Below are 112645 nucleotides of genomic sequence, written 5' to 3'. Positions count from 1 at the left end.
GCTTGGCCCGGTCGAAATGCCACAGCTCGCACGGCACCGTGCGCGTGTAGAAGAAGTTCGAGCGAATAGCGACCATCACGTCCACGTCGCCCGTCTCCACCAGCTTGCGCCGCACCTCCTTCTCGCCATGCCCCGCACTGCTGGCCTGCGACGACATCACGAACCCGGCCCGCCCCTTCGCCGACAGGTAGCTGTGGAAATACGAGATCCACAGGTAATTGCCGTTCGAGACCTGCTTGTCCTTGTTCACCCCCGGCAGCCCGAAGGTCAGCCGCCGATCGGTCTTGATCCGCTCCGCATCGACCATGTCCACGTTGAACGGCGGATTGGCCATCAGGAAATCGCAGTTCCCCCACAGCGGCTTGCCATCCTGCAGCCGATGCACGTCGTCATAGAAGGTGTTGGCCTCCGCGATGTGCCCTTCCAGCCCATGCACCGCCAGGTTCATCTTGGCCAGCCGGATCGTGGTGGCCGTCTTCTCCTGCCCGTAGAAGGTGACCCGCTTCATCGTGTCCAGCCCCTCGTGCTCGATGAAGTGGCTCGACTGCACGAACATCCCGCCCGACCCGCAGGCCAGATCGGCCACCACCCCATGGTCCGGCTCGATGATGTTGACGATCGTCTGCACCAGCGACGGCGGGGTGAAGAACTCCCCGTTGTCCTGCGCGCCCTGCATCGCGAACTTCATCAGGAAGTATTCGTAGATCCGGCCGAACACATCCCCCGTCGCCTGGCGCAGCGCCTCGGAATCGAAGGCCCGCAGCAGGTCTTCCAGCAGCTTGTTCTCGAACCGCTCGTAGTCTTTGGGCAACTGCCCGGCCAGAGGCTCGAAGCTAGCCTCCACGGCGTTCATGGCCTCGACCAGCGCCCGCCCCAGCGAGGCACTCGATGGCAGGTTCAGCAGGTGCTCGTACCGCGCCGTGTCGGGCAGCATCAGCGCACGGCGCTTGATGAAATCCGCGGCGATCAGAGCCCGCTGCGGCATCTTTCCCGCCGCCTGATCGGCCGTGATGGCGTGCAAGGCCGCGGCGTGGCGGTTGCTGGCGTGGCGCAGGAAGATCACCCCCAGCACCGGCATGCAATATTCGCTGCTGGTCAGCTTGGAGTTGGCGCGGAGCTGGTCAGCGGCCTCCCACAGCGTGGATTCGATCTGGGCGATGTGGTCAAAAGCATGGGCGGTCATCGATCGATTTTATCGACGCGGCCACAATCGCCCGCCATGTCTCGCTCCGAACGCCTGCGCACGCTCTACCGCGACATCGCCACGCTGCAGGCACAAGCTGCACCTGACCTACCGCGACGCCAGCGGCCAGGACACGGCGCGCACGGTCTGGCCGTTCGCTCGAGACCTCGCCCGGCTTTGCCCTGTTCGCACTGTCGTCCGGCGTGATGCTGGGCCTGTGGGCGGCGCATGCGGTCGAACCCGCGGCCACCCCGCCTGCGTGTGCTTGCCCCGAGCGACACCGGCGCCGCCTGAAGTGCTACGCTGACCCGGCTTCGCGCACCCCCGCGCGACCGAGGAGACACGATGCGCGCAACCCGCCTCCCCACGGCCCGCACTCTGCTGCTGACCACCACGCTGACGGCGGCGCTGCTGTCCCCGGCCATCGCCAGCGCCTGGGAGCTGCAGGGCACCAAGGCACTGGTCGCCCTCACCCGCGACCAGCAGCGCCTGCCGCTCGGCACCGTGGACTTCACGCCCCGCCCGGACGGCACGGTCGCCTTCGCCGTCCACATGGACCACACGAAGTTCACCGACCACTTCCTGTCGATGAAGGAGTTCAAGTGCGTCGAAGGCGGCGGCGAGGTGAACTGCCATGTGCCCTACCCGTATCCGAACCCGGGCACGGTGACACCGACCAACCTGGCGTGGCTGGAACACCACCTGCTGTTCCTGTTCAAGCTGCCCAAGGAATTCGGCGCCAAGCTGTGGAACGGGCTCTACTACAAGCTGGAGCGCACGGACACCGGGCTGGTCGGGCGGCCGCAGTCGATCGACCTGAACCGCATCAGCGCGCCCCCGGCGCAGACCGACAAGCCGCCATACCACCCGGCGCTGCGGGACGATGTGGCGGCGGGGGTGCGGTGGATCGACCGGATCGTGATCGAGTGATCGGTTCTGCGGTTCTGATCAGACACGCCGCAATGGCGCAGACACCGCCTCGATCCGCCCGGACTGGGAGTGAGCCGGCAGAGAACCGCTCAGATCGGTTGGCGAGCATCAGGTGGATTGTCACGAATTCGCCTCGCTTCTCTGCGGATCCACCCGAACGAATCAGCTCGGTGGACAGGCTCCCGTCGTCCTGAATTAGGATCTTCTCGATCTGAAAATACCAGCATCTGCCGGGCAGTATCGAGAGGCACAAGGGATGGCGACTGTTTTGATGACTGAACCTGCAACGACACCAGCGCACGCGCGTGCGAGCGATCCAGTGCTGCGTGCCCATGCCTCATTGACAGCGCTGAGCACCTGGATGGAGGCCCGCGTCAAACACGTCGCCTTGACTCAGGCTCCGTCCGAGTGGCAACGCTGGCAGGCAGAGTTGCAGTCGATCCGGGCCATCCTGCACCGCCCGCAGTCCGTACGGATCGCTATGGTCGGCACCACTGGCGCCGGCAAATCGACCTTCCTCAATGCGTTGCTCGGCCAGCAAGTGCTGCCGGTCGGTGTCATGGCACCGGTGACCGCCTTTGTCACGCTCGTTCGACACCACGCCGACCCCGCCTATCGGATTGAGGTCGATTTCGCCTCTCGCGCCGAGTGGGCAGCCGACATCGACCGCTTCCTTCAGGCCATCGCACCAGGGGAGGACGAAGGCGACGGAGAAGGCGTGATGAAGCGGATGCTCAATGCCATGCGCAAACGCATCGAAGCCGTCTTGGGCAACAAGCTGCCAGACGAAATGCCCATGCCTGATCTGCACCGTCTGACACTGCCGCCCAGCGTCGAACAGGTACTGTCTGGGTCTGGCAAGGACAGTCGTACCTTCGACGATGCCAAGGCGATGCAGGCCCACCTGAAGACCTTCATCCACGGTGACAGTGCGCTGTGGCCGCTGGTCAAGCAGGTCACGATCACCGGCCCCTATGACTGCCTGCGCGGGGGCATCGAACTGGTGGACCTGCCCGGCACGAACGATCCGAACGAGGCCCGCGTCGAAGTCACCCGCGAGTTCCTGCGCAGCGCGCCATTCGTGTGGCTGATGTTCCCAATGGTGCGTGGGCTGACGCAGGACATCCAGACCTTGCTGCACAAGGAGAAGCTGCTGCGCTCGCTGGTACTCAGTGGCAGCTATCGGGCGCTGTCGCTCATCGGCACCAAGGCAGACGACATCGACACGGCGGCGGCCGAGCAATTCGGCTTGCCCGAGGACTGCGAGCTGTCGGAGCTGATCCAGACCTACCAGCAGCACGCGATCGGCAACGCGCGCAAGCAACTGGAAGACATGGTGGGCGACCTCGTGGGCATCGGCGAATACGCGGACACGGCCCGGCAGATGAACGACCTAGCACGCCAGGCGCCCATCTTCACTGTCAGCTCGGCGGCCTACAACCGGATCAACAAGATCGGCCCCGGCCGCCGGGACTACGGCCTGGACCACAGCGACGAAACCGGCATTCCCGACGTGCTCAACCACCTGCGCACCCTGGCGGACGAGGCAGGACAGGGGCTGACCGGGCGGACGGCACTGAAGCGGGTCGAGCACCTGCGGGATGAAATGGCGCTCTTTTTTCGTTCGCGCGCGGCGCAAGGGTCTCCTGCGGTGACCCGTGCCCGCGCGGCCCTGCAGGAGGAAGTGACCCGTCTGGTCGAGCGCAGCCAAGAAGCCCTCGGCATCGCCCAGATGCAGCTCGACGAGAAGCGCACTGCCTTCATTGGTCGCATGGATCCACTGTTCCGCGACAGCGTGCGGGGCGTGCGCCGCACCTGCCAGGGTTGGCAGCAGATCCACTGGGCGACCCTGCGCGCCATCGTGGCGCGGGATGGCCTGTACAAGAGTCCGTCGAACGGGCGGGTCTACGACCTGAACGGGGACGTGACTGACCCGCTGATCGACCACCTGCCGGTGGCCTGGGAACACTACTTCACCACGGAACTCGGCGCCATCCGCGACGAGCTGGCGCTGCTGCTGACCCACGCGGCGGCGGAGTTCTGCTTCAGGGCGGGCAAGCTGGCGCAAGCCTCGGGTGGCAAGTCGCCCGCTTTGGTCCAGCAGCAGTTGGCAGCATTCCGCAAGCGTGTGAAGTTCGAGAAGCAGGAAAGCGCCCGGCGCGTGACGGGTGAGGTCAACGACCGGCGCCGGACGCTGGCCTATGGCATGTCCAACGCGGCCAAGGAGCACATGCTGCCAGCGTATGAGAGGGCCTCGCGGGAGTCCGGCCGCGGCGTCAAGGGCCGGATGCTTGAGCACCTCGCGACCACAGCGCAGCAGACCGCCCCGATCATCTTCGAGACGATCCAGCAGGATCTGACCGAAGCCCTGACTGGCCTGGAAGCCTTGATCAACCGACTGTTCGACGAGCTGGCTGCGGCCACGCAGGGTCAGGCAGAGCTGGTGGCCCAGAACGTCACGCTGGATCTGGACGAAGCGGCGATTGCGCCGGAGATCAGGCAGATTCTGGATTCGGTGCCAGACTTGACGTGATCGGCACAGAATTTTCGCTTTCCGGTCCACGGGACGGAGGCGAATCGCCCAATTGCAGGGCCTGTGCGGCGCAATAAATTTTTACCTGATAGGTAAAGACTCATAAAATCGACCTTCTTGAGGGAGCGTTCTTGAACATCACATTCAAGGACAAGAAGCTGCGCGAGATCTGCGAAAAGCAGGGCGTAGCGGACAAGAAATTGGGCGCGGCATGCGCAAGGAAGCTCAGAACTCGGCTGAGCGACCTGGACGCCGCCACCTGCGTCACGGACCTGCAAGCCGGTAGACCGCATCCACTGACCGGGGACCGTGAAGGCCAGTTCGCGCTGGACCTGACTGGGGGTTGGCGGCTGGTCTTTGGACCTGCGAACGATCCCGTCCCCCGCAAGGCGGACAACGCTATCGACTGGTCCCTCGTGACCATCGTCTTGATTGAATACATCGGTGACTACCATGACTGAACTGGCTGCAACCGACACCGACACTGGCGCACCGTTCACGCCCGACTGGGTGTCTCCGCCGGGTGACACCATCCTTGACCTGATCGAGGAGCGCGACTGGACACAACAGCAACTGGCCGCCCGGCTAGGCTACACGGCCAAGCATGTGAGCCACCTCATCAATGGCAAGGTGCCGCTGACAGAGGAGGCGGCGATTCGGCTTCAGCATGTGCTGGAGGTACCTGTGGGCTTCTGGCTCCAGCGCGAAGCGCGCTACCGCGAGCGGGCGGCACTACTGGAAGCGACCAACCAACACGCCACGATGGTCGGGTGGCTCGACAATTTCCCCCTGCGAGAAATGATGCGCCTGAATGTTCTGCCCAAGCGGCGCATTGATGCGAAATCAAAACCCTCGCTCGTGGCCGAAGTGTTGACCTTCTTCGGCGTAGCTTCTGCGCAGCAATGGCAGTCCAACTATGGCTGCATGGAGCTGTCTTTCCGGCGAAGCCGGCCAGATCAATCGGACATTGGCGCCATTTCGGCGTGGTTGCGCATGGGTGAGCGTACGGCCGAAAAGCTGGACGGCCCGCGCTACGACGAAGGCAGATTCAGATCCGCGCTGCAAGCCATCCGACCGTTGACAACACAGGCACCGCAGGAGTTCGAGCCACAACTGCGACAGCTGCTGCATGCGGCGGGGGTCGTGCTCGTGCTAATCCCAGCTTTGCCCCGTGCCCATGTGGCGGGTGTGGCGCGTTGGCTCAACCCGCATCGGCCGCTGATCCAGTTGTCGCTGTACGGCAAGACCAACGACAAATTCTGGTTCACTTTTTTCCACGAAGCCGCGCATGTGCTGCTTCACAGCCAGGAAAAGAAAGCTGTTTTTCTAGACGATCCCGGAACTGCGGGCAGCAACTCCGTGGAGGAACAACAGGCCAACGCCTGGGCACGGGATTTCCTGATCCCGCCAGAGCATGCCGAAGCCCTGCATTCACTGCCGAAGTCCAAGGCCGCCGTGACAGGTTTTGCGAACCGGATCGGCATTCATCCAGGCATCGTGGTGGGCCGGCTTCAGTTTGACGGACACCTCGACATGACTTGGATGAATGATCTGAAGGTCAGTTTTGCTTTTACACCCCCAGCAGAGCCGCGAAGCTGAATGCTCAAAGGCCCTATCTCGCCCCTGACCCCCGCACCACCGCCAGAAACGCCCCCAGCACCGGCGACACATCCCCGCGCCGGTGGATGCAGCTCAGCTCGATGTCCCGCAGAAACGCGCAGTCCAGCGGCCGATAGACCACCCCCGGCAGCCGCAGGCTCTCGCTGCTCGCCGTCGTGACACAGGCGCCGAAGCCACCCGCCACCAGCGCGATGGCGGTCAGCACGTCCTCGACCTCCTGCTCGATCTGCAGCGGCGTGCCTTCCTGTGCGAAGGCCTGCATCACCTGCTGCGCCAACCCGGGCAGCGGCAGGTTCGGGTAGAGGATCATCGGCTCGCCCTGCAGGTCCGGCAGGCGCACCGCCGCCTGCGCGCACAGCGGGTGTCCCTCGGGCAAGGCCACCCGCATCTGCTCGCGCAGCACCGTCTCGATCACCAGATCCGGCTCCGGCGGCACCAGCCGGTTGAAGCCGACGCTGATGCGGCGCTCGCGCAGCGCGTCGAGCTGCTCGGCCTTGGTCATCGTGTGCAGCACGATCTTCACGTCCGGCCGCTCGGCGTGGAAACGCGCCAGCAGCCGCGGGATCACGTCCAGCACGCCCGAGCCGAACAACCCCACATCCAGCCGCCCGGTCTCACCCCGCCCGGCCGCCCGCGTGCGCTCGCGGGCCCGCTGCGCCAGCGCCAGCAGGTTCGGCACCTCGTCCAGCAGCGTCTGCCCCGCCTCGGTCAGCTCCATGCCCTTGGGCGTGCGGGTGAACAGCGGCGCGCCCAGTTCTGCCTCCAGCGCGTGGATCTGGCGGGTCAGTGGGGGTTGCGCCATGTGCAGGCGCTCGGCGGCGCGGCCGAGGTGGCGCTCCTCGGCGACGGCGAGGAAGTAGCGCATCTGTCTGAGGTCCATCGGTGGCTCCGCGAGGATGCAAATACTGACAATAAATTCACATTAGTACGTGAAGCTATGTGAAGAATACGCATTCTTTTTCACAACCTGAGACCTGAGGAACGCGCCCATGAAGTTTGCCAGCCACTTCCGCGTTGCAGCCATCGCTGCGGCCGTTGCCACCCTGAGCGCCTGCGGCTCGACCGACGAGGCCCCGAGCGCCCCCACCTACGCCGCGCTGGAACTCAACATCGCCCACATCAACGACCAGCACTCGCAGCTGGAGGCCATCCCGGGTGTGGAGCTGACGCTGGACGGCGTGGCCACGCAGGTCGATCTGGGCGGATTCGCGCGTCAGACCACGCTGTTCAAGCAGGCTACCGCCGAGAAGAAGAACCTGCTCAAGCTGCACGCGGGTGACGCGGTGACCGGCACGCTGTATTACACCTTCTTCAAGGGCGAGGCCGACGCCCGGATGATGAACACGGTCTGCTTCGACGCCTTCGGCTACGGCAACCACGAGTTCGACGACGGCGACGGCGTGCTGAAGAACTTCCTCGACCAGCTCTACACGGCCGACTGCCAGACGGCCATCGTCTCCGCCAACGTCGTGCCGGAAGCCGGCTCCCCGCTGGCGCCGTCCGGCACGCCAGTCCACAAGCCCTACCTCATCAAGACCTATGACGGCGTGAAGGTCGGCATCATCGGCATCGACGTCGCCGGCAAGACCAAGGCCTCCTCGCGTCCGCTGGCCGGCACCCAGTTCCTCGACGAGACGACCACGGCACAGAAGTACATAGACGAACTCAAGGGCCAGGGCATCAAGCACATCGTGCTGCTGACCCACCAGGGCTACGACAACGACAAGAAACTGGCGGCGGCGCTGACCGATGTGGACGTCATCATCGGCGGTGACTCGCACACGCTGCTGGGCGACTTCACCAGCTTCGGCCTGAGCAGCTCGGGCGCCTACCCGACGGTGCTGAAGAACAAGGACGGCGGCACGGTCTGCATCGGGCAGTCGTGGGAATACAGCAAGGTGTTCAGCCTGATGAACGTCAAGTTCGACACCCAGGGCGCGGTCGCGAGCTGCGCGGGCAACGCCTCGGTGGTGATCGGCGACAGCTTCAAGCGCAAGAACACCGCCGGCACCTTCGTCGCGGTCGATGACGCGACCAAGGTCGCGCTGACCGCCAAGCTGGCCACCGATCCGCGCATCAAGGTGACGCCCCCCGACACCGTCGCTGCGGGCGTGCTGGCCGGCTACACCGTGCAGGTCGAGGCCCAGAAGGCCAAGGTCATCGGCACCGCGACCGAATCGCTCTGCCTGGTGCGCATGCCCGGCGAGACCACCAACCGCTCCGGCGGCATCGCCGGCTGCGAGACCGCCAACACGCTGGCCCGCGGCAGCGACGCCGCACAGGTGGTGGCCGAAGCCTTCCTGGCCGCCAGCAAGCGCGCCCACTTCGCGCTGCAGAATGCTGGCGGCGTGCGCACCCCCATCAGCGCCGGCACGCTGACGATGAACACCGCGTTCACCGTGCTGCCCTTCTCCAACGTGCTGGTCGAGCTGGACCTGACCGGCGCCGAGATGGTGCAGTCGCTCGAAGACGCGGTCGCCAACTACCGCGACAACGCCTCGTCCGACGGCTCGCACCCCTACGCGGCCGGCCTGCGCTGGGACCTGGACCTGAGCAAGGCGCGCGGCAGCCGCTTCAGCAACGTGCAGGTGAAGGACCGCACCACCGGCGTCTGGTCGCCCATCGACCTGGCCAAGACCTACACCGTGGTGACCCATGACTTCGCTGCCACGGGCAAGGACGGCTACACCACCTTCGGCAAGGTCTATGCGGAAGGCCGCTACGTCAACACCTACCTGCTCTACACGCAGACCTTCGCCGACTGGCTGGTCGCGCGCGGCGGCACGGTGTCGCGTCCGCTGGCAGCGGACTACTCGCACCAGAAGGTGATCAGCGCAGCAGGCGTGGCGCTGCCCTGATGGCGCCATTCTCAATACTACCAAGGTATTGAGCTGTCCATATTCAGTATTGGACAGTATTGAAGGGGGTGCCTATCGTGGCGGTCATGGTCACCGACCCCGAGAAGGCACTCCCCATGAATCCCGAACTCGGCCACCGCGTCCGCACCGGCCCCTTCACCACCAACGTCCACGACCTCGGCAGCGCCGCCGAGGGCCAGCCACCCGTGCTGCTGATCCACGGCTCCGGGCCGGGCGTGTCGGCGTGGGCGAACTGGCGGCTGGTGATGCCGGTGCTTGCACAGCAGCGCCGCGTGATCGCCCCTGACATGGTCGGCTTCGGCTACACCGACCGCCCGGACGGCACCGCCTACCTGATGGACACCTGGGTGCAGCAGGCGCTCGACCTGCTCGACGCACTGGAGGTGCCACAGGTCGATCTGATCGGCAACTCCTTCGGCGGCGCGCTGTCGCTGGCGCTGGCCATCCGGGCGCCTGAGCGGGTGCGGCGGCTGGTGCTGATGGGCTCAGTCGGCGTGCCGTTCGAGATCACGCCGGGGCTGGACGCGGTGTGGGGCTACGAGCCGTCGTTCGAGACGATGCGCGGGCTGCTGGACATCTTCGCCTACAGCCGCGCGCTGGTCACGGACGAGCTGGCCGAGCTGCGCTACCAGGCCAGCATCCGGCCCGGCTTCCAGGAATCGTTCTCGGCGATGTTCCCGGCGCCGCGCCAGCGCTGGGTCGACGCGATGGCCAGCCCGGAAGCCGCCATCCGCGCGCTGCCCCACGAGACGCTGGTGGTGCACGGCCGCGAGGACCAGGTGATCCCGCTGTCGAACTCGCTGACGCTGGCGGACTGGATCCCGAACAGCCAGCTCCACGTCTTCGGCCACTGCGGCCACTGGACGCAGATCGAGCACAGCGCCCGCTTCGCGCAACTGGTCTCGCACTTCCTCGCCGAAGCCGACGCCCGCGCCACGGCCCGCTGAACCCACCGCTTCTGCCCCTCGTGGGTGCCCGCCTGCGCGGGCATGACGAGCGGATGTCAACCCGACCGAGTACCTGACGCCATGATGGACACCCAGACGATCGAACGCTACGGCGACGAGCTGTACGCCTCGCTGCTCAGCCGCATCCCCGTCGAGCCGCTGACCAACCGCGAGCCCGGCATCACGATCGACGACGCCTACCAGATCCAGCTCCGCATGATCCAGCGCCGCCTGGACGCTGGCGAGATCGTCGTCGGCAAGAAGATCGGCGTGACGAGCAAGGTGGTGATGGACATGCTCGGCGTGAACCAGCCCGACTTCGGCCACCTGCTCTCGGGCATGGTGTTCAACGAAGGCGAGCCGGTGGACACGTCCAAGATGATCGCGCCCAAGGCCGAGGCCGAGGTGGCGTTCATCCTGGCGCGCGACCTGACCGGGCCGGGCGTGACGGCGGCGGACGTGCTGCGCGCCACCGACTGCGTGATGCCGTGTTTCGAGATCGTCGATTCGCGCATCCGCGACTGGAAGATCAAGATCCAGGACACCGTGGCGGACAACGCCTCGTGCGGCGTGCTGACGCTCGGCGGCACGCGGCGCAGCCCGCGCGACCTCGACCTGGCGCTGGCCGGCATGGTGCTGGAGAAGAACGGCGAAATCATCAGCACCTCCTGCGGCGCCTCGGTGCAGGGCTCGCCAGTGAACGCGGTGGCGTGGCTCGCCAACACGCTGGGCCGGCTGGGCATCTCGCTCAAGGCCGGGGACGTGATCCTGTCGGGGTCGCAGTCGCCGCTGGTGCCGGTCAAGGCCGGCGACAGCCTGCACGCCAGCGTCGGCGGCCTGGGCAGCACCTCGGTGCGCTTCATCTGAACCCGAGCGGAATCCCCACCATGCAACTCGACCGCCAGACCATCGAACTGCTCGCCCTCCACGTCGAGGCCGCCGAGCTGAACGCCCGCGACATCACCAAGATCACAGACGACTACCCCCAGATGGACTGGGAAGACGCCTACGCCATCCAGGACGAGATCCGCCGCCGCAAGGAAGCGCGTGGCAACCGAACAGTCGGCCTGAAGGCCGGGCTGACCTCGTTCGCCAAGATGAAGCAGATGGGCGTGGAATCGCCCTGCTTCGGCTTCGTCAGCGACTACATGGCGCGCCCGGACGGCGGCGAGATCAAGATGTCCGAGCTGATCCACCCGAAGGTGGAAGCCGAGATCTGCATCGTCACCAAGGCACCGCTCAAGGGCCCTGGCTGCCATGTCGGCACGGTGATGGCGGCCATCGACTTCGTGCTGCCAGCGGTGGAGATCATCGACAGCCGCTACCGCGACTTCAAGTTCGACCTCAAGAGCGTCATCGCCGACAACACCTCGGCCTCGCGCTTCGTGATCGGCGGGCGCTCGCGCAATGTCGAGGAACTGGACCTGCGCACGCTCGGCGTGGTGCTGGAGAAGAACGGCCAGATCGTCTCGATGGCGGCCGGCGCGGCGGTGCTCGGCCACCCGGCGGCGGCCGTCGCGATGATGGCCAACCACCTCGGCGCCCGCGGCCAGGAGATCCCCGCCGGCACCTTCATCATGACTGGCGGCGTCACGGAAGCCATCGCGGTCAAGGCCGGCGACAGCGTGAACGTGCGCTTCCAGGATCTGGGCAGCGTGTCGATGCGCTTTGTCGAATAACCCCGAAAGCTCCCCATGACACAGAACCGCAAGATCAAGTGCGCCCTGATCGGTCCCGGCAACATCGGCACCGACCTGCTCGCCAAGCTGCAGCGCAGCCCCGTGCTCGAACCTGTGTGGATGGTCGGCATCGACCCCGAATCCGACGGCCTCAAGCGCGCACGCGAGATGGGCATCAAGACCACCTCGGACGGCGTGGACGGCCTGATTCCCCACATGCGGGCCGACGGCGTGCAGATCGTCTTCGACGCCACCAGCGCCTATGTCCACGCCGAGAACTCGCGCAAGGTCAACGCCGAAGGCGCGCTGATGATCGACCTGACGCCGGCGGCGATCGGGCCGTACTGCGTGCCGCCGGTCAACCTGAAGGCCCACGTCGGCTCCGGCGAGATGAACGTCAACATGGTCACCTGCGGCGGGCAGGCGACGATCCCGATGGTCGCTGCGGTCAGCCGCGTGCAGCCGGTCGCCTACGGCGAGATCGTCGCCACCGTGTCCAGCCGCTCGGTCGGCCCCGGCACGCGCAAGAACATCGACGAGTTCACCCGCACGACCGCAGGCGCGGTGGAGAAGGTCGGCGGCGCGAAGAAGGGCAAGGCGATCATCGTCATCAACCCGGCCGAGCCGCCGCTGATCATGCGCGACACGGTGCATTGCCTGGTCGATCCGGCCGCCGGCGAGCCGGACCAGGCCGCCATCACCGCCTCCGTCCACGCCATGCTGGCCGAGGTACAGAAGTACGTGCCCGGCTACCGGCTGGTCAACGGCCCGGTGTTCGACGGCCAGCGTGTCTCGGTCTACCTGGAGGTCGAAGGCCTGGGCGACTACCTGCCCAAGTACGCCGGCAACCTCGACATCATGACCGCCGCCGCCGCCCGCACCGCCGAAATGTTCGCCGAGGAGATCCTCAAGGGCGAACTGGTGCTGAAGCCCGTGGTCGCTGCCGCCGCGACCGCCGCCTGAACGCTGAGGGAGAACACACCATGACCGCCCCCACCCTGTCGAGCCTGCAAGGCAAGAAGATCACCGTCCACGACATGACCCTGCGTGACGGCATGCACCCCAAGCGCCACCTGATGACGCTGGACCAGATGAAGTCGATCGCCTGCGGGCTGGACGCCGCCGGCGTGCCGCTGATCGAGGTCACCCACGGCGATGGCCTGGGTGGCTCGTCCGTCAACTACGGCTTCCCGGCCCACACCGACGAGGAATACCTCGGCGCCGTGATCCCGCTGATGAAGCAGGCCAAGGTGTCGGCGCTGCTGCTGCCCGGCATCGGCACCGTCGAGCACCTGCAGATGGCGCATGACCTGGGCGTCAGCACGATCCGCGTGGCGACCCACTGCACCGAGGCCGATGTCTCCGAGCAGCACATCACCTACGCCCGCAAGCTCGGCATGGACACGGTCGGCTTCCTGATGATGGCGCACATGAACTCGCCCGAAGGGCTGGTCAAGCAGGCCAAGCTGATGGAGAGCTACGGCGCCAACTGCCTCTACATCACCGACTCGGCCGGCTACATGCTGCCGGAGGACGTGAAGGCGCGGCTCGGCGCGGTGCGCGCCGCGCTCAAGCCCGAGACCGAACTCGGCTTCCACGGCCACCACAACATGGCCATGGGCATCGCCAACTCGATCGCCGCGATCGAGTCCGGCGCGACCCGCATCGACGCCGCCGCCGCCGGCCTAGGCGCAGGCGCGGGCAACACGCCGATGGAGGTGCTGGTGGCCGTGTGTGACCGCATGGGGATCGAGACGGGTGTCGACGTCTGGAAGATCCAGGACGTGGCCGAAGACCTCGTCGTGCCGATCATGGACTTCCCGATCCGCATCGACCGCGACGCGCTGACGCTGGGCTATGCCGGCGTCTACGGCAGCTTCTTGCTCTTCGCCAAGCGCGCGGAGAAGAAGTACGGCATCCCGGCGCGCGAGCTGCTGGTCGAGCTGGGCCGGCGCGGCATGGTCGGCGGGCAGGAAGACATGATCGAGGACACCGCCCTCACCATGGCCCGCCAGCGCGCCACCACCACCGCCTGATCCCGGGAACCACCCAAGGAGCCCCCCATGCCATTCGCCCAGATCTACCTTCTCGAAGGCCGCACCGAGGAGCAAAAGCGCGCCGTCATCGAGAAAGTCACCGCCGCGCTGGTCGAGGCCCTCGACGCGCCCAAGCAGAACATCCGCGTCTGGATCCACGACATGCCCAAGGAGAACTGGGGCATCGCGGGGGTCAGCGCGAAGGATCTGGGGCGCTGAACGTCGCAGATCCCCAGTTCACTGAGGACTGTGGGTCTTCAACCAGTCGCGCAAGGCGCCATCCAGCCGCGCCTGCCACCCAGCACCGGTCGCCCGGAAGGCCTGCAGGATGTCCGGCGAAAGCCGGATGTTGATCGACTCCTTGGCAGGTCGCTTGCCTGGACCACGCTGGCCGGGTCGGCGTCGCTCCTGCAGGACGGCTTGTACGGCGGCAGTGCCACACCGCCTGCCGGCACGACAGTGGCACTGCGCCAGAACGACACCACTTGCTCCGGGTCGTTCGGGTCATAGGCGTCGGTCCCCTGGTCCTGCTCGACCTGTTCCGGCGCCCGGGACAGCATGGCTTGCAGTTCCTCAGGGCTGTATTTCCGAGATGAAGTAGCGTGCTTCATGTTTCGTGGCCTGTCTCAGGGAGATGACGCGCAGGTCATCGCCTTGCTCGGTGAAAGTCATGTGGACGATCTGGTTTTATCGTATTCACAAAAAACTGCTTTGCCGATCACGCTGGTCCATCCACACGACCAGCGCGACCCCCGCCGCCAGCAACCCCGCGATCCCGCCAAACGCCACCGCGTCCGACCACGTCGCCGCCACGAACCCGAGACACAGCGGCGTCGGCAGCCGCAGCGCCCCGGCGACCAGCGACGCCACGCCCAGCGCGTCGGCCGCGCGCTGCGGCGCCTGCCGGGCCACCAGCGCGAAGCAGCACGGCACGACACACGCCGTGCCCACCCCCACCAGCGCGAAGCCGAGCACGCTGCCGGTGAACCCGTCCGCCAGCGCCACGGCGGCAAAGCCGAGTGCGGCCAGCGCCAGCGACACGGTGATGACGCGGTGGTCCTCGACATGCCGCCGCAGCGTGTCGCCCAGGCTGCGCACCACCGCCTGGCAGCCGGCGAACAGGGCCGCGCCCGCCCCGGCCAGCGCCGGGTTCGGCGCTCCCTGCTGCGCGAGGAACTGCGCCGACCACATCTGCGCGGTGATCTCGGCGGCGATGCACACGCCCAGCACCACCCCGAGCAGCAGCACCGGCAGGCCCAGGTGCGTCCGCGGCGGCGCCACCGCGACACCGCCCGCCGATGGCGATGAAGACCCCTGCACCACCACCACCCGCGGCGGGATCAGCGTCAGCGCCCACACCACCGGCGCGATCGACAGCACCGCCAGCCCCGCGCACGCCAGCGCCCCGAACTGGCTCGCCACCACGCTGCCACTGATGGCGCCGAGAGCAAACGCCCCGGACGCCGCCGCGTGCATGCGGATCAGCACCGGCCGGCCCGCCTCGCGCTCCAGCGCCGTGCCGTCGGTGTTCATCGCCAGATCGACCGTGCCGGCGGTCACACCGAGCGCGATCAGGCTCACCGTCAGCGCCAGCGGCGAGCCGGCAGCGAACAGCGCCACGAAGGTCAGCGCGTGCAGCACCAGCATGCCCCGCATCAGCCGCCGCACCTCGACACAGCGCAACACCCGACCGCCCACGGTCATCGCGCCGACATAGGCCGCGCTGTGCAGCGTCAGCGCCAGCCCGAGGCCGGCGGTGTCGAGGCCGGTCTGGCGCATCAGCGTCGGGATCGCGCCCGCGAATAGCCCGAGACCGAACGCGAAGGCGAAGAACACGCCGGTGAGGACGGCCCGGGGCCGCTGCGAAGGGGTCATGGACAGTCCGGGAAGGTCGGGAGTTCAGGACTCATCGTGAGCGCGCCAGGTCGAAATCCGCCGTGTTGCGCTCGTCCACGTACACGCTGGTCGGCTGCACCTGGCTGCGCGCGTGGCACACGACGACCACGTTGCTCAGCGGCTGACGGCGGTGCAGCACCTCCACCGCGCAGCGCCCGTACACGCTCTCGATCGTCGCCAGCAGGTTGCGCGCATAGGGCGTGGCGAGCTGGCCGTCGAGGATCAGGTTGGCGATCAGCACGCCATCGGCGGTCAGCACGCGGCGTGTGCTCTGCCAGAACTCGTGCGTGACGAGGTGGCCGGGGATCGAGGTGTGGGCGCTGTACACGTCGACCACGGCGGCGTCGAAGCGCCGGTCGGTGGAGGCCACGAAATGCCGCGCGTCGTCGACGATGAACTCGCCGCGCGCCGCTTCGCCGAGGAAGTGCTGCTCCGCGATGGCGCGGATGGCGGGGTCGATGTCGACGTAGGTGTAGCGGTTCTCGGTCTCGCGGTGCGACAGCGTGAAGCCGCCCGCGCCCAGCACCAGGATCGGTCGGTCGCGCAAGCCAAAGTCCTCCAGCAGCACGCGGCGGATGTGGCTGACGTAGCGGGCGTAGTGTGGCGGCGTGCCCTCGTCGATCAGGGAGGCGATGGAGTTGTTGCTCTTGAACGCGCGCGGGTTGATGGCGCCGTCGAGCTGCACCGGCACGACGCTGTAGCTCGCGTAGGCCGTGTCGATCCCCGGCCGCTGCCACCCGTGGCCCGCGCCGACCAGCGCCAGCACCGCCGACGCCATCAGCGCCGTGCGCACCCCGCGCGCGCTCACCAGCACGAAGCCGAGCACCAGCAGCACCGCACACACCGACACCGCCGCCGACACGCCCAGCCACTGCATCACCCCCAGCGACAGCGTCACCGAGCCGAGGAAGGAGCCGAGCGTAGAGTAGTACAGCGCATAGCCGCTCGACTCGCCGGCCCGGGCGTGCTGCATCAGGTTGGTGAGGATCGGCACCGTCTGGCCGAGCAGCCACGCCAGCGGACACAGCACGGCCGCCATGAAGACGAGGTAGGCCAGCCACGGCGCCGCCTGCATCCCTGCGAACAGCCCGTCCACGCTCACCCCCGCCAGCCCCACCGCGCACAGCCCCGCCGACCACAGGAAGTTGCGCGACACCGTGGCGAGGTAGTCGCGCTCGACCCGCGCCCCGGTGTGGTACCCGAAGGCCAGCGCGAGCAGGAACAGCCCGATCGTCGGCGCGGTGACGACGATGGAGCTGCCCAGGTGCGGCACGAGCTGGCGCAGCGCGAGCACCTCGGCGCCCAGCGAACAGAAGCCCTCGATGAAGACGATGGCGTAGAGCTGCGGGCGGGACAGCGCGGGCGCTGTCATGGGGTGCGGGTGCAGTCGATCGAGTCGTCGAAATAGGCGCGCGTGTTGACGTGGACCGCTTCGCTGGCGAGCAGTGTGTCCACCGGCCACCACTGCAGCGCGCTGTGCTGGCTGTCGAGGGAGCGCACCGAGTCCTCGCCGACGGTGACCTCGTAGGCGAGCACGACGTAGTGCGTCGTCACGTCCTCGGTGCCGGAGAAGTTGTCGGGGTAGAGGTGCTCGAACACGCCGAGCGGCCGGGCGGCGGCGACCTCGTCGGGGTGGAAACCGAGTTCGGCCGCCGCGATGCGGCGCAGCGCCTCGGCCACGCGCTCGTCCTTGAGGATGCGCCCGCCGGGGACGAACCAGGTGCCCTGCGCCGGGCGGTTCTGGCGCAGGCCGAGCAGCACCTCGCCGCGCGCGTTGCGGCAGACGAGGTCGATCGACACCAGGGGGGTGTGGCGGACGACGGTCAGGAGGGTGTCGTGGGGGAGGTAGTGGCGGTGGGTGGGGGTTGGCGGCGCGGTCATGGACACGAGTATTGCGGATCGCGTCGATAATTTTCGAAACCGAGGGCCATCCCATGACGACATTCGAGACCGCACGCTCCCCCGACATGCTGGAGCACAGGCCCGAAGCGCGCGCATTCAAGATCGAGGACCTCATGCTGGAGATCCGGCGGGGCCGGCTGCGAATTCCTTCGTTTCAGCGCCGCCTGGCTTGGGACCGCGAGGATGCACGCAAACTGGTGGACAGCCTGTACCTGGGCTATCCAGTGGGCACCTTGCTGCTCTGGGAAACAGCGGCACCAGCAGATCAGATGCAGTGGGGTGGCCTGCGTCTTCAGGCCGAGGCGAGACCGGATGCCCTGCTGGTCGTGGATGGTCAGCAACGCCTGGTATCACTGGCGCGCATCCTGTTGACCACCGATGACGACGACGACGATTTCGCCCTGTACTTCGACCTTGACCGCAAGACCTTCGTCCTGCCACCCTCGCCGGGCAACCTCGACGACGACCCGGCCCGCTGGTTGCCGCTGAACCGCCTGCTGGATTCGGAGCAGTTGTTCGAGTGGCTCTACGAACGCGAACCCAGCCGCGAGCGCCGCGAACGGGCGCTGCAGCTCGGCAAGCGCCTGCGGGAGTACGACATCCCGGCGTACATCGTGCGCAATGGCAGCGAGTCGATCCTGCGGGAAATCTTCGGGCGGCTCAATTCGATGGGGAAACAACTCAAAGCGGCCGAGGTGTTTGATGCATTGAACGGCATGCGTATCGGGAAAAACCCATCGTCCCTGGCGGACATGGTCCTCGCGCTGGCCCAGTCCCTTGAATTTGGCCATATCGAGGAGGACATCCTCTACCGATTGCTGCGTGTGTTGCATGGGCTGGATGTCGTCTCCGGGGGCAACGCTGAACCGCTGCGGTTAAGCCACCATCTCGCCAGTGAGCTGTACACACAGACCGAGCAGATTGCCCGTCAGGTGGTGCGCTTCATACGCCGCGATGCAGGTATCCCTCACTACAACCTGCTGCCGTACAAACAACCGCTGGTCACGCTGGGCAAGTTCTTCAGCTACCACCCTCAGCCGAAACCACGGTCACGCGAGTTGCTGGCCCGCTGGCTATGGCGTGGAGCACTCAATGGTGATCACCTCGGCAACGCAGTCTCGACCCGTGCAGCACTGAATCGGATTGATCCGATCGACGAAGAACTGTCCGTTCAATGCATGTTGGAGATGGTGGGCAACGAGCAGCCGCGGCTACCGACCTCCACAGAGCCCTTCAACTTTCGTTTTGCAGCCAGCAAGCTGCAGGCACTCGCGTTGCTGGAGTTGCAACCGCGAGATCTGGAAACGGGTGAACTGATTGACATGGGAGGACTGCTGGACTACCGGCAGGCAGGGCAAGAACCTCCATTCGTTCCGCTGCTGAAGGGCTCGTATGCTGAAGGTGCTCTAGCCCTGTCCGTGGCCAATCGAATGGCACATCCCGTGCGACCCGGCCTGCGCAGGACATTGCTGCAGGTGACAGATGACGCCACGCTAGCCTCGCACGGCATCAGTCAAGAAGCGTTCGCCGCCCTTCAGGGGGGCGACAGCGTGCGGTTTCTGAATTTGCGTGCTACAGCACTTCAACTGCACTTCGAACGGGTGTTCGCCCGGCACGCACGCTGGGACGCCACAGACCGCCCATCGCTCGCCTCGCTGGTCGTGTCCGATGATGAGGAGGACACATGACACGCACCATCAAACGCCTGCGTGTCCTGCTCGGCGATCTGCCCGTCGGGCGACTGACGCTGGACGATGCTGCTCGCTGCGAGTTTCACCTGCTGGAGTCCTACCGCCACAGCCACCCCCGACCGGTGCTGGGCCAGAGCTTCGAGGACGATCTCGGTGCCCACCGACGTGCGTTGTCGCGATTGCCTGCGTGGTTCTCGAATCTGCTGCCCGAAGGCGCGCTGCGGGAACTGGTCGCTCGGGATGCAGGCGTCGAGCCCGCGCGGGAATTCAGGCTGCTGGAACACCTCGGTCACGATTTGCCCGGCGCGATTCGCATCGAGCAGGACGACCCCCCAGCAGTGCGGGCAGACGCCGAGTCTGCGGACGCCCTGGAAGACCTGGCGGCCGGCACACACGAGGACAGCGCCTGGCACTTCTCGCTGGCCGGCGTGCAGCTCAAGTTCTCCGCGCTGCGCAGCGACCGGGGCATGACGGTGCCCGTTTCGGGCCAGGGCGGGGACTGGATCCTGAAGCTGCCCGACCTGCGCTATCCCGGCGGGCCAGCCAACGAATACGCGACGATGCGCTGGGCGGCGGCCAGCGGGATCACCATTCCCGAGATCGACCTGGTGGACATCGCACAGGTGAGCGGGCTGCCGGCCACCGGCATTCCCCGTCAGGAAACCCAGGCGTTTGTCATCCGGCGCTTCGACCGGCCGGCGACGGGCGAGCGCCTCCACATGGAGGATTTCAACCAGATCCTCGGCCTGTACCCCGAGCAGAAATACGCCCGCTTCAACTACGAGACGATTGCCCGGCTGACGCTGGTGCTGACCGGCGCCACCGGGCTGGAAGAGCTGATCCGCCGCTACGTGTTCATGCTCGCCAGCGGCAACGGCGATGCGCACCACAAGAACTGGACACTGCTCTACCCCGACGGTGTTCAGGCGGTGCTGTCGCCCGCCTATGACCTGGTGTCCACGGTCCAGTACATGCCCAGCGACAAGCTGGCGCTCAACTTCGGGCGGTCCAAGCAGTGGGCGGACATGGGGATGGACACCTTTCGCCGGCTCGCCCGCAAGATCGACTTCGACGAGGCGCGACTGGTGGCGTGGACAGCGGACGCCGTGGACAGGACACGGGCCGCCTGGGCCCGCTCGGCCGGCGAGTTCGGCTACGACCGCGAGGGACAGGCGCGGATCGACGGGCACCTGAAGACGGTGCCGCTGTTCGGCACGCCATGAACAGACCATGAAAAACGGCGCCCCGCAGGGCGCCGCCATCATGCATTCGAGGCGATCAGCGCCGGATCAAACCGCCGCCGCCTTCACCTTCAACCGCCACGCATGCAGCAGCGGCTCGGTATACCCGCTCGGCTGCGTCTGCCCCTTGAACACGAGGTCCAGCGCCGCCCGGTAGGCCGCGCCGTCCGGGTTCGCCGCGAGCGACTTGTACGCCGCGTCCCCGGCGTTCTGCCCATCCACCTTCACCGCCATGCGCGCAAACGTCTCGCGCACCTGCGCCTCGGTCACCACGCCGTGCAGCAGCCAGTTGCACAGGTGCTGGCTGGAGATCCGCAGCGTCGCGCGGTCTTCCATCAGGCCGATGTCGTTGATGTCCGGCACCTTCGAGCAGCCCACGCCCTGGTCCACCCAGCGCACGACGTAGCCCAGGATGCCCTGCACGTTGTTGTCGATTTCCTGCTGGCGCTCGGCGTCGCTCCACGTCGCTTCGGCCACGACCGGCACCGTCAGCAGGTCGGTCATCAGCTTGTCCGTCAGCGCCGGGTTCGCGGCGTCGCCGCTGGCCTCGATCTGCTGCTGGACGGCCGCCACGCTGATCTGGTGGTAGTGCAGCGCGTGCAGCGTCGCGGCGGTCGGACTCGGCACCCACGCCGTGTTGGCGCCGGCCTTCGGGTGGCCGACCTTCTGCTCCATCATCGCGGCCATCAGGTCGGGCATCGCCCACATGCCCTTGCCGATCTGGGCCCGCCCGCGCAGGCCGCAGCTCAGGCCGATCAGCACGTTGCGGCGCTCGTAGGCGGCGATCCAGGCGCTGGACTTGATGTCGCCCTTGCGCATCATCGGGCCGGCGTGCATGGCGGTGTGCATCTCGTCGCCGGTGCGGTCGAGGAAGCCGGTGTTGATGAAGGCCACGCGCGACGAGGCGGCGGCGATGCAGGCCTTCAGGTTGACCGAGGTGCGGCGCTCCTCGTCCATGATGCCGAGCTTGACCGTGCTGTCCGGCAGGCCGAGCAGTTGCTCGACGCGCGTGAACAGCTCACAGGCGAAGCCGACTTCGGCCGGGCCGTGCATCTTCGGCTTGACGATGTAGACGCTGCCGCTGCGGCTGTTCTTCAGGCCGTTGGCGCCGTGGCGCTGCAGGTCGTGCAGGGCGATGGTGGTGGTGACCACGGCGTCCATGATCCCCTCGGGGATTTCCTTGCCCTCGGCGCCCCAGAGGATCGCCGGGTTGGTCATCAGGTGGCCGACATTGCGCACGAACATCAGCGAGCGGCCGTGCAGCACGACCTCGGCGCCGTTCGGGCCGGTGTAGACGCGGTCGGCGTTCAGGCGGCGGGTGAAGGTCTTGCCGCCCTTGGCGACTTCCTCGGTCAGCGTGCCGAGCTGGATGCCGAGCCAGTTGCGGTAGGCCAGCACCTTGTCTTCGGCGTCCACGGCGGCGACCGAGTCTTCCAGGTCGAGGATGGTGGACAGCGCCGACTCGATCACCACGTCGGACACGCCGGCGGCGTCGGTCTTGCCAGTGGCGGTGGCGCGGTTGATGAGGATGTCGAGGTGCATGCCGTTGTTCACCAGCAGCACCGAGGTCGGCGCGGCCGCGTCGCCCTGGTAGCCGACGAACTGGGCCGGGTTGTCGAGGCCGGTGGTGGCGCCGTTCTTCAGCGCGACGACCAGCCGGCCGCCTTCGACGCGGTAGGCGGTGGCGTCCTTGTGGGTGGCGCCGGTCAGCGGGGTGGCCTGGTCGAGGAAGTTGCGGGCGAACTCGATCACGCGGGCGCCGCGCACCGGGTTGTAGCCGCCGGCCTTCTCGGCGCCGTTGGCTTCGGAGATGGCGTCGGTGCCGTACAGCGCGTCGTACAGCGAGCCCCAGCGGGCGTTGGCGGCATTCAGCGCGTAGCGGGCGTTCAGGATCGGCACGACGAGCTGCGGGCCGGCCTGCAGCGCCAGTTCGGCGTCCACGTTGGCGGTGCTGGCCTGCACATCGGCAGGCACCGGCACGAGGTAGCCGATCTGGTTCAGGAAGGCCTGGTAGGCGGCCATGTCGACGATCGGGCCGGGGTTCGCCTGGTGCCAGGCGTCCATCTCCAGCTGGATGCGGTCACGCTCGGCCAGCAGCGCGGCGTTCTGCGGCGCGAGGTCGCTGACGATGGCGTCGAAGCCAGCCCAGAACGTCGCCGAGGCAACGCCGGTGTTCGGCAGCACTTCATCCTCGATGAAGCGGAACAGTTCGGTGGCCACTTGCAGGCCGTGGATCGTGGTGCGTGCGGTCATGGTGGGAACCTCAGGAAGGAAGGAAATTCAGGACATCGCGCAGGCTGCCGCCCACGCGGGTCGGCTCGGTGCCGAGGGTTTCGAGCGGCGCGCCGGCCCGGTTGACCCACAGCGTCGTGTAGCCGAACCAGGTGGCGCCGAGCGCGTCCCAGCCATTGCTGGAGACGAACAGGATCTGTTTGGCGGGCAGGCCGAGCGTGGCCGGGCCGAGCGCGTAGGCGCGTGGATCGGTCTTGAAGGCCCGCGCCGGCTCGACGCTGATGACGTGGTCGAGCAGCGGGCCCAGCCCGGCGCTGCGCACCGCGATGCCGAGCATGTCGGGGTCGCCGTTGCTGAGGATGCCGGTGGGGATGCCGCGCGACTTCAGGCCGTCCAGCACCTCGCGCACCTCGGGGAAGGCGCTCAGGTGGCGGTACTGGTTCATCAGGTGCTCTTCGGACGCAGAGGGCAGCGCGAGTTGCAGCCGCGCGCAGGCGTGGCGCAGCGCGGCGCGGGTGATGTCCCAGAACGGGCGGTAGCGGCTGCCGTCGGGCGCGCTCATGGTGAGGAGGCGCGTGTAGTCGATCTGCTTCTCGCGCCACAGCAGCGACAGCGCCTCGCCCCGGCCGGGGAAGAGCTGCTCGGCCGTCAGCGCGACGCTGTAGACGTCGAACAGCGTGCCGTAGGCGTCGAAGAGCACCGCGCGGGGCGCTTGTCCGGCAGGAAGGGAGGGCTTGTCCATCCCGTGAATCTATTCCAGACTTCACATGCCATTGTGTGGATGGAAATCGAATGATTCGGAACTTTTTTAGATGTAATGTTCAGCATGATCACCAATGCAATCGGCCCGGGACCACCGATATGTTCAGTGGTCCCGGGCCGTGGTGTGCCCGCGCAGAGACAGACGGAGGGGAAGGATCAGGCCGACTTGCGCTGGCGACGGCTCGCGAAGCCCAGTGCACCCAGACCCGCCAGCATCATGGCGAAGGTTTCAGGCTCGGGAACCGCCGAGACCGCTGCAGCCCCCGTCAGGCTGATGTTGTCGAGGAACACGACCCCACTGGACGATGTGCCAGTAAAGCTCAGCAGCTCTGTTCCGCCTGCGGCATTGAAACTCAGGACTTGCTGGACCCAGCCCCGACCGACCGGTGTGGAAAACGTCGGGTGCAGCTGAGTGCCACCCAGGCTGACCGAGTAGGTCTGGGGATCGCTGCCGAGCGAATATCCCGCTTCCCACCAGCTGAGCGTGTAGAGGCCACCGCCACCGTCAACGGTCTGCTGGAGAACATCTGTTCTGCAGGGCAGCGACCTGTTCGCCGTTGGACGCATCAAAACCACCCAGCGTGCGTGGCGTTCCCCACGCCACGGAATCCTTGTCCACGATGACAGGTGCCCAGCCAGACCAGCCATCCATCGGGCCGCAGTCCAGACCTGCCACACCACCGTAGCAATAGCCGTCAGCATTCAGATTGACAGCACTCTCGAAGCCACCGTTGGTGACCAGTTCCGCGCTGTTTGCCGCTTGGCCGAGCAAGCTCAACATGGCCAAGGCAGCAAGATTGGTGAATTTGTTCATGATTTTCCTCTGGGTTTTGACATTCCACCTTGAAGCGGAATTGTCGGTTAATTTGAAACAATCATACGCAGTAGCGATCGACGTCTGGGCCCCGTGGATGAGGGGGGCCCATCGTGCATAGTGCAGATCAATTGCGGCATGTGGCCCTCACGTCAATCGTCAATAGTTGGCAACCCACATCCGTGTGGTCACATATCAAATTTCTTGACCCCCTTGATTAAATGGACAAGCTCAAACAAATCGAGACATTTATCGCAATCGTCCAGCGCGGCAGCCTCACAGCCGCCGCCGCGAATGAGGGGGTTGCGCCGGCGATGATGGGCCGGCGCATGGACGCACTGGAGAAACGTCTGGGCGTGAAGCTGCTCGTGCGCACCACCCGCAAGCTCACGCTGACCCACGAGGGCAGCGCCTTCCTCGAAGACTGCACCCGCGTGCTCGCCGACCTCGCCAGCGCGGAGGCCAGCGTCAGCGCCGGCGGCGTGAAGGCGAGCGGCCATGTGAGGATCACGGCGCCGGGTGGCTTCGGGCGGCGGCATGTGGCGCCGCTGCTGCCGAGGTTCCTCGCGCTGCACCCGGAGGTGTCGCTGTCGCTGAACCTGTCGGACCGGATCATCGACATGGTCAACGAGGGCTACGACTGCGCGGTGCGCGTCGGCGACATGCCGGACTCCAGCCTGATCTCGGTGCGGCTGGCCGACAACCGGCGGCGCTGCGTGGCCGCGCCGTCCTACCTCGCGCGGGCCGGCACGCCGCAGCAGCCACTCGACCTGATGCGCCACGAGTGCCTGACGCTCAGCTCCGAGGCCAGCCAGTCACGCGGCTGGGCGTTCCTGGTCGACGGCGCAGTGCAGTACCTGCGACCACCCGGTCGGCTCGACTGCTCGGACGGGCAGGTGCTGCACGCCTGGTGCGTGCAGGGCCTGGGCATCGCGTGGCGCAGCACGTGGGAGGTGGAGGCCGACCTGCGCGCCGGTCGGCTCGTCAGCGTGCTGGACGACCACGCCGCACCGCCGAACGGGATCTATGCCGTGCTGCCGCATGTGCGGCACCTGCCGCTGCGGGTGCGGCTGTGGGTGGATTTCCTCAAGCACAGCTACAGCGCGCCAGGCTACTGGAGCGGGGGCTGAGGGGGGCCCGACCGGCGTCGGCGTGCGCCCCCCGCCACCAGCCCCAGCCCGGCCAGCAGCAGGGCGCTGGACGCCGGCTCCGGCACGGCAGACACCGCCGTCAGATGGATGTTGTCCAGAAACACCGTCCCGTCCGTCTGCGCGCCCACGCCAGCAAACTCCAGGAGGTGCAGCCCGGCCGGCGCCGTGAAGGTGGCCTGGTGGAGCGACCACGCCTGGCCCGCCTGGACATCGAACGTCCCCAGGATCGTGCCGCTGAACCGCACCTCATACTGCTGGTCGTCGTATGCGGGCCGACCAGCATCGCGCCAGCGCAGGGTATAGGCCCCACCGGCCAGCGTCACCGCCTGCTGCAGGTTGTAGGTATTCTGGATGGCCGCCACCTGATCGCCCAGACTGGCGTCGAAACCCGCGAGTGCCCCGGGATTTCCCCAGAATGTCGACGTGGCGGCAATCTGCAGCGGCAATACCCCATTCCAGCCCGCAATCCCGCCGCAGTCCTGCCCCGCCAGGCCTTGGTAACAATATCCGTCCGCATGCAGCTGGACAGCGTTCTCGAAATTTCCATTGAGCAGCAGATCGGCCCCATAGGCCGAAGGGCTCAGCAGGCCGACCACCGACAATGCCGCAAGACACAGGCTATTTCTCATCGCAGTTTCCTCTGGAATAATGCAGGAGTCAGTGCGCCGACTGACATGGAAAATCATACGCATGTCGCCCGTCGGAATATCCCGTGAACATGGGGTGGCACGTGCATAATTCATGCTAGCACCCGAATTGAAAAAATGCCTCTGGCTTTTCCCGGCACCGTCAGAACGGTATTCCAAATACCTAGCAGCATTATCTTCTGGTCATCCGCGGATAACATCGAAAAAATAACCCCATCTCTTGCAATCGGTGGTGGGGTGGGCGGATGGACGGGTGGGCGAGTGTTCGATGTCCCTGCGCACGTCCCCCGGGTTGTCGCGGCTGGCATGATCGCCCCCACAGCGGTAACAATTCACACCGCACTGAGAACCCCAAGGAGCACACCATGAAGTGGGACGGACAGCGAGAGAGCAACCAGGTGGAAGACCGCCGCGGCCAGGGCGGCTTCAGCGGCGGTGGCGGTGGCCGCATGGGCGGGCGGCGCGGGGTCGGGCTGGGCACGATCGCGATCGCGCTGGTGGCGAGCTGGGTGTTCGGGGTCAACCCGATGACGGTGATCGGCGTGCTCGGCGGCATGGGCGGCGGCGAGCCGGAGGTCGTGCAGCAGGCGCCCGCCGGCCAGACCCGCGCAGCCCCGCAGGACCAGAACGCCCGCTTCATCTCGACCGTGCTCGCCTCGACGGAAGACGTGTGGGACGGCATCTTCCGCCAGGCCAATGCGCAGTACCAGAAGCCGGGCCTCGTGCTCTACACCAACGCCACCCGCACCGCCTGCGGCACCGGCCAGGCGGCGATGGGCCCGTTCTACTGCCCCGGCGACTCGAAGGTCTACCTCGACCTCGATTTCTTCGAGACCATGCGCCGCCAGCTCGGCGCGCCCGGCGACTTCGCGCAGGCCTATGTCGTCGCGCATGAGGTCGGCCACCATGTGCAGCACCTGATGGGCATCACCGACAAGATCGACGCGATGCGGGGCCGCGTCAGCGAAGCGCAGAACAACGCGCTGTCGGTGCGGCTGGAGCTGCAGGCCGACTGCTTCGCCGGCGTCTGGGCGCACCATGCGCAGCAGGCGAAGAACTGGCTCGAACAGGGCGACCTCGAAGAGGCGATGAACGCCGCCGCCCAGATCGGCGACGACACGCTGCAGCGCAATGCCGGAGGCCGTGTCCGCCCGGAGAGCTTCACCCACGGCACCAGCCAGCAGCGCATGACCTGGTTCAAGCGCGGCCTGCAGACGGGGCAGCTCGCGCAGTGCGACAGCTTCCAGGCGCGCAATCTGTGAGGCGGTGACCTCGGCGGACTTCAGCCCGGCGCAGCGCCGAACCACCACGCCAGCAGCGCAAAACTCCCGAACGCCAGCACGGTGGACGCCAGGATGATCCGCGCCACCCGGCCGTTGTCGGCGCCATAGCGTTCGGCCAGCAGCGAGACATTGCTGGCGCTCGGCAAGGCGGCGGCCAGCACCAGCACCATCAGCTGGAAATCGCTGAGCGCCAGGCCCGCCGCCTGCGCCGCCGAGCCCGCCGTCCACACCAGCAGCGGGTGCACCACCAGCTTGATCAGCGCCACCGGCAGATAACGCCCGATCGGCATCGGTGCGCCGGGGCGGCCCTGGGCGTCCAGCCCGGAACGCCAGAGCACGGCCCCGATCGTGAACAGCGCCACCGGACTGGCTGCGTCGGCGAGCATCGCCACCACCTTGGCCAGCGGCCCGGGCAGCGTGAACCCGGTCACCGAAGCCACGGCGCCCAGCCCGATCGACCACGGCAGCGGATTGCCCAGCGCCGCACGCATCGACCGCCCGATCGCTGCCCGCAGCGCGGCGGCGTCCCCGGCGTGGCTGGCGGCCGGGTCGTCGTGGTGCAGTTGCGCCAGCGCGATGCACAGCGAACTGGTGATGAACAGGTCGGCCAGCACGGTCGTGATCGTCGGCCCAGCCGCCGCCGGTCCGAGCAGCGCCACCAGCAGCGGCACGCCCATGAAACCGGTGTTCGGGAAGGCGGCCACCAGCGCACCGAACGCGGTGTCGCGCAGGTTGCCCGCCGCGCGGCGGGTCACCGCCACGGTCAGCGCCACCACCGCCAGCGCGCACAGCAGGTACACACCCAGCACCACCGGATCGAACAGCTCGCGCACCGGCAGGTTGGCCCCGAAGCGGAACAGCAGACAGGGCAAGGCGATGTAGAGCACGAACGCATTCATGCCCGGCACCGACGCCAGCGGCAGCAGCCCGCGCCGCGCCGCGAGGTAGCCGATGAGGATCAGGGCGAAGAAGGGGACGGTGACGGAGAAGATGGCCTGCATGGGCCGAAGTATCCCAGCCACTTGCGTACCTGGCGCACCGCATCGGCCTGCACCAGTGCCAGCGCACGGTCGAGATGCCCCTGCACCACCGCGCGGTGACGGCGCTCGCGGTCACTTTCATCGAGCCAGCCGTGGGCGCGGGCGATCTGCGTGTCGCTGCTGCCATCGACCGCGGCCATCAGCACATCGCGCGCCAGCGGATCGAGCAGGCCGAGGCGGTGCACCAGCTCGTGCTCGGCGAGGGCGGTGAGCGACTCGGCACGGTAGCGGTCCAGCAAGGGCCGCAGGGTCTCGACCAGCAGCTGCGGCGAGCGGCTGTCGCCGAGCAGCTTCTTCAGGCCACTGGCGCGCTGCAGCTCCACGACGCCCTCCTCCTTGTTCAGCTCGCGCGCGATGCCGTAGTTGGTCTGGCCACGCAGCACGCGGCTGATCACTTCGCGCTCGGCCGGCGTGAGTCCGTCCAGCACGATCTGCAGCAGCCGGCGGTCCTCCTCGGCGGCCTGGCGCAGCGCGGGCTCGCGGTCGAGGAAGCGGCGCAGCGTGTCCTTCAGCTCGTCGGGCGAGGCCTGCTTGGAGAAGAAGTCGACGTCCGACCGGCGCGTGACCTGCTGCACCGCCAGGCGCACATCGCCCCCGTGCGGCCCGGTCAGGAACACCACCGGCATCGGGCAGCGCAGCGCCAGCAGGCGGTTGAAGATCTGCAGCCCGTTCATGGCACCGGGCGGGGCGAGGTCGAAGTCGATGTCCAGCGTCACCACGCCGCGCCGGTTCCACAGCGGCGTCGACAGGAACGCTTCACCGCTGGCATAGCCGCGGGCCTCGAAGCCGTCGGCACGCAGGGTGTAGAGCAGGCCATCGCGGAACTCGTCGTAGTCGTCGATGACGTGGACCAGGGGTGGCTCAGGCAGGAAGCCGGGTGGGTGCATCGGGAAGATCCTCCGGTGGCGCGGGCGGGGTGAGCGGCAGGGTGATGACGAAGTCGGCGCCGCGCGGCAGGTTGTCGGTGACGACCAGCTGGCCACCAAGCTTCTCGATCCAGTGGCGGCAGATGTACAGGCCCCAGCCACTGCCGCCGCTGCGGGTGGAGTAGCCACGCTCGAAGATCTTCTCGCGCAGCGCCGGTGGCACGCCGCGGCCGCGGTCCCGGACATGGATCTGCACCTGGCCGGCCTCCTCGTCCACATAGCTCTCGACGCTGAGCTGGCGGTTGGTGATGGGGGTGTCCTCCATCGCCCAGATGGCGTTGCGCAGCAGGTTGCTCAGCACCTCGCACAGCGCCAGTCGGTCCAGCGTCACCGGCGGCAGTTCGGCCGAGACGCCGTTGTGCATCACCACGTTCTGCGCGGCGGCGTAGCTGCTTTCCTGGGCCAGCGCGTCGGCCACGGTCTCGCGCAGGCTGGCGGGCTCGGCAGCGGCCTCGTCGCGCAGCCAGGGGCGGAAGCGCTCGACGATGTCACGCATGTGCTGTGCCGCGCGGCCGGCGATGCGCACACCCTCGCCGAGGTGTTCATGGCGGCCGGCCTGCAGGTGTTTCTGCACCCCGTCGAGCGCGTTCAGGCAGGCGCCGCAGTGGTTGGAGATCTTGTGCAGCAGCTCGCCCGCGCGCTCGCCGAGCAGGTAGACCGAGGACTGCCGGCGCAGCTCGTCGTTCAGCGCTTCGAGGCGGCGCTGGTCCTCCAGCTCGCGGGTGACGTCGGTGCTGGCGAGGATCCAGCCCTCGCCGCTGCCCAGGGCACGGGCGCTGACCTGGGCAGTCCAGCGCGTGCCGTCCGGACGGGCGAACGGCACGCGGTAGCCATCGGGGCGCGCCTGGCCGGCGAGGATGACATGGAGGTGTTCATCGAGCCGGTCGGTCTGGTCCTGGGGCCAGAAGGGATAGGGCGGGGCGACGCCGATCAGCGCCTCGCGGGGCCAGCCCGAGGTCTCGCAGAAGGCGCGGTTGACGTAGGTGATCTCGCCCGTGCGGTTCACCACGCGCAGGCCCACGCCGATCGACTCCTCGATGTCCTCGCGGAAGGCGATCTCGCTGCGCAGGGCCAGCGCAGTGCCCTGGCGGGCGGTGATCTCCTCGCGCAGGGTGTGCTGGTAGTCGCGCTGCGAGCGGCTCAGCCAGCGCAGGCTCGCCCCGACCATTCCCACCAGCCCGACCGCCAGCACCGACAGCAGCACCTGCACCTGCCGCACCGCCGCGGGCACGGTCTGTGGCACCGCCGCCGCGGACGCCCCTGCCACGGCCACGGGGAGCGCGGCATACCGCTGCACCAGCATCAGCGCAGGCTGGCTGTCGGGCACGGCGTGCAGCCGGTCGGTGAAGTGTCCGGACGGCGCCGGCAGATCGACCGGCCCGCCCCGCGCGAGCCGGGCACGGGCCTGGGCGAGGTACTCCGGGGTGGCGAAGTCCTCGGTCTCGCCGTGCAGGTAGCGCTCGGGGCGGCCATCGTCCAGCCGCAGCAGGTGGGCTTCGACGAGGCCGGGCTGGCTGGCGCTGCAGCGCAGCGCGTCGGCGCTCAGGGGCTGGAGGTCGAGGTCGCTGCGGCGCTGGGTCGGGCTCAGGCGCTGCCAGGCCTCGATCAGCCGCCGCGCACAGGCGTCGCCAGCGGCCGTGTCGCGCGGTGCGGGGGCCGCCGACGCCACGGCCGCGGGCGCGGCGGGTGCTGCGCGGTTCGGGTCCAGCCGGGCCGGCAGCAGCTCCCAGACCAGCGCGAGCAGCAAGGCCACCGCGGCCAAGGCCGAGGCCACCGCCAGACGCTGCAGCCAGCGGATGCGCGTGCGCGGGGCGGCGGGCAGAACGTCGGGGTGACTCACCATCGGCGGACCTGCTCAGTGCCGGGCCTGCATGCGGGAACAGGCGTCGACACGCCAGCCGCTCACAGGACGTGTCGGGTCGACCTCGCGCCATTTGGCATGGTGCGGCGGACGGGCGAGCGCGGGCAGCTCACGCTGCAGCAGCGCGCCCAGCCGCTTCAACTGCCCGCAGCGGCGCTGCTGGTAGTCGGTGCGCCGCGGCGAGAAATCAAAGGCCATCAGCAAGGCCCGCACCGCCAGCGTGTCCACCGGCTCGCGCACCCAGGCGTAGTCGTTCGGCCCGATGCGCGCCGCCTCGTAGCCCACGTTGTCCGTCGGCAGCGCCAGCGGCATCAGGTGGACCTGGTCGAGCGGACGGGCGGGATGGGATAGCAGGGCATCGAGGCTGGCCAGGTGCGGCGTGGGCTTGCCGGCCACGATCACCATCGCGTCGGCGCGCCCGGTCAGCACGCTGCACAGCGCGGCGGCGGCCGTCTGCTGGTTGTCGAGCTGGCCCGGGGTGACGCCGGCTGCGCGCAGCAGGTTCTCGGCGGTGTGCAGGCTGCCCTGGGAACTGGCCGCGGTCACGACCCGCCGCCCGGCCAGATCGGCGAGCGACTGCACCCCGGTGCGCGCCAGCACATGCACCTCTTCCGCATACAGCGGCAGCACCAGGCGCAGCAGCGTCGCAGCCTTGCGGTCGGCCGGATCCGCCGCCCGCGCCAGCACCGACAGGATGTCCGACTGCGCAAACCCCAGGGCAGCGTTTTCCTTCGGATCGGCGAGCTTGCGCAGGTTGTCCAGACTGCCCAGCGTCTCGCGGTTGAACAGCGGCACCCCCTGTCGGCGCGCGACACCGACCAGATCCTCCGCCACGGCGTGGTAGGTGCCGGTGGCACTGCCGCTGACCAGGCCGATCGGGTCGGCGGGTTCGGGAGTGCCCGCCTCGACAATGGAGGCCAGCCGGGATGCTGCCGTCAGCTCGCCCATGCGGCGCGACAGCGTGTCGACACAGGCCGCCGAGGTCAGCACGGCCGCCGCCGGGGGGACGGGCACATCGGTCACGGCAGAAGCCGCGGCCCCCGACACGGTCGACGACAGCGCGCTCGACCGCAGCAGCGGCTGCAGCGCCACGCCACAGGCCAGCGCGCCGACCAGCGCCAGCGCAGCGCGCAGCCAGCGGTCGGTGCTCATGCCCGACGTCAGCCAGGGCAGCAGTGCACCGATCAGCACCGCCCCCAGCCCTGCGATCAGCAGCGGCTCGTTGACTCCAGCCCACACCATGGCGCCTCCCTCGGTCCCACCCGCCATGCGGCCAGACCGGCGCATGGGATTTCGTGAAATTCTCTACATTCTAGAAGTACGATCCTGCACCAGATTGACAGCGACGACCACTGCAAGGGAGCGACCGACATGCCCACTGACGTGCCGACCCGCCAGACAGGCCTCCCCCGGTGGCACCACCTCGCCCTGAGCACCGCGGCTGCGCTGGCGCTGCTGGGCTGTGGCGGCAGCGGGATCGACACCCCCGCGCCGGATCCGGACCCCGTGCCGGTCCCCAGCACGGGCTACACGCTCTCCGGCGTGCTGTCCATCGCGCCGACCGCCGCCGTCGACTCCGACCTGAACGACGTCAACCAGGCGCCCTACCGCGTCAACGACCGGCCCAGCCTCGCCCAGGCGCTGGGCACACCCGTGCTGCTGAACGGCACCGTCAACCAGGCCGAAACCGGCCCGGCAGGCAACAACTTCACGCCCGGCGACCCGGACGACTACTTCCGCGTCGACCTCGTTGCCGGGCAGGTGGTCGAGCTGGAGTTCGCCAGCGACCCGGCGCAAAGCGACGTCGACCTCTACCTGTGGTCCGCCGATGGCCAGCGCATCGTCGGCGCCTCGGTCGGCGCGGACAGCCGCTTCGAGTGTGTGCAGATCACCACCAGCGGCGCCTACTTCGTCAACGTCTACGCCTACACCGGGGCCTCGATCTACAACCTGCGCATCGGCGCCCCCGGCAGCGCGGGCGCCTGCGCCGAGCGCACCACCGCCGCCCGCTTCGACCCGGCCACCTTGATGGCCCTGTCCCGCAGCGGGGCCGGCGCGCCCACGGCGCAGGCGCTCGCCGCCGTCCAGACCCGCCTGCAGGCCGCCGGTCTGCAGGCCGTCGGCGCAGACCGCCCGGGCCCGCACCTGCTGCAGCTGCCCGCTGGCACCGCCGCCCGCGCCCGCGGACTGGCCGTGCTCGCGGGACAGGCCGCGCCCCTGCGCACCCGCGCCCTGGGCCGCACGGCAAACGCCGACGCACCGGCAGATGCACCGGCAGACACCGCCGAGCCCGCCGCGCTGCTCGCCCTCAAGTACGCCAAGCGCCTGCAGGCCACGGGCGCCTACGCCTACGTCCAGCCCAACTGGGTGGACCAGCCCACGGCGCTCTGGGGCAACTTCCCGCCCGACGACCGCGGCTACAGCTACCAGCGCTGGCACTACGAGCAGATCAACCTGCCCGCCGCGATGGCCCGCATCACCGCCCTGTCCAGCCGTCCGACCCAGCGCCCGCTGGTGGCGGTGATCGACGACGGGGTCGTGCTGAACCACCCGGACCTGGCTCCGCAGCTCTTCTCCAGCGGCCGCACCTTCGCCTCCGTCAACAGCGCCGGGGATCTCGACTCCGCCACGGGCGACAACCTGCAGACCCCCGCCGACCAGCCCATCTTCCACGGCACCCATGTCGCCGGCACGGCCGCCGCCGCCACCTTCGACGCGCTCGGCGGCGCCGGCGTCGCGCCGATGGCGCAGATCCTGCCGCTGCGGGTGATCCTGCCGCGCGGGGCGCTGTCGCTCGATGTCGTGCAGGCCATGCTCTACGCTGCCGGTCTGCCCAACCGCAGCGGCCTGGTGCCCGCCCGCCGGGCCGATGTCATCAACCTGAGCCTGGGCGGTGACCGCAGCTGCGACGCCGCCTACCTCGACGCGATCGGCCGCGTGCGGGCCGCCGGGGTCGTCGTCGTGGCGGCTGCAGGCAATGGCGGCAACAACCTGGCCGTGGGCACCCCCGCCAACTGCGCAGGCGCCATCGCCGTCGGGGCGACCAATGCCCAGCGCCAGCTCACCGGCTATTCGCAGACCGGCCCCCAGATCGCCGTGGCCGCTCCGGGCGGTGACATGGGCCAGTCCAGCTCTGGCAGTGGCGCGCCGGACGGTGTCTACAGCGCCCTGGCCACCTTCGACGCCGCCGGGCGCCGCCAGGCCTCCTTCGGCCCGCTGCAGGGCACCTCGATGGCCGCGCCCCATGTGGCCGGCGTGGTCGCGCTGATGCGCTACCTCAACCCCAGCCTGGGCCCTATCGCCATCGACAGCCTGCTCGCCCAGGGCGCGTTGACCGACGACCTCGGCGCCGCCGGCCGTGACACACGCTTCGGCTGGGGCCTGGTCAATGCCCGCAAGGCGGTGGACGCCGCGCTGGCCTCGGTCGGCACCGCACCACCTGTGGCGGGCGGGGTGGTCACGGCGTCCCCGAGCGCCCTCGACTTCGGCAGCTTCCGCACCACCGCCACCGTCGAGCTGCAGGCCAGCAGCACCACGGCCGAACGGGTGCTGTCGGTCACCAGCGACCACCCGTCCGTCACTGCGCAGCCCACCGCCACCGACCCCGCCACCGGCCTGGGCACCTGGACCCTGAGCGTCGACCGCAGCCGTTTCCCCAGCAGCGGCACGTTCTATCCCCAGGTCACCGTCACGCTCGCCCCGGCCCGCAGCTTCACCGTGCAGCTCACCGTGGTGAAGACCGCCAGCGGCAGCGCGGCGACCACGGCGGATTTCGGGCCTGTCTACGTGCTGCTGATCGACCCGGACACGGGCGAGACCGTCACCGACGTGCAGGCGGTCTGGAACGCCGGCCGCTACACCTGGCGCTTCGAGGGCTGGTCCCGTCCGCGCCTGCAGGTGATGGCGGGCGGCGATCTGGACAACGACGACTTCATCTGCCAGCGCGGGGAGGCCTGCGGCGCCTACCCGCTGCTGTCGGGCGGTGGCGATCCGCCCATCCTCACGCTCAGCGGGGCCCGCACCGACCTGAACTTCGAGCTGGCGCCGCTGTCGGGCATCTCGCCCCAGAGTATCGCCAGCGCCGGTCCGGCTGCCGCCCAGGGCATTCCGCGGGCCACACGACGCTGAAGCGCAGGCGGGACACCCCCGGCCAAGCCCCGCTGTCCCACAGGGGAGGCCCCATATGGAGGGCGCGCCCCTCGGCGCGCATCCTGATGCCCATGACGCGATCCCCGCGTCCCGCACCAGGAGACCACCATGCACGCCGCCGCACCACACGACCCTCGGCACACGCTGCAACGCGCCAGCCGGCTCGCCCGGCCGCTGACCTGGGGGCTGGGCCTGGGCTGCGCGCTGGTGGTGGCGCCGGTGGCCTTCCTGCTGGTGGAAGGGGTGGCAGGGCTGCTGGTGGCGGGCACGCTGGGCCTGGCCGGCGTGCAACTGGCGCCCGTGCTGGCGATGAAGCTGGCCCATCTGCGCCTGCGGCTGATGCAGGGCGAGGCCCGCGGCAACCCGCTGCTGACGCTGGAAAACCTGCTGCTCGACCGCCGCACCGCCCTGACCCAGGCCAGCGTGCAGCTGCAGGGCGCCCTGGCGCAGATCGACGCCTTCGTCGACCAGGCGAACACCTTCGCCCTGCGCCACCCGGACGCCGCGCCCCGCTGGCGCGAGCGCGCCCAGCGCGCCGAGCAGCTGCGGGAACAGAAGAAGCGCGCGCTGCGCACCGCGGCCGAATCGGTCGCCGCCTTCGAGCAGGAGGTGGAGCGCGCCCGCACCGAGTGGGCGCTGGTCGAGGCCGAACGCGTCCTGAGCCAGTCGCTCGACGCCACCCGGGGCGATCCGATGGCGCTGCTGATGGAGCGCACCGCCCTCGACAGCGTGCGCCTGGAGATGAACCGCGCCTTCGCCAGCCTGGAGACCGCGCTGGTGACGGACCTGCACGCCCTGCCACCCTTTCCCCAGACACCCGCACCCGCAACCCCCCAGATCCTGACCCGGAGCACCCAGCCATGAAGTACTACCGCCTCATCGTCTCGCTGCTGCTGATCGCCGTGCTGACCGGTCTGTCCCTGTGGTGGAGCCAGCCCGCCGACCGCAGCGCCCCGCACGCAGCCGTGGACGTGGCCCCCATCCCGCTCGGTCACCTCCGGATCTTCGGATCCGACACCAAGGAAACACCATGAGCCCCGACACCACGGCCGTCGCCACCGCCTGGCTGCTCGCCGCCGCCTGCACCAGCGGCGTCGCCCAGACAGCCCCGTCCCCATTGCCCGTGTCCACCGGCCTGCCACAGGGCACCTACGCGACGATGTTCAAGGATCTGGCCGAGGTCTGTGGCCCTGGCACCGGACTGGCCCTGACCGACCAGCCGGCCTCGGGCTCGAACGAGTCGATCGACCGGCTGCTGCGCAACGAGGTGGCCGCGGCCTTCGTGCAGACCGACGTGCTGCACGCACGGCGCACCACCGAAGACCTCGCCCGCATCCGCGCCCTCGTGGCCCTGCACCCGGAGCCGATCCACCTGCTGGCCTTGAACGCGCCGCTGGTGGAAGGCGCCTGGCTGGGGGGCAAGCTGGGCGGACTCGGGGGCCGCGAGGTCGTGCTGCAGACGCTGGGCGACCTGGGCCAGCGCCGCGTGGGCGCCTGGGGCGGCGGTGTGGTGACGGCCCGGCTGGTGCAGCTGCAGGCCGAAGTGGACTACCGCATCACCGAGTTCAAGGGCCCCGAGGACGCGATGCAGGCCCTGCGCCAGCGCCGGATCGACGCGGTGCTGGCGGTGGGCGGCGCACCGCTGGCCTGGATGGCGGGGCTGGACCGGAGCATCAAGCTGCTGTCGGTGCCCGAGCCCTGGGTGTCGCGGCTGCGCCATGTCTACCGCCCGGCCCGGCTGACCTACAGCCACCTGGGCGCGCAGGGCGTGCCGACGGTGGCGACCGAGGCGGTGCTGGCGGTGCGGGACGTGCGATCGGCCGCGGCCGCCGCCCCGCTGCTGAAGCTGCGCAGCTGTCTGACGCAGCAGATCGACACGCTGCGCGACACCGTCGGCCGCCACAGCGCCTGGGGACAGGTGGAGCCGGGCACGGTGCCGCACTGGCCCGTGTTCGAGCGCAGCAGCGGAACCACAACGGCGAAGAACTGATCCACCTGCCAGCCCCCGCGCCCAACCACCACGGTGGCGCGCACCGGGCGACAGCGACAATCGTTCCTCTGTTCCGGAGTCCCGCATCTTGAGTTCCTCGCCCACTGCTGCATCCCCCGCCATCCGGTGGCTGGCCCGTCTGCTGGTCGTCCTGTCGCTGCTGTGTGCAGTCGGGCTGGCCCTGCTCTACCGATTCGGGCCGCCGCGCGCGGGCTGGGCCGAGCTGCTGCGCTATGTGCCCTTCCTGGCCTATGTGGTGCCAGCGGGCCTCGCGCTCGGGCTGTCCTTCCTGCTGGGCTGGGGCTGGCGGCTGGTCGCGGTGCTGGCGCTCGGGCTGATGGGCACCGTGGTCACCGACCTCTCGCTCGGCCGGGGTCGCACCGAGCTGGCACCGGACGCTCCGGGCACCCGCACCGTGCGCTTCATGACCTACAACATCAAGTCCTACCGCGCAGTGTTCCGCCACGGCGGCTTCGTGCCGCTGAACAACGAGATCGAACAGCACCAGCCCGACATCCTCGTGATGCAGGACGCCCGCGAGGTATCGCGCCGCGGGGATCTGCCCTACGGCATGCGCGAGGTGCTGCCGAAGCACAAGCTCTACGCCTACGGGGAGTACGCCGTCGCCAGCCGCTTCCCGATCAGCGGCTGCGCACCGGCAGACATGTCCTTCCGTGGCGAGAAACACGAGTACGTGCGCTGCACCGTGGACATCGACGGCACCACCCTCGATCTCGTCACCACCCACCTGCTGACCCCGCGCGAGGGGCTGAACGCCACCCGTGAAGAACGCCTGGGCGGTCTGGACGACTGGAACACCAACTTCGCCGACCGCATGACGCAGGCCGACCGCATCGCCGGGGCGCTGGCACCGCTGCGCCGGCCCACCATCGTCGCCGGTGACCTGAACGCACCGGAGCACTCGGCCGTCGTGCAGACCTTGCTTGGCATCGGTCTGCGCAACGCCTTCTCGCTGGGCGGCATCGGCTGGGGCTTCACGCACGGCCACTCGCTCAAGCCGGGCGTGAGCTTCCTGCGCATCGACCACATCCTGGTGAGCCCGGAGATCGGCGTGCGCGAGGCCTGGGTCGGCTGGCGCGGCGGCTCGGAGCACCGGCCGGTGGTGGCCGATCTGGTGATCCCCACGCAGGCGGCCAAGCCATGACCGACCACGCTGCGCCTGAAGTTATCCACAGCGCGTTCTACCGCTTCACCCGGCTCGACGACCCCGCCGCCACCGCCGAAGCGCTGCGGGCATGCAGCCGCGACACCGGCGTGCTCGGCAGCCTCGTCGTCGCGACCGAAGGCCTGAGCGGCGTGGTCGCCGGCCCGGCGGCCGCGGTGACCGCCTTCGAGGCGGCGCTGACCGGCGCCCCGGTGTTCGGCGGAGCCTTCGCCGGCCTGCACTTCAAGCGCAGCCTGTGCATCACCGCGCCGTTCGCCCGCATGAAGGTCCACGTCAAGCCGGAGATCGTCGCCCTCGGCCTGCCCGCCATCAGCGGCCTCGACGAAACCCCCGCCCAGCGCGCCGCGACCCACCTCAGCCCCGCCGCCTGGCGCGCGTTGCTCACAGACGAGGACGTGGTGGTGCTGGACAACCGCAACCGCTTCGAGTGGCGGCTCGGGCATTTCCGGGGCGCGGCTGATCCGGGTGTGGACAACTTTCGGGACTTTGCCGACTGGGTGCGCACACAGGCACCTCTGTGGAAAACCTGTGGACAACGTGTGGCGATGTACTGCACCGGCGGCATCCGCTGCGAGAAGACGGGGGTGTGGATGCGCGAAGCACTCGGGCTGGAGGTGTTCCAGCTCGACGGCGGCATCCTGAACTACCTGCAGCAGACCGCCACCGCGCCGGAACCCGACGACCTCTGGCGCGGCGAGTGCTTCGTGTTCGACAACCGCATCGCGCTGGACGCCCAACTGCGCGAGACCGCCACCACCGCCGAGCAGGTCTACGACCCGGCGCAGCCCGACGAAGCCTGGCGGCTCGCACGCGCCCGCCGGCTCGACACGGCCAGCGGCGCATGAGCCGCGCCCGGCCCGCCTGGACGCCGCCGATGCGCGACGGCGTGAGCGCCAGCCGCGTGGCCGTCACGCCGGGGCCTTGGCAGACGGTTCTGGAATTTCTTGTCCACAGGTTATCCGCAATTCCGGAAACGGGCTGGCGCGCGCGGCTCGGGCGCGGCGAGGTACTCGATGCGCAGGGTCAGCCTCTCGCAGCCGATGCCCCCTGCGTTGTCCACAGCACGCTCTGGTACTGGCGCACGCTGGACACACCCGAGCCGCGCATCCCGTTCGAGGCGGAGATCCTGTTCCAGGACGACTGGCTGCTGGCGGTGGACAAACCGCATTTCCTGCCGATGACGCCCAAGGGGCGCTATGTGCAGGAGACGCTGCTGGTGCGGCTGAAGCGGCTGACCGGGATCGAGACGCTGGTGCCGATGCACCGGCTGGACCGGGAAACCGCTGGAGTCGTGCTGTTCTCCATCCGACCGGAGACGCGGCATGCCTACCAGTCCATGTTCCGCGACCGGGTTGTCCACAAGGTGTACGAGGCGGTGGCGCCTTGGAATGCCGAGTTATCCACAACCCTGCCGCTGGAGCGCCGCAGCCGGCTGGCCGAGCGCGAGGACGCCTTCATGCAGATGCAGGAGGTGGACGGCGAGCCGAACGCCGTGACGCGCATCGCGTTGATCGAGCGCCACGGCCCGCTGGCCCGCTACCGCCTGACGCCGCAGACGGGGCAGAAGCACCAGCTGCGGGTGCACCTGAACGCGCTGGGCATCCCGATCGTCGGCGACCGGATCTATCCCGTGCTGCAGCCGGATCTGGCACCCGGCGCCGAGCCGGACTACACGGAGCCGCTGCGGCTGCTGGCGCGGGAGATCGCGTTCATGGATCCGGTGACGGGGGCGGCGCGGCGCTTCGAGAGTCGGCGCGTGCTGCCTGTGGATAACCCTGGGATCACGCCATCGACGGCTTGAGGAAGATGTCCTTGTCCGGGAAGAACTGCGTGTGCAGCGGCAGCAGCGAGCCGCCCAGCGCGCGGGCGTGGGCGCCGACGCGGCCGGCCAGCAGCGCGGGCTGGTGCATGCCGTCGAACTTGTAGGCGGCCAGCCGCTCGCGGGTGCGCTGCAGCAGTGCGTCGATCAGCGGGCGCGCCAGCGAGCCGTCGATGACGACGGCGTCCAGGTCCAGCATGGCCGCGCTGCTGGCCACCGTCATCGCCAGCGCCAGCCCGGCCTGCTCCAGCCAGGGCTCGGTGTAGACCGCGTAGGCGTGGTCCATGATCGTGTTCTGCTGCACCAGCAGCGGATCCAGCCCCGCCCTGAGCAAGGCCTGTTCGAGCTGCCAGCCGGACGCGACTTCGAGCAACTGCTGCGGTGCCGCACCGTCGCGCGCCACACCGACCGGCAAGGAGCCGATGGCGCCCGCATTGCCGCGGTGGCCGATGTCGATGTGGCCCGACAGCACGAGGCCGCCGCCGACAAAGGTACCGACGAAGACATAGAGGAAGCTGCGCACGTTCTGGCCGTGGCCCTGCAGCAGCTCGGCCACGCAGGCGGCCGTCGTGTCCTTGGCGAAGCTCACCGGCAGGTGGGTCAGCGCCTCGACCTCCTGCTTGAGGTCCATGTGCTGCCAGCCGGCCAGCGCGTTGTGGGCCTGCGAGCCGAGCAGGCTCGACCACTTGTCCATCGACAGCGGCGCCGTCAGCCCCAGGCCCACCACACGGCTCCACAGCGGGCCGAGCTGGGTCTGCAGCGCATCCAGCCCCTGCTGGATGCAGGGCAGCACCTGCGCCGGATCGGGATAGGCGTAGTGGAATTCATGGCGGAAGCGCACCTTGCCGACGAAGTCGCAGGCCAGCACTTCGAGGCTGCGCCGGCCGACCTGCACGCCCAGGCTGATCGCGCCATCCGGGTCGAGCGACAGCGGCACCGAGGGCTGGCCGATCTTGCCGCGGATGCGCTCCTGCTTGATGAGCAACCCATCGTCGAGCAGCCGGCTGACGATGACCGAGACCGTCTGCGACGAGAGCTGCGTCAGCCGGGCGAGGTCGGCCTTCGGGATCGCGCCATGCAGGCGAATGGCCTGCAGCACGATGCGCTCGTTGAACTGGCGCATGCCGGTGTGGTTGGAGCCGCGAACGGCCCGTTCATCGGCTTCGAAGGGCGTGGTCATCTGGTGCATCGGGATCGGGTTCAGGGAGTGGCAACGGGCTCCCGCACCAGCCGGGCCGGATCGATCGCCCCAGTGATGAGGCCGACGATCTGCTCGGGGTGGGTGTGGCGCGTCTCCAGGTTCGCAATGATGCGCCCTTGGCGGAAGACCCAGATGCGGTCGACGAGATCGAAGACCTGGCGCAGGTTGTGGCTGATGATGATGAGCGGGATGGCGCGCTGCTTCAGTCCCTTGATGATCTGCTCGACACGGGCCGTTTCCTGTACGCCGAGTGCGGCGGTCGGCTCGTCGAGGATGATGAGCTTCTTGGCAAACCCCGCCGCCCGCGCAATGGCCACGCACTGGCGCTGCCCGCCCGACATGCCGCGCAGGCTCTCGCTCAGGTCCTGGATCTTCACGCCGGTGGTGGACAGCATCTCGACCGACTGGGCGCGCATCGCCTTGTGGTTCAGGATCGACAGCGGCCCCAGCGACAGCCGCGTGATCTCGCGGCCCAGGAAGATGTTGGCCGGCACGTCGAGGTCTTCGGCCAGCGCGAGCGTCTGGTAGACGGTCTCGATGCCCTGCTCGCGGGCATCCAGCGGAGAATCGAAGCGGACCGGCTGGCCGTCGAGCGCGATGGTGCCGCTGTTGGGCTGTTCCACGCCGGTGATGAGGCGCACGAAGGTGCTCTTGCCCGCGCCGTTGTCGCCCACGATCGCGGCGTGTTCACCCGGAGCCAGCGAGAACTGCGCATCCGTCAGCGCCTTCACGCCGCCGTAGTGCTTGGTCAGACCGCTGATCTCCAGCACGGGCCGCGGGGTGTTCGTGGAAAGGGCCATGGCGGGACGTCCTTGACAGTCAGGGAAGATGGCACCGAGGATGCCCCAGAGCCCAGGGCAGCGCATGAGTAAATCACCTAAGTTTACTTACAGGGCGGAGGCGCATCCAATGCACGTCACCGCAGGTTGACCCTGACGCGGCCACCGGGCCGGACCTGCTGGACACCCCACCATCGATTCCGAGCATCCATTCCTGGAGACAAGCCATGTCATTCCATCGCACCCTGGGCCGTCTGGCGGCAGTCATGTTCACCGCGGGCCTGATGATGTCGGCCGCACAGGCGCAGACCATCGCCTACATCACCAACGGCAACACCAACGAAGGCTGGACGCTGATCAACGGCGGCGCCAAGGATGCGGCGAAGAAGGCCGGGGTCAAGTTCATCGAGCTGGCCGCTGAAAAGGGCGAGCTGTCCAAGCAGCTGGCGATCGTGGAGGACATGATCACCCGCAAGGTCAACGCCATCGCCATCGCCCCGGTCGACAGCGCGGGCATTGCCCCGGCGATCAACAAGGCCATGGCCGCCGGCATCCACGTCGTCGCCGTGGACACTGGCATCACCGGCGCCAAGATCACCAGCTACGTCGCCACCGACAACATCAAGGCGGCGAACGTGCAAGGTTCGTGGGCGGCTGACCAGATCAAGGACGGCGACACCGTCATCTACGTGACCGGCGACCAGGGCCAGTCCACCGGCCGCGAGCGCCGTGAAGGCTTCCTGCAGGGCCTGAACGCCAAGCGCAAGAGCGTCAAGGTGGTCGACGTGCCGACGACCTGGGACCAGACCATGGCCCAGAACGGCGTCGAAGCCGCGCTGCGCACCAACCCGGGCGCCAAGGTCATCGCCTGCGCCTGGGACGGCGGCGCGCTCGGCGCCAAGGCCGCGATGCTGTCGGCGGGCCTGAAGCCCGGCTCGATCAAGATCGCCGGCTTCGACGGCTCGCCCGGCGGCCTGGACATGATGAAGGACGGCTGGCAGCAGGCCAACGCCGCCCAGATGCTGGCCAAGATCGGCGCCGTCGGCGTGGAAACCGCCATCGCTGCGGCCAACGGCAAGAAGGTCGATGCCCGCATCGACACCGGCAGCTTCCTGGTCCTGCCGTCCAACGTCGACCAGTTCGCCAAGGACTCCGGCGTCGGCCAGTTCATGAAGAAGAAGTGATCCGTCGATTCGACTGATCAGGCTGAATCCGTGACACGACGGCCGGGCCTCTGAGGTCCGGCCGTTGCTGTTTCCAAGCCCTGAAACCTGACTGAAACTCGGACAAAGAGCCATGCGCTACATCACACGACAAGAGTGGTACGGGGCCCTGGTCGCCGTGCTGGTGCTGGGGGTGTTCCTGTCGATCGCCTCGCCGTATTTCCTGAGCGGTCGCAACCTGAGCAACATCCTGGTGCAGGCGTCGGTGATCGCGCTGCTGGCCGGGGGGCAGACCTTCGTGATCCTGACCGGCGGGGTCGACCTGGCGGTTGGCGCGCTGACCGCCCTGGCGGGCGCGGTGGCCGGCTACATGATGGTCAAGCTGGGCATCAACCCGTATCTGGCGATCCTGGCCGCGGTCGGCATCGGCGCGGCCGTTGGTCTCTTCAACGGCTATCTTGTCGCCTTCGTCGGCATTCCGTCGTTCATCGTCACATTGGGTGGGCTGACGCTGTGGCGCGGTCTGGCGTTCGAATCGACCGGCGGCTTCGACATGGCGGGCCTGCCCGAGCCCTTCCCCTTCATCGGCAACGGCGATCTGTTCCGCATTCCGATGCCGATCATCGTGATGGTGCTGTTCTACGCGCTGATGGGCTTCATCCTGTCAAGCACCAAGCTCGGCCGCTACGTCTACGCCATCGGCTCCAACGAGATGGGCGCGCGCCAGGTCGGCATCAACATCCGCTGGTACAAGCTGGGCGTCTACCTGGTGTCGGGGCTGTCGTGCGCGCTGGCGGCGATCGTGCTGATGGGCCGCATGGACTCGTCGAGCGGCAAGATGGCGCAGATGTTCGAGCTGGACGCGATCGCGGCCGTGATTCTGGGCGGCACCTCGCTGTTCGGCGGACGCGGCAGCCTCTGGGGCAGCCTGCTGGGCGCGATCCTGATCGGCATGATCCGCAACGGCATGAACCTGCTGGAGGTCTCGCAGTTCAAGCAGATGATGGCCATCGGCGCAGTGGTGATCCTCGCGGTGTGGATCGACGTGATCCGGCGCAAGCGGCTGCTGCGCAAATAATGGCGCCATGCGAGGACTCCCGTGACCCAGCCATTCCACCTTTACCTTGACAGTGCCGACCTGCCCGCGCTACGCCAGTGCCTGCCGCATCCGGTGGTGCATGGCGTGACAACCAACCCGACGCTGTTGAAGCGGGCGGGTGTCACCTGGGACGCCCTGCCCGGCCTGCTGACGACGCTGCTGCGGCTGGGCGCGCAGCAGGTGCAGGCGCAGGTCCGCTCGTCCGATGTGGACGGCATGCTGGCCGACGCCGAGACGCTGCTGCGGCCCTTCGATGCGGGCCAGCTCGTCGTGAAGATCCCGGCCACGCGCGCCGGGCTGACCGCCGGCGCGGCCCTCACCGCCCGCGGCGTGCCGGTGACCTACACGGCGGTCTACGCGCTGGAGCAGGCGCACTTTGCCGCCCAACTCGGCGCGGCCTACGCGGCGCCCTACCTGGGCCGACTCAACGACTCGGGCGTGGACGGCCTCGCGCTGATCGGCCGGATGCAGGCGCTGGTGGCCGCCAGCGGCGCGCCGATGCGGCTGCTGGTGGCCAGCATCCGCAGCCGGCAGGCCTACCTCGACCTGCTCGCCCTCGGCGTCGGCAGCATCACGATTCCGCCCGCGCTGTTCGCCGAGCTGATGGACCATGAGGCGACGATCGCGGCGGAGCGCGGGTTCCTGGCGGACGCCGCCGGCTGACGGTGGAGGAAGGCGGGCGCGCGCTTCAGGCGTTGACGTCCACGACCACCCGCCCGCGGACCTTCCCGGCCAAGATATCCACAGCCACCGCCGGCGCCTCGGCCAGCCCGACCGTGCGGGTCATCGACGCCAGCTTGGCGAGGTCCAGATCCGTCGCCAGCCGCGCCCAGGCCTGCTGCCGGCGCGCCGTCGGGCACATCACCGAGTCCACGCCCAGCAGCCGCACGCCGCGCAGGATGAAGGGCGCGACGCTTGTGGACAAGTCCATGCCTTGCGCCAATCCACAGGCTGCGACCGCGCCGCCGTAGCGGGTCTGCGCCAGCGCGTTGGCGAGGGTGTGCGAGCCGACCGAATCGACGACACCGGCCCAGCGCTCCTTCTGCAGCGGCTTGCCGGCTGTGGATAACCCAGCCCGGTCGATCACCTCGGCAGCGCCGAGCGCGCGCAGGTACTCGGCTTCGTCGAGTTTTCCGGTGGACGCCACGACCCGGTAGCCAAGGCTGGCGAGCAGCGCGAGGGCCACGCTGCCCACGCCGCCGCTGGCGCCCGTGACGAGGATCTCGCCGCTTTCAGGGCGCAATCCGGCGTCTTCGAGCGCCATCACGCAGAGCATCGCGGTGTAGCCGGCCGTGCCGATGGCCATCGCCTGGGCTGTGGATAACCCTGCAGGGCGGGCGATCAGCCAGTCGCCCCTCAGACGCGCCTTCTGCGACAGACAGCCCCAGTGGGTCTCGCCGACACCCCATCCATTGTGGATAACCTGGTCACCGACCTGCCAGCGCGGGTTTGTGGATAACTCGACCGTGCCCGCGCCGTCGATGCCCGGCACCATCGGCCACTGGCGCACGACCGGGCTGCGGTTCGTCAGCGCGAGACCGTCCTTGTAGTTGATCGTCGAGTGGTCGAGACGGATGACGACGTTGGCATCGCCCGTGTGGGCGACCAGCTCGTCGTCGGTCAGGTCGTCGCGCAGACGGGCCGCGAAGGCGCCGTCGGTCTTGGTGAGGTACAGGGCGGTGAAGGGCATGGCGGTCTCCGGGGTGGTGGGTGTGGCTCCAGCCGAAGATTGCACCATGGCCCCGCCGCCCGTCTGTCACGCGGGTTCAGCCGCTCATTGGCAGGCGAAGCTGTCGGCCAGTTCCAGGCTGCCGGTGCCCTTGTATTTGGCGACCTTGGGGTAGGCGCACAGCGGGCGGGTGCGCGTGGCGGCCCAGGTCGTCGGGACTTCCGCGTTGACGCCGCCGGCGTTGCCTGTGCCGCGGGCGCTGGCGACGACCGAGTCCGGCGCCTTGCCCTGTTCGACCCACTGCACCAGCGGCGTGAGCATGTCGAACTGGTCGGTGGCGGGGCCGCCCGAGCAGTGGTTCATGCCCGGCACGCCGTAGAGGCGGGCGAAGTTGCTGGCGTCGCCGCCGTTGGCGCTGGCGAGGTTCTTGATCCAGGTGACCGAGTCGTCGTAGGAGAACACCGCGTCGCTGACCCCGTGGTAGACCATCACCTTGGCGCCGCGATTCTTCAGCACCGACAGGTTCGACGGCGTCGGCGGCGTCATGAAGTCCATGCCGGAGACGGTGTAGGTGGCGCTGGTGGCGGTGATGCCGGCGGCCAGGGCGTCGATGGAGGCGGTCAGCGGGTTGGCGAGGAAGGCCGGGTTGGCATTGAACACGACCCCCGCCGCCAGCGGGTCGAGCGCCAGCGAGTTGACAAACTCCCAGGCCGCCCAGCCGCTGCCGGAGATGCCGGCGTCGAAGGGGAAGGTGTTGTAGATCGCCGTGCCGGTGCTGGTGCGGGCGCCGGCGTGGATGTTGGCGAGCACGTCCTTCTGCAGCGCGGTCAGGCAGGTGCCGTCGCGGACATCGCCGCTGCAGGTGGGCACGTCGTCGGCCAGGCTGAACGCCTTCTGGCACGCGGCGGTGTCCGAGACGATGCCGTCGGCGGCGCTGTCCAGCGCGTCGCACTTGGCCAGGATGCGGCCGGCGATCATCGTGCGCTCGGCGGGGGTGAAGGCGGTGGCCAGGTCGGCGATCGTGCTGCCGTTGGCCGTGGTCGTCGCGCCGACGGTGTAGGCGCGGGCGTACTGCTGGGCGCCCCAGATCTGCGAGACCGCGGCCTTGGGCAGGTTGTAGCCGGGGGCGCCGGCCAGGAAGCCGTCGTATTCCTCCGCGAGCCGGTTCGTGGCGACCAGCGTGTGGCGCCCGCCGTTGGAGCAGCCGCCGAAGTAGGAGCGGTCCGGTGCGCGGCCATACGCGGCCTTGACCAGCGCCTTGGCCATCGGGGTGAGCTTGGCGGCGGCCTGGTAGCCGTAGTCGAGGCGGGCCTGCGCTTCGAAGCCGAACGCGGCCGTCTGGGCGCCGGTGTGGCCGGCGTCGGAGCTGATGACGGCGAAGCCCTGCTGCAGCGCATGGGTGGTCGGGCCGCCGCCGGTCGCGCCCGTGGCGGTGACCACGCTGCCGTCGAGTCCGCCGTTGCCCTGGTAGTAGAAGCGGCCGCTCCACGCCTGCGGCATGCGCATCTCGAAGCCGATGGCGTAGGTCTGGCCGTCGCTGCCAGTGCGCGAGCCGAGCTTGCCGGCCACGCGGCAGTGTTCGGCCACGGGCTGGCCCGCCAGCGTGAGCGTGCCGGCGGGGACCGTGGCCGCGCTGTCGATGGTGACGCCCGCGTAGGTGAAGCCGGTCAGGCTGGCGCAGGCGGCCGAGAGCGTGCCGGCCTGTGCGGCCGTGAGCTGGGGGATCGTGGGGGTCGCGGTCGTGGTGTCATCACCGCCACCGCACGCCACCAAGCCGGCCGCGGCGGCCACCACGGACAAGGCACCGATAGGTCGGAAAACGAAGTTTCTGCGCATGGTTGTCTCCTGATGCGTCTGCTGACTACTGTACGAACTAGTTAATCTAATTAAGCAAAAGTGCGGACGAATCGGTGAATTCCCTCGGATTGCTACACTGGCCGGCCACCCGGATCCCCACGCCATGCCCCACACCAAGCGCCCGCAGACGGACCTCACGCCCAAGGGCGGACTGGAGGAAAAGGGCATCCACGCCCTGCTCGGCTACCAGCTCGCGCAGGCGACGATCGTCACCAACGAGGTGTTCGAGCGCGTGGTGGGGCAGCCGCTGGGCCTGCGGCCGGTGGAGTTCACGATCCTGCAACTGGTCCGGGAGAACAGCAGCGTGACGCCGTCCAAGCTCGCCAAGGCGCTGGCGATGACCGCCCCGGCGATGACGACCTGGCTCGACCGCATGACCCAGCGCGGCACGCTGCTGCGCGAGCGCAGCACCACCGACCGGCGCGCGCAGTCGCTGCGCATCACGCCCGACGGGGAGCAGCTCGTCTCACAGGCGCTGGCGCTGCTGCTGCAGACCGAGCGGGCGTTGCTGGCGGCGCTGTCGGAGGGTGAGCGGCAGATCCTGCTGGAGCTGCTGCACAAGGTGGCGTGTGCGCGGCCGGGCTGATCGCCGCCAGCGCGTGATCAACAACCTCTCCAGGCGAGCGCAGTAACTCGGCATGACGCTCGTGCCTGTCGAACCGGTTGCCAAAGTCTCCTGAAAAACTCATCGAAAATCAATCACTTGGAAGGATTTTCTTGAGAGACGTCACTTGGCGCTACCCATTCGGATGGTGACTTCATTGACCAAGCCAGCGCTTTGCGGACCATTCTGCTTGGCCTTTTCTAACCAAGCAGACAATTCAGTCGCGTTGGCTTTAAGTTGCTCCGGATCCATTTCCCGAAGCACGACTAGCGCATTAATTGTTCCGCTTTGGTTCGACACACGTGTCGCGGCATATTCTAGCAATTCAGGCACCAGTTTCCCGTCTCCCTTCCACTGCCGAACGACCTCTGTCGTGGCAGAAATTCGCGCGGACTTGTCTGCGGAGAACATTCCTTCGATTAAGGCGCGCCTGCGTTGGTCTAGTGAAGACAAGGCAGTAGACGCTTGAGCTTTCTCCTCCGAGGACCCCTTCGTTTGTAGAGTCTCAAGAACAGCGGTTGCCTTGAGCTTCTCCGCTAATTGAGTGACGAACGACTGATCAGTGAAAACCGACATTGTCAATAGCGCCGCATCTCTAGTTTCAGTCCTTTGCAAATGTGGGATAAACTTCTCCACCGTTTGCGCTGCGGCCAATCGACTCTGCAGAAATGCAACGCCGACTTGAAGCGATGAGACAAAGACTGCAACCGTCGACACCGCGATGGTTACGCGCTGAAGCTTCTTCTGCTCGAATTCCGACTTCTCACGTTCGAGCTTGAACCGCTCGGTGGCGAGTTGCTCTTTGCCAGCAGCCAGTTCTTGTTCGGTCATTTTGCACTCCGATTGTGTGAGTCGTCCCTTTGACGCTTAACGCCGCCAAGCTACCCACGGGGCAGGTGCTGTAGCGGGCAGTGCTTTCAAGGTGGTCGAAAAAATCCAATGAAATCAACAACTTAGAAACAGCTTATTGTATCAATTTGCATCAAATTTGGCTTTTCGGCTGCGCTTGGCTTTGTTGCACAACCCACCCCGCCGGCCGATGGTCGAGCGGTGAGGTAGGCTGACAGGATGAGCAAGCCAGCCAAGCAGAAGTACGTGACGAAGAACTGGGCGCCGTACACGAAGGCGCTGAGGGCGCGGGGCTCGCTGACGATGTGGCTGGACCGGGACATGGCGTGGCAGGCCGCACCGGTCAGCGGCAAGCCGGGGCGACCGGCGATGTACAGCGACGCGGCGGTGCAGTGCTGCCTGACGATGAAGGTGCTGTTCGGACTGGCGCTGCGCCAGACGCAGGGGTTCGTGCAGAGCGTGCTGGGGCTGTCGGGGCTGGAGTGGCAGGCGCCGGACTACAGCACGATGAGCCGCCGGGAGAAGCGGCTGACGGTGGAGATCAAGGCCAGGCCGAGCCGGGGCGGGCTGCACCTGCTGGTGGACTCGACGGGCATCAAGATGCTGGGCGAAGGCGAGTGGAAGACCAAGAAGCACGGGGCGGAGTACCGCAGGCAGTGGCGCAAGGTACACCTGGGGATCGACGCCCAGACGCTGGAGATCCGGGCGATCGAGGTGACGGACAACAGCGTGGGGGATGCGCCGATGCTGCCGGAGCTGCTCGGGCAGATTCCGGACGAGGAGGTGGTGCTGTCGGTGAGCGGGGATGGGGCGTATGACACGCAGGACTGCCACGACGCGATCGCCGAGCGGGGAGCCGAGGCGGTGATACCGACGCGCAAGAACGCCCAGCCGTGGAAGGCCAAGCGGCCGGGGGCGGCAGCGCGCAACGAGATCCTGAGAGCGACGAATCGGTTGGGGCGGGGGATCTGGAAGAAGTGGAGCGGCTACCACCGGCGCTCGCTGGTGGAGACGAAGATGCGCTGCTTCAAGCTGCTGGGCGAGCGGGTGATGGCACGCACCTTCGAGCGGCAGGTGGTGGAGTTGCAGGTGAGGGCCGCGGTGCTCAACCGCTTCACCCACCTGGGCACCCCGGTGACGCAGGCTATGGCGTAACTCCGTCTGGGGTCAGGGGGAACTCGGCTTCGGCGGAGTTGTGCAACAAAGCCCATAAGCGTTGAATCCACAAAGCAGAGGATGCGCCCATGAGTGGGGTGTGTTAGCCGCCACTGACGTCCATGCAGGGATGGTCGGGTGCGGTGCCAGTGCAAACCAGCACGCCGCACCTGGGCTGCGGTGGTGCGGCCCACCTGAGCGCATCAACACCGTCGGAGCGTTGGTGGGCACTGCAAACAGGCCCTGCCCGCGCATCATGGTGGCGGTCTTCGATAAGACTCCACCGATGCAACGTCACCCCGGCCGACCTGGCCTGCCGCAGCCACCTCCACCGGACACCAGTACCTGCTGCGGCAGTGCGCACAGCCCATCAATGTCGATGGCGGCCACCCCATTCACCAACTCCTCACACGTAACAACATGCGAGGCGTTCCACTGCCTCCACTGGCGTCGGTGTAGCATCCGCCCCGCTCGCACTCACTGCGAGCACGGGATTGGCGTCCCGACAGAAGGCGCAGCAGCCGCGCCCAACGCGGCTTTTTCACGTCAGTACGATGTGGGCTGCGTGCATGGCTTCGTCTATGGCGGGCCGTGCGGGGGAGTCGCAAGACTCGCCGGCCCTTCTCCGGTACGCCAACCTCGCACGGTCTGCCGCCCTCATTGGCGTGGGGGTAGGCAGGTTCGATTCCTGTCAGAAGGAGCCATTCATGGCTGACACCGCTCATCTCCCCGGCGTCCCCACGCCCGACGATCTCCACCTCCCCGGCCTCGCCGACCTGTTCTCCGACATCGCCGCCGACCTCGACAGCCTGCGCGAACTCGTCGTCGCCCACCCCGAGCGCAGCCCGCTGCACGGCGTGCTCGGCGACCTGCTCGCCCTCATCGCCTGGCGCTGCGACCTCGGCTCCCGGCTCGCTGGCGGCCCCGCCTCGCAGCCCACCGCCGAAGAGCGCTTCGTCCATCCCCACACCGCCCGCCGTCTGGGCCTGTGACCGCGAGCGCGACGATGCACCACCTCCTCCTCCGCCCCTTCGCCCTCGCCCGCCTGCGCCCAGGCTGGCTGCGCCGCCTCGCCCTGCGTGAACGCACCTTCCGCGTCATCGCCCTCGACCGCTGGCACCTCCGTCCTCCCCGCCTGCGCTGACCCCGCCCTCCACGGACCGACCGACTCCGCGCGCCCCCTGACTTCCTCGGGGCGCTCGTCGGCGCCCGCGCGTCTGCACGTCACGCCACAGGGGTTCTCTTCCACGGACTTGTCGCCCCCTGTGCGCGTCCCGGCTCGGCGCGCGGGCCTCCCACGCCGGTAGAGCGGGAACCACGACACCGGCGACCCAGAGGCGCAAGCTGCCACGGGTGTGGTGGGGCGTTCGAGCCCTGAAGGCAGCCTGTCGCGTGCGTCGAAACCGCACGCGACCCCCGAATGCGACCGACTGACCGACCGATGGTGCGCGTCATGCCGTTCCGCAAGGGGCCAGCCCCACACGCCGGTCAGGCTTCACCGCCGCGGCGTGCAGGGTCGAGGCTTGCCCCTTCGCTCCCTCCTTCTCTCCCTCAGGTGCCTTGGCGGGCGCGGGTGACAAGTCCTCAGTTCGGAAATTCTTCTATCGGGTATTGGCCAGAGGCAGTGAAAGCGCCCCGGTTTACCATCCGGGCACCTGCCACCCATCCCCCATGACCTCCCCGACGATCACCCCCACCGCCCCGGTCTGCCTCGTCATGGCCGGCCCGAACGGCGCGGGCAAGACCACGTTCGCGCTGGCGTCCCTGCCCGCCATCGCCTCCGTGCGGCGCTTCATCAACGCCGACCTGATCGCCGCCGGCCTGTCCCCCCTCGCGCCGCAACAGCAGTTGATGGCCGCCAGCCGCCTGTTCCTGGCCGAGATGGACGCCTGCATCCGCCGCCGCGAGAGCTTTGCCTTCGAGACCACGCTGTCGGGTCGCGGTTATCTGAAGCTGGTGCAGCGGCTGCGCCACGAAGGCTGGCGGGTCGAGCTGATCTACCTGGCCTTGCCCAGCGCCGAGATGTCGCGGCAGCGGGTGGCCGAGCGCGTGGCCCACGGCGGCCATGCCATCGACGACGCGGACGTGGCGCGGCGCTTTCCCCGCAGCCTGCACAACCTGCTGACGGCCTATGCCGGCGCCGTGGACAGCACGCGCTGCTTCATGAATCGCCACACGGTGCCCGAACTTGTTTTCGAGCAGCAAGGCCAGCAGCGCCACATCGACCGCCCTGAACTGTTTGCCCACCTGATGAAAGAGGCTGGCCTGTGAACAACCCCACCCCCGCAACCCTGTCCCCGCCGCTCATCGAGACACAGCAACTGCTCGCTGCCCTGCAAGCCGCTGTCACCAGCACCCTGGAGCGCAAGCGCCGCCTCGGCCACTACGCCGTGGTCTGGCAGGACGGCCGCCCGGTCGCCATCGGCGAAGACCGGCCTCTCGACGCCAGCCCCGCACCGAACGCCCCTCAGGAACCCTCCCCATGCTGATCCGCACCGCCCGCCCCGATGACCACGCCCAGTGGCTCCCGCTCTGGAAGGGCTACCAGGCGTTCTACCGCGCCGACCTGCCCGAGCACGTCACCGCCCGCACCTGGGAACGCTTCCACACCCCCGCCGAGCCGATGCACTGCGCCGTCGCCGAACGCGATGGCCAGCTGATCGGGATCGTCCACTACATCTTCCACCGGAGCTGCTGGACGACCGGCGACTACTGCTACCTGCAGGATCTCTACGCCTCGCCCGAGCACCGCGGCCAGGGGGTCGGCCGGGCGCTGATCGAGCATGTCTACGCCGCCGCCGCGCAGGCCGGGGCATCGCGTGTCCACTGGCTCACCCACGAGACCAACCAGGACGCGATGAAGCTGTACGACCGCATCGCCGACAAGAGCGGCTTCGTGCAGTACCGACACCTGCTCGGCTGACAGAACGGGCCAGGCCGGGCGAGGCCCCGCGCGTTCAGCCCCCAGGCCGCCCAGCGTCCTCGCGCTGCGCCCGCTCCTGCGCGAACAGCTCTTCCAGCTGCTGGCGCCCCTTGCGCGCCATCGACACCATCACCTGCTCGTCGCGGTGGTGCGGCCACAGGGCTTCGAGCTGCGCCACCGAATGCCCCCGGAAGCGGGTCGCCAGCTCGCCCGCCCGCTCAGGCGTCCAGCCCAGTTGTTCGAGCACGCTGCGCCCGCTCATCAACGCCGCATCCAGCGTCTCGCGCTCGATCATCTCCACACCCCGGTCGCGCAGCGCGAAGTAGTGCTGCACATTGCGCGCCCGCGCCACCAGCGTCAGGTGTGGAAAGTGTTCCTGCGCCAGATCGACCAGCTTCAGGCTTTGGTCCACATCGTCGATCGCCACCACCAGCACCTTGGCCGACGCCGCCCCCGCCATGCGCAGCAGGTCGAGCCGCGTCGCGTCGCCGTAGTGGACCCGGAAGCCCAGGCGGCGCAGCGAAGCGATCTGCTCCGCGTCGTGGTCGAGCACGGTCGGCTTCACGCCGTTGGCATAGAGCAGCCGCCCGACCACCTGCCCGTAGCGGCCGAAGCCGGCGATGATGACCGGCGCTTGCTGCGGCTCGGTCAGCGCATGGGGTGAGTTATCCACAGAAATCTGTGCGTAACGTGGCAGCACCCAGCGGTCCATCGCCACCAGCAGCAGCGGCGTGACGAGCATCGACAGCGCCACCGTGCCGATCAGCACCGAGACCTGCGATTCGGTCAGCACCCGCACATTGGCGCCCTGCTGGAAGACGACGAACGCAAACTCGCCGCCCTGCGCCAGCAGCAGCGTGAACACCGGCCGCTCCGGCCCCGGCACCGCCACCACCCGCGCCAGCCCCCACAGCACCAGCGCCTTGATCGCCAGGAAGCCGATCAGCAGCAGCGCCACCGTGCCGAGGTGTTCGCGCACGGCGTGGAAGTCGATCGACATGCCCACCGCCATGAAGAACAGCCCGAGCAGCAGGCCCTTGAACGGCTCGACGTCGGTTTCCAGCTCGCGCCGGTACTCGCTCTCCGCCAGCAGCACACCGCCCAGGAAGGCCCCGAGTGCCGCCGACAGCTCCACCGCGTGCATCAGGCTGGCCAGCCCCACCACCAGCCCGAGCGCAGCGGCAGTGAAGATCTCCTGCGAGCCGCTGCGCGCGATCCAGCGCAGCGCATGCCGCAGCAGCAAGCGGCCGACCACGATGATGCCGACGATGACGCCCAGCGCCCGCAGCGCCTCGCCCCACGGGTTGCCGCTGTCCTGCACCTTGGGCGCCAGCAGCGGGATCATGGCGAGGATCGGAATGGCGGCCACGTCCTGGAACAGCAGGATCGAGAAGCCGGCCTGCCCGCCCTGGGTGCCCATCAGGTTGCGCTCCTGCATCACCTGCAATGCCACCGCCGTGGACGACAAGGCCAGCCCCAGCCCGGTCACCACCGCCACCGGCCAGGACACGCGCAGCAGCAGCGCCACGCCGCCCACCGCCACCGCACAGCCCAGCACCTGCGCGCTGCCCCAGCCGAAGATCGAGCGGCGCATAGCCCACAGCCGCGGTGGTTCCAGCTCCAGCCCGATCAGGAACAGCATCAGCACGACACCGAACTCGGCGAACTGCAGGATCGCGTCCGGGTCGTGGACGAACTGCAGGCCGAAGGGGCCGATCGCGATGCCCGCCCCCAGGTAGCCGATGATCGAGCCCAGCCCCAGCTTGCGCGCCAGCGGCACCGCGATCACCGCCGCGGCGAGGTAGACCAGTGAGGCGTTGAGCCAGTGTCCGTGTTCCATCGCGCCATTCTCCTGGCGCGCAGCATACTGGCCGGACCTGCTGGCCCAGGTGCCTCAGTTGTAGTTGCAGCCTGCGGGCAGCGGCCAGCTCGTCGCCGGCTTCATGGCCTTGACCGCAGGGGACGCGGTGATGCCGACCAGGGACGTGCCGACCAGGCGCTCCAGCTCGTCGATGCTGACGAGGTAGGGATCGAGCCCGGTCAGCCCTTCGACATTCGGGATGTACCAGGCGATGGCCTTGGGCGCGCCGGTGGCCGGGTCGGTGGTGAGGATGGCCTTCCAGAAATGCTCGGGCGTGCGGATGCCGTGGCTGGCAAGGAACCAGTCGTTGGAGGGATCGCTGTAGACCACACCGCCGTAGACCTGCACCGGCGCGATGTCGCGGTAGCACTCGGCGACGTTCTCGGCGTCGAGCCAGACATTGCGGTTGAACGTCGCCACCTGCGGGACGATGTTCGTCATGTAGTTGGCGCGCAGGATGTAGTCCGCGTCGTAGTCCATGTGGTTGGACGAGACGAGGTGCCCGCGGTCGTAGCCGGGGTAGATGGCCGCGGCGTAGCTGTTGGCCGTCGTCTGTTGTCCACAGCCCTCGGGCAGGGTCGGGTCGAGCTTGAAGCTGGTCGGACGGGCGACAGTGCCGTCGTCGAAGCCGAGGGTGTAGCTGTATTGCAGCGCGGTGCGCGTCGTGCAGTCGTAGGTGAGCTGGTAGCCGCCGTAGTCCTGGCGGATGACCCAGTCGGTGCTGGCCGGACCGTTCGGGGAGGGATACACCGTGGGCGTGGGCGCAGCGTCTTCGCCAGCCTCTTCGTCACCGCCACCGCAAGCCCCCAGCCAGGCCACGACCAGCAGGGCCACCAGAAAACGCAGGCCGCGCATGCCCGACTCAGCGATCACCACGGGCCGCCTGTGCCGGTCCGCAGTCGCGCTGCTGCTGGTAGACCACCAGACCGTTGGCCTGGACACACTTGAACACGCTGGGGGCTGTGGCAACGCTCGGCCCTGCCGCGGTGGGGGGCAGGTTGGCGGGGAAGTCGAGCGGGAAGGGCTCGGCGGTCTTGGGGGAATTCCCCCAGTGGGCTTCGCCGGTCCAGGGATTGGCGGCAGACGCGGCCGGCTCCACGGCCAGCACCCGGGTGGTCGTGCGGCCCATGAGCTGCGGCAGGAGCTGGTCACTGCGCAGATAGAACAGCAGCGCCGCCAGGATCAGCAGCCCGAGCCCGACCGGCCAGCTCGGCACCAGCCAGGAGCGCTCGTAGTGGTGGCGGTAGCCCTCGGGCACGCTGTAGTGCACGCCCCGGTTGCTGGGCGGCGACACATACGGCTCGACGCCATCGGCTGCCGATGCAGTCGAGAACGGGTTATGGGCGGGGGACGACAGGCGGGGCATGGCACATGAAAGCTGAATTTGCGCAAATTGTGTCGTTCTTTTTCTTAACAGTCTGCGGCACGAAGTAAAAATTCCAGCCGCTTGCGCAAATCCTCATCCAAACGTCCGGCTTGTGTCGCCAGCGCTGGCTGAGGTGCCGCCAGAAGTCGGTAGAAAGCGGCCCGGGTCGGCCCGAGCCGGTCGAGTTCGGCCAGATGGCGCGTGACCACGCCGAGGTCACCCCGCGCGATCGGGCCCGACACGGCCCCCGCCAGACCCCGCGCCTCGGCCGCATCGAGCGTGCCGCGCGACAGCGGCAGCAGCGCCCGCAGCGCATCGGCCTCGTCCACGCCGAAGCTGGCCCACAGCGCCGCCGCCTCCTGCAGCACCGGCAGCAGGAAACTCGCTGCGTAGCCGGCCGCCACGTGGTAACGCACACGCATGCCCGGCGGCAGCACGATGGCCGGCATGCCGAGCACCGCCGCCAGCGCATGCAGCGTCGGCATCAGCGCGGGGCCGGCCTCGATCGCCGCGGTGCTGCCCGCCAGACGCTGAGCGGCCCGCTCCGGGTCGGAGAAGATCTGCAGCGGATGGAAGCCGCCGGTGTGGGCACCGGCCTGTGCGGCGGCGTCCAGCGCGGCGACCTCGGTGGCGCCGCTGCAATGCACCACGGCCTGCCCGGCCCGCCAGCGCAGCGCCGCCGCCACCGGCGCGATCGCGTCGTCCGCCACGGTGAGCAGCACCAGATCGGCACGGTCGACCGCCTGCTGCGGCGTGCAGGGCTGTGGATAACACGACGCCGACAGCCGCTCGGGCTGCCGGCTGCCGACCGCGACCACCGGCAGGCCGGCACGGTCCAGCGCGAGCACCAGCGCCCGCGCCACGCGGCCAGCGCCGACCAGGGCGATGCGCAGCGCTGGCAGTTCGGGGAGGGGTTCAGGAGAGATGTTCATGGCAGGATGATGCCCATGGACATCCCCGCACTGCAGGCCCGCCTGCGCGATTTCTCGGCCGAACGTGGCTGGGAGCCCTACCAGACGCCCAAGAACCTGGCGATGGCCATGGTGGTCGAGGCGGCCGAACTGGTCGAGATCTTCCAGTGGATGACGCCCGAGGCCTCCACCCGCGTCGCGGACGACCCCGCCGTGCAGCAGCACCTGGGCGAGGAGATCGCCGACGTGCTGGTCTACCTGGTGCAGATCGCCGACCGCTGCGGCGTCGACGTCGCGGCGGCCGTGGACCGCAAGATCGGCCTGAACGCGGTCAAGTACCCGCCGAATCCGGGCCGCTGAGGGCGTTGTCGCGGCACCGGGCCTGTGGGGTAGCCCGTGGACAGCGCCAGGCCGCTCCTGACCCCTCCAGGCCCCTCAGAGCGCCTTGACGACCAGCTTGAAGTCCGGGTCTTCCGGAAACGACCGCACCTCGTAGCCCAGGCCGCGCATCAGCCGCAGCATGTTCGGGTTGTTGGCCAGCACCAGCCCCTCGATCTGCGACAGCCCCTTGTGGCGCGCGAAGTCGGCGATCGACAGCATCAGCCGCGAGCCCAGCCCCTGCCCCTTGTAGTCGTCCGACACCACCAGCGAGAACTCGCAGGTGGTCTGGTCCGGGTTGGTGATGAAGCGCGACACGCCGATGATCTTCTCGGTCTCGATGAAGGTGCCGTCCTCGCCGGGCCGGCGGTCGGTGTGCACGGCCACCAGCGCCATCTCGCGGTCGTAGTCGATCAGCGTGTAGCGGGCCAGCATGCGCGCCGGCAGCTCGTGCATCGCGCTGGCGAAGCGGAAATAGCGGCTCTCCTCGGACAGGCCGCGGGTGAAGGCCTGCAGCATGTCGGCGTCGTCCGGGCGGATCGGGCGGATCGTGTAGAGATCGCCACCCTTCATCGGCCACTCGCGCTCGTAGCTGCTCGGGTAGGGCAGGATGGCCAGGTGGTTGTAGTCGCGGGCGGTCGGGCCGGCGTGGTCGATGACGATGCGCGCGTCCACCGCCACCGCGCCGTCGTCGTCCACGATGATGGGGTTGATGTCCATCTCGCGCAGCTGCGGCAGCTCGCAGACCATCTCCGACACCCGCAGCAGGATCTGCTCGACCGCCTCGACATCGGCCGCCGGCGCACCGCGCCACTCGCCCAGCAGGGTCGACACCCGCGCCCGCTCGATCAGCCGGCGCGCCAGGAACTGGTTCAGCGGCGGAAGTTCCATCGCCCGGTCGGCGATCAGCTCGATCATCGTGCCGCCCGAGCCGAAGGTGATGACCGGACCGAAGGGCATGTCGGTGGTCAGGCCGATGTAGATCTCGCGGCCACGCTTCTTGCCGCTCATGGGCTGGATGGTCACGCCGTTGATGCGCGCCTGCGGCTGCACCCGGCGCACGGCGGCCAGCATGTCGTTGAAGACGTCGCGCACCTGGGTGGCGGTCATCACGTTGAGCGCCACGCCCTCGACGTCCGACTTGTGGCTGATGTCGGGCGAGTCGATCTTCAGCGCCACCGGGTAGCCGAGCTGGCTGGCGATCAGCATCGCCTCGGTGGCGGTGCGCGCCAGCATGGTGCGCGTCACGGGGATGTGGAAGGCCGCCAGCAGCGCCTTGGACTCCATCTCGGTCAGCACGCGCCGCCGCTCGGCCAGCACGCCCTCGATCAGCAGCCGCGCGCCCTCGACATCCGGCCGTGCCAGCGTGGACTGGGGCGGCGGCGTCTGCTGCAGCAGCTGCTGGTTCTGGTAGAAGTTGGCCACATTGGCGAAGGCATCGACCGCAGCCTCCGGCGTGCGGAAGGTGGGAATGGCGATCGCGTTGAGCATGATGCGGGCGTCGCGCACCCGCTCGTCGCCCATCCAGCAGGTCAGCACCGGCTTGCCCATGGCATGTGCGTGGTCGCAGACGACCTGTGCGATGGCGTCCGGGTCGCTGTCGAGCTTGGGCGAGAAGATGACCAGCACGCCGTGCACCGAGCGGTCCTTGGCACAGGCCTGCAATGCGGCGCGGAACTGGGCCGGCGTGGCCTCTTCGCCCAGGTCGATGACGGATTCCAGCGTGGCATGCGGTGACAGCTGCGGCGCCAGCTCGGTGCAGCTCGTGTCCACCAGCCGCGCCACCTCCAGGCCGATCTCGTTGGCGCGGTCGGCCGCCAGCACCGCCGGGCCGCCGCCGTTGGTGACGATGGCCAGCCCCTTGCCGATCGGCTTGTAGCGCGAGGCCAGGCACTTGGCGGCCGAGAACAGCTGCGTGAAGGCCCGCACCCGCACGACACCCGCGCGGCGCAGCGCCGCCTCGAACACATCGTCCGAGCCGACGATGCTGGCCGAGTGGGTCAGCGCGGCCTTGGAGCCTGCGGGCTGGCGCCCGGCCTTCATCACCACCACCGGCTTGGCGAAGGCCGCCGCCCGCAGCGCGCTCATGAAGCGGCGGGCATCGTGGATGCCCTCCATGTAGACGAGGATGCTCTGGGTGGAGGCGTCGTTGGCCAGGAAATCGAGCACCTGCGGCAGATCGACCGCCGTGTTCGCCCCGAGCGAGACCACGGTGGAGAACCCGACCGCATTGCGTGCGGCCCAATCGAGAATGGACGCGGTCAAGGCCCCCGACTGGCAGACCAGCGCGAGCGGGCCGGCCGTGGCGAGCCGCCCGGCAGCACTGGCGTTGAGCTTGAGCAGCGGACGCTGCAGGCCCAGGCTGTTCGGCCCGAGCAGGTGCATGCCGTGGCGGCGGGCGATCTCATGCAGGTCGGCGCAGGCCGCAGCCGGCAGCCCGGTGGAGAGCACCAGCGCCGCACGGCAGCGGATGCGCCCGGCAATCTCCAGCGCGGCCGCGATGCGCGCATGCGGCAATGCGATGACGGCCAGATCGGCCCGCGACTGGGCCAGATCGGACAGCGTGCCCGTCATGTCGACGTCGAGAAAACTCAGCGTGCCGTCGAACTTGTGCGCCTGCAGCTCGCGGAGCATGGCGCGGGCCAGCGGCGGCGCCTCGTCCAGATGGTCCGGTGGCCCAGCGAACACGACGATCGACTTGGGGGAAAACAGCGGCGTCAGGAAATGATGGTCCACGGGGGCACACCCATTGAGAAGGAGACGTACCAGCATACGGCAAGGAGCGGTCCGTCTGGTGCAGCGCAGCAGACAACAAAAAACCCGCTTGCTGTTGCGCAAACAGCGAGCGGGTTCCGGTGTGCAAAACGCCGCAAGGACGCTTTGCCTGGTGCCTCAGGACACGGTCAGCGCACGACGGCGATCTGCTCGCGGTTGCCACCCTTGTAGGTGAACATCGTCAGCGCGCCGTTCTTCACGTCGCCCTTCTCGTCGAAGCTGATGTTGCCCGTCACGCCCTTGTAGCCCGACGTCTTGGCCAGCACCGGCAGGTACTTCGCCGGGTCGCTCGACCCCGCCTTCTCCATCGCCGCAACCATCACGTTCAGCGCGTCGTACACATACGGCGCGTAGATCTGCACGTCCGCGTTGAACTTCGTCTTGAAGCGCGCCTTGAACTCCTCCATGCCCTTCTTCTGCTCGCCTTCGACGCCGCCCGCTTCCGCGCACACCACCTGACCGTCGTCCATCGCGCCGCCCGACAGCTTGGGCAGCTCGCCCGAGCAGATGCCGTCGCCGCCCATGAACTTCGCCTTGATGCCCAGCTGCTTCATCTGCCGGATCATCGGGCCCGCCACCGCGTCCATCCCGCCGAAGAACACGATGTCCGGCTTCTTCGCCTTCAGGTTGGTCAAGATCGCCGTGAAGTCCGTCGCCTTGTCGTTCGTGAACTCGCGTGCCACCGTCTTGCCGCCCGCCGCCTTCACGCCCTTCTCGAACTCGTCGGCCACGCCCTGCCCATACGCCGTGCGGTCATCGATCACCGCGATCGACTTGCCCTTCAGTTCCTTGGCGGCGTAGCGGCCCAGCGTGCCGCCCAGGTGCACGTCATCCGCCACCACGCGGAACGTCGTCTTGAAGCCCTGGCGCGTGAACTTCGGGTTCGTCGCCGACGGCGAGATCTGCGGGATGCCCGCGTCGCTGTAGATCTTCGACGCCGGGATCGAGGTGCCCGAGTTCAGGTGGCCCACCACGCCGGCGACCTTCGAGTCCACCAGCTTCTGCGCGGCGGCCGTGCCCTGCTTCGGGTCACCACCGTCGTCTTCGGCCAGCAGCTCGAACTTCACCTTCTTGCCGCCGATCGACACGCCCTTGGCGTTGAGTTCGTCGATCGCCATGCGCGCGCCGTTCTCGTTGTCCTTGCCCAGGTGGGCAATGCCACCGCTGGTCGGGCCCACGTGACCGATCTTGACGACTTCCTGTGCGCTGACCTGCGTGGCTGCGACCAGTGCGACTGCAGCGATGACGACGTTGAGCGTGTGATTCATGGATTCAGACTCCGACTAAAGAGAGAGAGACGACAGAGGATGGGAGACGGTGCTCGGACTGCCGACGGTCTGCCGGCGAGGCGCAGCCATCTTTCAAGATGCGTGCCAGCTTCGCCGGGCTTGTCCCGTGCAGCGCAGCACGGGTGGTGACGGGCTGGTCTGTCAGGTGGGCAAGGCGGCTTGCGCCGTGTCTTCCAGACTTGTTCTTCTCCCTTCTTGTTTCTTCTTTTAAAGATAGTACATAGTAATAGAGGGGGCTGTTTTGTGTGCATAACCTGGATTTTCCCTTGTGAATCAACCACTTGAGCTGGTGAAAAGCCTGTGTGTGACCCGGTGGAGCCGTCCGGGACAAAGAGGGTGAAACTTTCCGGCACTCCGGGTTTTCATGCACAACTCCCCGCCTGTTCAACGTTTCTCCACAGACTTGTTCCGTGCAGCCCGTCACGGGCGCCCGCGCCGGAGTTATCCACTGTGGCTGGTGACGGCAACCCGTACCATGGCAGTCTTTCACGATCGGGGATCCGTCCATGGGCACGCCTGCCAACCCTCAGAAGTACACCGTCCTGGCTGCGCCCAGCCCGATCGAGGGCACGGGGGCCTTTGCGGGCGAGGCGATTCCGGCCCGGCGCAAGATCGGCGAGATCCGCGGCGAGAGGATCAGCGTGCAAGAGGCCTGGGAGCGCGTGAAGACGATGGAACGCATCATGATGGTCGAGATTTCGCCCAGAAGAGCGATTGATGCGTCCAGATCGACCGATCCGCTGCGCTTCACGAACCACTCTTGCTCACCGAATGCGGTGCTGCGCATCCGGCAGGGCCGCATCGAAATCTACGCCATGCGGGCGATTGCGCCGGGTGAGGAGATCACCTGCCACTACGGTGAAACGCACCACGAAGGCCGTCTGGCCTGCCGCTGTGGTGCGCCCAACTGCGTGGGCAAGCTGTGAACAAGTGGTGGGCAACCCGGGAGAACCGGCCCCATGGCTGTGGACAGGCAGTGGAGAGGTCGTGTACAGCCGGTGGAATGTCGGTGGATAGTCCGTGAGCAACCAGCCGGGCCTGGTGCTCAGGACCGCAGTTCGCGGCGCAGGATCTTGCCGACATTGCTCTTGGGCAGCTCGTCGCGGAACTCGATGTGCTTGGGCCGCTTGTAGGCGGTGAAGTTGTCCTTGCAGTAGGCCGCCAGGTCTTCCTCGCTCAGCGACGGATCCTCCTTGACGACGAAGAGCTTGACCGCCTCGCCCGTGCGCTCGTCGGGGATGCCCACGGCGGCACACTCCAGCACGCCGGGGTGCAGGCTGACGACCTGCTCGATCTCGGTCGGGTAGACGTTGAAGCCCGACACCAGGATCATGTCCTTCTTGCGGTCGACGATGCGGACATAGCCTCGCGCATCCATCACGCCGATGTCGCCGGACTTGAAGTAGCCGTCCGCCGTCATGACCTGCGCGGTCTCGTCCGGGCGGTTCCAGTAGCCGGCCATCACTTGCGGGCCGCGGATGCAGATCTCGCCGGGCTCGCCCAGTGCCACATCCTGGCCGTCGTCGTCACGGATGGCGATGTCGGTGGAGGGCACGGGCAGGCCGATGGTGCCGGTGAACTCCTTGAGGTCGATGCGGTTGGCGGTCGCCACAGGCGAGGTCTCCGACAGGCCGTAGCCCTCGGCGATCGGGCAGCCGGTGACCTTGAGCCACTTCTCGGCGGTGGCCTTCTGCACGGCCATGCCACCGCCGTTGGACACCACGAGCTGCGAGAAGTCCAGACGCGCGAATTCGGCGTTGTGGGCGAGCGCGTTGTAGAGCGTGTTGACGGCCGGGAACATGTGGATGCGGTGGCCCTTGAGCGCGCCGATCAGCGCGGGCAGATCGCGCGGGTTCGGGATCAGGATCAGCCGCTGGCCCATGCGTGCGCCCAGGAAGAACGAGACCGTGAGCGCGAAGATGTGGTAAAGCGGCAGGGCGCACACGCAGGTCATCTGCTGGTCGCCCAGGCGCTTGAGCATGGGCTGGAACCAGGCCTCGCTCTGCTGGAGATTGGCCACCACGTTGCGGTGCAGCAGCGTGGCGCCCTTGGACACGCCGGTGGTGCCGCCGGTGTACTGCAGGAAGGCGATGTCCTCCGGGGCGACCGCGGCGCGGCTGAGCTTCAGGCGGCTGCCCTGCTCCACCGCGTCGTTGAAGCGGGTGACGCTGCGGCCGTTGCCCGCCGGCAGCCGGAACTCCGGCACCATCTTGCGCACATGGCGCACCACGAAGTTCACCAGCTGCCGGCGCCACAGCGGCAGCATGTCGCCCATGGCCGCCAGCACGACATGTTTCACCGGCGTCTGGTCGATGACCTCCTCCAGGGTGGCGGCGAAGTTTTCCAGGATGACGATCGCCTCGGCCCCCGAGTCGACCAGCTGGTGCTGCAGCTCGCGCGGGGTGTAGAGCGGGTTGACGTTGACGACGACATAGCCCGCGCGCAGCACGGCCGCGATCGCCACCATGTACTGCGGCAGGTTGGGCATCATCAGGGCGACCCGTGCGCCGCGGGCCAGCCCCCGCGCCTGCAGCCAGGCGCCGAGCGCGACCGACTGCTCGTCGATGGTGCGGAAGGTGAACGCCTGGTTCAGGAAGAGCGCAGCCTGCCGGCTGGCGTACTGGTGAAAGCTGCCGTCGAGCAGATCGACCAGCGTGCCCTGGGGTTCGATGGTGGCCGGGACGCCGTCGGGATAGCTCTGCAGCCAGGGGCGGTGGGTGGTGGTCATGGGGGCTCCAGATCGGACGCAAGGACGGAACAAGGGATGGTCGATTGTTCAGCTGCGTGTCAGCTTCGGCCCTCGGGGCTTGCCCGTACCTGCGGCGACTGGCTGTCCCTGCCGCGACACGCGCAGTGCCGGCATGGGCTTGTCGGCGCCCGGGACACCCTCAGCCCGGATTCAGGATGGTACTGATCATTCCTGCAATGATCTTCCGATGGACTCCGAATTGACGCTGGACGCCGTGGACCGGCGCATTCTTGCCGCGCTGCAACTGCAGGGGCGCATCACCTATGACGAACTCGCCGCACAGGTGCAGCTGTCCGCTTCCGCCGTGCTGCGGCGGGTGCGCCGGCTGGAGGACGCTGGGGTGATCGCTGGATACGCCGCGATCGTGCCGCCGGGCAAGCTTGGCCTGGGGCTGTGTGCCTATCTGGAGGTGCAGCTGCAGCGGCCAGCCGAAGCCCAGGCCGGGCGTCTGACCACGCAGTTCCGCGCCGCGGTGCAGGACTGGCCCGAGGTCGCCGAGTGTGTCTGCCTGAGCACCGGGATGCACTACCTGCTGCGGATCGTGGTGGCCGACATGGCCCACTACGGCCGCTTCATGATGGACACGCTGCTGCTCCATCCCGGGGTCCAGGACTGCAAGACCAGTTTTGTGCTCGACCAGGTCAAGCTGCAGCGCGCTGTGCCGATCTGAAGCCGTTGCCGGTCTGTGTGTGCTGTGGTGGTTCGCCAGTCCGGATCGCCTGCGGGCATCAGGCCAGCGTGTTCTCGAACAGGCGCTGGACCGACGGCGTGGACAAGGTCAGCAGGCCGGACAACTCGTCGAGTTCTTCCAGCGTCGGCGTGGCCTGGGGGCCTTCGCGGTCCAGTCGGTCGGCCAGTGTCAGCGCGATCTCCAGCAGGCGGCGCTGCGGCTGCAGCAGCACCTGGCTGTGGGCATCGTCCGGATCGGTCAGCCGCAGCAGCGTCGCCGGCAGGCGCCAGTCGCGGGCGAGCTGGTGTTCCAGTGCGCTCAACTCGATGTTCAGCACCGCACGTTCATGGTGGCGGCAGTCTTGGGTCGGCTCCTGCATGCACCGGTCCTGGACGGCCTGCGCCAGCGCAGGGGCATGGCACCACAGCAGCAGGGTCGCATGTCCGTGCAGCAAGGCCGCCTTCTGCAGTGCGCTGGCGTGGCCCTCCGCATGCAGCAGCGCGAACTCGGTCACCAGCCGCGCCGCACACCAGGAGCGACGGATCCGGCGACGGATCTCGGCCACGGCATGCGGGTGGGCGTCGAGGTGGTCATCGAGCACCAGCAATGGCGAGAACGTCTTGAAAAACGGCCCGATCCCCATCAGCACGACCGCTGCCGTCACCGTGTCCACGTCCGTGACCTGACGCTGGGCACGGTGCCGCGACACATGGGCCAGCACCTGCAGCGTCATCAGCGGATCGTCGCCGATCGCTTCCTCGATCAGGTGGGCATCGACGGTGCCGTGCCGGTCTTCGACCTCGGCCAGCAGCGACAACTCCTCCGCCGTGTCGGGCAGGACCGGAATCGGTCGGCCCGTGAGGTACTGCGACCAGGCAGCGAGATCGGGCAGGGGCTGCGCGAGCATGTTCGGCTCCGGAATGGGGTGAGGGAGGGATCAGGGATCAGGGGTTATCGGTCGATCGTGGGGCACATTGAACGGCCCCCAGGGGCACGGCCTCCTGTGGGGGCGGCAGCAGACAGACCAGCTCGCCATTGCGGTACAGCGCCCGGAAGCGCTGTCCATCGAGTTCGACCGTGCGCAGATCCACCTCGGCGCCTTCGCTGGCGCAGGCCTCGTGTGCGGCCTCGGCCGCCTTCTCCCGGTCCCGTGTCCACTCCGCACGCCGCTGGCGCAGGGCCTGCAGCGACAGCGCGGACAGCCGCGGCACCCATTGCGGAGATAGGCGTGGGAGCAGATGGCGGTAAGACATGGCCGACTTTCGTGGAGTGCAAGGAGTGCAAGGATTGCGAAGGGATGACACCGTCATCGGCCACGGCAGTGGTTTTTTCATCAGGGTCTTCACGCAGTGCCCTGCAGGCGATGCGCGGCCGTGGTGTCTCGGGAGTGCCACGGGTTCCCCTGGAGCCCGTCTGGCCCTAGCATCCGGGGCATGAATGCGCCTGCTGCTGCCCCCTCCTCTGCCCGGTTGTTGCGTCCGCTGCAGCCCATGACCTGGCTGGAACGTTCCTGGCATGACATCCGTCAGGTTCCGGCGGTCAGCTTCGGCCACGGCGCGCTGCTGGCGGGTCTGGGGATGCTGCTGATGCTGTTTGCCAAGGACCACTTCTGGGTGCTGGCGGGTTCGCTGTCCGGGTTCCTGCTGGTGGCTCCGATCCTGGCCACCGGGCTGTACGCCGTCAGCCGGGCGCTGGAGCGAGGCGAGGCGGCCGGCTGGTCGACCGTGGTGGCGGTCTGGCGCTCGCTGGACCGGCGGCTCGTGGTGTTTGGCGTGCTGCTGGCGGCGGCCGGCACCTGCTGGGTGATGACCTCGGCGGCGCTGATCACGCTGTATGCGCCTCGGCCGATCGAGACGCCGATCGATTTCCTGCGCCATGTGGTGGCCAACCGGGATTCCTGGCTGTTCGAGCTGTGGCTCGCGCTGGGCGGGCTGCTGGCCGCACCGGTGTTCGCCTCCAGCGTGGTGGCCATTCCGATGCTGCTGGACCGACCGGTTGGTGTCTGGGCCGCCGTGCTGGCGAGCTGGCGCACGGTGCTGGACAACCCGGTGCCGATGGCCGTGTGGGCAGCACTGGTGATGGGCTTCACCTTGCTCGGTCTGGCGGCGGTGCTGGTCGGGCTGGTGTTCGTCGTGCCGATGCTCGGCCATGCGAGCTGGTACGCCTACCGGGATCTGTACGCGGCGCCTTGACCTGCAGTCGTCCTCGCCGGTCCGCTGGCTGGCTTGCGCTGGATCAAGATATCTGTGCCCGCGGAGGCCATCCTGACAAGGACTCTGCGCGTAAGATCGCGGCGCCCTTGCCTACCCTCTCTCCGTACCGCGTCCCACGCCCCTGTCCATGCTCGGCTACAACGAGGAACAGCTTTCCCAGTTCGGTCTGACGGTCGGCGTCGGCGCCTTCATCGTGTACATGCTGTTTGTCATCGCACAGCTGGCACGCGAGTCCAAGGCGGGTCGCTTCGGCACCTTCGTGCTCTTCGTCGTGCTGGCCTTCGGCATGCTGGGCTTCATCGCCAAGAGCGTGATCGCCTGGCTGCTCGACATGTGAGCCGGCAGGCGACCAGCGACTAGCGTCAGAGCACCATCTTCACCATCGGATGCGTCGTCAGCGTGCGGTACAGCTCGTCGAGCTGTGGCCGGCTGGTGGCGCGGATGGTGATGGTCACGCCCAGGTAGTTGCCGCCCTTGCTCGGGCGGATCTCGACCGTGCTGGCGTCAAAGCCGGGATCGAACTGCCGGGCCACATGGGTCACGGCCGTCACGAATCCCTCGACGTTGGCCCCCATGACCTTGATCGGAAAATCGCAGGGATATTCGATCAGCGACTGCTCGGGCGGAATGTCTCGGGGATTGTGCATGTGCGTCTCCCGGCTCAGCGCATCCACAGGCGCAGCGTGTCCCAGGCGCGCCCGAACATGCCCGCCTGCTCCACCGCTTCCAGCACCGTCACCGGCACCTCGCGCACCACCGTGTTGCCCGACAGCACCTTGAGCGTGCCGACCTGCTGGCCCCTGCTGAGGGGCGCGATCAGCGGATCGGTGCGCACCAGCTGCGTCTTGAGCTGCGCGCCCTCGCCGCGTGGCACCGAGACGACCACCGGCGCTTGCGTGCCGAGCTTGGCGGTGGCGGTGGCGCCCTTCCAGAGTTCGGCCTGCGTGATGACCTGGCCGGCGTCATAGACCTTGACCGAATCCCAGGCGCTGTAGCCCCAGTTGAGCAGCTTCTGGCTCTCGACGGCGCGGGCTTCCTTGGAACTGGCGCCCACGACCACGCTGATCAGCCGGCGCGGACCGTTCGGGAAATCGCGCTTGGCGGTGGCGATCAGGCAGTAACCGGCGGCGTCCGTGTAGCCGGTCTTCAGGCCGTCGACGCTCGGGTCGCGCCACAGCAGCAGGTTGCGGTTCTGCTGCGTGATCTTGTTGAAGGTGAATTCCTTGAGGGCGTAGTAGCGCACGTCGCCGGGGAAGTCGTTCAGCAGCCGCGTGGCGATGGTGCCGAGTTCGCGCACCGTGCTGACATGGCCCGGCGCGGGCAGGCCTTCCGGGTTCTTGAACTGCGAGACCTTCAGGCCGAAGGCCTGCGCCTGGCGGTTCATCATCGCGACGAAGTTCTCCACCGAGCCGCCGATGGCCTCGGCCAGCAGCACGGTGGCGTCGTTGCCGCTCTGCACGATCATGCCCTTGATGAGGTCTTCGACCTTCACCTTGTTGCCGACCTGGATGTACATGCGCGAGGCATCGGTCATGCCGGTGCGCCAGGCGCGCTCGGAGACGGTCAGCTCCTGGTCCAGCGTGAGCTTCTTGTCGCGCAGGGCCTGGAAGACCAGGTAGGCGGTCATCAGCTTGGTGAGCGAGGCCGGCTCGACGGTGGCGTCGGGGTTGCGGCCGGCCAGGGGCTGGTCTGCGCTCAGGTCGAGCAGCACATAGGCCTTGGCGGCGATTTCGGGTGGCTGCGGGGTGGTCTGTGCCAGGGTGTGCGGCAGGACCAGGGCCATCGCCAGGGTGGCAAGGAGTCGTTTCATCGGTGGAATCGGTTCAGGTGCAGGGGTCAGTGCCAGCTGCGCACGATGAGCTGGCGCAGGCGGGGCAGTTGACCGTGGAAGAAATGGCCGACACCGGGCATCACGGTGACGGGCAGGTGTTGCGGGCGGGCCCAGTCGAGCGTGGCGGTCAGGGGCACGACATCGTCGGTCTCGCCGTGGATCACCACGGTGTCCTCGGGGACATCGGCAGGCCGGGCGCGTTGTGTAGACGGACCGACCAGCAGCAGGCGCTCGGCGCGTGCATCGCCTTCGAGGCGGGCGGCGGCCAGCGTGGTGACATAGGCACCGAAGGAAAAGCCGCCGAGCACCAGCGGCAGACCCGGCACGCGCTGGGCGGCGACCACGGCGAGCAGGTCTTCGCTCTCGCCGCGGCCTTCGTCGTGCACGCCCTCGGTCGTGCCGACACCGCGGAAGTTGAAGCGCACCGTGCGGTAGCCCATCTGCAGGAAGGCACGCGCCATGGTCTGCACGACCTTGTTGTCCATCGTGCCGCCGAACAGCGGGTGCGGGTGGGCCAGCACGGCCACGCCGCGGGGGGTGTCGACGCCCGGCGGCTGGTCGATGGCCACCTCGATGGCCCCGGCCGGGCCGGTCACGTGCAGGCGTTCGGTGTGGGCGTTCATCGGTGTCCCGTGCGTTCAGCGTCCGACATCGGCCGGCAGCACCAGACGTTCGACGATCTGGCCATTCTTCAGGTGCGACTCGACGATCTCGTCGATGTCGTGGTGGTCGACGAAGGTGTACCAGGTGGCTTCCGGGTAGACCACGGCCACCGGACCACCCGCGCAGCGGTCCAGACAGCCCGCCTTGTTGACCCGGACCTGTCCGGGACCGGCCAGTCCGGCGGCCTTGACCTGCTGCTTGCAGCGGTCGAACCCTGCCTGTGCCTGGAAGTCGCCGCAACTGGACTGGCCGTTGTCGCGCTGGTTCAGGCAGAAGAAGATATGGCGTTGGTAATAACTGCTCGTGCTGCTCATGGCGGGATTGTAGGAGTCAGGCTGTCGACGACGACGACGGTGGGGCATCCGGGGGGCGCGGCCGGGGGGGAGCGATGACCTGGATCATCAGGAATATCAAAGCCGCCAGCGGCCACACCCAGCCGATCCACTGGGCCAGGCCATGGAAGCGGATGAAGCGGCCTTGCTCCCAGGCTTTCAGGCTGAGGGCAAAGTAGGGGTCTGCCCCGGTCTGGTTGATCAGTGCGATCAGGGTGGTCAGCAGCACCAGTCCGAGGGCCGCCACCACCCTGCGGTGCAGGAAGGCCAGCGCGCAGCCCAGGACCAGTCCCATCAGCAGCCCCGGCACCACGGGCGGCGCCAGCCAGGACATCGCATGGTCGGGGCCGAAGTTCAGCGCGGTCGACAAGGCCGTGGTGGTCACGCCCAGCGCGCAGGCGCCCGCGAGGGTCACCAGGCGGTGGCGGACACGGCGCAGCATCACGAAGCTGACCAGACAAGGCGCGAGCAGGCCGAGTGCGGTCACCAACGCATCGACACCCGGGGCGAGCACATGGTGTGCATCGGGCAGCGGCACCCAGCCGGCAAAGGGCGTGTCGACCAGGAAGCTGTCCAGCAGGGTGCCCAGCCGCACCAGACCCTGGCCGGGACTCAAGGGCACGGGTGTCGGGAACAGCAGCCCGATCGGCCAGGACAGCAGCAGCATCAGGCCCAGCGTGCCGTGCGGCACGAACAGGCCGTCGCGCAGCCGCTGCCAGCCCGCCATCACGCCCAGGCGCTGCAGCACCAGTGCGAGCACGGCGCCGGTCAGGGCGCCCGCGCTGTTGAGTGCCCAGTCGACCCGCGAAGGCACCCGCTGCGGCAGCAGATACTGGGTCCACTCCATCAGCAGGGACAGCAGCACGCCTGCGGCCGTGGCCTGCAGGCCTGCCCGCCATGGCGCCGTGTCCGCCCGCAGCCAGGCCACCGCCAGCAGCAGGCCCAGGGGCTGGTAGGCCAGGTAGTTCGACCAGAAATCGAACCGTGTGTAGCGCGACAGCGGCAGCAGCGCCAGGGTGTGCCAGTCCTGTCCCGGGGGCAGCACTGGCCATTGCCAGCGGGTGAAGGGATGCAGGCTGGCGTAGACGATCAGCCCGACCCACATCCAGGCCAGCGGCCAGGAGGACGATCGGTGGGCAGGCATCGTGCGGCCGTCCGGATCGGGTTCGACAGCGGGTTCTGGTGCTGCGGTCAGAACGGCTTGAACACCACCAGGGCCACGATGGCGGCGAACAGCAGCACCGATACCTCGTTGTAGACGCGGAACCAGACGTGGCTGCGCCGGTTGGCGGCGTGCTCGAACTGGCGCAGCAGGCGCGCATTGACATGGTGGATGCCCAGCACGACCACGACCAGCGTCAGCTTGGCATGCAGCCAGCCGTTGCCCGGGCCGCGCCAGTAGTCATGGCCCAGCCACAGCCACAGGCCGCTGGCGAGGGCGACGCCCATCAGCAGCGTGGCAAAGTGCTGCAGCTTGCGCGCCATCAGCAGCAGGCGCTCGCGCTCGGCGTGGCTGTCGGGGGCGACCATCGCCAGGTTGACCAGGATGCGGGGCAGGTAGAACAGCCCGGCGAACCAGCTGGCGATGAAGATGATGTGCAGGGTCTTGACCCCGAGGTAGAGCGTGTCCATGGCCGCATGATAAGGACCGACCGTGTCAGGCGGTGCCGGCCCACGGGCCGTGGGGAGATCAGCCGGCGGTGGCGTCCTTGACGCACTTCTTGACGAAGCTGTTCTTGGCCGCGCCGGCCAGCTTCTTCTCGGCGGCCTTGGTGTCGCAGGCGGCCTGTGCATCGCCGCCGCCACCGGCCTCACGCTCGCATTTCTTCATGAAGCTGTTCTTGGCGGCACCCGCCAGCTTCTTCTCGCCCGCCTTGGCTTCGCAGGCCGCATTGGCGGCATAGGCGGTGGAGGACAGACCCGCCAGGGTCAGTGCGAGCACGGTGATGAGCGTCTTCATGGTCGATTCCTTGGGGGCTTCTCGACGCCGCGAGACGGCGCCACGCACATTGAAACCGCACAGACCCCTTTCGGCAAGCGGGAATTCCTTGTCGGCCAGCGTCGGTTCAGAGGATGCGCCGCGGGTGGGCCAGCGCCTCGTGCGCGGCATGCAGGCGGCGCACCAGCACGCGGATGAAGGCTTCGTCGAAGAGGTGGCGGGTCTGCGGGCTGAGCCGGGCGAGCGCATCCGGCGTGAAGGAGATGGCGGTGGCGGTTTCGATGACGACGATGTCGGTGCTGTGCCGGCGCAGTTCGGGGCTGGGCGCTAGGTAGGCCATCTCGCCGACCGAGGTGCCGGCGCCGAGCTGCGCGACGCGGCGGGCATCGCGGTAGACCTCGACCGCGCCGCTGGCGATGATGTGGAAGGTGCGTCCCTCCTCGCCGCGGTTGTAGAGCGCATGGCCGACGGGAAAGCGCTGCCAGCGCGCCCGGTGCACGACTTCCCACAGCGCCACATCGCCGAATTCGGTGAAGAACTCCAGCGTGCGCAGCAGGGTGAAGCGTTCGGAGTCGAGCACGCCCTGCGAAGTGCCGCGCGGCACATGGTGCAGGGTGATGAGCTGTGAGAGCGCCTCGCCCACGGCATCCCAGGAGGCGTAGCGGCTGTCGGCACGCTTGGCCAGGCAGCGCTGCACGACCAGATCCAGCGCCGGCGTCACGCCCGTGCGCAGTCCGACCAGGCTCTGCGCCTGCACATGGCAGATCTGGTGCATCAGGCTGGCCTGGCTCGTGGCCTCGAACGGTGCGCGTCCGGCGATCAGGTGGTAGAGCACGGCACCGAGGCCGTAGATGTCCGCCCGCGCGTCCAGCTCGCTGCCGTCGAGCTGCTCGGGCGACATGTAGGCCAGCGAGCCGACGCGGTGGACCTGCGTGGCGTCCGAGGTCAGGTTGAGCGCGCTGCCGAAGTCGGTCAGCTTGATGTCGTGGATCTCGGTGTCGTGGCCCTGGGTCAGGGTCAGGATGTTGGCGGGCTTGACGTCGCGGTGGACGAGGCCCTGCCGGTAGCAGTAGCCCAGCGCCATCGCGCACTTGAAGCCGATTTCCACGATCTGCTCCAGCGGCAGCAGGTGGCCGGGCTGGCAGAAGGCGCGCAGCGTCGTGCCGGGCACGTACTCCATCACCACATAGGGGGCGACCGGGTCGGGCACGGCGTCGAAGATCTCGACCACGTTGGGGTGGTGCAGCCGGCCGGCCAGCGCAGCTTCCGAGGCGAAGAAGCGCGAGAACATGTGGCCGTCGTGGGTGTCGCTCAGCACGCTGGCACGCACCTGCTTGACCGCGACAGGGCGGTCGTTGAACTCGTCGTGGCACAGGAAGACCTCGCTCGTCGTGCCTTCGCCGAGGCGACGGATGACGCGGTACTTGCCGATGCGCTGGGGCAGAACCGGTGCGGTGCAGTCGATCATGGGAGGGTCAGAGGGCAATCGCCGATCTTTTCACTCCCGGGCTGCCGGGGCAAGTGCGGATTGCGCGCCGACCTGCCCCGTAGAATCCCCGCATGATTCAAGCCAAAGAGCAACTCCTCGCCGCGCTCGGCGACGCGCTGGCCGAGATCGCGCCCGGTGCGGCGGTCGAGCCTGCTTTCGAGAACCCTAAGCAGGCCGCGCACGGCGACCTCGCCTGCACGCTGGCGATGCAGCTCGCCCGTCCGCTGAAGCAGAACCCGCGCGCGCTCGCGCAGGCGCTGATCGCGGCGCTGCAGGCCCGGCCCGCGGCGCAGCAGTGGGTCGAGTCGATGGAGATCGCCGGCCCGGGCTTCATCAACATCCGCCTGAAGCCCGCCGCCCGCCAGCAGGTGGTGGCGCAGGTGCTGGCCGAGGCCGACGGCTTCGGCGTGCGCCCGGACAATGGCCGCAAGGTGATGGTGGAGTTCGTCTCGGCCAACCCGACCGGCCCGCTGCACGTCGGCCACGGCCGCCAGGGCGCGCTCGGCGACGCGCTGTGCAACCTCTACGCCACCCAGGGCTGGCAGGTCCACCGCGAGTTCTACTACAACGACGCCGGTGTCCAGATCGGCACGCTCGCCACCTCGACCCAGTGCCGCCTGAACGGGCTGAAGCCGGGCGACGATGGCTGGCCCGAGTCGGCCTACAACGGCGAGTACATCGGCGACATCGCCAGCGCCTTCCTCGCCAAGGCCACCGTCAAGGCGGACGACCGCGCGTTCACCGCCTCGGGCGACCCGGCCGACCTCGACGGCATCCGTCAGTTCGCCGTCGCCTACCTGCGCCATGAACAGGATCTGGACCTGCGGGCCTTCGGCGTGCGCTTCGACCACTACTATCTGGAGTCGGGCCTCTACAGCAGCGGCCGGGTCACTGACGCGGTCCAGAAGCTGGTGGACGCCGGCAAGACCTTCGAGGACGGCGGCGCGCTCTGGCTGCGCAGCACGGACTACGGCGACGACAAGGACCGCGTGATGCGCAAGTCCGACGGCACCTTCACCTACTTCGTGCCGGACGTGGCGTACCACATCCACAAATGGCAGCGCGGCTTCGACAAGGTCGTCAACGTCCAGGGCAGTGACCACCACGGCACCATCGCCCGCGTGCGCGCCGGCCTGCAGGCGGCCGGCGTCGGCATCCCGGCCGGCTTCCCCGACTACGTGCTGCACAAGATGGTCACCGTGATGAAGGGCGGCGAGGAGGTCAAGATCTCCAAGCGCGCCGGCTCCTACGTCACGCTGCGCGACCTGATCGACTGGACCAGCCGCGACGCGGTGCGCTTCTTCCTCATCAGCCGCAAGGCCGACACCGAGTTCATCTTCGACGTGGACCTCGCGCTGCAGGCCAATGACGAGAACCCGGTGTTCTATGTCCAGTACGCCCATGCCCGCGTCTGCTCGGTGCTGGCCCGGTATGCCGACGAGCACCAGGGTGACGTGTCGCCCGCGGCGCTGGCGGCAGCCGACCTGTCCGGGCTGACGGCGCCGACCGAAGTCGCGCTGATGAACAAGCTGGCCGAGTACCCGGAGATGCTCGGCCGGGCGGCGGCCGATCTGGCGCCGCACGATGTGGCGTTCTATCTGCGCGACGTGGCCTCGGCGTACCACAGCTACTACGCGGCGGTGCGTTTCCTGGACGGCGACACCGCGGCGATGCCGGCGCGCATGGCGCTGCTGCAGGCCACCGCGCAGGTGCTGCGCAATGCGCTGGCGGTGCTGGGTGTCAGCGCCCCGAGCAAGATGTGACCGAGACCGGTCGCAGGATCTGGAGGTTCCCGATGGCATCGAATGGCAAGACACAGCGCGGCGGCTTCGGCGCCGGTGTGGGGGTGGGGTTGCTGGTGGGCCTGGTGCTGGCGCTGGGCGTGGCGCTCTATGTCACCAAGGCGCCGATCCCGTTCATGGACAAGGTGCCCCAGCGCACCGCTGAGCAGGACGCGGCGGAAATCGAGAAGAACCGCAACTGGGATCCCAATTCGCCGCTCCACAGCAAGAACCCGGTCAAGCCCGTCCCCTCCACCACGGCACGCACCGACGGTGCTGCTGCGCAGGACGCCGTGGCCAGCGCACCCGCGCGCGCCGCTTCGGCCGCTGTCCGTGCCCCGGTCGCGGCGGCGGGGGCCTCTGGTGCCTCGTCGGCGGCCAGCGCGTCAGCCAAACCCGGTGCGGATGCGTTTGTGTATTTCGTGCAGGTCGGTGCCTACGCCAGCGGTGACGATGCGGAACAGCAGCGCGCCAAGCTGGCGATGGGCGGACTGAAGGCCCGCATCACCGAACGTGAACAATCGGGACGCCTGATGTACCGTGTGCGGCTGGGTCCGTTCGACACGCGCGACGATGCCGAGCGGATGCGCGACCAGACGACCGCGTCGGGTTACGGAGAAGCTGCATTGGTGCGTGTGCCACGTTGAACCTTGCCGAACCGAACCACTCTGATCTGGCTGGACCATCGAAAGGAAACATTGCATGAAGCGTCGTGAGTTTGTCGTGGGCAGCACCGCAGCCCTTGCGCTGGCTGGGACCAGCCCCTTGGTGTCGGCCCAGGGGGCGTTCCAGGAAGGCAAACACTTTGTCCGCCTGTCCACGCCGGTGTCGGTGTCGGCGCCGGCCGGCAAGATCGAAGTGGTCGAGTTCTTCTGGTACGGCTGTCCGCACTGCAATGCCTTCGAGCCGGCGCTGGAGGCCTGGATCAAGAAGCTGCCCGCCGATGTGGCCTTCCGGCGTGTGCATGTCGGCTTCCGCCCCAACTTCGAGCCGCAGCAGCGCTTCTATGCGACGCTGGAGGCACTCGGGCTGGTCGAGCAGATCCACCGCAAGGTCTTCTACGCGATCCACCACCAGGGCGCCAAGCTCGACAAGCCCGAGGCGCTGATCGAGTTCGCGGTGCAGAACGGGGCCGACCGCGCCAAGTTCACCGAGATGTACAACTCCTTCGGCATGCAGAACAAGGTCCGCCAGGGCAAGCTGCTCTCCGAGGCCTACAAGATCGACGGCGTGCCGGCACTGGGCATCCACGGCCGCTACTACACCTCGCCCTCGCTGGCGGGCGGCGACAACACGCCCGAGACCGAAGGACAGGTCCGGGCGCTGGCGCTGACGGATCAGCTCATCGCCCGATCGCGCAAGGGCGCCTGACCACACGGCAACACACACGGGGCCCGCGACAGAAGATGTCGCGGGCCTCTTCGCTTCTGGCTAGAATCAATGCAAGTTCCATGCCTCGATACCCCATGACTCTTGCCTTGCCGTTCCGACGTCCATGCCGAAGCCCGGGTGTGGTGCTGGCGCTTGTCGCCGCACTGGTCGGCGGCAGCTTGCCGGTGCAGGCTGAAAAGGCCGACAGCGAGCAGGCGCTTACTTTCGACGCAGGCCGCATGGTGCTGGATGGCAAGCGCAAGATCCGTACGCTCAGCGGGGGGGTCGAGATCACCCGCGGGACGCTGGTGCTGAAGGCCGCCCAGATCGAGCTGCGGGAGACGGCGCAGGGCCAGTTCGCCACCGCCACCAGCGCCGATGGTCAGCCCGCGACCTTTCGCCAGAAGCGCGAGGGGCTGGACGAGATCGTCGAAGGCCAGGCCCGGCGCATCGAGTACGACACCGTCACCGAGACCGTGCGCTTCATCGACCAGGCGCAGGTGCGGGTGCTGCGTGGCGGCGTGCCGGCGGACCAGGTCAGCGGGCAGACCATCGTCTACAACCACGCCCGCGACGTGTTCGAGGTGCAGGGCAGTGCTGGTGCGACATCGACCAGCGGCACGGGCGGGCGCGTGAAGGGTGTCGTGACGCCGCGCAAGTCCGGCAGCAGTGCCAACGGCACGGCGGTCGAGCCGATCGGTGCGGAGGCTGCGCGTTGACCGAAGCCCGCAGCTGTCTGGAGGCAGAAGGACTGCAGAAGCGCTATGGCGCCCGGCTGGTCGTCCAGGATGTGCACCTGTCGGTGCGCAGCGGCGAGGTGGTCGGCCTGCTCGGCCCGAATGGTGCGGGCAAGACCACCAGCTTCTACATGCTGGTCGGGCTGGTGCGGGCCGACGCGGGCAGCATCCGCATCGACGGCGCCGAGGTGCAGCGCCTGCCGATCCACCAGCGTGCGCGGCTCGGGCTGTCCTACCTGCCGCAGGAGGCCTCGATCTTCCGGCGCCTCACGGTCGAGGAGAACATCCGCGCCGTGCTGGAGCTGCAGCACGGCCCCGATGGCCGCCCGCTGGGTGCCGCGCGCATCGAGGCCTTGCTCGACAGCCTGCTCCACGAGCTGTCGATCGAGCGGCTGCGCGCCAGCCCTGCCCCGGCGCTGTCCGGTGGCGAGCGCCGGCGGGTGGAGATCGCCCGGGCGCTGGCCACGCAGCCACGCTTCATCCTGCTGGACGAGCCCTTTGCCGGGGTCGATCCGATTGCGGTGATCGAGATCCAGCGGATCATCGGCTTCCTGAAGGCCCGCGGCATCGGCGTGCTCATCACCGACCACAACGTGCGAGAGACGCTGGGCATCTGCGACCGCGCCTGCATCATCAGCGAGGGCCGTGTGCTGGCCGAGGGAACGCCGGCGGCCATCGTCGAGAACCCCGATGTGCGCAAGGTCTACCTCGGCGAACATTTCCGCATGTGAATGCGACCGTGACCGTGACTGTGCTTTCGGCCCCTACCCCATGAAACCTTCCCTGCAGGTCCGTCTCTCGCAGCACCTGGCCCTGACGCCGCAACTGCAGCAGTCGATCCGGCTGCTCCAGCTCTCCACACTGGAGCTGCACCAGGAAGTCGAGCAGATGCTCGAAGCCAATCCTTTCCTCGAAGTCGATGAGGAGGGCGTCGCCCAGGACCGCCCGATGGCCGACGCCACGCTGGCCCCGCCCGAGCGCAGCCCCAGCGCGTCCGACGACTGGGACGGCGGCGACACCGCGGCCACGCCCAGCAGTCCCCCCGAGGCCGACCCCCCCGGTGTCGACCAGCTCGACTTCAACAGCGGCAGCAGCGACGCCGACAGCCATGACTGGGACAGCGGCAGCGAACGCGAGGACTACGACAGCCTGTCCGATGTGTCCGGTGCGCGCAGCAACGCCGTCGAGGACGAGGACGGCGACTGGAGCGAGCGTTCCAGCCTGACCGAAAGCCTCAACGACTGCCTGCGCGGCCAGTTGCTTGGCATGCGGCTGGCGGGCGAGGACATGCTGCTGGTCGAGGCGCTGATCGACTCGCTCAACGAGGACGGCTACCTGGCCGATCCGCTGGAGGACATCGCCGAGCGGCTGGCCATCGAGCTGTCGATCGGCGACACGCCGGACGACGAGGAGGCGGCCACGCTGCGCGAGGAGCTGATGGACCGGCTGCGCTGCGCCCTGGGCTGGCTGCAGAACCTGGAGCCGTGCGGCGTCGGGGCGCGTGATCTGGGCGAGTGCCTGGTGCTGCAGTTGCGGGAACTGGACCGCACCGAGGCACAGCGCGTGGCCATCCTGATCTGCCAGGGCCATCTGGAGCTGCTCGCCCGGCGCGACATGAAGAAGCTCACGGCCGCCACCGGCGCCGACGAGGACGACATCCGCGACGCCCAGTCGCTCATCCTGACCCTGGAGCCCAAGCCCGGCCGGCGCTTCGCCCGTGCCGAGGCCAACATCGTCGTGCCGGACGTGATCGTGCAGAAGGCCGGGCGCGGCTGGCGCGTCGTGCTCAATCCGGACGTGATGCCCAAGCTGCGCATCAACGACCTCTACGCCCAGGTGCTGCGCCAGCACCGCAGCCAGCGCACCGGCGACGAAGGGGGCGCCACGCTGGCGGTGCGGCTGCAGGAGGCGCGCTGGTTCGTCAAGAACATCCTGCAGCGCTTCGACACCATCCAGCGCGTCTCGCAGGCCATCGTCGAGCGCCAGAAGGGCTTCTTCACCCACGGCGAGATCGCGATGAAGCCGCTGGTGCTGCGCGAGATCGCCGACGAGCTGGGCCTGCACGAGTCCACCATCTCGCGCGTGACCACCGCCAAGTACATGAACACGCCCTTCGGCACCTTCGAGCTGAAATACTTCTTCGGCTCCTCGCTGAACACCGAGGCGGGTGGCAACGCGTCGAGCACGGCGGTGCGCGCGCTGATCAAGCAGTTTGTCGCCGCCGAAGACCAGAAGAAACCGCTCTCCGACAGCCAGCTCAGCACGATGCTGGAGGAGCAAGGCATCCAGGTCGCCCGCCGCACGGTGGCCAAGTACCGCGAGGCGCTCAAGATCGCGCCGGCCAATCTGCGCAAGGCGATCTGAACCGCCGACGGCCGTCTGGGCTGCCCTTGCACCAAGTCGGGGCGGCCTCCGGCAGTGCTGCGCATGGCTGCGGGCAGGGGCCGGTAGTTACCCCGACAGGCCTTGGTGCGTGATGTTGGCGGGTGCACGAGGTGGCGTGATCGATTTTGCGATCTGGCCGGCACGGCCTGTGCAATGGACTGGGGGTGAATCCAGGAGACCCGCCATGCACGACCCAGTCCGCCACCAGATCGCCAGCCGTATCCACGATCTGCTCATGCACGAGATGGGCGAAGACGTGGACATCAACCTCATGCTCGGCCCGCCCGAATACGCCCGCGCGGTGCTCAGCCTGTGCCGGGCCTGCGGCAGTGCGGAGCTGGGCCGGCTCGCCGAGCAGTTTCTGCTGACCCAGACGCCGCTGCCGCCGCTGCGGACGGCCGCTGTCAGTCCGTCGCTGTCGACGCGCCGCTGAAGCGCTGCACCAGACCCCGCAGCAGCGCCCGCACATGGCGCAGCAGCCAGAAGGTCAGCCCCAGCATCACCACCACGGCCACCCCCAGCCCGACCGCAGCCCACATCGGCTGCACCCACGACAGCCACAGCATCGCCGGCACGGCGGCGTCACCGGCCAGGGACAGCCCCCAGTTGCTGAAGGGCTCAGGCGAGGTGTTGACGGCCGCCCGCGTGGTCGACTTGGCCACATGGGCCGTGGCCGCGAGCGAGCCGCCGAGCACGGCCGCGGCCATGGTCCAGCTGTTCTCGTCGCCGCCGAAGACCGACGCTGCCAGTGCCGCGCCGGCCGGGATGCGCACGAAGGTGTGCAGCAGATCCCAGAAGGAGTCGAAGCCGGGGATCTTGTCGGCGAAGAACTCCGCCGTCAGCATCAGGCCGCTGGCGCCAAGCACCACCGGCTGCTGCAGCCACTGCAGACCGGCGGGCAGCGGGATCCAGCCCAGGTGGCCTGCCAGCCCGGTGCAGAAGAGCGCGGCGTACAGCCGCAGCCCGCTGGCCCAGCCCAGCGTGGCCGCAATCGACATCAGTTCCGGAGTGCCGAGGGGCAAGGCCATGGCCGCGTTCCTGTGGTGAGGGCAAGCGCGGCGATGGTAGCCGGGGGCCGCCGTGTGTGCGGCCTCCGGCGTGTCGCGCTCAGCCTGCGTTCAGGCCGGGTGCGTCGACCAGTGCGGCCAGCGCCGACATGAAGCGTGCCAGCCGCGGGCCTTCGAGGAAGACGTCGGCGTTCGGTCCCTCGACCAGTCCGACGAAGCGCTCGTGTCCGGCATCGTCCTGCTGGGCATGCACCAGGCGCGACTCGATGCTGTCGTCCACCAGCACATGGTGCACCGCCACCAGCCGCACCCGGTCCGTGCGGTGCACGCGGCTCAGGCGCTGCACCAGCAATGCCGGATTCCACGGGCGGTCGAGGTGGACGATGGCGGTCGCGGCATGGCGCAGGCCGAGCTGTCCGCCACGTTCGTCGTCGAGGCACAGCAGCACGCGCAGCGCCGGATCCTGCTGGAATGCGCTGACCATCGCCCGCCGGGCATCGCCCACCACCTCCGGGCCGAGGCGCTGGAAGGCGGTGCCGCGGGCGTGCAGTGCGGCCCCCAGCGCATCGAGCGCACCCGGCCACTGGCTGAACACCACCACCTTGTGTTCCGGCGCAGACAGGGCCGTGTCGATCGCCTGCAGCGCGGCGGCCGGCTTCGCGTCCTGGCCACACTGGCGCAGGTCATGCAGGGCGCGGACCAGCGTGCGCTGTTCGTGGTTGCCGAGGAACTGGCAACGCTGCCAGCGCTGCACGCTGCGGCGCACGGCGCCCAGCAGCGTGTCATGCCGCGTGCGCGCGTCCGGCGTGAGGGCGACCCAGGCGGTCTGCTCGACCGTCTCCGGCAGCTGGCGCAGCACCAGCGTGCGCGTGCGGCGCAGCATCCAGGGGGCCAGCGTGTCGAGGTGGCCACCCTGCAGTGCGGCCACGGCGCCAAAGTGGCCCTCGTCGATCCAGTCGAGCATGGCCCGCCAGGTGTCGGGGCGCTCCTCCAGCGGCGCACGCGCCAGCACGATCGCCCAAGGACTGGCCAGCGACTGCAGCGCAGCCAGGCTGGCCGGCTGTGCCCAGGGCGAGGCTTGTGCATCGGCGGGTTCATCGACCACGACGACGTCGGCATCGGTCGCGAGGTCGGCCAGACTGCCATCCGTCAGGCGGGCCAGATCGGCAAACACCGGCGTGATCGGGGTGTCGGCGCCAGCCCAGGTCTGCCATTGGGCCTGCCAGTGCGCCAGCCGCTCGGGCGGGCACAGCACCAGCGCACGTTCGGCACCGAAGCTGCTGCCCATCACGCACAGCGCCGCGATGGCCTGCACCGTCTTGCCCAGACCCGTTTCGTCGGCGAGCAGGCTGCGGCCAGCGCAGGCGGCGTAGAGGGCGGCTTCCGCCTGGTACGGCCGCAGCGGGGCCGTCACCAGTGCGGCCAGTGCCGGACTGAGCGGGCCGAGCGGGTGCAGTCGCTCCAGGTGGTCGACCCGGGCCCGCAGGTCGCGGGCGCGGGCCAGCCAGTCCCAGACCTCGGCGTCCACCTGCAGCGGGTGGCGCCGCTCACGCGCCAGCTGCACCAGCGCGATCAGCGCCAGGTCGTTGACCAGCGGTGCCGCATCGGTGGGGCTGCCGAGGGCCTGTGCGGCGGCGTCGAGGTCCGGCGGGCAGTGGCGCCCGGCGGCCCAGTGCAGCTGGTGGCGCACGCCGCGCACCAGCGTGACTGCGCTGTGCACTGGGCGCAGGTCTGGCGGTGGTGCTGCAGGGGCGTCAGGTGTTTCGGGCGTTTCGGGTGCTGCAGGCGGTGCGGCGGCAGGCACCGGCTCTGCCTGCGGCTCTTCGGCTGTGGCCGGTACCGGTGCCGGTGCGGGTTCCGGCGCAGGGGCTGCAGGAGCCTCGGGTACGGTGGCGCTGTCCGGTTCGGCGGGGGCTGCAAGGGCGGCTGCCTTCTTGCGCGCAGGGGTGCGCCGGGCGGATTTTTTTGCCGGTGCGGCAGGTGCGGCTGGCGCGGGCTCGGGGGCGGGCGCTGCGGGAGGCGCCGTGGGCTCGGGCGCAGGTTCAGGCGCAGATGCCGGTGCCGGTGGTTCAGCCACGGTCCGGGCGGCTGTCTTGCGGGGCGCGCGTTTGCGCGCCGGGGCAGGCGCCGCGACGGGTTGGGTTGCCGGTGCAGCGACAGGTGCCGGCTCGGCGGCGACCACATCGGGGGCGACCGCTGCGGGCGTGTCGGCCGGCTCGGGGGTCACCGGGCGGGCTGCCGTGCGTTTGCGGGTGGAGGGGGTCTTGCGGGGAGAGGAAGTTGACGCCATGGGTGGGCAATGCCGGCCGTGATTCGAAGTCCTGGAATTTGCCCGGGACTGTAGCCGGTATGGCCGCCACCGCTGCACGGGATGTGGGCATCGTCGGACCGTTCCGGTTCCATTTCCGGTTCCACGGTGGCCCGATGGCGAAGTCCTGACCGCCGGGTGGACTTGTCGGGCGTCATGTCGACCCGGTGTGGGGGCCGATACGATGCGCGCCATGGTCCTGGATTTCCTGCTCGCCCTGGTGGCATTCGTGGTGGCGCTGGCGCTGCGGCCCTGGCGTGCCGCACGGGCCGAGGGGCCGCCCTGGGCGTGGCTGGCCTGGTGGTCGGTGATGCCGCTGTTCTGGGGGACGGACCGCTATGTGGCGATGGCGGTGGTGCAGCCGCTGTCCGGGGCGGTGCTGCTGATGCTGCTGGCGGGCTGGCCGATGGCGGTGCTGGCGATGGTGCCGGTCGCGCTGGTCACCGCGCTGCTGGCCGATCTGGACACGGCCGAGGCCCTGCACCGGCTGGTCTGGCTGGGCATCGTGCCGGCGACGCTGGCACTGGCCATGGGGGCAGCGGTGCGGCGCTGGCTGCCGCACCACCTGTTCGTCTACATCCTCGGGCGCGGGTTCATCGTCACGGCCCTCAGCACGGTGCTGGCCGGCGCGCTGTCCTTGTGGCTGCATGGCGCCGGTCCGGGACTGGATCCGCAGGAGCAGATGATCGGCCGCTGGCTGTCGGCCTGGGGGGACGCCTTCCTGACCGGGATGGTCGTGGCGATTTTCGTCGCCTTCCGCCCCGAATGGCTGGCCACGTATTCCGACCGGATCTACCTGCCGGACGACCGTGCGGACCGGACACCCTGAAGGCTGCGCGGCCCGTCTAAGATGCGCCGCATATGAAAACTGTATTCAAGCTGCTGCTGTGGACGCTGGCAGCGGTGTTGCTGTCGGCGGTGCTGCTGGTCTGGCTGGCGCTGAACGACCGGCCGCTGGTCCGGCGCGATTCGGCGATGACCGCCGCCGATGTGGCCCGTGTGCGCGATGTGCTGGGCGCTGCCGATCCGCGCAAGCACCCGCAGGAGGGCGAGGCGGTCCGCACCTTCCACGCCGATGGCCGTGACCTGGACCTGATCCTGCACGACGCCAGCCGGCGTCTGCTGCACGGCGCCGGCCGCGTGGTGCTGGCGGACCAGTCGGCCCGGATCCAGCTGAGCGTGCAATGGCCGCGCAGTCCCGTCGGGCAATGGCTCAATGTCGAGGCCGACGTGCGCCAGACCGCCGGCCTGCCCGCGCTGGAGCGCCTGCAGATCGGCCGCGTGCCGGTGCCGCCCGGGCTGGCGCGCTGGCTGCTGGTCCAGGCCATCGCCCATTACGAGGCGACCGAGCAGGTGCAGACCGTGGTCGGCATGGTGCAGCGGGTGACGCTGCAGCCCACGGAGATCGTGCTGGACTACGTCTGGCGTCCGGACGGATTGCGCACCGTGATGCTGCCGGTCGCGGACCAGCAGCGTCTGCGCAGCTATGTGGAGCGGCTGCCGGCGCTGCTGGGCAAGGGGCGCGGGCCGGTGCCGCTGGCGTCGCTGCTGCCGCCGATGTTCGACCTGGCGCGTGTGCGCACTGCGGCCGTGGGCGGTGGCGACCAGGTCGCGGCGCAGGAAAACCGCTCGGCGCTGATCGCGCTGGCCCTCTATGCCACGGGCCAGAGCCCGGCGCGCTTCGTTCCGGAGGCGCGGCACTGGAACCGACCCGTGCCGCGCCCGGTGCTGGTGCGCGGGCGGGAGGACTTCGCGATGCATTTCCTGGTCTCCGCCGTGCTGGCGGCCGAAGGCGGTGGTCGGCTGGCCGATGCCATCGGGCTGTACAAGGAAATCTCCGACTCGCGCGGCGGCAGTGGCTTCAGCTTCAACGACATCGCCGCCGACCGCGCCGGCACCCGCTTCGGTCAGATCGCCGCCAACGACCCGAAGCGGCTGCAGGCCGATTTGTCGAAGGGGGTGACGGACGAGGACTTCATGCCCGGCGTGGCCGACCTGCCCGAATTCCTGAACGAGGCCGAGTTCAAGGCGACCTACGGCGGGGTTGGCGCGCCTGCCTATGAGCGGATGAAGGCCGAGATCGAGCGCCGCGTGGCGTCCCGGCCGCTGCTGCGCTGAGCCGGGTCTGCGGGGCCCGACGCCAGCACACGGGCCAGCGGCTCGGGCCGGTGGATCAGGTAGCCTTGCGCGAAGTCGATGCCGATCTCGCCGATCCGGGCCAGCACGGCCTCGGACTCGACGAACTCGGCCACGGTCTGCACCCCGACCACCTGCGCCACCTCGTGGAAGCAGCGCACGGCGGCCAGGTCCAGGGCATCTGCGGTCAGGTCGCGGATGAACTGGCCGTCGATCTTCAGCACATCGACCGGCAGGGACTTCAGGTAGCCGAAGGACGATGTGCCCGCACCAAAATCGTCCAGCGCGATGCGGATGCCCAGCGCCCGCATCTCGCGCATGAACACCGTCGCCTCGCCGAGGTGGGTGATGGCGGTGGTCTCGGTCACCTCGAAGCACAGCCGGGTGACGTCGAACGGGGCCTGGGCCACCCGCTCGCGGATGTACTGGTGGAAGCTGCGGTCGCCCAGCGACTGGCCTGACAGGTTGATGGCGATCACCTGCGGCATCACCGCCGCGCGCGACAAGGTGTCGAAGACCTCGCGCACCACCCAGCGGTCCAGCCGCGACGCCATCTGGAACCGCTCGGCGGCCGGCAGAAAGGCCCCCGGCAGCACCAGCGTGCCGTCGGCCTCGCGCAGGCGCAGCAGCACCTCGCAGTGCAGGCCGGCTACGGCCACTGCATCCTTTTCGCCGGGGCGCCGGATCGGCTCGATGCGCTGGGCGTGCAGTTCGAAGCGGTGCTCGTCCAGCGCCTGCTCCAGCCGGGTGGTCCACTGCATCTGGCCGTGCCGTTCCCGCAGGGCTTCGTCCGAGTCGTACCAGGTGTGGACCCGGTTGCGGCCGGCCTCCTTGGCGGCGTAACACGCGGCATCGGCCGCCTGCATCACCATGGCCGAGCGGCTCCAGCGCCGATCGACCGGCACCAGGCCGATGCTGACCCCCACCCGGAAGCGGCGTTCGTCATGCACGAAGCGGAACTCGTCCATCCGGTCGCAGATCTGCTGGGCCACGCGGCGCGCCTGGTCGGTGGAGCAGTGTTCGAGCAGCACGCCGAACTCGTCGCCGCCCAGCCGCGCCAGCGTGTCCCGGGTGCGCACCGCGTCGCGCAGCAGCCCCCCGATCTGGCGCAGCAGCAGATCGCCCGTGGCATGGCCACAGGCGTCGTTGACCAGCTTGAACTGGTCGAGGTCGAGGTACAGCAGCGCGTTGTCGCTCTGGTCGTGCTGCGCCCGGGCCAGGGCGCGGTTGAGCCGCTGGTCGAATTCACCGCGGTTGACCAGACCGGTCAGCGCATCGTGGCGGGCCCGGTGGTGCATTTCCTGGCTGAGGCGGCGCTGCTCGGTCACGTCGTGGAACACCAGCACCACGCCGTGCAGCGCGCCCTCGGCGTCGCGGATGGGCGCGGCCGAGTCCTCGATGTCGCGCTCGATGCCGTCACGTCCGATCAGCACGGTGTCCTCCGCCAGGCTCGTCGTGCGCTGTTCGGCCAGGCTGGTGCGCACCGGGTTCGGCGCCGGCTCGCGCGTCTGGCCGTGGACGATGTGGAACACCTGCTCGATGGCGCAGCCGCGCGCTTCGTGTCGGGTCCAGCCGGTCATGCGCTCGGCCACCGGGTTGAGCCAGGTGACGGCGCCGTGGGCGTCCGTCGTGATGACCGCATCGGCGATGGACTGCAGCGTCACGCGCAGCATCTCGCGGCTGTCGTGCAGGGCCTGCTCCGTGGCCTTGCGGGCGCTGATGTCGATGTGGGCGCCGGACATCTTCAGCGGCCGGCCGTCAGCCGACCAGTGGGTCACCGTCGCACGGTCCAGCACCCATACCCAGCGCCCGTCCTTGTGGCGCATCCGCGCTTCGCATTCGAAGAAGTCGATCTGCCGCTGGAGATGCAGGGTGCGCCGTCGGATCACCTCGGCCAGGTCATCGGGATGGCACAGGTCGCACCAGATCTGCACCGTCCGGGGCCGGACCTCGTCCACCGTGCGGCCCGTGATGGCCGCCCAGCGTTCGTCCACCTGCACATGGCCCGTGGTGATGTCCCATTCCCACGCCCCGGCGTTGGCGCCCTCCAGCACATGGGCCAGGTAGTCCCGCTCGGCGTTGAGCTGGTCCAGGGCCCGCACACCGCGCTCGCGCATCTCCAGCGCCTGCACGGTCGCCTCGGCCAGCCGGGTGAGCACCGCCCGCTGGCCAGGATCGAGCTGGCGCGGCCGGCGGTCGATCACGCACAGCGTGCCGACCCGGTGACCATCAGACAAGGTCAGCGGAGCGCCCGCATAGAAGCGGATGCCCGGGTCGTCCGTCACCAGCGGATTGGCCGTGAAACGCGGGTCAAGGGCGGCATCCGCCACCTCCATGACCACCTCGCCCAGGATGGTGTGGGCACAGAACGCCAGGTCTCGCGGCGTCTGCGTGACCCCGGGCATGCCGACGTTCGACTTGAACCACTGGCGCTCGCCGTCCACCAGGCTGACGAGCGCGATCGGCGTGCAGCACACCTGCGACGCCAGTGCCGTCAGCGTGTCGAAGATCGGCTCGGCCGCACTGTCCAGAATGGCCAGTGCCCGCAGTCTGGACAGACGCTGGGCTTCATCGGGAGCGAGGGGCGCGGGGACGGTCATGACGGCGTTCCGGAGTCGAGTTCAGTGCATGCCGGGTGATACCGTCCGAGTCTTGCACGGGCACGGTCGCCCGGAAATGAACATGATGTGTGGTGATGTGATGCATGCCCTTGAATCGCTGCGCAGTGGCGCCCTGGCCGGCGCGCGCCGGCTCGACCTGTCGTGTGGGCTGACCGAACTGCCACGCGAGGTGTTCGATCTGGCCGAGACGCTCGAAGTCCTGAACCTGACCGGCAACCGCTTGTCCACCTTGCCGGACGACCTGCCGCGGCTGCACCGCCTGCGCGTGGTCTTCTGTTCGGACAACGCCTTCACCACACTGCCACCCGTGTTAGGAAGCTGTGGACAACTTGAGATGGTGGGCTTCAAGGCGAACCGGATCGCCGAGGTGCCGCCCGAGTCGCTGCCGGCCCGGCTGCGCTGGCTGATCCTCACCGACAACGCGGTCGAGCGGCTGCCCGAGACCCTCGGCACACGCCCCCGGCTGGAGAAGCTGATGCTCGCCGGCAACCGCCTCGCGGACCTGCCAGACCTGTCCGGCTGTGGACAACTCGCCCTGCTGCGACTGGCCGCGAACCGGCTCTCGGCGCTGCCGTCCTGGCTCCTGACGATGCCCCGGCTGGCCTGGCTGGCGGTCGGCGGCAACCCGGTTTTCCACACACTTTCCCACAGCCTCCACAGGCCGGACATTCCACAGATCCCCTGGGACAAGCTGTGCATTCACCGAGTGCTGGGCGAGGGCGCATCCGGTGTTATCCACAAGGCGACGTGGACAAACAGTGAACAGTTATCCACAGAGGTGGCGGTGAAGTTGTTCAAAGGTTCGATGACCAGCGACGGCCTGCCGGACAGCGAGATGGCCGCGACCCTGGCGGCAGCCGGACACCCCGGACTGGTCGGCGTCGAAGGACTTGTCCACAACCCGGCAGACGCGACACCGGGGCTGGTGCTGCCGCTGCTCGACCCGTCGTTCCAGCCGCTGGCCGGGCCACCGAGCTTTGCGTCGTGCAGCCGGGATGTCTACCCGGACGGGTTTGATATCTCTGTGGACAAGCTGTTGATAATTGTCCGTGCGGTGGCCGGCGCAGTGGCGCATCTGCACGCCCGTGGTCTGCTGCACGGCGACCTGTACGGCCACAACATCCTGTGGAATACCGTGGACCGTGCCCTGCTCAGCGACTTCGGGGCGGCGTCGTTCTTCGATCCGGACGACCGCGCGACGGCGGGCGCGCTGCAGCGGCTGGAGGTGCGCGCCTTCGGGTGTCTGCTGGAAGAACTGCTGGCTGCTGTGGACAACCCGACCGATCCTCGGTGCGGGCCGCTCACAGCACTGCGCGACGCCTGTCTGCAGCCGCAGGTGGCGCACCGGCCGCTGGGGTCAGACCTCGTCGCCGCACTCGCCCGCCTCGGCTGAGGACGTGCCGGACCGGGCTGTGGCCGCGAGGTGGCCGACGAATCCGCTGAACGCGGTCAGCAGCGGCGTGTAACGCGCCGGCGCCTGTTCCAGCTGCGCCAGCGCCAGGCAGGTCGCCTCCAGTGTGGACAACTGGTCTGGCCGGTGCGCCTTGCGGATCGTGTACTGCGACGGCGGCGGCGCGGCCAGCGCGAGCCGCGGCAGGCGCTGCAGCGCCGGGTTCAGGTGCAGCAGCTTGCGGCTCTTGCGCCAGGTGCCGTCGAGCACGACGAGGCGCAGGCGCCCTGCTTCGGCAGGGACGGGGGACTTGTCCACAGGCTGCGCGGTGCCCGGCTCGTCCGGATACAGCAGCACGCTGGTTCGCCCGCCCGCGTGCAGCAGGCTGTCCAGCGCCGCGGCGTCGAACTGTTCGCCTGTGGACAAATGCTGGTGCTGCAGACTGCGCTGCAGCAGCACGGCGCTGCCCTTGGCCTGCCCGACTTCGAGCGGGTGCTGCAGGATCAGCACGTCGACCATGTTGTCCACCGGCGTGACCCAGCGGCACAGACAGGTGCGCAGCGGGCGGGCGCACTGTGGACAAGTCGGGCGGCGGGGGTGTTCCATGGCGGACAGCGGGCGAAGGCGGATTGCGCGAAGATGCCCGCATGATCGCCGTTTCCGTCCTCGACCTCGCCCCCATCGCCGAAGGCAGCGATGCCGCCACTGCGCTGCGCCACGCGCTCGACCTCGCGCAGCACGCCGAACGCTGGGGCTACCGCCGCTACTGGCTCGCCGAACACCACAACATGGCGGGGCTCGCCTGCTCGGCCACTGCCGTGCTGATCGGCCACATCGCGGGTGGCACCTCGACCATCCGCGTCGGCTCCGGCGGGGTGATGCTGCCGAACCATGCGCCGCTGGTCGTGGCGGAACAGTTCGGCACGCTGGCCACGCTCTACCCCGGCCGCATCGACCTCGGCCTCGGCCGCGCTCCCGGCACCGACCAGGCCACGGCGCGGGCGCTGCGCCGCCATCTGCACAGCAGCGACGAGGACAGTTTTCCACAGGACGTGATGGAGCTGGCCCGCTACCTCGGCGAGCCCGACGCCAGCCAGAGCGTGCGCGCCATCCCCGGCACGGGCACGCACGTGCCGATCTGGCTGCTCGGATCGTCGCTCTACGGGGCGCAACTGGCGGCCTACCTGGGCCGTCCGTTTTCCTTCGCCTCGCATTTTGCGCCGGACATGCTGATGCAGGCACTGGACATCTACCGCAGCACCTACCGCCCGTCCACCAGTTATCCACAGCCCTACGCCATGGTCGGCACCAACGTGATCGCCGCCGACACCGATGCCGAGGCACAGAAGTTGTTCACATCGATCCAGCAGCGCTTCCTCGGCATGGTGCGCAACCAGCGTGGTCCGCTGCCCCCGCCTGTGGATAACATGGACGTGCTGTGGAGCCCGGTCGAGCGGCGGCAGGTCGAGCGGATGCTGTCGGTGGCGGTGGTCGGCTCGCCCGCGACGGTGACGGACGGCCTGCGCGCCCTGGTCGAGCGCACCGGCGCGGACGAACTCATCATCGCCGGCGCCACGCACGACCACGCGGCGCGGCTGCGCTCCTACGAGCTGATCGCGCAGTGCGCCGCCATGTGAGGCCGGCCGTCAGACCTTGACCGGCACGTCCTCGATCCGCTCGTAGACCGGCAGGCCGCGCGCCCGGGCGCGCGCCACGTCCTGATCGGCGCCACGCGATGCACCCGGGATGCGCAGCACCGCGTCGCAGCGCGACAGCAGCCGCTCCGCCACCGGGTACTGGTACTGGTGGAACACCGCGTCGCCGTGTTCACGCCCGCCCGCGGCATGGATGATCGGCAGCGCCACCCACTCCCCGATCATCGCCAGGTGCCCGCGCTCGTACAGCGGCAGCGCGGTGGCTTCCATGCGGGCCATGTTGGCGGCGATGCGCTGCGGGTCACCGTCGGTGCCGGAGAGGTAGGGGCCGGCGATCAGGATCAGCAGCGTGCGGTCGGTGGTGTTCGGAAGGGTTGCGGTGGTGGTCATCGTGCAGACTCGTGCATGAATGTGGATGTTCATGCAATCTACTATCATCGCGGCACCATGTCCACGACCTTGCTCACCCGCCAGCGCCAGCAGTTCATCCTCCAGCGACTCGCCCGCGACGGCCAGGTCGTCGCCAAGGTGCTGAGCGAGGAGCTGCAGATCTCTGAAGACACGATCCGCCGCGACCTGCGCGAACTTGCACGCGAGGGGCGTCTGCAGCGTGTGCATGGTGGCGCGCTGCCGGCGTCGGCGGCGATCGGTGACATGGCGGTGCGCCGGCAGGTGGCGCCGGATGCGAAGCAGGCGCTGGCGCGGCGGGCGGCGGCGCTGGTCCAGCCGGGGCAGGTGGTGCTGCTAGACGGCGGCACGACCACGACGGCGCTGGCCCGCGCCCTGCCGCCCGACCTGCATGCCACCGTCGTCACGCACAGCCCGACCATCGCCGTCGAACTCGGCGAGCGCGGCGACCACCCGCACATCGAGGTCATCCTGCTCGGCGGGCGCCTGTTCAAGCACTCGATGGTCACGGTCGGCGCGACCACGATCGAGGCCGTGCGCCATGTCCGCGCCGACCTCTACTTCATGGGCGTCACCGGCATCCACGCCGAGGCGGGGCTGAGCACGGGCGACTTCGAGGAAGCGGCGATCAAGCGTGCCTTGCACGAACGTGCAGCCGAGACGGTGGTGATGGCGTCGCCGGAGAAGCTCGGGGCGGCGTCGGCGTATGTGATCGCGCCGGCCGCCGAGATCGCCACGCTCATCGTGGCGGCGGACACGCCAGCGGCGAATGTGGCGGGGTTGGAGGCGCTGGGGGTCGAGGTGCTGCGGGCGGTCCCTCTCCCCCCCTGCTTCTCGGCCTGCCCTTTTGGTGGGGCTTTTCCCGGGGCTCGCCCTGGGCAGGGCGCCCGCGGGCGGGGGATCTTCTTCGCATTCTCGGGGGGGGGCTCTGCCATCGACATCCCAGCGACATCGTGGCCCGCGTGATCGCCGAGCCGTTGTCCAAGGTGCTGGGCCAGCCGGTGGTGGACAACAAGCCCGACGCGGGCGGCCATATCGTCGGCGAGAGGGTCAAGGATGCGATGAAGGTCGAGATGACCCACGTGCCCTACCGCGGCGGCGCACCGATGACCACTGACCTGATCTCGGGCCAGATCCGCGCGCTCGCGGCGACGACGCCGACCCGCTCGCCGCTGCTGCCCGAGGTGCCGACGGTGACCGAGCGGCTGGCGCGCGCGCTGGCGGAGATCGAGTCCGACCCCACCATCGTCAAGCGCTTCACCGAACTCGGCATCACGCCGCGCAAGGCCACGCCGGCCGAATTCACCGCCTTCGTGGCCAAGCAGGTGGCGGACTGGCAGCCGGCGATCAAGGCGGCGGATCTGAGGCCTTGAGGGTGGGGCGGCAGCTCAGCCGCCCCCCGCCTCCGCCTTGAACATCGCCTTGATCCCCCGCACCGCCTGCCGGATGCGGCTCTCGTTCTCGATCAGCGCGAACCGCACATGGTCATCGCCGTGGTCGCCGAAGCCGATGCCCGGCGACACGCAGACCTTGGCCTTCTCCATCAGCCGCTTGGCGAATTCCAGCGAGCCGAGGTGGGCATAGCGCTCGGGGATCTTCGCCCAGATGTACATCGACGCCTTCGGGCATTCCACCGGCCAGCCGGCGTCGCACAGGCCCTTGACGAGCACGTCGCGGCGCTTCTGGTAGGTCGCGGCGATGTCCTTGACGCACTGCTGGTCGCCCTCCAGCGCGGCGACGGCGGCAACCTGCAGCGGCGTGAACGTGCCGTAGTCGTGGTAGCTCTTGATGCGCGCCAGCGCGGCGACGAGGTCCGGGTTGCCGACCATGAAGCCGATGCGCCAGCCGGCCATGTTGTAGCTCTTGCTCAGCGTGAAGAACTCGACCGCGATGTCCTTGGCGCCCGGCACCTGCATGATCGACGGCGCCTTCCAGCCGTCGAAGCAGATGTCGGCGTAGGCCAGGTCGTGCACGACGAGGATGTCGTGTTTCTTCGCCAGCGCGATGACCCGCTCGAAGAACTCCAGCTCGACACACTGCGCCGTCGGGTTGCTCGGGAAGCCGAGGATCATCATCTTCGGCTTCGGGTAGCTGCCGCGAATCGCCTTCTCCAGTTCGGCGAAGAAGTCCACCCCCGGCACATTCGGCACCGAGCGGATGTCCGCCCCGGCGATCACCGCACCGTAGATGTGGATCGGGTAGCTCGGGTCGGGCACCAGCACCGTGTCGCCGCGGTCGAGTGTCGCGAGCATCAGGTGCGCCAGCCCTTCCTTGGAGCCGATGGTGACGATGGCTTCGCTGTCCGGGTCGATGTCGACGGCGTAGCGGTCCTTGTACCAGTGCGAGATCGCGCGGCGCAGGCGCGGGATGCCCTTGCTGGTCGAGTAGCCGTGGGTGTCGGGGCGCTGGGCGACCTCGGTGAGCTTGGCGACGATGTGCGCGGGGGTGGCGCCGTCGGGGTTGCCCATGCTGAGGTCGATGATGTCCTCGCCACGGCGGCGCGCGGCGAGCTTCAGCTCGGCCGTGATGTTGAAGACGTAGGGGGGAAGACGGTCGATGCGCGCAAAGCGGCGCTTGCCCGAAGAGGAGGCGGGGGAAGACATTGGCAGTGGCTTTCACGTGAGCGCCCGGAACCGTCCGAGCGACGTTGGCTGCTGGGCAGCCGGGGGCCATGTTAGCAGCCCCCCCCCCCCCGGAGCCGGGCGTGGTCGCCACGGTGCCGCCGATCCGACCCTGCCACCACCGCCGCCCCGCCCCCCCCCCGCCGCCCCCCCCCCCCACCCCCCCCCCCCCCGCCCCCCCCCCCCCCCCCCCCCCCCGACCCCCCCACCCCCCCGCCCCCCCCCCCACCCCCCCCGCCCCCCCCGCCCCCCCCCCCCCCCCCCCCCCCCCCCCCCGCCCCCCCCCCCCCCCCCCCCCCCCCCCCCCCCCCACCCGCCCCGCCGCCCCCCCCGCCCCCCCCCCCCACCCGCCCCCCCCCCCCCCCACCCAGCCCCCCCCCCCCCACCCCCCCCCCCCCCCCCCCCCCCCCCAGGCCACCACCCCCCCCCCCCCCCCCCCCCCCCCCCCCCCCACCCCCCCCCCCCCCCCGCGCCACGCCACCGCCCCCCCCCCCCCACAGGGCGCCCCCCCCCCCGCCCCCCCCCCCCCCCCCCCCCCCGCCCCCGCCCCCCCCCCCCCCCCCCCCCCCCGCGCCCCCCCCCCCACCCCCCCACCCCCCCCCCCACCCCCCCCGCCCCCCCCCCCCACCCCCCCCCCCCCCACACCCCAGCCCCCCCCCCCCCCCAGGGCGCCACCCCCCCCCCCACCCACCCCCAACCCCAGCCCCCACCCCCCCCCCCGGCGCCCCCCCCCCCACCCACCCCCCCACACCCCCCCCCCACCCCCCCCCCACCCCCCCCCCCCCCCCACCACCGCCGCCCCCCCCCCCCCCCCGCCCCCCCCCCCCCCCACCCCCCCCCCCACCCGCCCCCCCCCCCCCCCCCCCCCGCCCCCCCCCCCCCCCCCCCGCCCCCACGCCCCCCCCCCCCCCCCCCCCCGCCCCCCCCCCCCCCCCCACCCCCAACCCCAACACACCCCAGCCACCCCCCCACCCCCCCCCCCCCCCCAGGTCAGCGCACGTGGTGGCTCGGCGCCGGCTTGTACACCGGCGTCGGAATGCCCTCCATGCGCGCCTTCAGCTGGAGCGACAGGAACTGCGAGTAGTGGCGCGACTGGTGCAGGTTGCCGCCATGTATCCACAGGTTATCCACAGGCGTCGGCTTCCACATGTTGCGCAGCTCGCCCTCCCACGGCCCCGGATCCTTCGTCGTCGCCGAGCCCAGGCCCCAGCATTTGCCCACCCGGTCCGCCACTTCCGGCGAGACCAGGTCGGCCAGCCAGTGGTTCATCGAGCCGTAGCCGGTGGCGTAGACCAGCAGGTCGCAGGGCAGCTCGCTGCCGTCGGTCAGCGTCACCGAGGTCGGATTGACGCGGGCGATGTCCACGCGGCTGCGCAGGTGGACGCTGCCGTTGGCGATCAGCTCGCTGGCGCCCACGTCGATGTAGTAGCCCGAGCCGCGGCGCAGGTACTTCATGAACAGGCCCGAGCCGTCCTCGCCGAAGTCGAGCATGAAGCCGGCTTCCTCCAGGCGGCGGTAGAGGTCGGCGTCGCGCTTCTTCATCTCCGCGTACACGGGGATGTGGAAGGTGTGCATGATCTTGTACGGCACCGAGGCGAAGACCAGGTCCGCCGTGTGGTGGTCGATGCCGCTGGCCACCGCCTGCTCCGAGTACAGCCCGCCCAGCGCCAGCTCCATCAGCGAGTCCGACGGCGCGATGTGCGTGGACGAGCGCTGCACCATGGTCACGTCGGCGCCGTTCTCCCACAGGTCAGCGCAGATGTCGTGCGCCGAGTTGTTCGAGCCGAGCACGACCGCCTTCTTGCCGCGCCAGGCGTCGCCGCCGGGGTGCTTGCTGGAGTGGTGCTGCTGGCCGAGGAAGGTCTCGGCGCCGGGGATCTTCGGCACGTTCGCATACCCCGACACGCCCAGCGCGAACACGAGCTGCTTCGGCCGCAGCGTCACCGGCTGGCCGTCGCGCACGACGCGCACCTCCCAGCGCTGCGTGTCCTCGTCCCAGCGTGCCTTCTCGGCGACGGTGCTGCTCCAGTAGTTCAGCTCCATCACCTTGGTGTACATCTCCAGCCAGTCGCCGACCTTGTCCTTGGGGCAGAACACCGGCCAGTCGTCCGGGAACGGCAGGTAGGGCATGTGGTCGTACCAGACCGGGTCGTGCAGGCACAGGCTCTTGTAGCGGTTGCGCCAGGAATCGCCGGCGCGGGGGTTCTTCTCGATGATGATCGTCGGCACGCCCAGCCGCCGCAGCCGCGCACCCAGTCCGATGCCGCCCTGCCCGCCGCCGATGACGACGACCTCGGGCTGCTCGGTGTAGCCGAGCGAGGCGGCTTCGCGCTGCCGGGCTTCCTGCCAGGTTTCCCGGCCGGCATGCACGCCGTGCTCGGCGCCCTTGATGCGGCGCGGGCCCTTCTTCTCCTCATGGCCCTTCAGCTCGACCATCGTGGTCAGGAAGGTCCACCCCTGCCCGTTCATGAGCCGCAGGTGCCCCAGGCCGCGCGCCACGGCAGTCTCGAAGGTGAACCACGCCTCGGTGATGCCGCCGGCTTCGGTGGCGTCGCCCTTGAGCTGGAAGTTCGAGGGCTGCACATCGGCCAGCCGGGCGGCCAGCATCTCGCGGATCGCGTCGCGGCCTTCCTCGGTGCGGAGGTTCCAGGTGAAGCTGACGAGGTCGCGCCAGTAGCTGTCCTCGCCGAACAGCGCGGCGGCGGTGTCGGCTTGTCCGGCGGTGAGCGCGGCGTCGAGGCGGGCGAGCCAGTCGGCCGCGTGCTGCGTGGGCGTGGGGGTGGTCGTGGTGACGGTGTCCGTCGAGGTCATGGGCTTGTCTCCGTTCTGGTGGGTCGGAGACAGGCTTTGCGCAAGGGCTGTGCCCGCCCGGGGTGCTGCGCCGCAGCATGGCGCAAGTGCTTGATGGCGCTGGGTTTTCCGCTGGCGACCGGCCGTTGCCACCGGTCCGCTCTGGCGGTGACACCTGTCACGGCGAGACAGGTGCACCGCGGGGGCTGTGACAGGTGATCGGGCGCCGCTCAGTGCGTCAGCGGCCCCGCGTCGTCCAGCGGCGAGGCGATCCCGAAGCGCTTCATCCGCCGGTACAGCGTCATGCGCGAGCAGCCCAGCGTGCGCGCCACCGCCGACACGTTCCAGCGCGCCGCCCGCAGCGCCTGCAGCAGCCGGTCGGCGTCCTCGTCCGGTGTCGGCACGGGGGTCACCGCCACGGACGGTTCACGCCGCCCCGCCGTCAGCGCATCCGGCAGGTCGTCCAGCCGCACCACGTCGTCGTTGCAGACCGTGCGCGCGTAGTCGATCGCGTTGTGCAGCTCGCGCAGGTTGCCGGGCCAGCCGTGGCGGTGCAGCGCGGCGCGGGCATCGGCGCTCAGGCGCGGCGGCGCGGCCGGGCGGGTGGCGTCGGCGAGCAGGCGGTCGATCAGCCAGTCGAGGTCTTCCCGCTCCCGCAGCGGCGGCAGCGTGAACAGCGCGCCGTTGAGCCGGTAGTACAGATCCTCGCGGAACCGCCCCTCGCGCACCATCGCCTCCAGCGGGCAATGGGTGGCGGCGATCACGCGCAGGTTCACCGGCACCGGCCGCGTCGCGCCGATCGGCAGCACCTCGCGCTCGGCCAGCACCCGCAGCAGCCGCGCCTGCAGCCCGCGCGGCATGTCGCCGATCTCGTCGAGGAAGAGCGTGCCGCCGTCGGCCTCCTGGATCAGCCCGCGCTTGCCGCGTGGCCCGGCGCCGGAGAAGCTACCCGCGAGGTGGCCGAACAGCTCGCTCTCGATCAGCGTCTCGGGGATGGCGGCGCAGTTCACCGCGACGAAGGGGCCGGCGCGGCGCTGGCTGCTCTGGTGCAGCGCCTTGGCGAAGAACTCCTTGCCGCTGCCGGTCTCGCCGGTGACGAGCAGGCTCACGGGGCTGTTGACGAGCCGGGCGGCGCGGGCGATCTGGCGGTCCAGTGCGGTGTCGCCGCCCGAGAGCGCCTGCAGCGGCGGCGGCACGGGTTGTTCGACGGGCAGCGGCCGGCGCGGTGTGGTGTCCACCGCAGGCGACCAGGGTGTGCTGACTGGCGCGGGCGTCACGCTCAGGAACAGCCGGTGCCGACCACCGGCACGCAGCACCGCCCGCTGCTCGACCGCCCGGCCCGTCATGAAACGCCCCAGCTCGCCCAGCGACACGTCCAGCAGCCGGCCCAGCGGTTGCCCGATCAGCGTGGACATGGCCCCCGACACCGGCTCGAACAGCCGCTGCGCCCGCCGGTTGTGGCCGATCACGCGCCCGCTGCTGTCGAGCGCCAGCAGGTAGTCGGGGCTCACGTCGAGGAACTGCGGCGCCTCGCTCAGCCGCAGCACCCAGTCGCGGCGGTGGCGGTGCAGGAAGGCTGCGTTCTCCACCTGCTGCGCACAGGCCTTGACCAGTTGCAGCGCCAGGTGCTGGCTCTCCTTGGGCTGGTGGCTGCTGAGCTGCGAGATGTCGAGCACGGCGTTGAGCTGGCCGCGGGTGTCGTAGACCGGCGCGCTGGTGCAGGTCAGCGGGATGTGCGTGGCGTCGAAGTGGTCGTCGAGGTGGACGGTGAGCGCCTCGCCCGTGCTCAGGCAGGTGCCGACGCCGCAGGTGCCCGCGTGCGCCTCGCTCCAGTCGGCGCCGAGGTAAAGCCCCGCCTTGCGCAGGCTCGGCTCCAGCACGAGGTCGCCGAGGAAGTCCACCGTCACCCCGCGCGCGTCCGTCAGCAGCACGACATAGCCCAGCCCGGCGACCTGTTGATACAGCGCCTCCAGCCCGTGGCGGGCGATGTGCAGGAAGGCGTCCATCTGCTCCTGGTGCTCGCGCAGCCGGGCCTGCGGCAGGATGACCGCCTCCTGCATGCGCGTCGGGTCGAGCCGGTGTTCGTGGACGCAGCGCTGCCAGCTCGCGCGGATGATGGCGTCGTGGCGGGCGGCGGCTGGCGCCGTGAGGCCAGCGTCGGCCACTTGCATCACGGTGGCGATGTGGGCACGCTGCGAAGGCGCGGCGACCAGGGCGTGGGGCGGCATGGTGGACTCCGGCAGGCGGGGCGACAGGGTCAGCGACAGACCCTGACTGTGTCGCACCAGACCTGGCTTGGCGAGCCGTGAATACGCGCACGGAACCAGGGCGCAGGCGCGTCCAGCCCACGCAGGGCGTCTTGGAACGAAGATGTCAACCTTGCTGATGTGACGTTGCCCCTGCCTTTGCCTTTGCTCCTTGCCCTTGCCTTGACGTGATTCGCATGAACGCTGTCCGCATCGTGGTCCTGTTCCTCGTGTTCGGCACGACCTGGATCCTGGTCTCCGACCGGGCCATCGGGCTGTTCACGCAGGACGCGGAGATGCTCTCGACGATCCAGTCCTTCAAGGGCCTGCTGTTCGTCGGGCTGAGCGGCTTGCTGATCTACTGGCTGGTCCACCGCGCGGCACGGGCCCAGGCGGCGCTGGAGGCCGAAGCGGTCCGGCAGCGTGACCACTTGGCCGGCATCCTGGACGTCAACCCGGCGGTGCTGTATTCGCTGCGCCCGGCGCCACCCTCCGGCGTGCTCACCATCGACTTCGTGGGCCACAACGTCGAGAAGGTCACCGGCTACTCCGTGGCGCAGTGGCTGTCGACGCCGGACCTGTGGAAGAGCCACCTCCACCCCGAAGACCATGAGCGTGTCCACCAGGCGCAGCGCACGCTGATGGCCACCGGCTCGGTGCGGCACGAATACCGCCTCCTGCACGCGGATGGCCAGTACCGCTGGATCAACGACAGCGTGGTGGTGGTGCGCGACGCGGCGGGCGCGATCACCAACCTGACCGGCGCCTGGCTGGACGTGACCGATCGCCGGCAGGCCGAAGAGCGCGCGCGCCTGATCGAGCAGGTGTTCGAATCGAGCCAGGAAGGCATCTTCATCACCGACGAGCGGTCGTGCATCCTGTCGATCAACCGCGCCTTCACCCGGATCACGGGCTACACGCTGGACGAGGCGCTGGGCAAGACGCCGGCGCTGCTCAAGTCCGGGCGGCAGGATGGCGCCTTCTATGGGGCGATGTGGGCCCAGATCCATGCCGAGGGCCACTGGGATGGCGAGATCTGGAACCGCCGCAAGTCCGGCGAGGTGTATCCCGAGTGGCTCACCATCAACGCGATCCGCGACGACCGGGGCCACGTCCGCCAGTACCTCGGCATCTTCACCGAGACCTCCAGCCGCAAGGCGGCCGAGGAGCGCATCCTGCGGCTGGCCAACTACGATGCGCTGACCGACCTGCCCAATCGGACCCTGCTGGCCGACCGTGCGCGGGTGGCGCTGTCGACCGCTGGCCGGCAGCGCACGCCGCTGACCGTCATGCACCTGAATGTGGACCACTTCGGCCGCATCAACGAATCCCTCGGCCATGAGGTCGGCGACCAGGTGCTGCGCGAGGTGGCGCAGCGGCTCCTGTGCATGCTGCGGACCGATGACACCGTGTGCCGCCTCGGTGGTGACGACTTCATCCTGCTGCTGCCCAACACCTCGGCGCGAGATGCCGCCGCGCTCAGCCTGCGCCTGATGGCGACCGTGGCCGAGCCGATGACCGTGAGCAGCCATGTGTTGCGCCTGACCGCCAGCGTGGGCGTGGCCGAATACCCGGACAACGGCTCCGACCTGGCCCGGCTGACGCAGGCGGCGGAATCGGCCGTGCACCAGGCCAAGCGCGAGGGCCGCAACACGGTGCGCTTCTTCTCGTCGGACCTGCAGGAGCAGGTGCAGGACGCGATGCTGCTGGCGCGCGACCTGCGCTGGGCGCTGGAGCGGGAACAGCTCGTGCTGCACTACCAGCCCAAGGTGGACGCTCTCACGCAGCGCATCGTCGGCGCCGAGGCCCTGATCCGCTGGCAGCACCCGACGCGGGGCCTCGTGCCGCCGTCGCGCTTCATCCCGATTGCGGAGGAGTCGGGGCTGATCCAGGAGATCGGCACCTGGGTGATCCGCCAGGCGCTGGCGCAGACTGCCGCATGGCAGGCGGCGGGGCTGCCGGTCGTGCCGGTGGCGGTGAACCTGTCGGTGGTGCAGTTCCGCCACCCGGGGCTGCGCGACATCCTGACCGAGGCGCTGCGCGACAGCGGCCTGCCGGCGGCGATGCTGGAGCTGGAGCTGACCGAGAGCGTGGCGATGGAGGACTCGACCTTCACCATCACCACCATTGCCGGCCTGAAGCAGCTCGGCGTGACGCTGTCGATCGACGACTTCGGCACCGGCTACTCCTCGCTCAGCTACCTGAAGCGCTTCGCCGTGGACAAGCTCAAGATCGACCAGTCCTTCGTGCGTGGCCTGAACCACGACCCGCAGGACGAGGCCCTGGTCACCACCGTCATCAGCCTGGCGCGCAGCCTCGGGCTGACCACCGTCGGCGAAGGGGTCGAGACGGCCGCACAGCGCGAGTTCCTGCGCCGCAACGGCTGCAACGAGCTGCAGGGCTACCTGTTCAGCCGCCCGGTGCCGGCAGAGGCGTTCGCGGCATTGCTGCGCACCTCCGTCGAGGTGGTGCCCGGCATCGCCTGAAGGGGGCGAGCTGCGCGGTCGGGTACCACGGCGCCTCGGCCAGGAAGCGATGCCCGTCACCGAACAGATGCGGGTGCGCCGTCAGGCCATCGAGGACGTGCTTGCCCACCCCGAGTGGGCGCCGGCCGATGCGATCCGCCACCTGAAGGCGACCATGCGCCTGACGAGCGTCGAGCTGGCGCGGCTGGCGAAGGTGTCGCCCCGCACGGTGCAGGACATCGAACAGGGCCGCAGCGAGGGCACGGTGCAGACGATGAACCGGCTGCTCGGTGTCGTCGGGTTGAAGCTCGGCGTGGTGCGGCGGGTGCCGGTGGATCAGCGCGGGGACTGAGCCCGCCGTTCGGCTAGACCACTGCCTCTGGCCAATACCCGATAGAAGAATTTCCGAACTGAGGACTTGTCGCCCGCGCCCGCCAAGGCACCTGAGGGAGAGAAGGAGGGAGCGAAGGGGCAAGCCTCGACCCTGCACGCCGCGGCGGTGAAGCCTGACCGGCGTGTGGGGCTGGCCCCTTGCGGAACGGCATGACGCGCACCATCGGTCGGTCAGTCGGTCGCATTCGGGGGTCGCGGGCGGTATCGACGCGCGCGACAGGCTGCCTTCAGGGCTCGAACGCCCCACCACACCCGTGGCAGCTTGCGCCTCTGGGTCGCCGGTGTCGTGGTTCCCGCTCTACCGGCGTGGGTGGCCCGCGCGCCGAGCCGGGACGCGCACAGGGGGCGACAAGTCCGTGGAAGAGAACCCCTGTGGCGTGACGTGCAGACGCGCGGGCGCCGACGAGCGCCCCGAGGAAGTCAGGGGGCGCGCGGAGTCGGTCGGTCCGTGGAGGGCGGGGGTCAGCGCAGGCGGGGAGGACGGAGGTGCCAGCGGTCGAGGGCGATGACGCGGAAGGTGCGTTCACGCAGGGCGAGGCGGCGCAGCCAGCCCGGGCGCAGGCGGGCGAAGGTGGGGAGAAAGCGGGTGTCAGCCATGAATGGCTCCAGTCAACAGGTCTCGAACCTGCCTCCCTCCCTGCCAAGAGAGGGTGGCAGACCGTGCGGGTTGGCAGACCGGGACTGGGACCGGCAGGGGTTGCCCCCTCCCGCACGGCCCGCCATAGACGTAGCCATGCACGCAGCTCACGCCGTATAGACGTGAAAAAGCCGCGTGAGGCGCGGCTTGGACTGCGCCAGTTCAACCGGGCTGCCAAGCCCGTGCTCGCAGTGTGTGCGAGCGGGGCGAATGCTACACCAGCCGCGAGGTGTTCGGCCGGGTCGGTCGCATAGACTGCCGACTGGTCAAAAAAGCGTAGAAATCGAACATGCCGACACTGCACTGGGTAGGAAAAGAGAAGGTAGTCAACCACCACCATGACGTGCCGTTTCGCGTGCTCGACAAGGTATCGACGTTCCGGGCGTCTGAGGGATTGCCGGTCAACAGCACCGACAACCGGATCATCCACGGCGACAACCTCGAAGCCCTGAAGAGCCTGCTGCCCGAGTTCGAGGGCCGGGTGAAATGCATCTACATCGATCCGCCCTACAACACGGGCAATGAAGGCTGGGTCTACAACGACGCCGTCAATGACCCGAAGATGAAGCGTTGGCTTGGTCAAGTCGTGGGCAAGGAAGGCGAGGATCTGTCACGGCACGACAAGTGGCTGTGCATGATGTATCCGCGGCTGAAGCTGCTACATCGATTGTTGTCTCCTGACGGGAGCTTGTGGGTATCACTCGACGACAACGAGAGCCATTATTTCAAGTGTGTTTGCGACGAGATATTCGGCCGCGAAAATTTCATCATGGATTTCATTTGGCGTAAGCGCGATGGAGCGCCCAATGACCGGACAGTTGGATCAGTGCATGAGCATGTTTTTGTATGGGCTAAATCTAGGCGTGCGGGGTCTTCCCAGACTGTGGCGGAAGAGCAGTTCAATTTGATGCCGAGAACGGAAAAAGCCGACGCACAATATAAGGTATTCGCTGAACCGAATGGACCAGATGAGCGCGGAGCATTTCGAAAAATTGATACGACCGCGAATGGAAAAGGCGGCAGGTATGTCGAAAGCCTATATTTTCCAATCAGAAACCCATACACCCAAGAAGACGTGTATCCAAGGGCGGGTACCTGCTGGCGGCACAATCGAGAAGAAATGGAGCGACTGCAAAATGAGCGCCGCCTCTATTGGGGTGTGAAGGGAACAGCTACAACGCCAATGCGAAAGCTTTTCGCTTTTGAAGCAAAGCAGGGTATGACAACACCCTCTATTTGGGAAGATGTTGGTCTTAATCAACATGCTTCAAGCGAGTTGGAGCAAATGTTTGGGAAGAAGGCTCATTTCGATACGCCAAAGCCGACATCATTACTAGAGCGCATCGTTCAAATTGCAACGTTCAAGGACTCTATTGTTCTTGATTCATTTGCCGGTTCAGGCACCACTGGGCATGCAGTGATAAAAATAAATGCGAATGATGGAGGCACGCGGAAATTCGTGATGATTGAAAGTCAGGATTATGCTGAAACCACAACTGCCGAACGCATTCGTACAGCAATTCGCGGATATGGTGTTCCTGGAAAAATAGTTGCCGGCCTCGGCGGAGGCTTCGACTTCTACACCGTCGGCGAGCCGATGTTTCTGCCGGATCAGAACCTCAATGAAGCTGTCGGCACCGAAGCCATTCGCGGTTACGTGGCCTACAGCGAGGGCATCCCACCCGACCAGCGCACCACGCCCGAGAACCCGCACACCCCGTACCTGCTCGGCCTGAACCGCGACACGGCGTGGATCTTCCACTACGAACCCGACCGCGCCACCAGCCTGGACATGGATTTCCTGTCGAGCCTGCGTTTCGGCGGCGAGACCGGCGCCACCCGCCCGGGCACAGTGGTCATCTACGCAGACCGCTGCCTCGTGTCCCCAGACCTGATGCGCCGTTACGGCATCGTGTTCAAGAAAATCCCGCGTGACATCACCCGGTTCTGAGCCCTCGAAGGAGCCACCCATGCCCGTCATCTCGATGTTCTACGGCATCATCATCCGGCTGTACCTGCTGGACAACCAGCACCACAACCTGCCCCACATCCACGCCCGTTACGCGGAGTTCGAGGCCTCGCTGGGCATCGCCGAAGGCGACGTACTGGCCGGCGCACTGCCGCGCAAGCAGCTCCGTCTCGTGCAAGCGTGGATCGAGTTGCACCGCGACGAACTGATGGCCGATTGGGAATTGGCGGCCAGCGGTGAACTCCCCTACAAGATCGACCCGTTGTGAGTGAGGTGTGCCATGCACTGGGATGTGAAGCTCGTCAAGCCGCTGCCGGAATACCGCCTGTACGTAGAAATCGAGGACGGCCGGCGCGGCATCTTCGACATGAAGCCGTATCTGGATCGCGGCGTATTCCGTGAACTCAAGGACGAGCGCTACTTCAGGCGCGTCGGCATCCTCTACGGCGCCGTGACTTGGCCCCATGAACAGGACATCGCCCCCGAAATACTGCTGGCCGAGATGACGCCAGTGCAGGAAGACACGCCCACATGGAACTGAAGGACTACCAAGACCGCGTGTTGCGCGACCTGGGCGACTACCTCGACGTGCTCGACCGCACGCCCAATCTCGCACTGGCTTTTCAGGAGCACTGGGCCGAAAAGGGCGTGCGGGTCAGCAGCGTCGGCAGCCAAGCCGGCATGGCACCTTACAAAAACACCGTTCCCGGTGTCCCTCATGTTTGCGCGAAGGTGCCAACCGCTGGCGGCAAAACCTTCATCGCCGTGAATGCGCTGGACACCATTTTCACGGCGCTGTCCAAACGCCGCCCCCGGCGACCGAAGCTGGTGGTGTGGCTGGTGCCGTCATTGACCATCCTCGACCAGACCGTGAAGGCACTGGCCATCCCCGAGCATCCCTACCGGCGCCGGCTCGATCAGTTGTTCCAGCACCGGGTGGCGGGTACGTATTCAGCCCCCCGGCATTGACAACATCGTCAAGCCGGTGAAGTCCGGGTAGCGCGCGGAGCGAGCGAGGCGGAGAGTGCTGGGATGGACCAACCCGAAGCCCCTGGCCGTGAGGCCACCGCAGTGCCGAACAAGCCCGAGACGCTGGAGCAATGCCACGCGGTGATCGAGCAGATGGGGCAGGAGCTGGCGAAGCTGCGCGAGCAGGTCAGTGCGCTGCTGGACAAGAAGCTGAACTCACGCAACTCGTCGAAGCCGCCATCGTCGGACGGGCCGGGGGACAGCGGCAACCGGGCACAACGCCGGACCAGCGGCCGGGTGCGGGGCGCGCAGCCTGGGCACAAGGGCACGTACCGGGCGCTGCTGGCGGAGTCCGAGGTGGACGTGATCCACGACTGCCCGCCGCCTGCGGCATGCGAGTGTGGCGGTCCGGTGGCGGCGGGGCGGCCGATACGGCACCAGGTGTTCGACGTGCCGGCACAGGTGAAGGCCGAGGTGCAGGAGTACCGGCTGTACCACGGGGTGTGCGGGCACTGCCGCAAGACACACGCATCGGTGTTGCCGGCGGGGGTGCCGCGCGGACAGATCGGGCCGAGGGCGCTGGCCCTGGTGGGGCTGCTGGGCACGGCGTACCACCTGACGCAGCCCAAGATCCGGGATCTGCTGGCGCAGGTGCTGGGGGTGCGGTTCAGCGTGGGGGCGATCTCGCAGGCGCACGGGCTGGTGGCGCAGGCGTTGAAGGAGCCGGTGCAGGCGGCGGTGAAGACGCTGGCCGCAGCGCCGGTGGTGCATGTGGACGAGACCAGCTACGCGCGAGAAGGCGCGGGGCGGCACTGGGTGTGGACGGTGACGCAGCCCAAGCTGGTGGTGTACCAGCTCTGGTCTTCGCGGGCGCGCTACGTGGCCAAGGAGATGCTGGGCGAGAGCCCGAAGGCCAAGCTGGTCACGGACCGCTATGCGGTGTACGACTGGGTGGACGCCGCGCAGCGGCAGGTGTGCTGGGCGCACCTGCTGCGGGACTTCACGCGCATCAGTCAACGTGCGGGGCAGGCCGGACGGATCGGGCGCCGACTGCTGGGGCTGGGCTATGTGCTGTTCCGGCGCTGGCACCGCAAGGACCAGCAGGTCGCCGCGCAGATGGCGCAGGTGCAGCACCACGTGCGCCGGGCGCTGGAGCGCGGCATCGCCGGCGCCTGCCAGCGCACCGCACTGACCTGCGCCAACGTGCTCAAGCTCTGGCCGGCGCTGTGGACGTTCGTGAGCGACGCGGCCGTGCCGCCGACCAACAACGCCGCCGAGCAGGCGCTGCGCACCATCGTGCTCAAGCGCAAGATCTCGGGGCTGACGAGATCACGCCGGGGCGAGGAGTTCATCGCCCGGGGCTACACGGTGGTGGAGAGCTGCAAGCGCCAGGGCCGTGATGCGCTGGCGTATCTGCGTCAGGCGATGCAGGCGCACTTCACCGGTGGTCTGGCGCCCTCGCTGGTGCCCTCGGGCTGAGTGCGTGGCCGCAGGCTCGGTCCTGCGGTCCTTCAGGTCATCTTCGAACTCGCGCTGCGTCCTTCTCGACGCGGCGTGCCCAGGGCTTTGCGGGTGTCAATACCGGGGGGCTGAATACGTACGGGTGGCGGTATATGAAAAACGCGACCTCCTCATGGGCGCCGGGTTTTCGAACGACACCGCGCAGGTGCAACTGTCCATCGTGGTCATGAGCTTCGATTCCCTGCGGGCGAAGAACAAGGAAGACCGCAAGATCTACCAGGAGAACGGCAACCTCGCGTCGTTCCTCCTGCCCGCACAAGCACAAGACGACCCGAGCGACTGGCTGCTGCCCGAACACGATCCTTCTGCGCTCATCAACGTGATTCGGCGACTGCGGCCCGTGGTGGTGGTGGATGAGAGCCACAACGCGGAAAGCCAGTTGTCCGTGGAGATGCTCACCAACCTGAACCCGGATTTCATCCTCGACCTGACCGCCACACCGCGCCAGAACAGCAACATCATCAGCTACGTGGACGCACTGGCGCTCAAGAAGCAGCACATGGTGAAACTGCCGGTGATCGTCGCCAACCGCAGCAACAAGGCCGAGGTGATCGAGGCGGCGCTGATGATGCGCCGGCAACTTGAAGACATTGCCATTCAGCAAGAACAGGCGGGCGGCAAGTACATCCGGCCCATCGTGCTGTTCCAAGCCCAGCCGCGCACCGCAGACGACAACACCACGTTCGAGAAGATCCGGGAAGCCCTGATCGCGCTGAAAGTCCCGAAAGAACACATCCGCATCAAGACGGCCAATCTGAACGAACTCAAGACGGATGACCTGATGAGCCGGGACTGCCCGGTGCGCTACATCATCACCGTCAATGCGCTGAAGGAAGGCTGGGATTGCCCGTTCGCCTACGTGCTGGCATCGCTGGCGGACAAGACCTCAGCGGTGGACGTGGAACAGATTCTCGGCCGGGTGCTGCGCATGCCGCATGTGCATCAGCACGGCCATGAGCTGCTGAACCTGTCCTATGTGTTCACGGCCAGCAGCCGTTTCATGGACACGCTACAGAACGTGGTGAAGGGGCTCAACCGCGCTGGGTTCACAAGCAAGGACTACCGCGCCGTCGAAGTCGCACCGCCATCTGTGCAGGCCGTGGCGCCGATGGGGAAACAACTTCCCCTGGACGGATGGGGCTCACCCGCCGGCACCGGCGGCGCCACCGCCACCACAGAAGACGAACTCGACGTGAGCAGTGTTTCACCTGACTGGGAGGCCACGGCGACCGCTGGGACGGTCGCACCGTCCACCAGTGAAGTCCGCCAAGGTGCCGATTCAGGTGCCCCACCAGAACCCGCATCGGCGGGGGTCGCCTTCGTCGCCAACGTCACCGCCCAAGCCTTGGCCGAAAACCGAGCATTCGAAGCCCAGGCGCAGAACCAAACTGACGCGGTTCCACCCGAACTGGAAGACAAGATGAACCGCCACAAGATCAAGGACATCTTCCAGAACGAGGCCCTGACCGTGCGCCTGCCCCAGTTCTTCATCAAGGTGGAGAACGGCGGATTCTTCGATTCGGACGAGCCCTTCCAGTTGTTCGAGCGCGAGGAGTTGCTGAAGGAGTTCCGGCTGTCGCAGTGCGATGCAACCATGTCGTTCGAGGATGTCGAAACCGAGGTCTATCGCATCGATCTGGAGCAATTGGGTCAAAAGGTATGGAAGCGGCCAGCTTGCTGGAGACCCGCGAGTGGAACAAAATAAACTGGGCGCGGCCCGAACAGAGTGGAAATAGCGGCCAAGACCGTGGCGCAGCACGTCAAGGCGTTGTAGTGAGCGACGGCCAGCCTCAAGCAGACAACTGAGGAGGTGCGGCGGGCGCAAGGCGGCCAACACTGGACGCTAACGTCGGCAGGCATGTCGGCCATCTATACTTGTGAGGTCTATCGGCCGAGGATTTATTAACTGGCTGGCTCAACGCCACAGGTGCAGAAACTCACTGGACGCAAAGCGGTGGCGAAACCTGAAGCCGCGATCAGCCAGACGCCTCAAGCGCCTCGACAAGGCTGGCTCCGCAGCTATCTGGCCGCGCCGCCAGCACCGTGGAAAATGGGCGACAGGAGAACTGCTTCGGTGGGCATCCGTGACCAAACGGGGCGGATGTTGATTCACCTGATCAAAGTCGGAACGCGGAATCCGCTGGCCTAAACTCAAGCGGAGAACGCCAAGGCACGGACATGTACGTCAGGCCAACAGAGCGAAACCAATGCGAAGGCTTAGTGTTAATTTAGACTGACCTCTAACCGGAGCCCGTTGGCGGATATTACGACGACTACAACAGCGTCACCGAGACTAACCGGACAACACTCAGGGCGTGGGTGGTGCCGACAGCGCTGAAGCCGAGCTGGCCACAAGTGCTGATGTTATAGCCAGGAGTGCGGCGGCGACCCCAACAGCGCCGACTGGCAACACTTTTTGCGGCGGCTGGCGAAAGCTGACCAATGCCAAGCCTTCGCTTTGAGAACCCTATCGTTGTAACGATCCACATGCTAAGCCCTCGACAAGCACGGGCAAGGTAAGCCCCCGGCCTGGCGAGCTGAGGCTGGCCGACTTCTTCCGCCGGTTCGAGAACAAGCAGGGCCAACACCGAGCGGCAAGGCCCTATTGAAGCCGCTCAAACGACCCCGAGCACGGGAAACGGGCGCGACCTGGTCGAACGCTACAGCCCGGCTTAAAGCGCTCTATGCGCCTTTGGCCCGCGATCTGTGGACCGTGATCAAGGCCGATTACGCGGTCAGCGTGGACGCGGTATTTTATTGACCCGCGCCTGAGCAGATCAGGCAGGCCATCCTGAACATGAACCTTCCGGAGCTACCGACCTGAGCAGGCCATGAAGCCGGCTTCGTGGCCCTGGTGAAGGCTAATCATGTCGCCCGGTATTGAGCGCTATGAGACGAATGAAGCCCGTAGCCGCAGCAACAGGCGGCTGAAACGCCGGAAAAAGGCCCAAACCGTGCAGCAGTGGCGCCGTTCCGGGGTGTTTGCGGCGCGGCCTGCTTTCTCCACTGGCGAAACCGGGGCGCCATCAGGCGACTTTGAAGCGCTACCGCTGGGAGCAGGCGGCATGGTGCGACATCAGGTATACGAGCTGAGAACTTTGGGCGCCTTTCATGCCAGTTTTTATCGGTTTTTTTCTTGTTTTTTCGCGCGCGCACGGAATATACAACCCTTTATCCGTGCGGGTTTACGCGTTTTGGCGTTCGAACTCTCCTTTTCGGGTTTTAATTCCTTTTTCGGGTTTGTCTCCTTTTTCCGGGTGCTATCACAATCTCCGTGTTCTATTCCGTGGGAAATCGCCCAACTCTGATCATTAACGTGGGCGGTCTTGAAGTGGGAGAAACGACCAACGAAACCGCTTGCTTGTACAGCGAGCTGCAACGCAACAACCTAGACCGCCTTGAAGAGCCGCTGGGCGGAAGCGATGAATAACGCCTAACCCACCGCAGCTCACGGCGGCAGCAGGAAAAGCGCGTGTTAAGCGTGGGCCGTCGTCACGCTGGACGATCGCCAGTATCTCAGCAGAAGTACTAACCGGATCTGCGATGGACTGCGCCAGGGGTTCAGGCTGACAACAGCACAACCCCGAGCAGTTGCAGGGCGCAGCTGAGGCCCTCCACAACCGCTCAATCACGCTACGAGCAGCGCACAAGCGCAACAACAGCCGCTGCCGCCGACCGGTACGCCACGCTGGATGAGCCAAATGCAAACCGGGAAGCTCGTTCCGACTGCCTGGTGACCGAAAGCTACCGCATCTAACCGGACAGCTCAATTCCTGGGCTACCAGCTACAGCAGGCCCGGCGCGTTCAGGTCGACTAAACGGCGGCTTCTGGAGCACCGACGCCGATCCTGGGCAGAAGACCAGTACACATTGAGACTTTGCGGCCTCTATGGAGGCGAACATAACGCCAGGCCGACTTCTCCAACTGCGCACCGAAGATGATCGAGCCGCTGTCAAGGAACTCACCGAAAAAGACGGCACAGCTGAGATTCAGTGGAAAAAGCGGTCGAGCAGGCCGCAAAGTGAAATCGTTACGGTTCCGCTTTCTGTACGCAACCCACAAGGGCCTGTTCAATGAAAAACGCTGAACTCACTGCAGCTCAAGCAAGAATGAGTCATACTGGGTACGGTATCAACGACGCAGAGATTAACTTTCTGGCTTACTTCGAGATGCTGGGACAAAGCCTATGCTTGCTAAGCGATCTACGAAGAGAACCAGACCAAGCCATCAAAGCCATTCATTCGGCCTACCAGAACCACCTTGTACGCCAAGCGAGCTTCAACACGAAGACGACTACCCCAACGACCTAGACACGATTAAACACATCGCCTCTCCCGAACCCGCCGCCGTTATTGAGTTCGCACCTGGGTTGGGCAGTGCCCCCACTTCTGGTAACCATTCATCGAAGCCGAGTACATCTTCCGATGATCTCGACTACGCGCTATCACGGTCGAATGGCATCACAACGGCTGTTGCCGCCGGCTACAAGATTCGGCACTCCGGCAGCTGCCTTTTCGGTCACTTGTCTGTCAATTGAGCATTTGAAGTCATCTGGTCTCAGAACTGGGCCTTGAAACTACCACTTATAAACAAGAAAAACGCGTCCTCTGCCAAGAGCGAGCGTTCCGTCGACATCCGTCCTCTTTCCTCAGATGTCGCCGTGCCTGGATGTTCACCGTTATGGCGGAAATACAGCTTGCGCCGAATATCCTCCGTTGCGCCAACTGGCATTGTGATAGTGCTGTTCAAACGCTTGGTATCAAGATCAAACGATTGGAAATGGCGATCCATCGATTCATCTCCTATTCGACTGCGGCACCCCAATACCGCCAGTGGGAAAAAGGGCGGACTTCATATAAACCAAACAGCGCCCGGTCGCGGTCGTTGTTCAACGTATCCGCAAACCGCACGATTCCACCAAAGTCGACACACGCCGATTCCGTTTCTTCTCCTGCTGAACCTCGATCCTTTGCGGCACGTGTCGTCGCTCCTTGTGCAAATGTCCCAGGCCTTGAGCGCCTGTCGTTGCTTGCTAATTTTCGCTTTTACCAGCGCCTTCAATCGTTCCTCTT

General features: G+C 68.2%; 106 protein-coding genes (1 of these 106 cut by a window edge). 60 read left to right on the top strand and 46 right to left on the bottom strand.

Annotated elements, in window-relative coordinates:
- Positions 1-1183, bottom strand: partial view of a type I restriction-modification system subunit M gene (locus U5O44_RS11585; RefSeq protein ID WP_322588634.1) — the 5' portion only. Its footprint begins 956 nt before the window's first position; 1183 of the gene's 2139 nt are visible here — the first part of the coding sequence; the start codon lies at positions 1181-1183; its stop codon lies off the left edge, out of view.
- Positions 1184-1528: 345 nt separating this feature from the next.
- Here U5O44_RS11585 and U5O44_RS11580 point away from each other — a divergent pair, with 345 nt between their 5' ends.
- From U5O44_RS11580 to U5O44_RS11565, 4 genes are all read left to right on the top strand, one after another.
- Positions 1529-2113, top strand: a complete 585-nt coding sequence (locus U5O44_RS11580) for a hypothetical protein (RefSeq protein WP_322588633.1) — start codon at positions 1529-1531, stop codon at positions 2111-2113.
- Positions 2114-2384: 271 nt separating this feature from the next.
- Complete coding sequence (locus U5O44_RS11575) at positions 2385-4646, top strand: dynamin family protein (RefSeq protein WP_322588632.1); 2262 nt, start codon at positions 2385-2387, stop codon at positions 4644-4646.
- 131 nt (positions 4647-4777) lie between these two features.
- Positions 4778-5107, top strand: a complete 330-nt coding sequence (locus tag U5O44_RS11570; RefSeq protein WP_322588631.1) for a type II toxin-antitoxin system RelE/ParE family toxin — start codon at positions 4778-4780, stop codon at positions 5105-5107.
- On the top strand, positions 5100-6245 hold the full coding sequence (locus U5O44_RS11565) for a helix-turn-helix domain-containing protein (protein ID WP_322588630.1): 1146 nt from the start codon (positions 5100-5102) through the stop codon (positions 6243-6245). Before U5O44_RS11570 ends, U5O44_RS11565 begins: the two co-directional genes overlap by 8 nt.
- Positions 6246-6258: 13 nt before the next feature.
- Here U5O44_RS11565 and U5O44_RS11560 read toward each other — a convergent pair whose 3' ends face one another.
- A complete protein-coding gene (locus U5O44_RS11560) occupies positions 6259-7146 on the bottom strand; it encodes a LysR family transcriptional regulator (protein WP_322588629.1) in 888 nt (295 codons plus the stop codon).
- 109 nt (positions 7147-7255) lie between these two features.
- Here U5O44_RS11560 and U5O44_RS11555 point away from each other — a divergent pair, with 109 nt between their 5' ends.
- The 7 genes from U5O44_RS11555 to U5O44_RS11525 all read left to right on the top strand — a co-directional run bounded on the left by U5O44_RS11555 (position 7256) and on the right by U5O44_RS11525 (position 14026).
- Complete coding sequence (locus U5O44_RS11555) at positions 7256-9124, top strand: bifunctional metallophosphatase/5'-nucleotidase (RefSeq protein ID WP_322588628.1); 1869 nt, start codon at positions 7256-7258, stop codon at positions 9122-9124.
- A gap of 116 nt (positions 9125-9240) precedes the next feature.
- Positions 9241-10092 carry an alpha/beta fold hydrolase gene (locus U5O44_RS11550; protein ID WP_322588627.1) on the top strand — a complete coding sequence of 284 codons (852 nt, stop codon included), beginning with the start codon at positions 9241-9243 and terminating at the stop codon, positions 10090-10092.
- Between the two features lie 84 nt (positions 10093-10176).
- On the top strand, positions 10177-10959 hold the full coding sequence (gene dmpE / locus U5O44_RS11545) for a 2-oxopent-4-enoate hydratase (RefSeq protein WP_322588626.1): 783 nt from the start codon (positions 10177-10179) through the stop codon (positions 10957-10959).
- A gap of 20 nt (positions 10960-10979) precedes the next feature.
- Positions 10980-11771, top strand: coding sequence for a 2-oxo-3-hexenedioate decarboxylase (gene dmpH, locus U5O44_RS11540; protein ID WP_322588625.1), 792 nt, complete (start codon positions 10980-10982; stop codon positions 11769-11771).
- 15 nt (positions 11772-11786) lie between these two features.
- A complete protein-coding gene (locus U5O44_RS11535; RefSeq protein ID WP_322588624.1) occupies positions 11787-12734 on the top strand; it encodes an acetaldehyde dehydrogenase (acetylating) in 948 nt (315 codons plus the stop codon).
- A 20-nt stretch (positions 12735-12754) separates the two neighbouring features.
- Positions 12755-13807 (top strand): 4-hydroxy-2-oxovalerate aldolase, encoded by a 1053-nt coding sequence (dmpG, locus tag U5O44_RS11530; RefSeq protein WP_322588623.1) that lies wholly within the window; start codon positions 12755-12757, stop codon positions 13805-13807.
- 27 nt (positions 13808-13834) lie between these two features.
- On the top strand, positions 13835-14026 hold the full coding sequence (locus U5O44_RS11525; RefSeq protein WP_322588622.1) for a 2-hydroxymuconate tautomerase: 192 nt from the start codon (positions 13835-13837) through the stop codon (positions 14024-14026).
- Between the two features lie 18 nt (positions 14027-14044).
- On the opposite strand, the gene U5O44_RS23040 is transcribed toward U5O44_RS11525, so the two are convergent.
- The 4 genes from U5O44_RS23040 to U5O44_RS11505 form a co-directional block, all read right to left on the bottom strand.
- On the bottom strand, positions 14045-14161 hold the full coding sequence (locus tag U5O44_RS23040) for a BrnA antitoxin family protein (protein WP_416222211.1): 117 nt from the start codon (positions 14159-14161) through the stop codon (positions 14045-14047).
- Positions 14162-14503: 342 nt separating this feature from the next.
- A complete protein-coding gene (locus tag U5O44_RS11515; protein WP_322588621.1) occupies positions 14504-15682 on the bottom strand; it encodes an MFS transporter in 1179 nt (392 codons plus the stop codon).
- Between the two features lie 31 nt (positions 15683-15713).
- Positions 15714-17075 (bottom strand): fused MFS/spermidine synthase, encoded by a 1362-nt coding sequence (locus U5O44_RS11510; RefSeq protein WP_322588620.1) that lies wholly within the window; start codon positions 17073-17075, stop codon positions 15714-15716.
- Positions 17072-17584: a GDP-mannose mannosyl hydrolase gene (locus U5O44_RS11505; protein ID WP_322588619.1), complete on the bottom strand. Its 513-nt coding sequence runs from the start codon at positions 17582-17584 to the stop codon at positions 17072-17074. Before U5O44_RS11505 ends, U5O44_RS11510 begins: the two co-directional genes overlap by 4 nt.
- Positions 17585-17637: 53 nt before the next feature.
- Between U5O44_RS11505 and U5O44_RS11500 the strand changes: the two genes are divergently transcribed.
- Positions 17638-19293: a DUF262 domain-containing protein gene (locus tag U5O44_RS11500; RefSeq protein WP_322588618.1), complete on the top strand. Its 1656-nt coding sequence runs from the start codon at positions 17638-17640 to the stop codon at positions 19291-19293.
- Positions 19290-20519: a type II toxin-antitoxin system HipA family toxin gene (locus U5O44_RS11495; RefSeq protein ID WP_322588617.1), complete on the top strand. Its 1230-nt coding sequence runs from the start codon at positions 19290-19292 to the stop codon at positions 20517-20519. The genes U5O44_RS11500 and U5O44_RS11495 overlap by 4 nt, the downstream gene beginning before the upstream one ends.
- 66 nt (positions 20520-20585) lie before the next feature.
- On the opposite strand, the gene U5O44_RS11490 is transcribed toward U5O44_RS11495, so the two are convergent.
- The 4 genes from U5O44_RS11490 to U5O44_RS11475 form a co-directional block, all read right to left on the bottom strand.
- Positions 20586-22790, bottom strand: coding sequence for a malate synthase G (locus tag U5O44_RS11490; RefSeq protein ID WP_322588616.1), 2205 nt, complete (start codon positions 22788-22790; stop codon positions 20586-20588).
- 10 nt (positions 22791-22800) lie between these two features.
- Positions 22801-23511, bottom strand: coding sequence for a haloacid dehalogenase type II (locus U5O44_RS11485; protein WP_322588615.1), 711 nt, complete (start codon positions 23509-23511; stop codon positions 22801-22803).
- Positions 23512-23687: 176 nt separating this feature from the next.
- Positions 23688-24098, bottom strand: coding sequence for an FxDxF family PEP-CTERM protein (locus U5O44_RS11480; protein WP_322590478.1), 411 nt, complete (start codon positions 24096-24098; stop codon positions 23688-23690).
- Positions 24037-24345: a hypothetical protein gene (locus U5O44_RS11475; RefSeq protein ID WP_322588614.1), complete on the bottom strand. Its 309-nt coding sequence runs from the start codon at positions 24343-24345 to the stop codon at positions 24037-24039. Before U5O44_RS11475 ends, U5O44_RS11480 begins: the two co-directional genes overlap by 62 nt.
- Positions 24346-24566: 221 nt before the next feature.
- Between U5O44_RS11475 and U5O44_RS11470 the strand changes: the two genes are divergently transcribed.
- Positions 24567-25475 (top strand): LysR family transcriptional regulator, encoded by a 909-nt coding sequence (locus U5O44_RS11470; protein WP_322588613.1) that lies wholly within the window; start codon positions 24567-24569, stop codon positions 25473-25475.
- On the opposite strand, the gene U5O44_RS11465 is transcribed toward U5O44_RS11470, so the two are convergent.
- The gene (locus U5O44_RS11465; RefSeq protein WP_322588612.1) at positions 25457-26125 is read right to left on the bottom strand and encodes a PEP-CTERM sorting domain-containing protein; all 669 of its coding nucleotides are present in this window, start codon (positions 26123-26125) and stop codon (positions 25457-25459) included. The genes U5O44_RS11470 and U5O44_RS11465 overlap by 19 nt on opposite strands.
- Positions 26126-26508: 383 nt before the next feature.
- Here U5O44_RS11465 and ypfJ point away from each other — a divergent pair, with 383 nt between their 5' ends.
- On the top strand, positions 26509-27405 hold the full coding sequence (ypfJ, locus tag U5O44_RS11460; protein ID WP_322588611.1) for a KPN_02809 family neutral zinc metallopeptidase: 897 nt from the start codon (positions 26509-26511) through the stop codon (positions 27403-27405).
- Positions 27406-27425: 20 nt separating this feature from the next.
- Here ypfJ and U5O44_RS11455 read toward each other — a convergent pair whose 3' ends face one another.
- From U5O44_RS11455 to U5O44_RS11440, 4 genes are read right to left on the bottom strand one after another with little or no spacing between them, the layout of a single operon-like run.
- The gene (locus U5O44_RS11455; RefSeq protein ID WP_322588610.1) at positions 27426-28427 is read right to left on the bottom strand and encodes an AEC family transporter; all 1002 of its coding nucleotides are present in this window, start codon (positions 28425-28427) and stop codon (positions 27426-27428) included.
- Positions 28385-29353, bottom strand: coding sequence for a response regulator transcription factor (locus U5O44_RS11450; protein ID WP_322588609.1), 969 nt, complete (start codon positions 29351-29353; stop codon positions 28385-28387). Before U5O44_RS11450 ends, U5O44_RS11455 begins: the two co-directional genes overlap by 43 nt.
- Positions 29328-31232: a sensor histidine kinase gene (locus U5O44_RS11445; RefSeq protein WP_322588608.1), complete on the bottom strand. Its 1905-nt coding sequence runs from the start codon at positions 31230-31232 to the stop codon at positions 29328-29330. Before U5O44_RS11445 ends, U5O44_RS11450 begins: the two co-directional genes overlap by 26 nt.
- Positions 31233-31247: 15 nt before the next feature.
- Positions 31248-32495, bottom strand: coding sequence for a TAXI family TRAP transporter solute-binding subunit (locus tag U5O44_RS11440; protein ID WP_322588607.1), 1248 nt, complete (start codon positions 32493-32495; stop codon positions 31248-31250).
- Positions 32496-32624: 129 nt separating this feature from the next.
- On the opposite strand from U5O44_RS11440, the gene U5O44_RS11435 reads away from it, so the two are divergent.
- The 7 genes from U5O44_RS11435 to U5O44_RS11405 all read left to right on the top strand — a co-directional run bounded on the left by U5O44_RS11435 (position 32625) and on the right by U5O44_RS11405 (position 40379).
- Positions 32625-35381, top strand: coding sequence for a S8 family serine peptidase (locus tag U5O44_RS11435; RefSeq protein ID WP_322588606.1), 2757 nt, complete (start codon positions 32625-32627; stop codon positions 35379-35381).
- A gap of 129 nt (positions 35382-35510) precedes the next feature.
- On the top strand, positions 35511-36266 hold the full coding sequence (locus U5O44_RS11430; RefSeq protein ID WP_322588605.1) for a hypothetical protein: 756 nt from the start codon (positions 35511-35513) through the stop codon (positions 36264-36266).
- Complete coding sequence (locus U5O44_RS11425; RefSeq protein ID WP_322588604.1) at positions 36263-36436, top strand: hypothetical protein; 174 nt, start codon at positions 36263-36265, stop codon at positions 36434-36436. Before U5O44_RS11430 ends, U5O44_RS11425 begins: the two co-directional genes overlap by 4 nt.
- Positions 36433-37392 (top strand): TAXI family TRAP transporter solute-binding subunit, encoded by a 960-nt coding sequence (locus U5O44_RS11420; RefSeq protein WP_322588603.1) that lies wholly within the window; start codon positions 36433-36435, stop codon positions 37390-37392. Before U5O44_RS11425 ends, U5O44_RS11420 begins: the two co-directional genes overlap by 4 nt.
- 88 nt (positions 37393-37480) lie before the next feature.
- Positions 37481-38557, top strand: a complete 1077-nt coding sequence (locus U5O44_RS11415; protein ID WP_322588602.1) for an endonuclease/exonuclease/phosphatase family protein — start codon at positions 37481-37483, stop codon at positions 38555-38557.
- On the top strand, positions 38554-39423 hold the full coding sequence (gene trhO, locus U5O44_RS11410) for an oxygen-dependent tRNA uridine(34) hydroxylase TrhO (protein WP_322588601.1): 870 nt from the start codon (positions 38554-38556) through the stop codon (positions 39421-39423). The genes U5O44_RS11415 and trhO overlap by 4 nt, the downstream gene beginning before the upstream one ends.
- Positions 39420-40379, top strand: a complete 960-nt coding sequence (locus U5O44_RS11405; RefSeq protein WP_322588600.1) for a pseudouridine synthase — start codon at positions 39420-39422, stop codon at positions 40377-40379. The genes trhO and U5O44_RS11405 overlap by 4 nt, the downstream gene beginning before the upstream one ends.
- Here the strand turns inward: U5O44_RS11405 and U5O44_RS11400 are convergent.
- Positions 40360-41586 (bottom strand): ROK family transcriptional regulator, encoded by a 1227-nt coding sequence (locus U5O44_RS11400; protein WP_322588599.1) that lies wholly within the window; start codon positions 41584-41586, stop codon positions 40360-40362. The two genes, U5O44_RS11405 and U5O44_RS11400, sit on opposite strands and share 20 nt — an antisense overlap.
- Positions 41587-41597: 11 nt before the next feature.
- Positions 41598-42398, bottom strand: a complete 801-nt coding sequence (locus U5O44_RS11395) for an ATP-binding cassette domain-containing protein (protein ID WP_322588598.1) — start codon at positions 42396-42398, stop codon at positions 41598-41600.
- A 206-nt stretch (positions 42399-42604) separates the two neighbouring features.
- Here U5O44_RS11395 and U5O44_RS11390 point away from each other — a divergent pair, with 206 nt between their 5' ends.
- The 3 genes from U5O44_RS11390 to U5O44_RS11380 all read left to right on the top strand — a co-directional run bounded on the left by U5O44_RS11390 (position 42605) and on the right by U5O44_RS11380 (position 45302).
- A complete protein-coding gene (locus U5O44_RS11390; protein ID WP_322588597.1) occupies positions 42605-43561 on the top strand; it encodes a sugar ABC transporter substrate-binding protein in 957 nt (318 codons plus the stop codon).
- A 112-nt stretch (positions 43562-43673) separates the two neighbouring features.
- A complete protein-coding gene (locus U5O44_RS11385; protein ID WP_322588596.1) occupies positions 43674-44618 on the top strand; it encodes an ABC transporter permease in 945 nt (314 codons plus the stop codon).
- Between the two features lie 21 nt (positions 44619-44639).
- Positions 44640-45302 carry a transaldolase family protein gene (locus U5O44_RS11380; RefSeq protein WP_322588595.1) on the top strand — a complete coding sequence of 221 codons (663 nt, stop codon included), beginning with the start codon at positions 44640-44642 and terminating at the stop codon, positions 45300-45302.
- Positions 45303-45327: 25 nt separating this feature from the next.
- Here U5O44_RS11380 and acuI read toward each other — a convergent pair whose 3' ends face one another.
- Both acuI and U5O44_RS11370 read right to left on the bottom strand, forming a co-directional pair.
- Positions 45328-46329 carry an acrylyl-CoA reductase (NADPH) gene (acuI, locus tag U5O44_RS11375; protein WP_322588594.1) on the bottom strand — a complete coding sequence of 334 codons (1002 nt, stop codon included), beginning with the start codon at positions 46327-46329 and terminating at the stop codon, positions 45328-45330.
- A gap of 84 nt (positions 46330-46413) precedes the next feature.
- Positions 46414-48144: a tannase/feruloyl esterase family alpha/beta hydrolase gene (locus U5O44_RS11370; protein ID WP_322588593.1), complete on the bottom strand. Its 1731-nt coding sequence runs from the start codon at positions 48142-48144 to the stop codon at positions 46414-46416.
- Positions 48145-48268: 124 nt separating this feature from the next.
- Between U5O44_RS11370 and U5O44_RS11365 the strand changes: the two genes are divergently transcribed.
- The gene (locus tag U5O44_RS11365; RefSeq protein ID WP_322588592.1) at positions 48269-48751 is read left to right on the top strand and encodes a MarR family winged helix-turn-helix transcriptional regulator; all 483 of its coding nucleotides are present in this window, start codon (positions 48269-48271) and stop codon (positions 48749-48751) included.
- 141 nt (positions 48752-48892) lie between these two features.
- Here the strand turns inward: U5O44_RS11365 and U5O44_RS11360 are convergent, their stop codons facing one another.
- On the bottom strand, positions 48893-49600 hold the full coding sequence (locus U5O44_RS11360; RefSeq protein WP_322588591.1) for a hypothetical protein: 708 nt from the start codon (positions 49598-49600) through the stop codon (positions 48893-48895).
- A 237-nt stretch (positions 49601-49837) separates the two neighbouring features.
- Between U5O44_RS11360 and U5O44_RS11355 the strand changes: the two genes are divergently transcribed.
- The 6 genes from U5O44_RS11355 (at position 49838) to U5O44_RS11330 (ending at position 53696) form a co-directional block, all read left to right on the top strand.
- A complete protein-coding gene (locus U5O44_RS11355) occupies positions 49838-50773 on the top strand; it encodes an IS5 family transposase (RefSeq protein WP_322588590.1) in 936 nt (311 codons plus the stop codon).
- 707 nt (positions 50774-51480) lie between these two features.
- Positions 51481-51765: a hypothetical protein gene (locus U5O44_RS11350; protein WP_322588589.1), complete on the top strand. Its 285-nt coding sequence runs from the start codon at positions 51481-51483 to the stop codon at positions 51763-51765.
- 14 nt (positions 51766-51779) lie between these two features.
- Complete coding sequence (locus tag U5O44_RS11345) at positions 51780-51917, top strand: hypothetical protein (protein WP_322588588.1); 138 nt, start codon at positions 51780-51782, stop codon at positions 51915-51917.
- Between the two features lie 527 nt (positions 51918-52444).
- Positions 52445-53044 (top strand): ATPase, encoded by a 600-nt coding sequence (locus U5O44_RS11340; RefSeq protein WP_322588587.1) that lies wholly within the window; start codon positions 52445-52447, stop codon positions 53042-53044.
- Positions 53041-53262, top strand: a complete 222-nt coding sequence (locus U5O44_RS11335) for a hypothetical protein (protein ID WP_322588586.1) — start codon at positions 53041-53043, stop codon at positions 53260-53262. The genes U5O44_RS11340 and U5O44_RS11335 overlap by 4 nt, the downstream gene beginning before the upstream one ends.
- Positions 53256-53696 carry a GNAT family N-acetyltransferase gene (locus U5O44_RS11330; RefSeq protein ID WP_322588585.1) on the top strand — a complete coding sequence of 147 codons (441 nt, stop codon included), beginning with the start codon at positions 53256-53258 and terminating at the stop codon, positions 53694-53696. The genes U5O44_RS11335 and U5O44_RS11330 overlap by 7 nt, the downstream gene beginning before the upstream one ends.
- Before the next feature lie 34 nt (positions 53697-53730).
- Here the strand turns inward: U5O44_RS11330 and kefC are convergent, their stop codons facing one another.
- Genes kefC through U5O44_RS11310 form a run of 4 tightly spaced genes read right to left on the bottom strand, consistent with a single transcriptional unit; the run spans position 53731 to position 57855 of the window.
- A complete protein-coding gene (gene kefC, locus U5O44_RS11325; protein WP_322588584.1) occupies positions 53731-55536 on the bottom strand; it encodes a glutathione-regulated potassium-efflux system protein KefC in 1806 nt (601 codons plus the stop codon).
- 54 nt (positions 55537-55590) lie between these two features.
- Positions 55591-56430 (bottom strand): DNA/RNA non-specific endonuclease, encoded by an 840-nt coding sequence (locus U5O44_RS11320; protein WP_322588583.1) that lies wholly within the window; start codon positions 56428-56430, stop codon positions 55591-55593.
- Positions 56420-56923, bottom strand: coding sequence for a hypothetical protein (locus tag U5O44_RS11315; RefSeq protein WP_322588582.1), 504 nt, complete (start codon positions 56921-56923; stop codon positions 56420-56422). Before U5O44_RS11315 ends, U5O44_RS11320 begins: the two co-directional genes overlap by 11 nt.
- 44 nt (positions 56924-56967) lie before the next feature.
- Entirely contained in the window at positions 56968-57855 is an 888-nt protein-coding gene (locus U5O44_RS11310) for a Rossmann-like and DUF2520 domain-containing protein (RefSeq protein WP_322588581.1), read from the bottom strand.
- Between the two features lie 15 nt (positions 57856-57870).
- On the opposite strand from U5O44_RS11310, the gene U5O44_RS11305 reads away from it, so the two are divergent.
- Positions 57871-58194, top strand: a complete 324-nt coding sequence (locus tag U5O44_RS11305; RefSeq protein ID WP_322588580.1) for a nucleotide pyrophosphohydrolase — start codon at positions 57871-57873, stop codon at positions 58192-58194.
- 75 nt (positions 58195-58269) lie between these two features.
- Here U5O44_RS11305 and U5O44_RS11300 read toward each other — a convergent pair whose 3' ends face one another.
- Together U5O44_RS11300 and U5O44_RS11295 are read right to left on the bottom strand one after the other, a co-directional pair.
- The gene (locus tag U5O44_RS11300) at positions 58270-60948 is read right to left on the bottom strand and encodes a bifunctional acetate--CoA ligase family protein/GNAT family N-acetyltransferase (RefSeq protein ID WP_322588579.1); all 2679 of its coding nucleotides are present in this window, start codon (positions 60946-60948) and stop codon (positions 58270-58272) included.
- Positions 60949-61115: 167 nt separating this feature from the next.
- Positions 61116-62255 carry a branched-chain amino acid ABC transporter substrate-binding protein gene (locus U5O44_RS11295; protein WP_322588578.1) on the bottom strand — a complete coding sequence of 380 codons (1140 nt, stop codon included), beginning with the start codon at positions 62253-62255 and terminating at the stop codon, positions 61116-61118.
- Between the two features lie 527 nt (positions 62256-62782).
- Between U5O44_RS11295 and U5O44_RS11290 the strand changes: the two genes are divergently transcribed.
- A complete protein-coding gene (locus U5O44_RS11290; RefSeq protein WP_322588577.1) occupies positions 62783-63202 on the top strand; it encodes an SET domain-containing protein in 420 nt (139 codons plus the stop codon).
- A gap of 119 nt (positions 63203-63321) precedes the next feature.
- Here U5O44_RS11290 and U5O44_RS11285 read toward each other — a convergent pair whose 3' ends face one another.
- Positions 63322-65004 (bottom strand): long-chain-fatty-acid--CoA ligase, encoded by a 1683-nt coding sequence (locus U5O44_RS11285; protein ID WP_322588576.1) that lies wholly within the window; start codon positions 65002-65004, stop codon positions 63322-63324.
- A 208-nt stretch (positions 65005-65212) separates the two neighbouring features.
- Here U5O44_RS11285 and U5O44_RS11280 point away from each other — a divergent pair, with 208 nt between their 5' ends.
- Entirely contained in the window at positions 65213-65695 is a 483-nt protein-coding gene (locus U5O44_RS11280) for an Lrp/AsnC family transcriptional regulator (protein WP_322588575.1), read from the top strand.
- Between the two features lie 58 nt (positions 65696-65753).
- Here U5O44_RS11280 and U5O44_RS11275 read toward each other — a convergent pair whose 3' ends face one another.
- Positions 65754-66602, bottom strand: coding sequence for an HDOD domain-containing protein (locus U5O44_RS11275; RefSeq protein WP_322588574.1), 849 nt, complete (start codon positions 66600-66602; stop codon positions 65754-65756).
- Positions 66603-66639: 37 nt separating this feature from the next.
- On the bottom strand, positions 66640-66948 hold the full coding sequence (locus U5O44_RS11270) for a hypothetical protein (RefSeq protein WP_322588573.1): 309 nt from the start codon (positions 66946-66948) through the stop codon (positions 66640-66642).
- Between the two features lie 237 nt (positions 66949-67185).
- On the opposite strand from U5O44_RS11270, the gene U5O44_RS11265 reads away from it, so the two are divergent.
- Positions 67186-67887, top strand: a complete 702-nt coding sequence (locus tag U5O44_RS11265; protein ID WP_322588572.1) for a DUF2189 domain-containing protein — start codon at positions 67186-67188, stop codon at positions 67885-67887.
- 148 nt (positions 67888-68035) lie between these two features.
- Positions 68036-68245, top strand: a complete 210-nt coding sequence (locus U5O44_RS11260) for a DUF2788 domain-containing protein (RefSeq protein ID WP_322588571.1) — start codon at positions 68036-68038, stop codon at positions 68243-68245.
- 25 nt (positions 68246-68270) lie between these two features.
- Here U5O44_RS11260 and U5O44_RS11255 read toward each other — a convergent pair whose 3' ends face one another.
- The 8 genes from U5O44_RS11255 to U5O44_RS11220 form a co-directional block, all read right to left on the bottom strand.
- A complete protein-coding gene (locus U5O44_RS11255; protein ID WP_322588570.1) occupies positions 68271-68555 on the bottom strand; it encodes a YbeD family protein in 285 nt (94 codons plus the stop codon).
- A 14-nt stretch (positions 68556-68569) separates the two neighbouring features.
- Positions 68570-69718, bottom strand: a complete 1149-nt coding sequence (locus U5O44_RS11250) for a D-alanyl-D-alanine carboxypeptidase family protein (protein ID WP_322588569.1) — start codon at positions 69716-69718, stop codon at positions 68570-68572.
- Between the two features lie 26 nt (positions 69719-69744).
- A complete protein-coding gene (locus U5O44_RS11245) occupies positions 69745-70362 on the bottom strand; it encodes an alpha/beta hydrolase (RefSeq protein ID WP_322588568.1) in 618 nt (205 codons plus the stop codon).
- A 15-nt stretch (positions 70363-70377) separates the two neighbouring features.
- The gene (locus U5O44_RS11240; protein ID WP_322588567.1) at positions 70378-70716 is read right to left on the bottom strand and encodes a (2Fe-2S) ferredoxin domain-containing protein; all 339 of its coding nucleotides are present in this window, start codon (positions 70714-70716) and stop codon (positions 70378-70380) included.
- Between the two features lie 16 nt (positions 70717-70732).
- Entirely contained in the window at positions 70733-71878 is a 1146-nt protein-coding gene (locus U5O44_RS11235; protein ID WP_322588566.1) for a VanZ family protein, read from the bottom strand.
- A gap of 47 nt (positions 71879-71925) precedes the next feature.
- Positions 71926-72366: a CopD family protein gene (locus U5O44_RS11230; protein ID WP_322588565.1), complete on the bottom strand. Its 441-nt coding sequence runs from the start codon at positions 72364-72366 to the stop codon at positions 71926-71928.
- A 58-nt stretch (positions 72367-72424) separates the two neighbouring features.
- Positions 72425-72694: a hypothetical protein gene (locus U5O44_RS11225; protein ID WP_322588564.1), complete on the bottom strand. Its 270-nt coding sequence runs from the start codon at positions 72692-72694 to the stop codon at positions 72425-72427.
- A 106-nt stretch (positions 72695-72800) separates the two neighbouring features.
- Complete coding sequence (locus U5O44_RS11220) at positions 72801-74141, bottom strand: serine/threonine-protein kinase (protein WP_322588563.1); 1341 nt, start codon at positions 74139-74141, stop codon at positions 72801-72803.
- Positions 74142-74233: 92 nt separating this feature from the next.
- Between U5O44_RS11220 and argS the strand changes: the two genes are divergently transcribed.
- The 7 genes from argS (at position 74234) to U5O44_RS11185 (ending at position 80869) form a co-directional block, all read left to right on the top strand.
- Entirely contained in the window at positions 74234-75925 is a 1692-nt protein-coding gene (argS, locus tag U5O44_RS11215; RefSeq protein WP_322588562.1) for an arginine--tRNA ligase, read from the top strand.
- Positions 75926-75957: 32 nt separating this feature from the next.
- Complete coding sequence (locus tag U5O44_RS11210) at positions 75958-76590, top strand: SPOR domain-containing protein (RefSeq protein WP_322588561.1); 633 nt, start codon at positions 75958-75960, stop codon at positions 76588-76590.
- Positions 76591-76645: 55 nt separating this feature from the next.
- Positions 76646-77314: a thiol:disulfide interchange protein DsbA/DsbL gene (locus U5O44_RS11205; RefSeq protein ID WP_322588560.1), complete on the top strand. Its 669-nt coding sequence runs from the start codon at positions 76646-76648 to the stop codon at positions 77312-77314.
- A gap of 143 nt (positions 77315-77457) precedes the next feature.
- Complete coding sequence (gene lptA, locus U5O44_RS11200; protein ID WP_322588559.1) at positions 77458-78033, top strand: lipopolysaccharide transport periplasmic protein LptA; 576 nt, start codon at positions 77458-77460, stop codon at positions 78031-78033.
- On the top strand, positions 78030-78782 hold the full coding sequence (gene lptB / locus U5O44_RS11195; RefSeq protein WP_322588558.1) for an LPS export ABC transporter ATP-binding protein: 753 nt from the start codon (positions 78030-78032) through the stop codon (positions 78780-78782). The genes lptA and lptB overlap by 4 nt, the downstream gene beginning before the upstream one ends.
- 40 nt (positions 78783-78822) lie before the next feature.
- On the top strand, positions 78823-80415 hold the full coding sequence (locus U5O44_RS11190) for an RNA polymerase factor sigma-54 (protein WP_322588557.1): 1593 nt from the start codon (positions 78823-78825) through the stop codon (positions 80413-80415).
- A gap of 205 nt (positions 80416-80620) precedes the next feature.
- On the top strand, positions 80621-80869 hold the full coding sequence (locus U5O44_RS11185) for a hypothetical protein (RefSeq protein WP_322588556.1): 249 nt from the start codon (positions 80621-80623) through the stop codon (positions 80867-80869).
- On the opposite strand, the gene U5O44_RS11180 is transcribed toward U5O44_RS11185, so the two are convergent.
- The gene (locus U5O44_RS11180) at positions 80841-81464 is read right to left on the bottom strand and encodes a DUF4126 domain-containing protein (RefSeq protein WP_322588555.1); all 624 of its coding nucleotides are present in this window, start codon (positions 81462-81464) and stop codon (positions 80841-80843) included. The two genes, U5O44_RS11185 and U5O44_RS11180, sit on opposite strands and share 29 nt — an antisense overlap.
- Before the next feature lie 79 nt (positions 81465-81543).
- Positions 81544-83163 carry a DEAD/DEAH box helicase gene (locus tag U5O44_RS11175; RefSeq protein WP_322588554.1) on the bottom strand — a complete coding sequence of 540 codons (1620 nt, stop codon included), beginning with the start codon at positions 83161-83163 and terminating at the stop codon, positions 81544-81546.
- A 781-nt stretch (positions 83164-83944) separates the two neighbouring features.
- On the opposite strand from U5O44_RS11175, the gene U5O44_RS11170 reads away from it, so the two are divergent.
- Together U5O44_RS11170 and U5O44_RS11165 are read left to right on the top strand one after the other, a co-directional pair.
- Positions 83945-84580: a hypothetical protein gene (locus U5O44_RS11170; protein ID WP_322588553.1), complete on the top strand. Its 636-nt coding sequence runs from the start codon at positions 83945-83947 to the stop codon at positions 84578-84580.
- Between the two features lie 32 nt (positions 84581-84612).
- A complete protein-coding gene (locus U5O44_RS11165) occupies positions 84613-85869 on the top strand; it encodes a hypothetical protein (protein WP_322588552.1) in 1257 nt (418 codons plus the stop codon).
- On the opposite strand, the gene U5O44_RS11160 is transcribed toward U5O44_RS11165, so the two are convergent.
- Positions 85809-88487 carry an EAL domain-containing protein gene (locus U5O44_RS11160; RefSeq protein ID WP_322588551.1) on the bottom strand — a complete coding sequence of 893 codons (2679 nt, stop codon included), beginning with the start codon at positions 88485-88487 and terminating at the stop codon, positions 85809-85811. The genes U5O44_RS11165 and U5O44_RS11160 overlap by 61 nt on opposite strands.
- Before the next feature lie 97 nt (positions 88488-88584).
- Here U5O44_RS11160 and U5O44_RS11155 point away from each other — a divergent pair, with 97 nt between their 5' ends.
- Positions 88585-89901 carry a leucine-rich repeat-containing protein kinase family protein gene (locus U5O44_RS11155; protein ID WP_416222210.1) on the top strand — a complete coding sequence of 439 codons (1317 nt, stop codon included), beginning with the start codon at positions 88585-88587 and terminating at the stop codon, positions 89899-89901.
- Here the strand turns inward: U5O44_RS11155 and U5O44_RS11150 are convergent.
- On the bottom strand, positions 89866-90504 hold the full coding sequence (locus U5O44_RS11150; RefSeq protein WP_322588549.1) for a tRNA-uridine aminocarboxypropyltransferase: 639 nt from the start codon (positions 90502-90504) through the stop codon (positions 89866-89868). The genes U5O44_RS11155 and U5O44_RS11150 overlap by 36 nt on opposite strands.
- Positions 90505-90545: 41 nt before the next feature.
- Between U5O44_RS11150 and U5O44_RS11145 the strand changes: the two genes are divergently transcribed.
- Complete coding sequence (locus U5O44_RS11145) at positions 90546-91535, top strand: LLM class flavin-dependent oxidoreductase (RefSeq protein ID WP_322588548.1); 990 nt, start codon at positions 90546-90548, stop codon at positions 91533-91535.
- A 9-nt stretch (positions 91536-91544) separates the two neighbouring features.
- On the opposite strand, the gene U5O44_RS11140 is transcribed toward U5O44_RS11145, so the two are convergent.
- Positions 91545-91943 (bottom strand): DUF4406 domain-containing protein, encoded by a 399-nt coding sequence (locus U5O44_RS11140; protein ID WP_322588547.1) that lies wholly within the window; start codon positions 91941-91943, stop codon positions 91545-91547.
- 57 nt (positions 91944-92000) lie between these two features.
- Here U5O44_RS11140 and U5O44_RS11135 point away from each other — a divergent pair, with 57 nt between their 5' ends.
- Together U5O44_RS11135 and U5O44_RS11130 are read left to right on the top strand one after the other, a co-directional pair.
- Positions 92001-92927, top strand: coding sequence for a DeoR/GlpR family DNA-binding transcription regulator (locus U5O44_RS11135; protein WP_322588546.1), 927 nt, complete (start codon positions 92001-92003; stop codon positions 92925-92927).
- Positions 92915-93334: a Bug family tripartite tricarboxylate transporter substrate binding protein gene (locus tag U5O44_RS11130; protein ID WP_322588545.1), complete on the top strand. Its 420-nt coding sequence runs from the start codon at positions 92915-92917 to the stop codon at positions 93332-93334. Before U5O44_RS11135 ends, U5O44_RS11130 begins: the two co-directional genes overlap by 13 nt.
- Positions 93335-93349: 15 nt before the next feature.
- Here U5O44_RS11130 and alaC read toward each other — a convergent pair whose 3' ends face one another.
- The 3 genes from alaC to U5O44_RS11115 form a co-directional block, all read right to left on the bottom strand.
- Positions 93350-94564 (bottom strand): alanine transaminase, encoded by a 1215-nt coding sequence (gene alaC / locus U5O44_RS11125; protein ID WP_322588544.1) that lies wholly within the window; start codon positions 94562-94564, stop codon positions 93350-93352.
- A 1008-nt stretch (positions 94565-95572) separates the two neighbouring features.
- Positions 95573-97393, bottom strand: coding sequence for an NAD(P)/FAD-dependent oxidoreductase (locus U5O44_RS11120; protein WP_322588543.1), 1821 nt, complete (start codon positions 97391-97393; stop codon positions 95573-95575).
- Between the two features lie 209 nt (positions 97394-97602).
- Positions 97603-99600 carry a sigma-54-dependent Fis family transcriptional regulator gene (locus U5O44_RS11115; protein WP_416222168.1) on the bottom strand — a complete coding sequence of 666 codons (1998 nt, stop codon included), beginning with the start codon at positions 99598-99600 and terminating at the stop codon, positions 97603-97605.
- 215 nt (positions 99601-99815) lie between these two features.
- On the opposite strand from U5O44_RS11115, the gene U5O44_RS11110 reads away from it, so the two are divergent.
- Together U5O44_RS11110 and U5O44_RS11105 are read left to right on the top strand one after the other, a co-directional pair.
- A complete protein-coding gene (locus U5O44_RS11110) occupies positions 99816-102104 on the top strand; it encodes a putative bifunctional diguanylate cyclase/phosphodiesterase (protein ID WP_322588542.1) in 2289 nt (762 codons plus the stop codon).
- 49 nt (positions 102105-102153) lie between these two features.
- The gene (locus tag U5O44_RS11105) at positions 102154-102435 is read left to right on the top strand and encodes a helix-turn-helix domain-containing protein (protein WP_322588541.1); all 282 of its coding nucleotides are present in this window, start codon (positions 102154-102156) and stop codon (positions 102433-102435) included.
- 503 nt (positions 102436-102938) lie between these two features.
- Here the strand turns inward: U5O44_RS11105 and U5O44_RS11100 are convergent.
- Positions 102939-103073 carry a hypothetical protein gene (locus U5O44_RS11100; protein ID WP_322588540.1) on the bottom strand — a complete coding sequence of 45 codons (135 nt, stop codon included), beginning with the start codon at positions 103071-103073 and terminating at the stop codon, positions 102939-102941.
- Between the two features lie 329 nt (positions 103074-103402).
- Between U5O44_RS11100 and U5O44_RS11095 the strand changes: the two genes are divergently transcribed.
- The 8 genes from U5O44_RS11095 to U5O44_RS11060 form a co-directional block, all read left to right on the top strand.
- A complete protein-coding gene (locus U5O44_RS11095; protein ID WP_322588539.1) occupies positions 103403-105064 on the top strand; it encodes a site-specific DNA-methyltransferase in 1662 nt (553 codons plus the stop codon).
- Positions 105065-105083: 19 nt separating this feature from the next.
- Positions 105084-105350: a DUF4160 domain-containing protein gene (locus tag U5O44_RS11090; RefSeq protein WP_322588538.1), complete on the top strand. Its 267-nt coding sequence runs from the start codon at positions 105084-105086 to the stop codon at positions 105348-105350.
- Between the two features lie 12 nt (positions 105351-105362).
- Complete coding sequence (locus tag U5O44_RS11085; protein ID WP_322588537.1) at positions 105363-105623, top strand: DUF2442 domain-containing protein; 261 nt, start codon at positions 105363-105365, stop codon at positions 105621-105623.
- Entirely contained in the window at positions 105614-106051 is a 438-nt protein-coding gene (locus tag U5O44_RS11080; protein ID WP_322588536.1) for a DEAD/DEAH box helicase family protein, read from the top strand. The genes U5O44_RS11085 and U5O44_RS11080 overlap by 10 nt, the downstream gene beginning before the upstream one ends.
- A gap of 63 nt (positions 106052-106114) precedes the next feature.
- Positions 106115-107530 (top strand): IS66 family transposase, encoded by a 1416-nt coding sequence (gene tnpC / locus U5O44_RS11075; protein ID WP_322586439.1) that lies wholly within the window; start codon positions 106115-106117, stop codon positions 107528-107530.
- A gap of 124 nt (positions 107531-107654) precedes the next feature.
- Complete coding sequence (locus U5O44_RS11070) at positions 107655-109277, top strand: DEAD/DEAH box helicase (RefSeq protein WP_322588535.1); 1623 nt, start codon at positions 107655-107657, stop codon at positions 109275-109277.
- Positions 109278-110439: 1162 nt separating this feature from the next.
- Positions 110440-110880 carry a hypothetical protein gene (locus U5O44_RS11065; RefSeq protein WP_322588534.1) on the top strand — a complete coding sequence of 147 codons (441 nt, stop codon included), beginning with the start codon at positions 110440-110442 and terminating at the stop codon, positions 110878-110880.
- A 1361-nt stretch (positions 110881-112241) separates the two neighbouring features.
- Positions 112242-112645: hypothetical protein (locus tag U5O44_RS11060; RefSeq protein WP_322588533.1), on the top strand; the 404-nt coding region annotated here is incomplete at its 3' end.

The organism is Sphaerotilus sp., assembly GCF_034519685.1.
In the GTDB taxonomy this organism is placed as follows: Bacteria; Pseudomonadota; Gammaproteobacteria; order Burkholderiales; family Burkholderiaceae_C; genus Sphaerotilus.
The sequence above is the reverse complement of the archived record's forward strand: the minus strand, read 5'-3'. Positions and strand labels throughout refer to the sequence as shown.

Excerpts from the sequence above, each read along its gene's own strand:
- U5O44_RS11535 (WP_322588624.1), top strand. The coding sequence starts at position 11,787 with ATGACACAGAACCGCAAGATCAAGTGCGCCCTGATCGGTCCCGGCAAC.
- U5O44_RS11565 (WP_322588630.1), top strand. The coding sequence starts at position 5,100 with ATGACTGAACTGGCTGCAACCGACACCGACACTGGCGCACCGTTCACG.
- U5O44_RS11275 (WP_322588574.1), bottom strand. The coding sequence starts at position 66,602 with ATGCTCGCGCAGCCCCTGCCCGATCTCGCTGCCTGGTCGCAGTACCTC.
- U5O44_RS11095 (WP_322588539.1), top strand. The coding sequence starts at position 103,403 with ATGCCGACACTGCACTGGGTAGGAAAAGAGAAGGTAGTCAACCACCAC.
- U5O44_RS11400 (WP_322588599.1), bottom strand. The coding sequence starts at position 41,586 with ATGCACCAGATGACCACGCCCTTCGAAGCCGATGAACGGGCCGTTCGC.
- U5O44_RS11390 (WP_322588597.1), top strand. The coding sequence starts at position 42,605 with ATGTCATTCCATCGCACCCTGGGCCGTCTGGCGGCAGTCATGTTCACC.
- U5O44_RS11165 (WP_322588552.1), top strand. The coding sequence starts at position 84,613 with ATGAAAACTGTATTCAAGCTGCTGCTGTGGACGCTGGCAGCGGTGTTG.
- U5O44_RS11555 (WP_322588628.1), top strand. The coding sequence starts at position 7,256 with ATGAAGTTTGCCAGCCACTTCCGCGTTGCAGCCATCGCTGCGGCCGTT.
- U5O44_RS11310 (WP_322588581.1), bottom strand. The coding sequence starts at position 57,855 with ATGAACATCTCTCCTGAACCCCTCCCCGAACTGCCAGCGCTGCGCATC.
- U5O44_RS11280 (WP_322588575.1), top strand. The coding sequence starts at position 65,213 with ATGGACTCCGAATTGACGCTGGACGCCGTGGACCGGCGCATTCTTGCC.
- U5O44_RS11225 (WP_322588564.1), bottom strand. The coding sequence starts at position 72,694 with ATGAAGACGCTCATCACCGTGCTCGCACTGACCCTGGCGGGTCTGTCC.
- ypfJ (WP_322588611.1), top strand. The coding sequence starts at position 26,509 with ATGAAGTGGGACGGACAGCGAGAGAGCAACCAGGTGGAAGACCGCCGC.
- U5O44_RS11500 (WP_322588618.1), top strand. The coding sequence starts at position 17,638 with ATGACGACATTCGAGACCGCACGCTCCCCCGACATGCTGGAGCACAGG.
- U5O44_RS11270 (WP_322588573.1), bottom strand. The coding sequence starts at position 66,948 with ATGTCTTACCGCCATCTGCTCCCACGCCTATCTCCGCAATGGGTGCCG.
- dmpH (WP_322588625.1), top strand. The coding sequence starts at position 10,980 with ATGCAACTCGACCGCCAGACCATCGAACTGCTCGCCCTCCACGTCGAG.
- U5O44_RS11065 (WP_322588534.1), top strand. The coding sequence starts at position 110,440 with ATGTCGCCCGGTATTGAGCGCTATGAGACGAATGAAGCCCGTAGCCGC.
- trhO (WP_322588601.1), top strand. The coding sequence starts at position 38,554 with ATGACCGACCACGCTGCGCCTGAAGTTATCCACAGCGCGTTCTACCGC.
- tnpC (WP_322586439.1), top strand. The coding sequence starts at position 106,115 with ATGGACCAACCCGAAGCCCCTGGCCGTGAGGCCACCGCAGTGCCGAAC.
- U5O44_RS11110 (WP_322588542.1), top strand. The coding sequence starts at position 99,816 with ATGAACGCTGTCCGCATCGTGGTCCTGTTCCTCGTGTTCGGCACGACC.
- U5O44_RS11525 (WP_322588622.1), top strand. The coding sequence starts at position 13,835 with ATGCCATTCGCCCAGATCTACCTTCTCGAAGGCCGCACCGAGGAGCAA.
- U5O44_RS11140 (WP_322588547.1), bottom strand. The coding sequence starts at position 91,943 with ATGACCACCACCGCAACCCTTCCGAACACCACCGACCGCACGCTGCTG.
- U5O44_RS11185 (WP_322588556.1), top strand. The coding sequence starts at position 80,621 with ATGCACGACCCAGTCCGCCACCAGATCGCCAGCCGTATCCACGATCTG.
- U5O44_RS11435 (WP_322588606.1), top strand. The coding sequence starts at position 32,625 with ATGCCCACTGACGTGCCGACCCGCCAGACAGGCCTCCCCCGGTGGCAC.
- U5O44_RS11480 (WP_322590478.1), bottom strand. The coding sequence starts at position 24,098 with ATGCGTCCAACGGCGAACAGGTCGCTGCCCTGCAGAACAGATGTTCTC.
- U5O44_RS11395 (WP_322588598.1), bottom strand. The coding sequence starts at position 42,398 with ATGGCCCTTTCCACGAACACCCCGCGGCCCGTGCTGGAGATCAGCGGT.
- U5O44_RS11580 (WP_322588633.1), top strand. The coding sequence starts at position 1,529 with ATGCGCGCAACCCGCCTCCCCACGGCCCGCACTCTGCTGCTGACCACC.
- U5O44_RS11250 (WP_322588569.1), bottom strand. The coding sequence starts at position 69,718 with ATGAAACGACTCCTTGCCACCCTGGCGATGGCCCTGGTCCTGCCGCAC.
- U5O44_RS11360 (WP_322588591.1), bottom strand. The coding sequence starts at position 49,600 with ATGACCGAACAAGAACTGGCTGCTGGCAAAGAGCAACTCGCCACCGAG.
- U5O44_RS11220 (WP_322588563.1), bottom strand. The coding sequence starts at position 74,141 with ATGATCGACTGCACCGCACCGGTTCTGCCCCAGCGCATCGGCAAGTAC.
- U5O44_RS11090 (WP_322588538.1), top strand. The coding sequence starts at position 105,084 with ATGCCCGTCATCTCGATGTTCTACGGCATCATCATCCGGCTGTACCTG.
- U5O44_RS11285 (WP_322588576.1), bottom strand. The coding sequence starts at position 65,004 with ATGACCACCACCCACCGCCCCTGGCTGCAGAGCTATCCCGACGGCGTC.
- U5O44_RS11560 (WP_322588629.1), bottom strand. The coding sequence starts at position 7,146 with ATGGACCTCAGACAGATGCGCTACTTCCTCGCCGTCGCCGAGGAGCGC.
- U5O44_RS11490 (WP_322588616.1), bottom strand. The coding sequence starts at position 22,790 with ATGACCGCACGCACCACGATCCACGGCCTGCAAGTGGCCACCGAACTG.
- U5O44_RS11370 (WP_322588593.1), bottom strand. The coding sequence starts at position 48,144 with ATGCGCAGAAACTTCGTTTTCCGACCTATCGGTGCCTTGTCCGTGGTG.
- U5O44_RS11180 (WP_322588555.1), bottom strand. The coding sequence starts at position 81,464 with ATGGCCTTGCCCCTCGGCACTCCGGAACTGATGTCGATTGCGGCCACG.
- U5O44_RS11450 (WP_322588609.1), bottom strand. The coding sequence starts at position 29,353 with ATGCACCCACCCGGCTTCCTGCCTGAGCCACCCCTGGTCCACGTCATC.
- U5O44_RS11455 (WP_322588610.1), bottom strand. The coding sequence starts at position 28,427 with ATGCAGGCCATCTTCTCCGTCACCGTCCCCTTCTTCGCCCTGATCCTC.
- U5O44_RS11145 (WP_322588548.1), top strand. The coding sequence starts at position 90,546 with ATGATCGCCGTTTCCGTCCTCGACCTCGCCCCCATCGCCGAAGGCAGC.
- U5O44_RS11120 (WP_322588543.1), bottom strand. The coding sequence starts at position 97,393 with ATGACCTCGACGGACACCGTCACCACGACCACCCCCACGCCCACGCAG.
- U5O44_RS11105 (WP_322588541.1), top strand. The coding sequence starts at position 102,154 with ATGCCCGTCACCGAACAGATGCGGGTGCGCCGTCAGGCCATCGAGGAC.
- U5O44_RS11355 (WP_322588590.1), top strand. The coding sequence starts at position 49,838 with ATGAGCAAGCCAGCCAAGCAGAAGTACGTGACGAAGAACTGGGCGCCG.
- U5O44_RS11430 (WP_322588605.1), top strand. The coding sequence starts at position 35,511 with ATGCACGCCGCCGCACCACACGACCCTCGGCACACGCTGCAACGCGCC.
- U5O44_RS11475 (WP_322588614.1), bottom strand. The coding sequence starts at position 24,345 with ATGAACAAATTCACCAATCTTGCTGCCTTGGCCATGTTGAGCTTGCTC.
- U5O44_RS11330 (WP_322588585.1), top strand. The coding sequence starts at position 53,256 with ATGCTGATCCGCACCGCCCGCCCCGATGACCACGCCCAGTGGCTCCCG.
- U5O44_RS11425 (WP_322588604.1), top strand. The coding sequence starts at position 36,263 with ATGAAGTACTACCGCCTCATCGTCTCGCTGCTGCTGATCGCCGTGCTG.
- U5O44_RS11255 (WP_322588570.1), bottom strand. The coding sequence starts at position 68,555 with ATGCACAATCCCCGAGACATTCCGCCCGAGCAGTCGCTGATCGAATAT.
- dmpE (WP_322588626.1), top strand. The coding sequence starts at position 10,177 with ATGGACACCCAGACGATCGAACGCTACGGCGACGAGCTGTACGCCTCG.
- U5O44_RS11315 (WP_322588582.1), bottom strand. The coding sequence starts at position 56,923 with ATGCCCCGCCTGTCGTCCCCCGCCCATAACCCGTTCTCGACTGCATCG.
- U5O44_RS11550 (WP_322588627.1), top strand. The coding sequence starts at position 9,241 with ATGAATCCCGAACTCGGCCACCGCGTCCGCACCGGCCCCTTCACCACC.
- U5O44_RS11365 (WP_322588592.1), top strand. The coding sequence starts at position 48,269 with ATGCCCCACACCAAGCGCCCGCAGACGGACCTCACGCCCAAGGGCGGA.
- acuI (WP_322588594.1), bottom strand. The coding sequence starts at position 46,329 with ATGCCCTTCACCGCCCTGTACCTCACCAAGACCGACGGCGCCTTCGCG.
- dmpG (WP_322588623.1), top strand. The coding sequence starts at position 12,755 with ATGACCGCCCCCACCCTGTCGAGCCTGCAAGGCAAGAAGATCACCGTC.
- U5O44_RS11260 (WP_322588571.1), top strand. The coding sequence starts at position 68,036 with ATGCTCGGCTACAACGAGGAACAGCTTTCCCAGTTCGGTCTGACGGTC.
- alaC (WP_322588544.1), bottom strand. The coding sequence starts at position 94,564 with ATGTCTTCCCCCGCCTCCTCTTCGGGCAAGCGCCGCTTTGCGCGCATC.
- U5O44_RS11295 (WP_322588578.1), bottom strand. The coding sequence starts at position 62,255 with ATGAATCACACGCTCAACGTCGTCATCGCTGCAGTCGCACTGGTCGCA.
- U5O44_RS11350 (WP_322588589.1), top strand. The coding sequence starts at position 51,481 with ATGGCTGACACCGCTCATCTCCCCGGCGTCCCCACGCCCGACGATCTC.
- U5O44_RS11440 (WP_322588607.1), bottom strand. The coding sequence starts at position 32,495 with ATGGTGTGGGCTGGAGTCAACGAGCCGCTGCTGATCGCAGGGCTGGGG.
- U5O44_RS11150 (WP_322588549.1), bottom strand. The coding sequence starts at position 90,504 with ATGGAACACCCCCGCCGCCCGACTTGTCCACAGTGCGCCCGCCCGCTG.
- U5O44_RS11205 (WP_322588560.1), top strand. The coding sequence starts at position 76,646 with ATGAAGCGTCGTGAGTTTGTCGTGGGCAGCACCGCAGCCCTTGCGCTG.
- U5O44_RS11405 (WP_322588600.1), top strand. The coding sequence starts at position 39,420 with ATGAGCCGCGCCCGGCCCGCCTGGACGCCGCCGATGCGCGACGGCGTG.
- U5O44_RS11485 (WP_322588615.1), bottom strand. The coding sequence starts at position 23,511 with ATGGACAAGCCCTCCCTTCCTGCCGGACAAGCGCCCCGCGCGGTGCTC.
- U5O44_RS11160 (WP_322588551.1), bottom strand. The coding sequence starts at position 88,487 with ATGACCGTCCCCGCGCCCCTCGCTCCCGATGAAGCCCAGCGTCTGTCC.
- U5O44_RS11505 (WP_322588619.1), bottom strand. The coding sequence starts at position 17,584 with ATGACCGCGCCGCCAACCCCCACCCACCGCCACTACCTCCCCCACGAC.
- U5O44_RS11510 (WP_322588620.1), bottom strand. The coding sequence starts at position 17,075 with ATGACAGCGCCCGCGCTGTCCCGCCCGCAGCTCTACGCCATCGTCTTC.
- U5O44_RS11420 (WP_322588603.1), top strand. The coding sequence starts at position 36,433 with ATGAGCCCCGACACCACGGCCGTCGCCACCGCCTGGCTGCTCGCCGCC.
- U5O44_RS11170 (WP_322588553.1), top strand. The coding sequence starts at position 83,945 with ATGGTCCTGGATTTCCTGCTCGCCCTGGTGGCATTCGTGGTGGCGCTG.
- U5O44_RS11515 (WP_322588621.1), bottom strand. The coding sequence starts at position 15,682 with ATGACCCCTTCGCAGCGGCCCCGGGCCGTCCTCACCGGCGTGTTCTTC.
- U5O44_RS11080 (WP_322588536.1), top strand. The coding sequence starts at position 105,614 with ATGGAACTGAAGGACTACCAAGACCGCGTGTTGCGCGACCTGGGCGAC.
- U5O44_RS11385 (WP_322588596.1), top strand. The coding sequence starts at position 43,674 with ATGCGCTACATCACACGACAAGAGTGGTACGGGGCCCTGGTCGCCGTG.
- U5O44_RS11210 (WP_322588561.1), top strand. The coding sequence starts at position 75,958 with ATGGCATCGAATGGCAAGACACAGCGCGGCGGCTTCGGCGCCGGTGTG.
- argS (WP_322588562.1), top strand. The coding sequence starts at position 74,234 with ATGATTCAAGCCAAAGAGCAACTCCTCGCCGCGCTCGGCGACGCGCTG.
- U5O44_RS11495 (WP_322588617.1), top strand. The coding sequence starts at position 19,290 with ATGACACGCACCATCAAACGCCTGCGTGTCCTGCTCGGCGATCTGCCC.
- U5O44_RS11100 (WP_322588540.1), bottom strand. The coding sequence starts at position 103,073 with ATGGCTGACACCCGCTTTCTCCCCACCTTCGCCCGCCTGCGCCCGGGC.
- U5O44_RS11115 (WP_416222168.1), bottom strand. The coding sequence starts at position 99,600 with ATGCCGCCCCACGCCCTGGTCGCCGCGCCTTCGCAGCGTGCCCACATC.
- U5O44_RS11465 (WP_322588612.1), bottom strand. The coding sequence starts at position 26,125 with ATGAGAAATAGCCTGTGTCTTGCGGCATTGTCGGTGGTCGGCCTGCTG.
- U5O44_RS11240 (WP_322588567.1), bottom strand. The coding sequence starts at position 70,716 with ATGAGCAGCACGAGCAGTTATTACCAACGCCATATCTTCTTCTGCCTG.
- U5O44_RS11575 (WP_322588632.1), top strand. The coding sequence starts at position 2,385 with ATGACTGAACCTGCAACGACACCAGCGCACGCGCGTGCGAGCGATCCA.
- U5O44_RS11305 (WP_322588580.1), top strand. The coding sequence starts at position 57,871 with ATGGACATCCCCGCACTGCAGGCCCGCCTGCGCGATTTCTCGGCCGAA.
- U5O44_RS11190 (WP_322588557.1), top strand. The coding sequence starts at position 78,823 with ATGAAACCTTCCCTGCAGGTCCGTCTCTCGCAGCACCTGGCCCTGACG.
- U5O44_RS11230 (WP_322588565.1), bottom strand. The coding sequence starts at position 72,366 with ATGGACACGCTCTACCTCGGGGTCAAGACCCTGCACATCATCTTCATC.
- U5O44_RS11470 (WP_322588613.1), top strand. The coding sequence starts at position 24,567 with ATGGACAAGCTCAAACAAATCGAGACATTTATCGCAATCGTCCAGCGC.
- U5O44_RS11290 (WP_322588577.1), top strand. The coding sequence starts at position 62,783 with ATGGGCACGCCTGCCAACCCTCAGAAGTACACCGTCCTGGCTGCGCCC.
- U5O44_RS11340 (WP_322588587.1), top strand. The coding sequence starts at position 52,445 with ATGACCTCCCCGACGATCACCCCCACCGCCCCGGTCTGCCTCGTCATG.
- kefC (WP_322588584.1), bottom strand. The coding sequence starts at position 55,536 with ATGGAACACGGACACTGGCTCAACGCCTCACTGGTCTACCTCGCCGCG.
- U5O44_RS11245 (WP_322588568.1), bottom strand. The coding sequence starts at position 70,362 with ATGAACGCCCACACCGAACGCCTGCACGTGACCGGCCCGGCCGGGGCC.
- U5O44_RS11135 (WP_322588546.1), top strand. The coding sequence starts at position 92,001 with ATGTCCACGACCTTGCTCACCCGCCAGCGCCAGCAGTTCATCCTCCAG.
- U5O44_RS11235 (WP_322588566.1), bottom strand. The coding sequence starts at position 71,878 with ATGCCTGCCCACCGATCGTCCTCCTGGCCGCTGGCCTGGATGTGGGTC.
- U5O44_RS11085 (WP_322588537.1), top strand. The coding sequence starts at position 105,363 with ATGCACTGGGATGTGAAGCTCGTCAAGCCGCTGCCGGAATACCGCCTG.
- U5O44_RS11265 (WP_322588572.1), top strand. The coding sequence starts at position 67,186 with ATGACCTGGCTGGAACGTTCCTGGCATGACATCCGTCAGGTTCCGGCG.
- U5O44_RS11345 (WP_322588588.1), top strand. The coding sequence starts at position 51,780 with ATGCACCACCTCCTCCTCCGCCCCTTCGCCCTCGCCCGCCTGCGCCCA.